This window comes from Rhodobacter sp. 24-YEA-8 (assembly GCF_900105075.1).
In the GTDB taxonomy this organism is placed as follows: Bacteria; Pseudomonadota; Alphaproteobacteria; order Rhodobacterales; family Rhodobacteraceae; genus Pseudogemmobacter.
In genome coordinates, this window is the sequence record NZ_FNSK01000001.1 from 1,845,303 (window position 1) to 1,960,645 (window position 115,343).

Annotated in this window: 96 protein-coding genes and 2 tRNA genes (2 of these 98 cut by a window edge); 39 read left to right on the top strand and 59 right to left on the bottom strand. The window is 64.0% G+C overall.

Annotated features, from left to right (window positions below; translation table 11 throughout):
- On the top strand, window positions 1–1,802 hold the 3' portion of the coding sequence (locus BLW25_RS09120; RefSeq protein ID WP_092898355.1) for a MacB family efflux pump subunit. Its footprint begins 157 nt before the window's first position; 1,802 of the gene's 1,959 nt are visible here — the last part of the coding sequence; the start codon falls outside the window, past its left edge; it ends in the stop codon at window positions 1,800–1,802.
- Between the two features lie 213 nt (window positions 1,803–2,015).
- Here BLW25_RS09120 and bfr read toward each other — a convergent pair whose 3' ends face one another.
- The 7 genes from bfr to BLW25_RS09155 form a co-directional block, all read right to left on the bottom strand.
- Complete coding sequence (bfr, locus tag BLW25_RS09125; RefSeq protein ID WP_092898357.1) at window positions 2,016–2,501, bottom strand: bacterioferritin; 486 nt, start codon at window positions 2,499–2,501, stop codon at window positions 2,016–2,018.
- A 153-nt stretch (window positions 2,502–2,654) separates the two neighbouring features.
- Window positions 2,655–2,912: a (2Fe-2S)-binding protein gene (locus tag BLW25_RS09130; RefSeq protein ID WP_092898359.1), complete on the bottom strand. Its 258-nt coding sequence runs from the start codon at window positions 2,910–2,912 to the stop codon at window positions 2,655–2,657.
- Window positions 2,913–2,930: 18 nt separating this feature from the next.
- Window positions 2,931–4,196 (bottom strand): imelysin family protein, encoded by a 1,266-nt coding sequence (locus tag BLW25_RS09135; RefSeq protein ID WP_092901787.1) that lies wholly within the window; start codon window positions 4,194–4,196, stop codon window positions 2,931–2,933.
- A 446-nt stretch (window positions 4,197–4,642) separates the two neighbouring features.
- Window positions 4,643–6,226 carry an ABC-F family ATP-binding cassette domain-containing protein gene (locus BLW25_RS09140; protein ID WP_092898361.1) on the bottom strand — a complete coding sequence of 528 codons (1,584 nt, stop codon included), beginning with the start codon at window positions 6,224–6,226 and terminating at the stop codon, window positions 4,643–4,645.
- 217 nt (window positions 6,227–6,443) lie between these two features.
- Window positions 6,444–6,998, bottom strand: coding sequence for a hypothetical protein (locus BLW25_RS09145; RefSeq protein WP_092898363.1), 555 nt, complete (start codon window positions 6,996–6,998; stop codon window positions 6,444–6,446).
- 109 nt (window positions 6,999–7,107) lie between these two features.
- Window positions 7,108–9,036: an acyl-CoA synthetase gene (locus BLW25_RS09150; RefSeq protein ID WP_092898365.1), complete on the bottom strand. Its 1,929-nt coding sequence runs from the start codon at window positions 9,034–9,036 to the stop codon at window positions 7,108–7,110.
- Between the two features lie 146 nt (window positions 9,037–9,182).
- Window positions 9,183–10,997, bottom strand: coding sequence for an ABC transporter transmembrane domain-containing protein (locus BLW25_RS09155; RefSeq protein ID WP_092898367.1), 1,815 nt, complete (start codon window positions 10,995–10,997; stop codon window positions 9,183–9,185).
- A gap of 356 nt (window positions 10,998–11,353) precedes the next feature.
- Here BLW25_RS09155 and BLW25_RS09160 point away from each other — a divergent pair, with 356 nt between their 5' ends.
- From BLW25_RS09160 to BLW25_RS09185, 6 genes are all read left to right on the top strand, one after another.
- Entirely contained in the window at window positions 11,354–12,232 is an 879-nt protein-coding gene (locus BLW25_RS09160) for an alpha/beta fold hydrolase (protein ID WP_249497046.1), read from the top strand.
- Window positions 12,229–13,188: a threonine ammonia-lyase gene (locus BLW25_RS09165; RefSeq protein ID WP_092898369.1), complete on the top strand. Its 960-nt coding sequence runs from the start codon at window positions 12,229–12,231 to the stop codon at window positions 13,186–13,188. Before BLW25_RS09160 ends, BLW25_RS09165 begins: the two co-directional genes overlap by 4 nt.
- A 63-nt stretch (window positions 13,189–13,251) precedes the next feature.
- Window positions 13,252–14,037 carry a 3-oxoadipate enol-lactonase gene (gene pcaD, locus BLW25_RS09170; RefSeq protein ID WP_092898371.1) on the top strand — a complete coding sequence of 262 codons (786 nt, stop codon included), beginning with the start codon at window positions 13,252–13,254 and terminating at the stop codon, window positions 14,035–14,037.
- The gene (locus BLW25_RS09175; RefSeq protein WP_092898373.1) at window positions 14,030–14,725 is read left to right on the top strand and encodes an alpha/beta fold hydrolase; all 696 of its coding nucleotides are present in this window, start codon (window positions 14,030–14,032) and stop codon (window positions 14,723–14,725) included. The genes pcaD and BLW25_RS09175 overlap by 8 nt, the downstream gene beginning before the upstream one ends.
- 131 nt (window positions 14,726–14,856) lie before the next feature.
- Entirely contained in the window at window positions 14,857–16,092 is a 1,236-nt protein-coding gene (locus tag BLW25_RS09180; RefSeq protein WP_092898375.1) for a mandelate racemase/muconate lactonizing enzyme family protein, read from the top strand.
- 112 nt (window positions 16,093–16,204) lie between these two features.
- Window positions 16,205–16,279: transfer RNA gene (locus BLW25_RS09185), tRNA-Gly, on the top strand.
- 154 nt (window positions 16,280–16,433) lie between these two features.
- Here the strand turns inward: BLW25_RS09185 and BLW25_RS09190 are convergent.
- The 3 genes from BLW25_RS09190 to BLW25_RS09200 all read right to left on the bottom strand — a co-directional run bounded on the left by BLW25_RS09190 (window position 16,434) and on the right by BLW25_RS09200 (window position 19,072).
- On the bottom strand, window positions 16,434–17,087 hold the full coding sequence (locus BLW25_RS09190) for a methionine ABC transporter permease (protein ID WP_092901793.1): 654 nt from the start codon (window positions 17,085–17,087) through the stop codon (window positions 16,434–16,436).
- A gap of 19 nt (window positions 17,088–17,106) precedes the next feature.
- Window positions 17,107–18,186 carry a methionine ABC transporter ATP-binding protein gene (locus BLW25_RS09195; RefSeq protein ID WP_092898377.1) on the bottom strand — a complete coding sequence of 360 codons (1,080 nt, stop codon included), beginning with the start codon at window positions 18,184–18,186 and terminating at the stop codon, window positions 17,107–17,109.
- 76 nt (window positions 18,187–18,262) lie between these two features.
- Entirely contained in the window at window positions 18,263–19,072 is an 810-nt protein-coding gene (locus BLW25_RS09200; RefSeq protein WP_092901795.1) for a MetQ/NlpA family ABC transporter substrate-binding protein, read from the bottom strand.
- A gap of 277 nt (window positions 19,073–19,349) precedes the next feature.
- On the opposite strand from BLW25_RS09200, the gene BLW25_RS09205 reads away from it, so the two are divergent.
- Entirely contained in the window at window positions 19,350–19,703 is a 354-nt protein-coding gene (locus tag BLW25_RS09205) for a DMT family protein (protein WP_092898379.1), read from the top strand.
- Window positions 19,704–19,789: 86 nt separating this feature from the next.
- On the opposite strand, the gene BLW25_RS09210 is transcribed toward BLW25_RS09205, so the two are convergent.
- The 20 genes from BLW25_RS09210 to BLW25_RS09305 all read right to left on the bottom strand — a co-directional run bounded on the left by BLW25_RS09210 (window position 19,790) and on the right by BLW25_RS09305 (window position 44,575).
- Entirely contained in the window at window positions 19,790–22,753 is a 2,964-nt protein-coding gene (locus BLW25_RS09210; protein ID WP_092898380.1) for an Rne/Rng family ribonuclease, read from the bottom strand.
- 566 nt (window positions 22,754–23,319) lie between these two features.
- Window positions 23,320–24,648, bottom strand: coding sequence for a sigma-54-dependent transcriptional regulator (locus BLW25_RS09215; RefSeq protein WP_092901798.1), 1,329 nt, complete (start codon window positions 24,646–24,648; stop codon window positions 23,320–23,322).
- 7 nt (window positions 24,649–24,655) lie between these two features.
- Window positions 24,656–26,431, bottom strand: a complete 1,776-nt coding sequence (locus BLW25_RS09220) for a sensor histidine kinase (protein WP_092898382.1) — start codon at window positions 26,429–26,431, stop codon at window positions 24,656–24,658.
- Window positions 26,432–26,477: 46 nt separating this feature from the next.
- The gene (purQ, locus tag BLW25_RS09225) at window positions 26,478–27,146 is read right to left on the bottom strand and encodes a phosphoribosylformylglycinamidine synthase subunit PurQ (RefSeq protein ID WP_092898384.1); all 669 of its coding nucleotides are present in this window, start codon (window positions 27,144–27,146) and stop codon (window positions 26,478–26,480) included.
- 360 nt (window positions 27,147–27,506) lie between these two features.
- Entirely contained in the window at window positions 27,507–29,150 is a 1,644-nt protein-coding gene (gene recN / locus BLW25_RS09230; protein WP_092898386.1) for a DNA repair protein RecN, read from the bottom strand.
- A 65-nt stretch (window positions 29,151–29,215) separates the two neighbouring features.
- Window positions 29,216–30,076 carry an outer membrane protein assembly factor BamD gene (locus BLW25_RS09235; protein WP_092898388.1) on the bottom strand — a complete coding sequence of 287 codons (861 nt, stop codon included), beginning with the start codon at window positions 30,074–30,076 and terminating at the stop codon, window positions 29,216–29,218.
- Between the two features lie 245 nt (window positions 30,077–30,321).
- On the bottom strand, window positions 30,322–31,266 hold the full coding sequence (gene lpxC, locus BLW25_RS09240) for a UDP-3-O-acyl-N-acetylglucosamine deacetylase (RefSeq protein WP_092898390.1): 945 nt from the start codon (window positions 31,264–31,266) through the stop codon (window positions 30,322–30,324).
- A 246-nt stretch (window positions 31,267–31,512) separates the two neighbouring features.
- A complete protein-coding gene (ftsZ, locus tag BLW25_RS09245; RefSeq protein ID WP_092898392.1) occupies window positions 31,513–33,309 on the bottom strand; it encodes a cell division protein FtsZ in 1,797 nt (598 codons plus the stop codon).
- A 260-nt stretch (window positions 33,310–33,569) separates the two neighbouring features.
- Window positions 33,570–34,904: a cell division protein FtsA gene (gene ftsA / locus BLW25_RS09250; RefSeq protein ID WP_092898394.1), complete on the bottom strand. Its 1,335-nt coding sequence runs from the start codon at window positions 34,902–34,904 to the stop codon at window positions 33,570–33,572.
- Window positions 34,901–35,866: a cell division protein FtsQ/DivIB gene (locus BLW25_RS09255; RefSeq protein WP_092898396.1), complete on the bottom strand. Its 966-nt coding sequence runs from the start codon at window positions 35,864–35,866 to the stop codon at window positions 34,901–34,903. Before BLW25_RS09255 ends, ftsA begins: the two co-directional genes overlap by 4 nt.
- Window positions 35,854–36,771 carry a D-alanine--D-alanine ligase gene (locus BLW25_RS09260; protein WP_092898398.1) on the bottom strand — a complete coding sequence of 306 codons (918 nt, stop codon included), beginning with the start codon at window positions 36,769–36,771 and terminating at the stop codon, window positions 35,854–35,856. Before BLW25_RS09260 ends, BLW25_RS09255 begins: the two co-directional genes overlap by 13 nt.
- Before the next feature lie 103 nt (window positions 36,772–36,874).
- Complete coding sequence (murB, locus tag BLW25_RS09265) at window positions 36,875–37,807, bottom strand: UDP-N-acetylmuramate dehydrogenase (RefSeq protein ID WP_092898400.1); 933 nt, start codon at window positions 37,805–37,807, stop codon at window positions 36,875–36,877.
- Window positions 37,808–37,875: 68 nt separating this feature from the next.
- A complete protein-coding gene (locus BLW25_RS09270) occupies window positions 37,876–38,253 on the bottom strand; it encodes a hypothetical protein (protein ID WP_092898402.1) in 378 nt (125 codons plus the stop codon).
- A gap of 68 nt (window positions 38,254–38,321) precedes the next feature.
- Window positions 38,322–38,567: a DUF2484 family protein gene (locus BLW25_RS09275; protein WP_233093075.1), complete on the bottom strand. Its 246-nt coding sequence runs from the start codon at window positions 38,565–38,567 to the stop codon at window positions 38,322–38,324.
- A gap of 67 nt (window positions 38,568–38,634) precedes the next feature.
- Window positions 38,635–38,970: a hypothetical protein gene (locus BLW25_RS09280; RefSeq protein WP_092898404.1), complete on the bottom strand. Its 336-nt coding sequence runs from the start codon at window positions 38,968–38,970 to the stop codon at window positions 38,635–38,637.
- Between the two features lie 4 nt (window positions 38,971–38,974).
- Window positions 38,975–40,402, bottom strand: a complete 1,428-nt coding sequence (gene murC / locus BLW25_RS09285) for a UDP-N-acetylmuramate--L-alanine ligase (protein WP_092898406.1) — start codon at window positions 40,400–40,402, stop codon at window positions 38,975–38,977.
- Window positions 40,399–41,490: a UDP-N-acetylglucosamine--N-acetylmuramyl-(pentapeptide) pyrophosphoryl-undecaprenol N-acetylglucosamine transferase gene (locus BLW25_RS09290; protein WP_394328429.1), complete on the bottom strand. Its 1,092-nt coding sequence runs from the start codon at window positions 41,488–41,490 to the stop codon at window positions 40,399–40,401. The genes murC and BLW25_RS09290 overlap by 4 nt, the downstream gene beginning before the upstream one ends.
- Complete coding sequence (locus BLW25_RS09295) at window positions 41,490–42,653, bottom strand: peptidoglycan glycosyltransferase FtsW (protein ID WP_092898410.1); 1,164 nt, start codon at window positions 42,651–42,653, stop codon at window positions 41,490–41,492. The genes BLW25_RS09290 and BLW25_RS09295 overlap by 1 nt, the downstream gene beginning before the upstream one ends.
- Window positions 42,654–42,868: 215 nt before the next feature.
- Window positions 42,869–43,942, bottom strand: a complete 1,074-nt coding sequence (locus tag BLW25_RS09300) for a glycosyltransferase family 2 protein (protein WP_092898412.1) — start codon at window positions 43,940–43,942, stop codon at window positions 42,869–42,871.
- 60 nt (window positions 43,943–44,002) lie between these two features.
- Window positions 44,003–44,575 carry a cytochrome b gene (locus BLW25_RS09305; protein ID WP_092901804.1) on the bottom strand — a complete coding sequence of 191 codons (573 nt, stop codon included), beginning with the start codon at window positions 44,573–44,575 and terminating at the stop codon, window positions 44,003–44,005.
- Between the two features lie 213 nt (window positions 44,576–44,788).
- Here BLW25_RS09305 and BLW25_RS09310 point away from each other — a divergent pair, with 213 nt between their 5' ends.
- Genes BLW25_RS09310 through BLW25_RS09320 form a run of 3 tightly spaced genes read left to right on the top strand, consistent with a single transcriptional unit; the run spans window position 44,789 to window position 50,680 of the window.
- The gene (locus tag BLW25_RS09310) at window positions 44,789–46,477 is read left to right on the top strand and encodes a (2,3-dihydroxybenzoyl)adenylate synthase (RefSeq protein ID WP_092898414.1); all 1,689 of its coding nucleotides are present in this window, start codon (window positions 44,789–44,791) and stop codon (window positions 46,475–46,477) included.
- A gap of 17 nt (window positions 46,478–46,494) precedes the next feature.
- The gene (locus tag BLW25_RS09315; RefSeq protein WP_253188328.1) at window positions 46,495–46,725 is read left to right on the top strand and encodes a phosphopantetheine-binding protein; all 231 of its coding nucleotides are present in this window, start codon (window positions 46,495–46,497) and stop codon (window positions 46,723–46,725) included.
- Between the two features lies 1 nt (window position 46,726).
- Entirely contained in the window at window positions 46,727–50,680 is a 3,954-nt protein-coding gene (locus tag BLW25_RS09320; protein ID WP_092898418.1) for a non-ribosomal peptide synthetase, read from the top strand.
- A 13-nt stretch (window positions 50,681–50,693) separates the two neighbouring features.
- On the opposite strand, the gene BLW25_RS09325 is transcribed toward BLW25_RS09320, so the two are convergent.
- Window positions 50,694–51,530, bottom strand: coding sequence for an alpha/beta hydrolase (locus BLW25_RS09325; protein ID WP_092898420.1), 837 nt, complete (start codon window positions 51,528–51,530; stop codon window positions 50,694–50,696).
- 381 nt (window positions 51,531–51,911) lie between these two features.
- On the opposite strand from BLW25_RS09325, the gene BLW25_RS09330 reads away from it, so the two are divergent.
- The 7 genes from BLW25_RS09330 (at window position 51,912) to BLW25_RS09360 (ending at window position 59,256) form a co-directional block, all read left to right on the top strand.
- Complete coding sequence (locus tag BLW25_RS09330) at window positions 51,912–53,348, top strand: YncE family protein (protein WP_092898422.1); 1,437 nt, start codon at window positions 51,912–51,914, stop codon at window positions 53,346–53,348.
- Window positions 53,349–53,471: 123 nt separating this feature from the next.
- Complete coding sequence (locus BLW25_RS09335; protein WP_092898424.1) at window positions 53,472–54,572, top strand: ABC transporter substrate-binding protein; 1,101 nt, start codon at window positions 53,472–53,474, stop codon at window positions 54,570–54,572.
- A gap of 6 nt (window positions 54,573–54,578) precedes the next feature.
- The gene (locus BLW25_RS09340) at window positions 54,579–55,619 is read left to right on the top strand and encodes a FecCD family ABC transporter permease (protein WP_092898426.1); all 1,041 of its coding nucleotides are present in this window, start codon (window positions 54,579–54,581) and stop codon (window positions 55,617–55,619) included.
- Window positions 55,616–56,440, top strand: coding sequence for an ABC transporter ATP-binding protein (locus tag BLW25_RS09345; RefSeq protein ID WP_092898428.1), 825 nt, complete (start codon window positions 55,616–55,618; stop codon window positions 56,438–56,440). Before BLW25_RS09340 ends, BLW25_RS09345 begins: the two co-directional genes overlap by 4 nt.
- Window positions 56,437–57,012: a TRAP transporter small permease gene (locus BLW25_RS09350; RefSeq protein WP_092898430.1), complete on the top strand. Its 576-nt coding sequence runs from the start codon at window positions 56,437–56,439 to the stop codon at window positions 57,010–57,012. Before BLW25_RS09345 ends, BLW25_RS09350 begins: the two co-directional genes overlap by 4 nt.
- Window positions 57,009–58,277: a TRAP transporter large permease gene (locus tag BLW25_RS09355; protein WP_092898432.1), complete on the top strand. Its 1,269-nt coding sequence runs from the start codon at window positions 57,009–57,011 to the stop codon at window positions 58,275–58,277. Before BLW25_RS09350 ends, BLW25_RS09355 begins: the two co-directional genes overlap by 4 nt.
- Before the next feature lies 1 nt (window position 58,278).
- Window positions 58,279–59,256 carry a TRAP transporter substrate-binding protein gene (locus BLW25_RS09360; RefSeq protein ID WP_092898434.1) on the top strand — a complete coding sequence of 326 codons (978 nt, stop codon included), beginning with the start codon at window positions 58,279–58,281 and terminating at the stop codon, window positions 59,254–59,256.
- Between the two features lie 48 nt (window positions 59,257–59,304).
- Here BLW25_RS09360 and selD read toward each other — a convergent pair whose 3' ends face one another.
- On the bottom strand, window positions 59,305–60,366 hold the full coding sequence (gene selD / locus BLW25_RS09365; RefSeq protein ID WP_092898436.1) for a selenide, water dikinase SelD: 1,062 nt from the start codon (window positions 60,364–60,366) through the stop codon (window positions 59,305–59,307).
- Window positions 60,367–60,780: 414 nt separating this feature from the next.
- Here selD and fdnG point away from each other — a divergent pair, with 414 nt between their 5' ends.
- The 6 genes from fdnG (at window position 60,781) to selB (ending at window position 69,840) form a co-directional block, all read left to right on the top strand.
- On the top strand, window positions 60,781–63,861 hold the full coding sequence (fdnG, locus tag BLW25_RS09375; RefSeq protein ID WP_143040482.1) for a formate dehydrogenase-N subunit alpha: 3,081 nt from the start codon (window positions 60,781–60,783) through the stop codon (window positions 63,859–63,861).
- Window positions 63,858–64,850, top strand: a complete 993-nt coding sequence (gene fdxH / locus BLW25_RS09380; RefSeq protein WP_092898442.1) for a formate dehydrogenase subunit beta — start codon at window positions 63,858–63,860, stop codon at window positions 64,848–64,850. Before fdnG ends, fdxH begins: the two co-directional genes overlap by 4 nt.
- Entirely contained in the window at window positions 64,850–65,569 is a 720-nt protein-coding gene (locus BLW25_RS09385; RefSeq protein ID WP_092898444.1) for a formate dehydrogenase subunit gamma, read from the top strand. Before fdxH ends, BLW25_RS09385 begins: the two co-directional genes overlap by 1 nt.
- Before the next feature lie 64 nt (window positions 65,570–65,633).
- Complete coding sequence (gene fdhE, locus BLW25_RS09390; protein ID WP_092898446.1) at window positions 65,634–66,542, top strand: formate dehydrogenase accessory protein FdhE; 909 nt, start codon at window positions 65,634–65,636, stop codon at window positions 66,540–66,542.
- The gene (gene selA, locus BLW25_RS09395; RefSeq protein WP_253188336.1) at window positions 66,515–67,918 is read left to right on the top strand and encodes an L-seryl-tRNA(Sec) selenium transferase; all 1,404 of its coding nucleotides are present in this window, start codon (window positions 66,515–66,517) and stop codon (window positions 67,916–67,918) included. The genes fdhE and selA overlap by 28 nt, the downstream gene beginning before the upstream one ends.
- The gene (gene selB, locus BLW25_RS09400; RefSeq protein ID WP_092898450.1) at window positions 67,915–69,840 is read left to right on the top strand and encodes a selenocysteine-specific translation elongation factor; all 1,926 of its coding nucleotides are present in this window, start codon (window positions 67,915–67,917) and stop codon (window positions 69,838–69,840) included. Before selA ends, selB begins: the two co-directional genes overlap by 4 nt.
- A 251-nt stretch (window positions 69,841–70,091) precedes the next feature.
- Here the strand turns inward: selB and BLW25_RS09405 are convergent, their stop codons facing one another.
- The 8 genes from BLW25_RS09405 to BLW25_RS09440 all read right to left on the bottom strand — a co-directional run bounded on the left by BLW25_RS09405 (window position 70,092) and on the right by BLW25_RS09440 (window position 78,008).
- Window positions 70,092–70,418 (bottom strand): phosphoribosyl-ATP diphosphatase, encoded by a 327-nt coding sequence (locus BLW25_RS09405; protein ID WP_092898452.1) that lies wholly within the window; start codon window positions 70,416–70,418, stop codon window positions 70,092–70,094.
- 4 nt (window positions 70,419–70,422) lie between these two features.
- Window positions 70,423–71,184: an imidazole glycerol phosphate synthase subunit HisF gene (hisF, locus tag BLW25_RS09410; protein WP_092898454.1), complete on the bottom strand. Its 762-nt coding sequence runs from the start codon at window positions 71,182–71,184 to the stop codon at window positions 70,423–70,425.
- A 109-nt stretch (window positions 71,185–71,293) separates the two neighbouring features.
- A complete protein-coding gene (hisA, locus tag BLW25_RS09415; protein ID WP_092898456.1) occupies window positions 71,294–72,013 on the bottom strand; it encodes a 1-(5-phosphoribosyl)-5-[(5-phosphoribosylamino)methylideneamino]imidazole-4-carboxamide isomerase in 720 nt (239 codons plus the stop codon).
- A 427-nt stretch (window positions 72,014–72,440) separates the two neighbouring features.
- A complete protein-coding gene (hisH, locus tag BLW25_RS09420) occupies window positions 72,441–73,082 on the bottom strand; it encodes an imidazole glycerol phosphate synthase subunit HisH (RefSeq protein ID WP_092898458.1) in 642 nt (213 codons plus the stop codon).
- 97 nt (window positions 73,083–73,179) lie between these two features.
- On the bottom strand, window positions 73,180–73,767 hold the full coding sequence (gene hisB, locus BLW25_RS09425; protein ID WP_092898460.1) for an imidazoleglycerol-phosphate dehydratase HisB: 588 nt from the start codon (window positions 73,765–73,767) through the stop codon (window positions 73,180–73,182).
- A 110-nt stretch (window positions 73,768–73,877) separates the two neighbouring features.
- A tRNA-Gly gene (locus tag BLW25_RS09430) sits at window positions 73,878–73,952 on the bottom strand.
- A gap of 121 nt (window positions 73,953–74,073) precedes the next feature.
- Window positions 74,074–77,514, bottom strand: coding sequence for a pyruvate carboxylase (locus BLW25_RS09435; RefSeq protein WP_092898462.1), 3,441 nt, complete (start codon window positions 77,512–77,514; stop codon window positions 74,074–74,076).
- Window positions 77,515–77,762: 248 nt separating this feature from the next.
- Entirely contained in the window at window positions 77,763–78,008 is a 246-nt protein-coding gene (locus BLW25_RS09440) for a hypothetical protein (RefSeq protein ID WP_092898464.1), read from the bottom strand.
- 178 nt (window positions 78,009–78,186) lie between these two features.
- Here BLW25_RS09440 and BLW25_RS09445 point away from each other — a divergent pair, with 178 nt between their 5' ends.
- The gene (locus tag BLW25_RS09445) at window positions 78,187–80,766 is read left to right on the top strand and encodes an ATP-dependent helicase (RefSeq protein WP_092898466.1); all 2,580 of its coding nucleotides are present in this window, start codon (window positions 78,187–78,189) and stop codon (window positions 80,764–80,766) included.
- 73 nt (window positions 80,767–80,839) lie between these two features.
- Here BLW25_RS09445 and BLW25_RS09450 read toward each other — a convergent pair whose 3' ends face one another.
- Both BLW25_RS09450 and BLW25_RS09455 read right to left on the bottom strand, forming a co-directional pair.
- A complete protein-coding gene (locus BLW25_RS09450; protein WP_092898468.1) occupies window positions 80,840–81,982 on the bottom strand; it encodes a benzoate/H(+) symporter BenE family transporter in 1,143 nt (380 codons plus the stop codon).
- A gap of 271 nt (window positions 81,983–82,253) precedes the next feature.
- Window positions 82,254–83,858, bottom strand: a complete 1,605-nt coding sequence (locus BLW25_RS09455; RefSeq protein WP_143040483.1) for a hypothetical protein — start codon at window positions 83,856–83,858, stop codon at window positions 82,254–82,256.
- Between the two features lie 298 nt (window positions 83,859–84,156).
- On the opposite strand from BLW25_RS09455, the gene BLW25_RS09460 reads away from it, so the two are divergent.
- The gene (locus tag BLW25_RS09460) at window positions 84,157–85,236 is read left to right on the top strand and encodes an NAD(P)/FAD-dependent oxidoreductase (protein WP_092898472.1); all 1,080 of its coding nucleotides are present in this window, start codon (window positions 84,157–84,159) and stop codon (window positions 85,234–85,236) included.
- Between the two features lie 66 nt (window positions 85,237–85,302).
- A complete protein-coding gene (locus tag BLW25_RS09465; RefSeq protein ID WP_092898474.1) occupies window positions 85,303–86,112 on the top strand; it encodes a glycoside hydrolase family 25 protein in 810 nt (269 codons plus the stop codon).
- A gap of 151 nt (window positions 86,113–86,263) precedes the next feature.
- Here BLW25_RS09465 and BLW25_RS09470 read toward each other — a convergent pair whose 3' ends face one another.
- The 5 genes from BLW25_RS09470 to BLW25_RS09490 form a co-directional block, all read right to left on the bottom strand.
- Entirely contained in the window at window positions 86,264–88,765 is a 2,502-nt protein-coding gene (locus BLW25_RS09470; RefSeq protein WP_092898476.1) for a GcvT family protein, read from the bottom strand.
- 312 nt (window positions 88,766–89,077) lie between these two features.
- Complete coding sequence (locus BLW25_RS09475; RefSeq protein ID WP_092898478.1) at window positions 89,078–90,148, bottom strand: hypothetical protein; 1,071 nt, start codon at window positions 90,146–90,148, stop codon at window positions 89,078–89,080.
- Between the two features lie 130 nt (window positions 90,149–90,278).
- Window positions 90,279–91,094: a metal ABC transporter permease gene (locus tag BLW25_RS09480; protein ID WP_092901807.1), complete on the bottom strand. Its 816-nt coding sequence runs from the start codon at window positions 91,092–91,094 to the stop codon at window positions 90,279–90,281.
- A complete protein-coding gene (locus BLW25_RS09485; protein WP_092898480.1) occupies window positions 91,087–91,878 on the bottom strand; it encodes an ATP-binding cassette domain-containing protein in 792 nt (263 codons plus the stop codon). The genes BLW25_RS09480 and BLW25_RS09485 overlap by 8 nt, the downstream gene beginning before the upstream one ends.
- Window positions 91,875–92,393, bottom strand: a complete 519-nt coding sequence (locus BLW25_RS09490; RefSeq protein ID WP_092898482.1) for a transcriptional repressor — start codon at window positions 92,391–92,393, stop codon at window positions 91,875–91,877. The genes BLW25_RS09485 and BLW25_RS09490 overlap by 4 nt, the downstream gene beginning before the upstream one ends.
- A gap of 69 nt (window positions 92,394–92,462) precedes the next feature.
- Here BLW25_RS09490 and BLW25_RS09495 point away from each other — a divergent pair, with 69 nt between their 5' ends.
- A complete protein-coding gene (locus BLW25_RS09495; RefSeq protein ID WP_092898484.1) occupies window positions 92,463–93,530 on the top strand; it encodes a zinc ABC transporter substrate-binding protein in 1,068 nt (355 codons plus the stop codon).
- Between the two features lie 217 nt (window positions 93,531–93,747).
- Here BLW25_RS09495 and BLW25_RS09500 read toward each other — a convergent pair whose 3' ends face one another.
- A complete protein-coding gene (locus BLW25_RS09500) occupies window positions 93,748–94,737 on the bottom strand; it encodes an adenosine kinase (RefSeq protein ID WP_092898486.1) in 990 nt (329 codons plus the stop codon).
- Entirely contained in the window at window positions 94,734–95,375 is a 642-nt protein-coding gene (gene nth / locus BLW25_RS09505) for an endonuclease III (protein ID WP_092898488.1), read from the bottom strand. Before nth ends, BLW25_RS09500 begins: the two co-directional genes overlap by 4 nt.
- A 288-nt stretch (window positions 95,376–95,663) precedes the next feature.
- On the opposite strand from nth, the gene BLW25_RS09510 reads away from it, so the two are divergent.
- Window positions 95,664–96,314, top strand: coding sequence for a YiaD family glycine zipper/OmpA-like lipoprotein (locus BLW25_RS09510; RefSeq protein ID WP_092898490.1), 651 nt, complete (start codon window positions 95,664–95,666; stop codon window positions 96,312–96,314).
- Between the two features lie 86 nt (window positions 96,315–96,400).
- Here the strand turns inward: BLW25_RS09510 and BLW25_RS09515 are convergent, their stop codons facing one another.
- On the bottom strand, window positions 96,401–96,883 hold the full coding sequence (locus BLW25_RS09515; protein WP_092898492.1) for a DUF4440 domain-containing protein: 483 nt from the start codon (window positions 96,881–96,883) through the stop codon (window positions 96,401–96,403).
- Window positions 96,873–98,921 (bottom strand): AsmA family protein, encoded by a 2,049-nt coding sequence (locus tag BLW25_RS09520; RefSeq protein ID WP_092898494.1) that lies wholly within the window; start codon window positions 98,919–98,921, stop codon window positions 96,873–96,875. The genes BLW25_RS09515 and BLW25_RS09520 overlap by 11 nt, the downstream gene beginning before the upstream one ends.
- A gap of 266 nt (window positions 98,922–99,187) precedes the next feature.
- Between BLW25_RS09520 and rimO the strand changes: the two genes are divergently transcribed.
- The gene (rimO, locus tag BLW25_RS09525; protein WP_092898496.1) at window positions 99,188–100,549 is read left to right on the top strand and encodes a 30S ribosomal protein S12 methylthiotransferase RimO; all 1,362 of its coding nucleotides are present in this window, start codon (window positions 99,188–99,190) and stop codon (window positions 100,547–100,549) included.
- Between the two features lie 401 nt (window positions 100,550–100,950).
- Here rimO and BLW25_RS09535 read toward each other — a convergent pair whose 3' ends face one another.
- A complete protein-coding gene (locus BLW25_RS09535; protein ID WP_092898500.1) occupies window positions 100,951–101,340 on the bottom strand; it encodes a YigZ family protein in 390 nt (129 codons plus the stop codon).
- A 4-nt stretch (window positions 101,341–101,344) separates the two neighbouring features.
- The gene (locus BLW25_RS09540; RefSeq protein WP_253188338.1) at window positions 101,345–102,076 is read right to left on the bottom strand and encodes a M48 family metallopeptidase; all 732 of its coding nucleotides are present in this window, start codon (window positions 102,074–102,076) and stop codon (window positions 101,345–101,347) included.
- Between the two features lie 310 nt (window positions 102,077–102,386).
- Here BLW25_RS09540 and BLW25_RS09545 point away from each other — a divergent pair, with 310 nt between their 5' ends.
- Entirely contained in the window at window positions 102,387–102,632 is a 246-nt protein-coding gene (locus tag BLW25_RS09545) for a hypothetical protein (protein WP_092898502.1), read from the top strand.
- Window positions 102,633–102,702: 70 nt separating this feature from the next.
- Here the strand turns inward: BLW25_RS09545 and BLW25_RS09550 are convergent, their stop codons facing one another.
- Window positions 102,703–102,954 carry a DUF167 domain-containing protein gene (locus tag BLW25_RS09550; RefSeq protein ID WP_092901813.1) on the bottom strand — a complete coding sequence of 84 codons (252 nt, stop codon included), beginning with the start codon at window positions 102,952–102,954 and terminating at the stop codon, window positions 102,703–102,705.
- Window positions 102,955–103,022: 68 nt separating this feature from the next.
- On the opposite strand from BLW25_RS09550, the gene BLW25_RS09555 reads away from it, so the two are divergent.
- The 4 genes from BLW25_RS09555 to BLW25_RS09570 all read left to right on the top strand — a co-directional run bounded on the left by BLW25_RS09555 (window position 103,023) and on the right by BLW25_RS09570 (window position 107,246).
- A complete protein-coding gene (locus BLW25_RS09555) occupies window positions 103,023–104,126 on the top strand; it encodes a class II histone deacetylase (RefSeq protein ID WP_092898504.1) in 1,104 nt (367 codons plus the stop codon).
- Window positions 104,127–104,268: 142 nt separating this feature from the next.
- On the top strand, window positions 104,269–104,964 hold the full coding sequence (locus BLW25_RS09560; protein WP_253188340.1) for a DNA alkylation repair protein: 696 nt from the start codon (window positions 104,269–104,271) through the stop codon (window positions 104,962–104,964).
- A gap of 113 nt (window positions 104,965–105,077) precedes the next feature.
- Window positions 105,078–105,698, top strand: coding sequence for a glutathione S-transferase family protein (locus BLW25_RS09565; RefSeq protein ID WP_092898506.1), 621 nt, complete (start codon window positions 105,078–105,080; stop codon window positions 105,696–105,698).
- Between the two features lie 51 nt (window positions 105,699–105,749).
- Window positions 105,750–107,246 carry a VOC family protein gene (locus BLW25_RS09570; RefSeq protein WP_092898508.1) on the top strand — a complete coding sequence of 499 codons (1,497 nt, stop codon included), beginning with the start codon at window positions 105,750–105,752 and terminating at the stop codon, window positions 107,244–107,246.
- On the opposite strand, the gene BLW25_RS09575 is transcribed toward BLW25_RS09570, so the two are convergent.
- The gene (locus BLW25_RS09575) at window positions 107,243–108,184 is read right to left on the bottom strand and encodes a LysR family transcriptional regulator (RefSeq protein ID WP_092898510.1); all 942 of its coding nucleotides are present in this window, start codon (window positions 108,182–108,184) and stop codon (window positions 107,243–107,245) included. The two genes, BLW25_RS09570 and BLW25_RS09575, sit on opposite strands and share 4 nt — an antisense overlap.
- Before the next feature lie 117 nt (window positions 108,185–108,301).
- On the opposite strand from BLW25_RS09575, the gene BLW25_RS09580 reads away from it, so the two are divergent.
- Window positions 108,302–109,258 (top strand): ring-cleaving dioxygenase, encoded by a 957-nt coding sequence (locus BLW25_RS09580; RefSeq protein ID WP_092898512.1) that lies wholly within the window; start codon window positions 108,302–108,304, stop codon window positions 109,256–109,258.
- Between the two features lie 140 nt (window positions 109,259–109,398).
- Here BLW25_RS09580 and BLW25_RS09585 read toward each other — a convergent pair whose 3' ends face one another.
- Entirely contained in the window at window positions 109,399–110,304 is a 906-nt protein-coding gene (locus BLW25_RS09585; protein WP_092898514.1) for a DMT family transporter, read from the bottom strand.
- Between the two features lie 193 nt (window positions 110,305–110,497).
- Here BLW25_RS09585 and BLW25_RS09590 point away from each other — a divergent pair, with 193 nt between their 5' ends.
- Window positions 110,498–110,995, top strand: a complete 498-nt coding sequence (locus BLW25_RS09590) for a hypothetical protein (protein WP_092898516.1) — start codon at window positions 110,498–110,500, stop codon at window positions 110,993–110,995.
- Between the two features lie 80 nt (window positions 110,996–111,075).
- On the opposite strand, the gene BLW25_RS09595 is transcribed toward BLW25_RS09590, so the two are convergent.
- Complete coding sequence (locus BLW25_RS09595) at window positions 111,076–111,459, bottom strand: hypothetical protein (protein WP_143040484.1); 384 nt, start codon at window positions 111,457–111,459, stop codon at window positions 111,076–111,078.
- Between the two features lie 220 nt (window positions 111,460–111,679).
- On the opposite strand from BLW25_RS09595, the gene nrdR reads away from it, so the two are divergent.
- Together nrdR and ribD are read left to right on the top strand one after the other, a co-directional pair.
- Window positions 111,680–112,150, top strand: coding sequence for a transcriptional regulator NrdR (nrdR, locus tag BLW25_RS09600; RefSeq protein WP_092898520.1), 471 nt, complete (start codon window positions 111,680–111,682; stop codon window positions 112,148–112,150).
- Between the two features lie 33 nt (window positions 112,151–112,183).
- Window positions 112,184–113,278 (top strand): bifunctional diaminohydroxyphosphoribosylaminopyrimidine deaminase/5-amino-6-(5-phosphoribosylamino)uracil reductase RibD, encoded by a 1,095-nt coding sequence (ribD, locus tag BLW25_RS09605; protein WP_290438670.1) that lies wholly within the window; start codon window positions 112,184–112,186, stop codon window positions 113,276–113,278.
- Window positions 113,279–113,378: 100 nt separating this feature from the next.
- Here ribD and BLW25_RS09610 read toward each other — a convergent pair whose 3' ends face one another.
- On the bottom strand, window positions 113,379–114,977 hold the full coding sequence (locus tag BLW25_RS09610) for a trimethylamine methyltransferase family protein (RefSeq protein ID WP_092898522.1): 1,599 nt from the start codon (window positions 114,975–114,977) through the stop codon (window positions 113,379–113,381).
- Window positions 114,978–115,102: 125 nt separating this feature from the next.
- Window positions 115,103–115,343, bottom strand: the 3' portion of a protein-coding gene (locus BLW25_RS09615; RefSeq protein WP_092898524.1) for an HAD family hydrolase. Its footprint extends 452 nt past the window's final position; only the last 241 of its 693 coding nucleotides appear in the window; its start codon lies beyond the right edge, outside the window; its stop codon occupies window positions 115,103–115,105.

Genomic DNA, 115,343 nt, shown 5'->3' on the forward strand with positions numbered 1-115,343 from the left:
GAAAGTCGACGCTGATGAACGTCATCGGCTGTCTCGACCGTCCCACGACCGGCAGTTACCACTATGGCGGCATTGATGTGACCGCCCTGCCCGAAGAAGGCCGCGCCCGGCTGCGCCGTCTGCATTTCGGTTTCATATTCCAGCGCTATCAGTTGCTTGCCGACCTCGATGCCAGCGGCAATGTCGAAGTGCCCTCGATCTATGCCGGCCGCCCTGCCGGTGAGCGGTCGCGGCGCGCGAAAGAACTGCTCACGCGGCTCGGCCTTGGCGAACGCAGCGACCACCGCCCGTCAGAGCTTTCGGGCGGCCAGCAGCAACGTGTCTCTGTCGCGCGCGCGCTGATGAATGGCGGCGAGGTGATCCTCGCCGATGAGCCGACCGGCGCGCTCGACAACCGCTCCGGCAAAGACCTGCTGGCGCTGCTCGATGAGCTGAATGCGCGCGGCCATACGATCATCATCGTCACCCATGACCGCGATGTCGCCGCCCGCGCCGGACGGGTGATCGAGATCTCGGATGGCACGATCCTTTCAGACAGCGGCCCCGCCCCGGTGACCGGAGCGACGCCCGACCCCGCGCCGCCTGAAAAAACCGGCCCTCTCGCCCGGGCCGGCCGGCTGCGCGACGCCTTCACCATGGCACTGCGCTCGCTCAATGCGCATCGGTTGCGCAGCTTTCTGACCATGCTCGGGATCATCATCGGCATCGCTTCGGTCGTGTCGGTGGTGGCACTTGGCACCGGATCGCGCGAACAGGTGCTCGAAAACATCGCTTCGCTCGGCACCTCGACCATCACCGTACGACCGGGCACCGGTTTTGGCGACCGCAATGCGAGGCGGATCAACACGCTGATCGACACTGATGCGACGGTGCTGGCCGGCGAAGCCTATACCGCCTCGGCCTCCCCCGAGATCTCCACCACGGAGAATGTGACTCGCAGCGCGGTGACGGCGAGCCTCTCCGTGCGCGGCGTCGGCGCGGCCTATTTCGATGTCGGCGGGTTCACACTCGCCAGCGGGCAGCTTCTGACACAGATCGCCGTCGACAGCCGCGCCCAGGTCGGCGTGCTCGACAGTGATGCGCGCAACGCCTTCTTTGCCGCGGGCGAGGATCCGATCGGCAAAGTCCTGTTGATCGGGCGGGTGCCGATCGAGGTGATCGGCGTGGTCAGCGCCTCCGGCCAGAGCTTTGGCCCGTCAACCCCGCGGATATTCCTGCCCTATACAACCGTCAGTCAGCGCATCACCGGCCAGAACCGCGTGGATTCGATCACCGTGCGGGTGCATGACGACGCCGATATGGCCGAGGCCGAGGCCGGGATCACCCGGCTCCTGACCCAGCGCCATGGCAAGGAGGACTTCTTCCTCACCAATTCCGACACGATCCGCGAAAATCTCACCGCCAACAACCGGACGCTGACCCTCCTGATCTCGTCGATCGCTGTGATCTCGCTGATCGTCGGCGGCATTGGCGTGATGAATATCATGCTGGTCTCGGTGACCGAACGCACCCGCGAAATCGGCGTCCGTCTCGCAGTGGGGGCAAGACGCTCCGACATCATCGCACAGTTCCTGATCGAAGCAGTTCTGGTCTGCTTCATCGGAGGTGTGCTGGGCGTTGCCCTCGCCCTTGGTGGCGGCTGGCTGGCGGGCCAGATCGGCCAGGAAATCCGGCTGAGCTATTCCACCCTCACCATCATCGCAGCCTTTTTGTCCTCAACGACTATCGGCATCGTCTTTGGCTATCTGCCGGCCCGCGCGGCCTCGAAACTCGACCCGGTTGTGGCGCTGGCACGCGAATGATCCGCGCGGCGCTCCCTGCCCGGCTGCGGAAGCCTCCGGCGGGGATATTTAAGGGACAGATGAAATCAGCCTGCGGCATTCATCTGTCTCTAAATATCCCGGGGGTGAGCGGCAAAGCCGCGAGGGGGCTGGCCCCCTCCTGCTTCTCTTATCGAAAGAGCCGCGGCAGGTTTCCCCTCCACGGCTCTTCAGGATCAGATATTAAGGCTGTTCTTATTCGGCTTCATTGGCCGGCGAAGCATTCAGCAGACCGTAATTCTTGTCGCCCAGCTCTTTGAACAGACCCAGCTGGGTTTCGAGGAAGTCGATATGGCCTTCCTCATCCTGGATCAGCTCGTCAAACAGCGCGCGGCTGACATAGTCACCGGCTTCGTCACAATAGCGGCGCGCCTCGATATAGAGGGCGCGAGCGCCGTGCTCGGCGGCGAGATCCGCCTCGAGGATCTCTTTCACATTCTGGCCGATCCGCAGGCTGTCGAGCTTTTGCAGATTCGGGTGGCCTTCGAGAAAGATGATGCGGGTGATGAACTTATCCGCATGCTGCATCTCTTCGATCGACTCGGCGCGCGCCTTGGCGGCGAGCTTGCCATAGCCCCAGTCGTCGAGCAGGCGGTAATGCAGCCAGTACTGGCTCACCGCGGTCAGCTCGGAGCGCAGGCCGGCATTGAGATATTCGATGACTTTCTTGTCGCCCTTCATGGCAAACCCCAATCGTTGCGCGGGCACAGGGCCCGGCTTGCTACGGATGGGCTGAAGGTAAATCGCCCCGGAGCCGCTGTCTATGGGGCGAAGGGCATTTTTTAGAATTATTCTAAATCCGACAAAAACGCCCGGAAAAACCGGGACTTTCTCTCAGCCCAGACGGCGCGCGCGCATCGGTTTCAGCATCGGAGCCGCCGGTCGCGCCGGATCTCCGGCCACACCAAAGCTCTCGCAGCTGCGCATCGTATCAAGGAAGACCGGCATGCAACCGCCGCAATCCGCCTTCTTGCCAAGCGCGTGATAGACCTTGCCAGGGGTGATGATGGTCGAGGGATCCGCCGCCCGCATCCAGTCCACGGCGGCGCGGATTTCGTGATCCGAGATGCTCATGCAATGACAGACGATCATGGCGGCGGTTCTCTCAGCTTACTGGAAGACGGCGTTGGGGTTGTCGAGGCTGTCGGACCCCTCGAAATCGATCTTCGACAGGTCCAGCACGGAAACCGCGCGTTCGATCGAGGCGGTCTGGGTCACCAGCGCATTGACCGCGCCCATGATCAGTTTCTCGCCCTTCTCATTGCCGGCTTCCAGCATCTGGTCATAGGCGAAGCCTTCCTCGGCCGCGGTCTTGATCGCGTTCAGTGCCGCAACCGAGCTGTCCAGTTCGGCCTTCAGCTGGGTATCGACTGCGGCATCTTTTGCTGCCACCAGCTCCGACACCGACGGGCCGGTCAGTCTCGTGCCATCAATGCGGGTATATTCGCCGAGATAGACATTCCTGATGCCCAGCCCATCATAATAATGGCTGTTATGGGTATTGTCCGAGAAGCAGTCATGCTCCTCTTCCGGATCCGAAAGCATCAGGCCAAGCTTCATCCGCTCGCCTGCGAGCTCACCGTAAGACAAAGAGCCCATACCGGTCAGGATCGCCATCAGCCCGGCCGACGGGTCCTGGACAACCGCCTTGCGGGCCTCGCCCTCGGCGCCCCAGTTGCCGGTCATCTCTTCGAGATCCGAGACCAGAAGGTCGGAGGCCGCGATCAGATAGGCGGCGCGGCGGTCGCAATTGCCGCCGGTGCAGGCGTCACCCGTGGCATAATCGGTCCAGGGCCGGTTGCCCGCGCCCGGGCCGGTGCCGTTCAGATCCTGACCCCAGAGCAGGAATTCAATCGCATGATAGCCCGAGGCGACATTGGCCTCGATCCCGTCGGCCTCCTGCAACACATCCGCGATCAGCGCGGGCGTGATGGTGGTGGCGTCGATCTCAGTCCCCGAAAGGGTGAATTTCGGGTTCGCGATCACATTCAGGGTCGCGAGCGGGTTCTCTTCGCTCTCGCCATAGCTGGCGGCGTCGACATAATCGATCAGACCCTCATCCAGCGGCCAGGCGTTCACCCTGCCTTCCCAGTCATCGACCAGGGCATTGCCAAAGCGGAAGGCCTCGGTCTGCTGATAGGGCACGCGCGCGGCAAGCCAGGCGCTGCGCGCCGCATCCAGCGTTTCCTGCGATGGCTGCGCGACCAGGTTTCCAAGTGATTCCCGCAGCACCCGCGCGGTGGCGAGGCTGTCACCATAAGAAGCTTCGGCGATATCGGCATAATGTGCCACCACGCCGGCAGGATCTGCCGCGAGCGCCGGAGCCGCGAGCGTGGTGCTCAGCAGGGCAGCGAGGACAAGACGGGAGTTTTTCACAAGACGCGGATTTTTCAAGACTTAACTCCGGCGGGAAAAGGGGAACCGGCCAACAGGACAGCGCAGGGTGCAGCATGCGATGCCACGCAGAACGAGCGGGCGGACCTGGCAGGGCAACTGAACGAACCGGTCATATGGCCTCGCGGCGGCAAAGGGATGGATTGGAACCATTGCCTGGCTGCCGGAATGGATGACAAGTTTTATCAGAAAAGTAAAGCCGAGAGTTTTAGTTGGTTAGGACCTGCTGGCCGATCAGCCAGCCTGACGCCACGGCAGCGTGACTGCCAATGCAGCGCTGTCTGGCCCCCGAACCTGCGCCGATCGAGCTTTGTACAGCCTGCGCTGAGCCCCCCTGCCCGCCCCAGGTCAAACGCCCCCTAAAGCTCTGCAGAGATCCCCTCGCCGGCCTCACAGAGAACCCGAAGGTGCAATATGGGACGAAGCGGTCATAGCCCGAGATGAAGCGCTCTGTCCCACGCGAGCGATTCAAGGAATTCCGTGTCGTGGCTGATGACCAACACCGCACCATCATAAGCAGCCAGCGCAGCCTCCAATGCGGCGATCCCGTCCAGATCGAGGTGATTGGTCGGTTCGTCCAGGATCAGCAACATCGGCGGCGGCGTTGCACCAAGGGCGCAGGCCAGTCCGGCGCGAAGGCGCTCGCCGCCACTCAATTCACGCGTATAGCGCAAGGCGTCCGATGCACGGAACCCAAACCGGGCCAGTGCGGCATGGGCCATATGGCTATCCGCCACGGGGTTCAGGTGCAGGAAGTTATCGCGAAGGCTGCGGGCCGGATCGAGTAATCCGACATGCTGATCCAGCAGCGCGAAGGGCACCATCACCTCCGCACGCCCGCATTGCGGCGTGATCTGGCGGGTGATGATCTTCAGCAGCGTGGTCTTACCGCTGCCATTCGGCCCGGCGATGACGAACCGTTCGGGGCCGGTGACGGTCAGCGACAGATCGCGGATCACAGGATGGGCAGGATCATAGCCGCCGGTCAGGCCATCCAGTGTCAGCACCGTCTTGCCGGGGGCAAGGCCGGTCGGAGGAATGTCCATACGGAGCGGTTGCAGGATTTCGACCTTTTCGCGCGCGGCGGACATTGCCTCATCCGCCGCTTGGCGCCGGGCATCCCGCAGACGCGCCCCGGCACCACCCGAGGCTTCCGCCCTTCCCCTCGCGAAATCCATCAGTATTTTTGGCTGATCCCCTCTGGCGCGCGCCCGATGCCCGGCACCGTCCTTGCGCGCCTTACGCTCGGCCGCCTGCTGCGCGCGACGCGCAGCATCCGAGAGGGCTTTTTCCGCATCGGCAAGATCACGGGCCGCTGCATTCAGCTCCGCATCCCTGCGTTGCCGGAAGGCACTGTAGTTCCCGCCATATCGGGTTGCCCCAAGCGCGGTCAGTTCGACGATGGCGTCCATTTCTTCCAGAAGTTCGCGATCATGGCTGACAATAATCGCCCCGCCCGTCCATCCCCGAAGGAGGTCGATGACCGCCCTGCGCCCATCACGGTCGAGATTGTTGGTCGGTTCATCCAGAACCAGGAAATCCGGCTCTGCCAAAATCAGGGCGGCCAGGGCGGCGCGACTGCGCTGTCCACCGGAAAGTGTCGCAAGCGGTGTGTGCGGTGCGGCGGAGAGGCCACAGCGCAAAAGCGCGGCCTCGATCCGGGCTGGCAATGTCCAGTCCGCATCCGCCAGTTCATCGGCCTTCGCAAGCCCCGCCTCGGCCCGAGTGAGCAAATCAAGCGCGGGCCGGATACCGAACAGGTCAGCTATGGTGTCGTCAGGATGCTCCATCGCGTCCTGTCGCATCATCGCTATGGCACCAGAAATCCGCACCTGACCGGAAGCGGGTGGTAAATCACCAGAAATAAGGCGCAGAAGCGTGCTTTTGCCGGAACCATTGCGGCCAACGACGCCGGTCCGTTCAGGGCCGAAAGCCAGGCTGAGATCAGTGAAAAGCGGTGTTCCGTCAGGCGTGGACCACGACAGATGGGACAGAAAAACGGATGCGGGCATGGGTCTGAACTTCTCGTAGCGAAACCGGGAGGGTGGTGGCGGCGAGGTTCAGACGCATAGGGACAGCTTCTCCGGAAGGAATTTGACTGAGAGGTAGTGCCCGTTCGGCAATTTTACAAGCCAGAGCCAGTGGGGGCCTTGGGCGCAACCTGGTCCGCTGCCCCATCGCAGCGGGATCGCTGCCTGCCACGCAAGCGCGGCTCTCCCCATTGCGACATCACTGGAACGGGTTTGACGGTGCCGGAGGCGCGCTTTTGCCGGTGATCGCATCGCCGCATTCGAGCAGCGACGTGATCGAGGCTTTCGACCCCGAAAGCGAGTAATTCTGCACATCCTTTCCGTCTTTCGAACGCAGGAACAGCTTGTTGCCCCCCGCGATCTCCATCACGAAACTCACCGCCGCATCACTGTCGGGCAGATTGAAGCTCACTGAATTCTGCTTGAGACTGGCGGCGGTCAGATCCCAGCCTTCACGCTTGTCGATCTGGACCCGCAGATCTGCGACCTGGCCTTCGGTGCCGAAATCCCAGGAGGTGGAAAAGAACTGCAGCTGGATCATCGCATCCTGAAAGATCCAGATCGCAAAGCTTTCCTTGTCGTCGCCGACAACGGCACGACAGCCGACCTCGCCATCATCCCAGCCATGGATATCCACTTTCCAGTGCTTGTGCTGGAACAGGATCTCGCTGGAATAGGCCAGCGCCGGCACAACCTGAGCCAGCGCAAGCAAAGCGGAAAGCGCGATACCGGAAACACCCCTGGCCAGTTTCATTCTGTGATGTCCTTCAACTGTCGTTCAACTGCCGTTCACAGGGGCGAGAGTGCTGCGAAAGCCGGGAATCATCAAATGAAAACTCCTGTCATAAAGCCGGGCAATCCCGTCAGTCGTCCCATTCCCAGGGGCTGGTAAAGCCGCCCAGCACCGCTTCGACCGCGGCCTGTGTCACGCCGGCCTCTTTGCTGACCCGGGCGACGAGGCCGCGTTTCTTATCCTCGATCACCGAAATGACCCGCACCGCGAGCCCCGCTTTGTCGAGGGCTGCATTGAAGCAGCGGATGATCGCCAGCCTTCGCAGATCGGGTTTAAAGACCTTGCCGACAGCGGTTTTCGGCAATTCCGGCAGGATCTCGATATATTTCGGCACCGCCGCGCGCTCGGAGATATGGCTTTCGGCGTAAGACATCAGCTCGGGCACCGTCACCGAGGCCCCTTTGACCAGTTCGACATAGGCCGCAGGCAGCTCTCCCGCATGCAGATCGGGCTGGCCGATGGCGCCGACAATGGCGACTGCCGGATGGCCGGACAGCGCCTCTTCGATCACTGCCGGGTCGATATTGTGGCCGCCGCGAATGATCAGATCCTTGGCGCGGCCGGTGATGAAGAGATAGCCGTCCGCGTCGATCCGGCCCAGATCGCCGGTGCGCAGGAACCGGCCTTCGGCGAAGAGATCCTTGTTCTTGTCGTCCTCGGTATAGGTCGAGCCCTCATAGACCCCGGGCGAGCCGACGCAGATCTCGCCGACCTCATCAGTGCCGGCCTCGGTAAAGCCGCCCTCTCCGTCGCGGTTCAGGATCCGAACATGGCTATAGGGAAAGATCAGCCCGACCGAGCCGTTTTTCTTTACCCCTGCCGGTGGGTTCACAGCCACCAGACAGGTGCATTCGGTCAGGCCATACCCCTCGACAATCTCGACCCCGGTTTCCTTTTTGAACCGGTTATACAGCTCTATCGGTAAAGGGGCAGAGCCCGAGAACCCGGCGCGCAGGCTTGAGATATCGGCATTGACCGGGCGCTGCATCAGCGCGGCCAGGGCGGTCGGCACGGTGATCAGATAGGTGCAGCGGTAGCGCGCGATCAGCTTCCACAGATTGTCGAAAACCCCCTCGCCCCGGTATCCGGCCGGGGTGGGGAAAACGACCTGTGCGCCAGATGAGATCATCGACATCAGGATCGGATAGACGGCAAATACATGGAACAAGGGCAGCGGGCACATGACCACATCGGTCTCGCGGAACAAAAGCGTGCCGCCGATCCAGCCGTTATAGATCATCCCCGAGACTTTGTGCTGCGCGACCTTGGGCATGCCCGTGGTGCCGCCGGTGTGGAAATAGGCAGCAACACGGTCGGCGGGATCATCCTGGAAGGTCAGCCGGTCGCCAGGCTGACGCGCCAGCGCGGTATGGAAGCTTTGCACATCCGCCGTATGCGCGACCGGGTTTTTCGGGCGGACCAGCGGCACGATGAATTTTTTCACCCCGGTCAGATAGGTCAGAAGATCAATTTCCAGCACATGTCTGACATTCGGGGCATGGCGCACGGCCTCGGCCACCTTCTGCGCGATATCGGTCTTGGGAAAGGCGCGCAGCGTCACCACCACCTTTGCCTTTGTCTCGCGCAGAATCGAGGAAATCTGCGACGGCTCAAGCAGCGGGTTGATCGGATTGGCGATCCCCGCAACCATGCCCCCCAGCAGCGTCACCGCCGTCTCGAGCGTATTCGGGAGCACATAGGCCACGACATCTGTCGGCCCGACCCCAAGCGTGCGAAAGAGGTTCGCGGCCCGCGTCACCTGGTCATGCAGCCCGGCCCAGGTCAGGGTTGCGTTTGCCGCCCCGGGATCCGAGAGCAGTTGGTAGCTGATTGCCGGACGCGCGCCATGGGCGGCTTTCACCCGGCTCAGCGCCTCATGGATGGTGCGGGGAACATCGCGGTCCGCCCAGGGCATCTCGGCTTCCAGCGCCCTGAAATCTTCCCTCGTGGCGTAGACGTTCTGCCCTGCACCTGCAGCGCCTGTCGCGGTTCCTGCCATGCCGTTCTCCCCTTCTGCGCCCCGTCTCGCGCGCGGCTCATCACAGGAATGTGGCGACGGGGGCGAGGCTTGCCAACCTTTTTCGCCGCTTTTCACCGCAAGGTCAAAGCAACAGCCGGGTCAGGCATGGCGGAATACCTGACCTGTCAGGCCGCCAGCCCGTCGGTGAACTGCAGTTTTGCCAGCCGCGCGTAAAGCCCGCCTTCGCGCACCAATGCGTCATGCGTGCCTTCGGCCACGATCCGGCCGCCCTCGAAGACGAGGATCCGGTCAGCGCTTTTGACGGTGGCAAGGCGATGCGCCACGACCAGCGTGCTGCGCCCTTCCGACAGGCGGCTGAACGCTTTCTGAACCGCATGTTCCGATTCCGAATCCAACGCGGAAGTCGCCTCATCCAGCAGCAGGACCGGCGCATCGCGCAGGATCGCCCGCGCGATGGAAATGCGCTGGCGCTGGCCGCCTGACAGCATCACGCCGCGTTCGCCCAGACGGCTGTCATAGCCGCCGGGAAGCCCCATGATGAAATCATGCGCCTGCGCGGTGCGGGCCGCAGCCTCGACCTCGGCATCGGTCGCATCGGGGCGGCCAAAGCGGATATTGTCGCGCGCCGTCATCGCGAAAATCACCGGATCCTGCGGCACCAGCGCAATTTCACGGCGGAAATCTTCGCGCGAAAGGCTGTCCAGTGCGATCCCGTCCAGCGTGATGCGCCCCGATTGCGGGTCATAGAACCGCTCGATCAGTTGCAGAACCGTGGATTTCCCGGCGCCGGACGGGCCGACCAGCGCCACGGTCTCGCCCGGGTTCACGGTGAAGGACACCCCGTCCAGCGCCAGCTGGCCCGGGCGCGTCGGATAGGAGAAACCGACATTGTCAAAGGCAATCGCGCCTTTCACCGGGCGCGGCAGCAAAGCCGGGCGCGCAGGATCACGGATCTCGTCTTCGGTGTTCAAAAGCTCGACCAGCCGTTCGGTCGCGCCGGCAGCGCGCTGCAATTCGCCCCAGATCTCGGACAAAGACCCGACCGAACCCGCCACCAGCACCGCATAGATCACGAACTGGATCAGCTCTCCGACACTCATCGCGCCGCCACGCACATCGCGCGCGCCGATCCACAACACGCCGACAATCCCTGCGAACACAAGGAAGATCACGATCACCGTCATCACCGCGCGGGTGCCGATGCGGGTCTTTGCCGAAATGAAGCTCTCTTCCGTCACCCGGGCAAATCTGGCGCGGGTCGCCTCTTCATGGGTAAAGGCCTGCACGGTCTGGATGGCCCCAAGCGCCTCAGACGCCATGCCCGAGCTTTCCGCGATCCAGTCCTGGTTCTCGCGCGAGAGCCGCCGCAGACGCCGCCCCATCACCACAATCGGTACCACCACGGCGGGCACGATCAGCAAGACCAGCCCGGTAAGCTTGGCCGAAGTCAGCAGCAGCATCACCATGCCGCCGATCAGCATCAGCAGATTGCGCAGCGCAACCGAAACCGAAGAGCCGATCACCGACAGGATCAGCGTGGTATCGGTGGTGATGCGCGAGACCACCTCGCCGGTCATGGTCTTCTCGAAGAATGACGGCGAAAGGCAGGTCACCCGGGCGAACACCGCCTTGCGGATATCTGCGACGACCCGCTCTCCCAGCCGGGTCACAACGTAATAGCGCAGCCCCGTCCCCAAAGCGAGCAGCGCCGCGATCAGCAGAAAGGCCGAGAAATAGGTATCCAGAAGTTCGAGATGATTGCCAAAGCCATCAACCACCCGGCGCACCGCCAGCGGCAGCACAAGCGTCACCCCCGCCGTCAGCACCAGCGCAAACAGCGCCAGCAGCAGCATAAGACGGTAAGGCCGCAGGAAAGGTCGCAAGCCCCCAAGCGCCGAGACCTTGCGCGACGCACGCTCCTCGCCATTGGCGGCCGGACTGCTTGCGGCCGCGCGGGCATTTGCTGGCTTACGGGCCATGGGGGCTCCTGTGGCTGGTCGGGCGGTTTCAGGCCGGTATCCCCGGTTCCCGGGGGGGGCGCAAACCGCCCCGGCTGGGGTTTAGGCAAGGAGAGCGATGAAATAATGGCGACAGGTGTAGCAACGGTCTGGGGGGATTTACGGCTGAACCCCCCGCGCGGCAAGCGGCGTGATGCCGCGCCTGCGGTTTTTGCGCGGCCCCGGGGCCGTGAAAGCCCGGCATTCCCGGACAAACCGGGGCCAGCCCCCCTTCCCCCTTCGCCCCGCAGCGGGCAATCTGAGCCGAGGCCACCAGCCTCCACCGCCCAATATCCCTGCCCCATCCGCAGCCAATGCAGACCCAGGAAGGAGATGCCATGCCAGACCAGAACAGGCTCAGTGCCGAAGACCAGATGGGCGAGACCCTGTTCTTCACCAGCCCCGACGGCACCCGGCTGGCCTATTGCCTGGACGGGGCAGAGGATGGCCTGCCGGTCCTGTGCCTCGCCGGTCTGACCCGCACGAAAGAGGATTTCATCCCCGCGCTGCCAGCCCTGGGCAGCTGCCGCGTGATCCGGATGGATTACCGCGGCCGCGGCGAGAGCGATTTCACCGGCGCCGCGACCTATACCATCGCGCAGGAGGGCGCCGATGCGCTGGCGCTGCTGGATCATCTGGGGGTCGGGCGCGCGGCGCTCCTTGGCACCTCGCGCGGCGGGCTGATCGGCATGGTGCTGGCCCAGCTGGCACGGGAGCGGCTGATCGGGCTTTGCCTCAACGATATCGGCCCCGAAATCGCCCCCGCAGGGCTGTCAGGCATCGCTGCCCGTATCGGCCGTACCCCCCAGGCCCGCAGCCTTGCCGAAGTGGCGCTGCAAATGGCCGCCAACAGCCCGGGCTTTACCGGGCTCAGCGCTACGGACTGGCTCGCTCATGCGGCGCGGCTGTTTATCGAGGTGCCCGGCGGGCTGGCCCTGCGCTACGACCCGGCCCTGCGCGATGCCTTTCTTTCGGGCTATGACCCGACACGGCCGCTCCCTGATCTCTGGCCGCAATGGGAGGCAAGCCGGGGCCTGCCGGTTGCACTTATCCGGGGCGCGAATTCCGACCTGCTTTCATCTGCGACGGTCGCGCAGATGCTCCGGATCCGGCCAGATCTTGCTGTCACCGAAATCCCCGGGCGCGGCCATGTTCCTTTTCTTGACGAACCAGAGGCGCTTGCCGCATTGACCGCCTGGATCGGAGCCCTTGCATGAACATCACCATGATCGAAGCCGCCGCTGCACGTCTGCGGGGAAATGTGCTGCGCACGCCGCTGCTGAATGCACCGCTGCTGGACCGGATCGCCGGCCGGCAAGTGTTTGTGAAAGCGGAATCGCTCCAGGTCACCGGCAGTTTCAAGGCGCGCGGCGGCTGGGCGGCGGTCTCGGCATTGCCGCCGGGTACGCCGGGCGTGATCGCGATGTCTTCGGGCAATCACGCCCAGGGCGTGGCGCGCGCGGCCTCGGGCCATGGCATCGCGAGCGTGATCCTGATGCCTCAGGACGCGCCGCAGGTGAAGATCGCCAATACCCGCGCCTGGGGCGGCGAGGTCGTGCTTTATAACCGCGCGACCGAGGATCGCGAGGCCATCGCCACCCGGATCGCGACAGAGCGCGGCTATGCCCTGATCCCGCCTTATGACCATGCCGAGGTGATCGCAGGTCAGGGTACGGTCGGGCTGGAGATCGCGGAACAGGCGCAGGAGGCCGGACTGGCCCGCGCCGATGTGCTGGTGCCCTGCGGCGGCGGCGGGCTATCCTCAGGGGTTGCGCTGGCTTTGGAGGCACGCGCGCCCGGACTGCGCCTGCGCACCGCCGAGCCCCAGGGCTTTGACGATATGGCGCGCTCGCTTGCCGCCGGCGAACGACTGCGCAACCCTGCCCTGACCGGATCGGTCTGTGATGCGATCCTGACGCCCATACCCGGAAAGATGACCTTCCCCCTGCTCTCTGCCCTGGCCGGTCCGGGGCTTGTGGTCAGTGATTCCGAGGCGCTGGAGGCCGTGACACTCGCCTTCCGCCATCTGCGTCTGGTGCTGGAGCCCGGCGGCGCAGTGGCGCTTGCGGCAGCGCTCTTGCGCCCTGATCTGCCTGATCAGGTGATCTGCATCGCTTCGGGTGGCAATGTCTCGGAAGATCTGTTCCGCGATTGCCTCACAAAGAACCCCTGACAAGATCCAACATTTCCTGCCCCTGACTGCCGGATTTCCGGCAAATAATTACAGATTTCGAACATGCCCCTCATCTATCTGCCCGATCTGCGTCTCAATGCCAGCCTCACCGGCCCCGAAGATGGCCCACCCCTGGTGCTGCTCCACGCGCTTGGCCTCAGCCATGAGATCTGGCAACCGCTGATCGACCACCTGCCCCGGCACCGCATTCTCAGTTTCGATCTGCGCGGCCATGGCGCCAGCGACTGCCCGCCCGCGCCCTATAAGATGGGCGCGCTGATCCAGGACACGGAACGGCTGATCGGGCATTTCGGCCTGAAAGACTGTGTGGTGATCGGCCTTTCGATCGGGGGCCTGATCGCCCAGGGCCTGGCGGTGAAACGGCTCGATCTCGTGCGGGGCCTTGTGCTGTCGAACACCGCCGCCCGTATTGGCATCGCTTCGCAATGGCAGGACCGTATCGCGCTGGTGCGCCGCGCAGGGCTCGCCGCCCTGCATGACGCCACGATGGAGCGCTGGCTGGGCCGCAACTGGCGTGAAAGCCCGGCGCTTGCCGGTCTCAGCTCCCGCTTTCTTGCCACATCCCCTGAGGGCTGGGCCGGCTGCGCCAGCGCCATTGCCGGCACCGATTTCTACGAGACCACCGCGACGCTGCGGCTCCCGACCCTGGTGATCGCCGGCAGCCATGATGGCTCCACCCCCGTCGATCTGGTACGCGAAACCGCCGATCTGATCCCCGGCCACCAGTTCCGTCTGATCCGGGGCGCCGGCCATATTCCCCTGGCCGAAAAGCCCGATGACTATGCCGAGGCGATCCGCGATTTCCTGACCCGGATCGGGCATGGCTGACTTTCTGCTGGTCCATGGCTCGGGCTTTGGTGCCTGGTGCTGGCCCTGGTTGACCGAAGCCCTGACCGGCCACGGCCACAGCGCCCGCGCAATCGACCTGCCGCGCGGCCCCGGGATCAGCCTCAAAGACCAGGCGCGGGCGATCTGCGACAGCCTCACCGGCCCCACTTTGCTCGTCGGCCACTCAGCCGGTGGCTTTCCGATCACCGCCGCTGCCGAAACCGATCCGGATAAAATCCAGGCCCTCATCTGGCTCTGCGGCTATATCCCCGGGAACGGCAGTTCCGTCGCCTCACGCCGCCGCAGCCAGAGCGAACAACCGCTGCGCGCCGCCCTGAAAACCGACCGCGCCAGCGGCAGCTACAGCTTCGCCCCCGAAAGCCTGACGCCCCTGTTCTTCCACGACTGCCCGCCAGAGACCCGGGCCCTCGCCGCCCGCCAAATGGCGCCCGAATCCATTGCACCGCAGGAAACCCCGCTCCGTCTTACCGCACGTTCACAGAACCTGCCGCGCTTCGCCATCACCTGCGAAAACGACCGCGCCATCCCTCCCGCCTTCCAGCACGCTATGGCCGGTGCTGTCCCGCCCGGTCACCGCTTCTCCCTTGCCTGCGGGCACGCCCCCTTCTTCGCCAGGCCGCAAGAGACCGCCGCCCTGCTGCACCGGATCACCGGCCTCACCCCCTGATCCCGACTCCGCCACGTCGAAAATCACCCTGGCCCCTGAAGAAATCCCTGCTACCTTCCTTATGTCCCAAATACTCCACGGGGGCCCGGGAGAGTAAAAGCCCGGCGCTCCCCAAACAGGAGACGCCCGTCATGATCCTGCAGGACCTAGAGATTTTTGTTGTTGCCCCACCCGCGCCCGGCTGGGGCGGCCGTTACTGGATCTTTCCGAAACTCACCACGCGCTGCGGTATCACCGGATATGGCGAATGCTACGCTTCGAGCGTCGGACCCAAAGCGATGCAGGCCGTCATCGAAGACGTCTTCACCCGCCATATGCAGGGCGAAAACCCCGAAAACATCGAACTCATGTATCGAAGGGTCTATTCCTCCGGCTTTACGCAGCGCCCTGATCTCACCGTGATGGGGGCCTTTTCCGGGCTTGAGATCGCCTGCTGGGACATTATCGGCAAGGCGCGCAACCGCCCGGTCTGGGCGCTGAATGGCGGGCGGATGAATGACCGACTGCGCGCCTACACCTATCTCTACCCCGAGCCCGGCCAGGACCCGACCGAATTCTGGGCCAGCCCCGACCAGCAGGCCGAGGCCGCGCTTCGCTATGTCGATCAGGGCTTTACGGCGCTGAAATTCGACCCCGCCGGCCCTTATACGATCCGGGGCGGGCATCAGCCCGCTCTGTCCGACATCTCGCGCTCGGTCGCCTTTTGCAAAACCATCCGCGAAGCGGTCGGCGACCGCGCCGATCTGCTGTTCGGCACCCATGGCCAGTTCACCACCGAAGGCGCCATCCGGCTTGGCCGCGAGCTCGAGCCATGGAACCCGCTCTGGTATGAGGAACCGATCCCGCCCGACAATCTTCTGGAATTCGCCGAGGTCGCGAAACAGGTCCGCATTCCACTTGCAACCGGCGAGCGGCTGACCACCAAGACCGAATTCGCCACGCTTTTGCGGGCGGGCGGTGTGCGGATCCTGCAACCCGCACTTGGCCGGCTTGGCGGTATTTCCGAAGGCCGCAAACTCGCCGCCATTGCCGAGGTCTATAATGCCGAAATCGCGCCGCATCTCTATGCAGGGCCGGTGGAATGGGCGGCGAATATCCATCTTGGGGTCACGATCCCCAATCTTTTGCTGGTTGAGACCATCGAGACCGGCGGCGCCTTCCATCAGCGCCTGATCAAAAACACGATCCGCTGGGAAAATGGCTATATCCTGCCCCCCGAAGGCCCCGGGCTCGGCATTGATTTCGACGAGGATCTCGCCCGCGCCCATCCCTATAACGGCGACAAACTGCATCTCCAGATGCAGGAGGCGCCCTGTTCCTATCAGGCCGAGAACCGGTTCGAAGGTGGCGCGCCCTCCGAGGTTTAGCCTGCCTTCGCAACGGCTTAGCCGCTGTTTTTGCGCAAGCTTACAGATTTTTACATTTCCCCTCTTGCGCCCCGGCGCAGGCGGGGTTAGATCACCGCCATCCGGACCGGTTGCGGGCGTAGCTCAGGGGTAGAGCATAACCTTGCCAAGGTTAGGGTCGGGCGTTCGAATCGCCTCGCCCGCTCCAGTCCAGGATCATCCTTTAAGATGTGATGTGAAAAAGCGGCCACAGGCCGCTATTTTCATTTGCATATCCTCACCATGTCAGCCTGCCGCACCGGTCATCTGCAAGCGTCGTTGCTGATGCGCCGTTCAAAGCGCATCAGCCTGTAAGCTCTCTCTCAGCGATGGTCGATGCGCCGTGCCAGCGCATCTCCGGCCCATTGCATGATCGACACCATCACGATCAGGATGATCACGACTGCGACCATAATCACCGTCTCAAAGCGCTGATAACCATAGCGGATCGCGATATCGCCAAGCCCGCCGGCCCCGACCGCCCCCGCCATTGCAGAGGCGCCGATCAGCGTCACCATGGTCACGGTAAAGCCCGAAACGATGCCAGGCAAAGCCTCGGGGATCAGCACATCGCGCAGGATCGTCATCCGGGTCGCGCCCATCGCGCGGGCCGCATCGATCAAAGCGCGGTCGACCTCGCGCAGCGATACCTCGGCCACCCGGGCGAAATAGGGCGCCGCCGCCAGCGTCAGCGGCACAATCGCCGCGCCGATCCCGATGGCCGTGCCCACGATCAGCCGCGTCAGCGGAATAGCCGCCACCAGCAGGATGATGAACGGAACCGACCGCAGCGCATTCACCAGCCAGCCAAGGCTCCGGTTGATCAGCAGGTTCTGAAAGATACCGCCTTTGTCGGTCGTCACGAGGATCAGCGCAAGCGGCAGGCCGATCACGAAAGACAGCGCGCCGGAAACCCCGGTCATCACCACCGTCTCCCACATCCCCTTGACCAGAAGGTCGAACATCGGCCGCGTCATCGCCCAGCCCAGCAGCGTATCAAACATTTGCGGGGACATAGCCGAGCACCTCGATTGCGGTCGTTTCCGGTTTCAGCTTTGCCACCACCGCAGCCAGCTTGTCCTTGTCAGCGGTCCCAAGTGCCAGAAATAGCCTGCCGTAAGGCTCGCCCTGAACATCATTCAACCCGCCATGCAGCAGCCGCGCGGGCTGGCCCGTGATCGCCTCGACCCCGGCCAGAAGCGGGCGGCGGGCATCGGGCCCATAGACATCAACGCGGATCAGCGCCTGATCCCCTTCGGACGCGATCTGCGCCAGCAGATCCGCCGGCAAGACCGGCGAGAGGCCGCGCAAAAGGCTGCGGGTGGTGTCGGTCTGAGGACTGGCAAGCACCTTCGCCACCGGGCCTTCCTCGACGATACGTCCCGCATCCAGCACGAGGACACGATGGGCGATCTGGCGCACCACCTCCATCTCATGGGTGATCATCAGGATCGTCAGGCCAAGCTGGCGGTTCACATCTTTAAGCAGCGTCAGGATCTGTTGTGTGGTCTCGGGGTCGAGCGCCGAAGTAGCCTCATCCGACAAAAGCAAAAGCGGCTCGGGCGCCAGCGCCCGCGCGATGCCGATCCGCTGCTTCTGCCCGCCCGAAAGCTGCGCCGGATAGGCATTCGCCTTGTCGGCAAGCCCGACCAGATCCAGCAATTCCATAACCCGTTTCATCCGGGCGGCGCGGGTCACGCCTGCGATCTTCAAAGGCAGCGCGACATTCTCGGCCACGGTTTTCGCAGATAACAGATTGAAATGCTGGAAAATCATCCCGATGCGGCGACGCACCGGGTTCAGCGCCTGTTCTGACAGCGTCGAGATATCGGTGCCGTCGATCACAACCCGCCCCGCCTGCGGCCGGTCAAGCCCGTTCAGGCAGCGGATCAGCGTCGATTTTCCCGCGCCAGAGCGCCCGATCAGCCCGACGATCTCGCCCCGCCCCAGCGTCAGTGAAATATCGTCCAGCGCCGGCCGGTCATTGAACCGCCGGACCACATGGTCAAGCTGCACCGCCGGCACTTCCGCGCCCGGCCCCGACCCTGCTCCGGCCACTGTTCCCGCCCCTGCCATCGGCACTGCTCCTTCAATCAGTCAGGGCGCCCGAAGCTGATCCGGGCGCCCTGATGCGTATGCTTTAAACCAAATCTTACCAGGCGGGAACTGCCGCGCCTTTGTAAGCGTCTGCATAAGCCGCCTTGACCGCATCGGACTGGAAGGCTTCGCGCAGTTTCGCAACCCATTCCGCGTCTTTGTCAGCGGTGCGGATGGCGATGAAGTTGGTATAGGGGTTGTTCACGCCCGATTCCTCGGCGATCCGGTTGTCGAGCAGGTCTGCCTTGGCCGCCCAGTCGGTATTGACCACTGCCGCGTCAAGGTCATCAATCGCGCGCCCGACCACACCGGCATCCAGCTCGCGCAGGTCAAGGTTTTTCGGGTTCTCGGTCACGTCGATCACGGTCGCCAGAATACCGGCCTCCGGGTTGACCTTGATCAGGCCCAGCTGTTCCAGCACCTTGAGCGCGCGGCCGCCATTCGACGGATCATTCGGCACGCCGATCACGGCACCGTCCGGCAGTTCCGCCAGCGAAGCATGTTTCTTCGAATAGACGCCGATCGGGAAGATCGCGGTGTCGATCTCCGGGATGATCTCATAGCCATGCGCGGCGATCTGTGCTTCGAGATAGGGCAGATGCTGGAAGGCATTCGCGTCGATCTCATTGCGGGCCAGCGCCTCGTTCGGCTGGGTGTAATCGTTGAAGATCACGGTCGAGACATCGAGGCCCAGCGGCTTCGCCTGTTCCGCGACCACGGCCCAGACTGCTTCATCCTCGCCCCCCATGATCCCGACCTTCAGCGCGGCATTGTCAGCGAAAGCCGCCGGAGACAGCGCGGGGGACATGAGGGCGGCAGCGGCAAGCGTAAGGGCCGCACGACGGGACAGGGAAAAGAACGACATGGGGTCAGCCTTCAGAAAATGAAACACGGCGCGAAAAGCCCGCCGCGAGCTGAACGGAATATCATTCCTGCGGCAAAAAGGTGCAAGCCCCGCGAAGAGAACATTGTTTTGATCTTAGCGGCATTGGCAAGACAGAGTTGTCGCTTTCCCGCTTACCGCAGGAGTTTTCGTCAGCCCGCAACTTTACCCGCCGAAGGCCCGCGCGAATCCCCCTTCCGATGCTTCGGGCCGCGCAATAGGGTCAGCCGGAACCTCCTCCGCATCTCCGGTGTCAGACATGCTCAATCTTCCCGTTCCCCTGGTGACGGTCCTTTTGCTGATCGCCTCGAATATCTTCATGACCTACGCCTGGTATGGCCATCTGAAAGACGGCGCCTCCATGCCGATGTTCAAGGTCATTCTTATCTCCTGGGGCGTCGCCTTCTTTGAATATTGCCTGATGGTTCCGGCGAACCGCATTGGCTACACCTATTTCAACGCAGCCCAGCTCAAGACCATCCAGGAGGTGATCACCCTCGCGGTTTTTGCGGCATTTTCGGTGCTTTATCTCAAGGAATCCCTTGGCTGGAACCATCTGATCGGCTTCAGCCTGATCGCTCTGGGCGCGTTTTTCATTTTCCAGAAATGGTGAAGCTCCGCAGGTAAAACCAGGGTGCAAAGACCGGGCGGTAAAGGAAAAGGGGGCCTCGCGGCCCCCTTTTTTTATCTCTGCGCGGGTCAGCGGCCCTGCGACCACCAGCCCTTTTTACGCGGGCGGTCATCATCGCCATCTGTGTCACCGGCCTGACCGGCATCAGCGACCGGGGCCTCACCCGCATCCGCCACACCGGAAATGACAGGATCTGCCGCAATCCCCGCCGGAACCGGTGCCGGAGAAGCCCCGGCCGGGCCACCTGCGGGCGCCTCAGGCGCGGCTTCCGCAGGTACAGCCTCAACCGCTGCATCCACAGCCACCGCAACATCAACAACTGCGACTTCGGCCTCTTCGGCTTTCTTCGACCGCGAACGGCTGCTTGCGGCTTTCGGCTTCGCCGCTGCACGGCTACGCGCGGGCTTCTTCGCGGCGGCCGGCTCAGAAGCGACAGCCTCAGACGCGGCGTCTTCCCCGATAACTGCTGCGCTGGCTTTCGCCCGGCTGCGGCGCTTTGGTGCCGGGGCGGCGGCAGGAGCTTCCGCCTCAGACGCCACAGCTTCGCCTTCCACGACCGGATCGGTCACAGCAGTTTCAGCGACAACTGTATCGGCCACAACCGTATCAGCCACAGCCTCCACAGTCTCTGCCTCTGCAGCAGCCTTTGCCGCTGCAGATTTCGACCGCGACCGCGTCGCCCGCTTCGGTTTTGCCGGTGCTTCGGCTTCTGGCGCCACTGCCTCGCTCACGTCACCCGCTGCAACCTCTGCATCGGTGCCGTCTGCGTCATCCTCATCCGCACCTTCTTCATCGGACTCGTCGCCCGCATCAGCGCTGCCCTCGGCGCCCTGACCATCACGACCACCCCGACGACGGCGACGACGACGGCGCTTCTTCTTGCCGCCCCCTTCCCCGCCTTCCGCTGCAGGCTCGGCCCGGGCCGGAGCGGCAACTGCGGCCGCCTCTTCCGCGACCTCTTCTTCCTCTTCGAGGATCTCGTCGACCAGATCCTCGTCTTCCTCTTCGACCAGATCGCCCATCAATCCGGCATGGCCGGAGATGACCTGGCTCGGCTCGGGCAGGCTGCGGGTCGCGGTCTTGAACTTCTCCAGTTCGAAATCGGGAGAGACGAGCGCCGGATCGGCCTCCATCCGGACCGCCATGCCGTAGCGGGTTTCGATCAGCCCGATATGTTCGCGCTTATGGTTGAAGAGGTAGTTAACAATCCCGATCGGCGCCTTCAGCAGCACCTCTTTCGACCGCTTGCGCGTACCCTCTTCTTCCAGCGCGCGCAGGATGGTCAGCGCCATGCTGTCATCCGAACGGATCAGCCCGGTGCCATGGCAATGCGAGCAGGGCTGCGTGGTCGATTCCAGCATCCCCGGACGCAGGCGCTGGCGCGACATTTCCATCAGACCGAAGCCCGAGATCCGGCCAACCTGGATCCGCGCACGGTCGGTTTTCAGCCGGTCTTTCAGCCGCTTTTCGACCGAGGCGTTGTTGCGACGCTCTTCCATGTCGATGAAGTCGATCACGATCAGCCCGGCCAGATCGCGCAGACGCAGCTGGCGGGCGACCTCGTCACAGGCCTCGAGGTTGGTCTTGAGCGCGGTATCCTCGATGGATCCCTCTTTCGTCGCCCGACCCGAGTTCACGTCGATGGCGACCAGCGCCTCGGTGATGCCGATGACGATATAGCCGCCGGATTTCAGCTGTACGACCGGGTTGAACATGCCGCCGAGATAGCTTTCGACCTGGAAGCGCGCGAAAAGCGGCATCGGCTCGTTATAGAGCTTCACCTGTTTCGCATGCGCCGGCATGATCATCCGCATGAAATCTTTGGCGGAACGGTAGCCCGCCTCGCCTTCAACCAGCACCTCGTCGATCTCGCGGCTATAGAGATCGCGGATGGTGCGCTTGATCAGATCGCCTTCCTCATAGATCGCGGCAGGCGCGACCGAGCGCAGCGTCAGATCGCGGATCTGTTCCCAGAGCCGCATCAGATATTCGTAATCGCGCCGGATCTCCGGCTTGGTGCGCTTGGCACCTGCAGTGCGGATGATCAGGCCAGCGCCTTCCGGCACCTCCAGTTCGCCCGCGATTTCCTTCAGCTTCTTGCGGTCGGCGGCCTGGGTGATCTTGCGCGAAATGCCACCGCCGCGCGCGGTATTCGGCATCAGCACGCAGTAACGGCCGGCAAGCGAGAGATAGGTGGTCAGCGCCGCGCCTTTGTTGCCGCGCTCTTCCTTGACGACCTGGACCAGCATGATCTGCCGGACCTTGACCACTTCCTGGATCTTGTATTTGCGCAGGCGCTGCCGGCGCGGAGCGGCGATCTCTTCCGAGACATCCTCTTCCGCGATGGTTTCGATCTCATCTGCGCTGGCAGCGGCGTGATGGTCATGATCGCTGTGGTCATGATCGTCATGATCATCCCCAGCCGCTTCATCGCTGCGGGTCTCGTCGCCCGCATCATCTGCAACCACAGCCTCTTCAGCGGCAACCTCTTCGACCGCGACGGGTTCGGGCGGCGCGACGGCCCCGGTCTCAGTCGCCATCAGATCCTCAGCAACCGCGAGCGTGGAGACGCCCTCATCGCCATCCCCTACCGAGAGGTCGATCACATCCATCTCGCTGTGCGAGGCCGCAGCCTCCCCCGCCAACGGCGCCGAAACGCTGGGATCGGCGGGTGCGCGTTCAGCCCGCGGCGCCGGCTTGCGGCGGCGGGCACGACGATTGTCCTCTTCCTCTTCCTCACGCGCCATAGCGCGCTCTTCGGCGAGGAGCGCCTGGCGGTCCGCAACCGGGATCTGGTAGTAATCCGGGTGGATTTCGGCAAAAGCGAGGAAGCCGTGGCGGTTTCCACCATAATCCACGAAGGCTGCCTGGAGCGAGGGTTCGACCCGCGTCACCTTGGCGAGGTAGATGTTCCCCGCGAGCTGGCGCTTGTTTATTGTTTCAAAGTCAAATTCTTCGACTTTGTTTCCGTCCACCACAACAACCCGGGTCTCCTCGGGATGGGTGGCGTCGATAAGCATCTTCTTAGCCATGTTTTTCCATTGCGCCCCGGTGGCATAAAGACCCCCGGCGGCCCTGAGACAGGGCCGGAGAGCAGATCATACGGTTCGGGGCGGCTTGTCTGAGCGCGGACGGCGGGCGCGAACGGGCTCAGCCGGCCTCTGGGGCCAGTATCGCCAATCGTTACACTGCTCACGCGCCTCATCGCGGTTACGTCCTGGGGGTTCAGGCCCCCACCTTACTGGCCAGACAGGCACTTCACAGGGAAGCGCTGATCCATCTGACAATGTGCACAGCCTTACGGCCGATCCGGCTCCCGGTCATGGGGCGGCGCGTAACGTCGCGCCATGCCCGCGAAGGGGAGAGAATTTCTTTGACCGTTACAAAACGGCCATAGTGGGCAACTTACGATCAAAGCCGACTGAAGAGCAATGAAAATCTCTCGCCCGCCATGTGGCACCTGCCCGAAGAGAGGGGGCGCGGCCCCCGTCTCTTGTACCGGGTGCCTCCCCCGGCGCCCTCAAACCAAGAGGAAATACGCTTCCCCCGTATCCTGACACCTCCACCGGAGGTATGCGCAAAGCAAAGCACGCGGCGCTCAGGTATAATCCGAACGCTGCAGGTTATATTTCGCCATTTTCTCATTCAGCGTGCGGCGCGGCAGACAAAGCTCCTCCATCACAGCAACGATCGAGCCCTTATGGCGGCGCATCGTATTGTCGATCAGCATCCGTTCAAACGCCTCGACATATTCCTTCAGCGGCTTGCCTTCGGTGGTCATCGCCGGGCCCGAGGCCTCGTTATCGGCCATCAGCAAAGATGCAATCGAGCCGGAGCCGCGACGGTTCTGCAAGACCGCGCGTTCTGCGATATTCACCAGCTGGCGCACATTGCCCGGCCAGGGGGCCTGCAACAGCTGCGCGGCCTCCTGCGCCGTGACCTGAGGGGCATCACAGCCATATTCTTCGGAAAACTGCTCTGAAAGCCGGGTGAAGAGCTGAAGGATATCCTCACCGCGCGCCCGCAATGGCGGCAATACGATGGTCATCGCGCCCAGCCGGTAGAAGAGATCGGGGCGCAACGCCTGTTCCAGCGTCAGATCCTGCGCCTGTTGGTTGCGGATCGCGATGATGCGGGTTTCCGGCGGCAGGCCCTGATCGTTGATGAAGGTCAGAAGCCGCGCCTGCAGCCCCTGGCTCAGTGCCTCGATATCTTCCAGCAGCAACGTGCCGCCCCGTGCCTCTTCGACCAGCGGGATCGCGCCGTCTTCACCAGGCCCGAAGAGCTTGGCGGAAAGCTGATCCTCGGACCAGGCAGCGCAGGAGATCGTCACGAATTTCTTCGACGCGCGCGGCCCCACCGCATGCAGCGCATGGGCGACAAGTGTCTTGCCGGTGCCGGTCTCGCCATCGATCAGAACATGTGAATCCGCCTGACCCAGATCGAGAATGTCTTCGCGCAGCCGCTCCATCGCGGGCGAGGTGCCGACCAGCTTTTGCATGATGGTGGTGCCATCGGCCAGCTCGCGGCGCAGCGCCCGGCTGTCCAGCGTCATCCGCCGCGCATGGGTCGCCTTTTTCGCCAGTTCCGTCATCCGGTCCGGGTTGAACGGTTTTTCCAGAAAATCGAAGGCGCCGACCCGCATCGCCTCTACCGCCATCGGCACATCGCCATGCCCGGTGATCATGATCACCGGCAGGCCGGAATCGAGGCTCATCAGTTTCTTGAGAAACGCCATACCATCCATACCGGGCATCTTGATATCCGACACCACGACGCCGGAAAAATCCGCGCCGATGGATTTCAGCGCATCTTCCGCCGAAGGATAGGTCTCGGTGTCAAAGCCCGAGAGCGCCAGCCACTGGCTGATCGAGGCGCGCATATCCGCCTCGTCATCCACGATCGCCACTTTCATCGCGCGTGCCATATTGACCTCATTCTGCTGCTTGTCTTGCGTCGCCAAGGATCGGGAGCTGCATCTCGAAGACTGCGCCTCCCTGCGCCCCATCCTGCGCTTCGCCATTATGGGCGGTCAGCCGGCCGCCCAGATCGGTTACAATCCCGGAAGAGATCGCAAGGCCAAGCCCCACGCCCTCGCCGGGTTTCTTCGTCGTGTAGAAGGGCTCGAACAGGTTATCGAGATCGATGATCCCCGGCCCGTTGTCGCGCACCGTCAGTGTCGCCGTCTCGCCTGCGGCGAGCAGAAGTTCGATCTGCGGATTGGGAACCTCGCGCAGCGCATCAAGCGCATTGCGCAACAGATTGATAATCACCTGTTCCAGCCGGATCCGGTCTGCCATCACCATGACCGGCTGGCGCGGCATGCCGCGCACGATCTTGACGACCCGGCTTTTCAGCTGCGGCTCCATCATCGCCAGCGCCGATGAGACACAGGCGCGCAGATCCACCGGCTCGAAGGCCTCGCCGCCTTTGCGGGCATAGGATTTCAGCTGGCGGGTGATCGACCCCATCCGGTCGATCAGATCGTCGATCCGCTGGAAGGAAGACAGCGCCTCTTCCGGCCGTTTGCGCTGTAACAACAGCCGCGCACCCGCGAGATAGGTCTTCATCGCGGCCAGCGGCTGGTTCAGCTCATGGCTGACCGCCGCCGACATCTCGCCCAGAACCGCCAGTTTCGACGATTGCTCCAGCGTCTGCTCGGCAACCTGCAGGTTGGCCTCGACCTTTTCGCGCTCGGCGATCTCGCGTTGCAGCCGCACATTCAGCGCCCGCAGTTCCGCCGATTCGCGGGCCAGCGACCAGGAACGCGACCAGGCCCGCCGTGTCAGGAAATAGAAGGCAATCGACATCAGGATCGCGAAACCCATGATCTCGAGCGCGAGGATACCATTCACCCTTTCGCGGACCTGGGTGTAATCGGTGAAGGTCACGATGCGCCAGCCGCGAAACGGAATACGCGCCTCGGTCTTCATCACCGGATCGCCCTGCATCCAGGCATCGGTGCGTGGCCTTGCCCAGTCAGTCGAGGCCTGGATCGCGCGTTCAAGCGCGCTCATGGGTTCGCCGCGCGCCATGGCCTCATTCAGCGGGCGGCCACGCCAGGAGGGCACAGTGGTCAGAATGACCGTACCCTCGGAATTCGTGACCACCACCGCGTCATTCAGCCCCGACCAGGCGCGTTCATATTTCAGCAGATCGACCGAGACGACGATGACACCGAGGATCTTGCCATCCGAGCGGATCGCCCGGCTGTAACTGAAATCATAACCGCCCGATTCGCGCGGAGAAGAGGTAAAGATCGTCTCATTGGTGCGTTGCGCATCAACGAAATACCCTTCCTGACGGAAGTTCGACCCCAGGATATTGCGGTTGGTCGCCCCCACCACGCGGCCATCGATATCGAGAAGCCGGATCGCCGCCACGCCGATTTCCGCCTGGAGCGCGATCAGTTTCGCAGAGGTGCGCGAGAAGTTCCCGTCTTTCAGCGCCGCGATCAGATCCGGGTCGCGCGCCAGCAGCAAAGGGACCACCGAGGTGCGCTGCAATTCCGAGACAAGGTTCCCGGAATAAAGTGCGAGGCGCACATCCGAGCGGTTGCGGTTGGTTTCCGTGAACCGCTCGGTCAGCCAGCGATTCGAGACCAGCACCACACCGATAGCCGCCACAACCAGCGCCAGAATGACAAGCTTTACCCGCCAGGGAAGACCCTGTGGTTTGTCATTCGGCTGTGTGCTCTCGCTGCGAAACATTGCGCTAAAATAGGCGCCGCGCCGGATTGCCTCAAGGCGATGGGGGTCAGGCCAGCGCCAACCCGCCCATGAGCGAGGCGAAAAGCGCTGCGCCATCTTTCGACCCGTGCAGCGGCTCGAAAGCGCGTTCGGGATGCGGCATCATACCCAGCACGCGGCGGTTCTCCGACAGGACGCCGGCGATATCGCCCATCGAGCCATTCGGGTTGTCGCCATAGGTAAAGGCAATGCGGTCTTCGGCTTTCAGCGCCGCCAGCGTTGCCTCATCCACGGTGTAATTGCCATCGTGATGCGCGATCGGCACGCGGATTTCATCGCCTTTTCCGTAATTTGCGGTAAAGGCGGATTGGGTGGTCGCGACCTTCAGCGTGATGGTGCGGCAGATATATTGCAGGCCCTTGTTGCGCATCAGCACACCGGGCAAAAGCCGCATTTCCGTCAGGATCTGGAAACCATTGCAGATGCCGATGGCGTAACCGCCACGCCCGGCATGGGCCCTGACCGCAGCCGAGATCGGCGATTGTGCCGCGATGGCGCCGCAGCGCAGGTAATCCCCGTATGAGAAGCCACCCGGCACGCCGACAATATCGGTGCCCGCCGGAAGATCGCTGTCCTTGTGCCAGACGCGGGTGACATCGAAGCCGGCCTTTTCAAAAGCGACGGCAAGGTCACGGTCGCAATTCGAGCCGGGGAAGGTGATGACGGCGGCTTTCATGGGCGCACTCCGATGGGCACTGGGTTGGCGGCGGTGCCCTTCCTTACTGCGAGCCCGGGCCTTACTGCAAGCCCGCGCCTTACCGGAGGCCCATGCCTTACTGCAAGCCGATGGCCGGTTCCGGCCTCAGGTAAGCGGCTCAGCCCCGCGGGCGCAACCGGCGCTCGAAAACCTCTTGCGAGGGGAAGATCACCGGCAGGCGCCAGGCGGTCAGGATGGATTTCAGGGCAGTCATGTCTTGGCTCCGAAGGAAAAAGGCCTCCCCCGTGCAAGATAGCAGTGCGGCGCTGCGGCGAGAACCCTCAGCCCGGCAAAGCCGTTGGTTGCGGGCTGCATGTCTGACGTCGCGTCAGGGGAAGATCAGGCGCTGATCAGGCTGCGCGCGGCCTCGCGGGCGGCGTCGGAAATGGTGTCACCCGAGATCATGCGGGCGATTTCCTCGACGCGCTCGGTGTCGGAAAGCGCCACCACGGTCGAGAGGGTGACATTGTTTTCGACCCGCTTTTCCACCCGCCAGTGATGCGCGCCAAGGGCCGCGACCTGGGGCGAATGGGTGACGACCAGCACCTGGGCCTCATCTGACAGCGCGCGGAGGCGCCGGCCGACCGCATCGGCGGTGGCCCCGCCGACACCGCGGTCGATTTCGTCAAAGATCAGCGTAAGGCCGCTCGCGCCGCCGGTCAGACAGACTTTCAGCGCAAGGAGAAAGCGCGACAGCTCGCCCCCGGACGCTATTTTGTTCAGCGGGCCGGGCGGCGCGCCCGGGTTGGTGGCCACGGTGAAGGTGACCTGATCCTGACCGTCGGGACCGGGGTCCGAGCTGGTGATCACGCTGCGAAACACCGCGCGCTCCATCTTCAGGGGCGCGAGCTCGGCGGCCATCGCGGCATCGAGCCGCTCGGCCGCCCGCTGCCGCAGGCCTGTGATCCGGACAGCCTCGGCCTGATAATCTGCATCGGCTTTGGCCAGCGCAGCAGCGAGGCGGCCCAGTCCGGCCTCGCCCGCATCAAGCGCCGCGAGACGGGCGGAGAGATCGGCGGCATGGCGCGCCAGATCATCCGCCGGGATACCATATTTGCGCGAAGCGGCGCGGATCGCGAAGAGCCGCTCTTCGGCAGATTCGAGCGCCGCCGGGTCGAAATCCAGCGCCTGAAGCGCGGCCTCCACCCCGGATTGCGCCTCGGAAAGCTCGATCATCGCGCGGGACAATGCGGCCAGCGCCTCGTCAAGACGGCCCGCCGCCTTGTCCGCCGCCGATTCCAGCCAGCGGGTGGCGTCCCGCATCCGGCCCTCCGCGCCCTCTTCCGACAAGGCCCCAAGCGCCTTGGCGACATCTTCGCGGATGCGGCCCGCAGCCTGCATAAGCCGCCGTTTCGTATCCAGTGCCGCTTCTTCGCCCGGTTCGGGCGCGAGCTTTTCCAGCTCGGCCACGGCATGGCGCAGAAAATCCTCTTCGGTCCTGGCCCGCTCAATCTGCACCTCAGCCGCAGCGATCGCCTCGCGCGCGCCGCGGCGCGCCGTCCAGAGACCGCGCAACGCCCCGAGATCAACGCTGCCGAAGAGATCGAGCAAAGCCCGGTGCCCGCGCGGGTTCAGAAGCCCCCGGTCGTCATGCTGGCCGTGCAGTTCAACGAGCGTTTCCGACAGGCCCCGCAACACCTCGGCCGAGACGCGGCGGTCATTGGCCCAGGCCTGGCGGCGACCATCGGCATGGGCCAGGCGACGGAGGATAAGCTCGCCCTCGGTTTCTACACCGGCCTCTTCGAGGATCGCATGGGCCGGATGCCCGGCGGGCAGATCGAAAATAGCCGTGACCTCGCCGCGGTCGGCGCCCTGCCGCACCAGATCGGCGCGGCCCTTCCAGCCGAGCACCATGCCAAGCGCATCAAGCAGGATCGACTTGCCCGCCCCGGTCTCGCCGGTCAGCACATTGAGCCCCGCGCCGAGATCCAGCGTGAGGCGGTCAATGATCAGAATGTCGCGAATGTCGAGCGAGATCAGCATGAGAGGATCAGCATATGAGGTCTGGCATGGATCGGCGGGGACGCATCACGCCCCCTGCCCGACCGTTACAGCCATTCACCACGGACCATCTGACGATAGGCTTTCGACAGCCAGCTGTCGCCCTTGACCTCGGGCGAGAGGCCTTTGCCTTTCAACAGATTATAACCGTCCTGGTAGAAGGGCGAGGACTGGTAGTTATAGCCCAGGATCGCGCCGGCGGTCTGCGCCTCGGCCTCGAAGCCAAGCGCCAGATAGCATTCGATCAGACGATAGAGCGCCTCGGCGGTATGGGTCGTGGTCTGGTAATCCTGCACAACGGTGCGGAACCGGTTCAGCGCGGCGGTATAATGGCGGCGCTTGAGATAATAGCGCCCGATCTCCATTTCCTTCGCCGCAAGATGGTCGAAGGCGAGATCGAATTTCATGATCGCCGAAGTGCTGTATTCGCTGTCCGGATAGCGTTCGATCACATCGCGCAGGGAGACCAGCGCCTGATAGGTCAGCCCCTGGTCGCGGCCGACATCCTCGATCTGGTCATAATAGCTGAGCGCCATCAGATAGGCCGCATAGGGCGCGTCTTCGTCATCGGGATAGAAATCAAGGAAGCGCTGCGCGGCGGCGCGGGCCTCTTCGTATTTTTTCGTCTTGTGATTGACGAAAGCCTGCATGATCAGCGCGCGGCGGGCGAATTCCGAATAGGGATATAGCCGTTCGACTTCCTGGAAATACATCAGGGAATCACCGGCGCGGCGGGCCGTTTCCAGCTCCAGCTCGCCCTTGCGGTAGATTTCCTCGGCATTGAGGGCCTCAAGCGACTCAGTCTTTGAGGTTTTGCCGCCACCGCAGGCCGAAAGCGACACCGTGAGCAGCAAAGCTGCCCCGATCTTCAGCGCCGGAATGCCTGATCCCGGTCCCTTGCCTGCCATCTTCCGCTTATCCAAACCTGACTTCCTTGCCCGGATCCGCCACGTCGCGACCGGGATACTCCCCTGCCCCAGACCGATGGACCCGGTTTACCCGGGGCTCATCCTGGCGATTTGCCTGTGTCCTAGCACAGAAAAATCGGTTGCGCAAAATGCCTTTCTTATCCGCCATAAAGCCGCCTGCCTGTGGGGTGAGGGCCGCCGAACTGCCACTTTGCAAGGCCGGCCCGCCCCTCTGCGGCGCGCAATCAGGCGGCGCGGCGGCGCGAGGACGGCAGATCGCCGCGATGAACGCCGATTCCAGGCAGTTTCCCGCCGATACCGCTGCTGCATTCCTCGATCCGGAAATTGGTCGGGTCGGCGAACAGCGCGCGCAAGAGGCGATTGGTCAGCGCGTGACCGGCACGAATGCCGGTGTAACGCCCGAGAATCGGCCCGCCGGCAAGCGAGAGATCGCCTACGGCATCAAGCATCTTATGGCGCACCGGCTCGTCTTCATGACGCAGACCGCCGGGCGAAACCACACGGTCACCGTCAAACACAACGGCATTGTCCAGCGTGCCGCCAAGCGCCAGCCCGCGTTCGCGCATCGCATCGACATCGGCCTGACGGCAGAAGGTGCGGCTGTCGGACAGTTCGCGCACGAAAGCGCCGTTCGACATGCGCAGATGGCGTTCCTGGGTGCCGATGGCTGCCTCGGCAAATTCGATGCGGAAGTCGATTTCCAGCATATCGGCGGGCTCGAGACGGGCAATCGCCTCGCCTTCGCGCACCTCGACCGGTTTCAGCACGCGGATGGCACGGATTTCCGAGGCCTGTTCACGAATGCCGGCGGCCAGAAAGCCCTGCACAAAGGGCTCGGCCGAGCCGTCAAGGATCGGCACTTCACCGCAATCGATCTCGATCAGCGCGTTATGGATCGCGCAGCCGGCAAGGGCCGCGGTCAGGTGTTCAACGGTCGAGACCGAGACACCATCGGCATTCTCGACGACGGTGCAAAGCCGCGACGGCGTCACCGCCGACCAGATTGCCGGGATATCAGCGCGCTGCCCGCTGGTTCCGGCCAGAATATCGGTGCGGCGGAACCAGATGCCATGATCGGCCGGAGCCGGGCGCACCGTCATGCGCGCAGACTGCCCGGTGTGGAGACCCACCCCGCTGAAGCTGACTGCCGTGTTCAGTGTGTTTTGCACCCTGGTGCCTCTTTCTCTCGCCGTCTGGTCCTGCCTCAGGACAATCGGAACGGCTCCGCATCATTTCCGGCCCTTGGGGAGTAAGCCCCACGCCTTCGTTAAGATTAGTTAGTAAATGGTGAGGGGGATCACAATTCACCTTTTGCAACGGTTTGTGACACAGTTTGCGACTGCAGCAAGATGATGATTCCAAAAGAAAAAGGGCCGGTTTCCCGGCCCTTTTTGTAACATAGGATTCTGCTCGTTTCAGTTGGCCTGTCTTCTGAGGAATGCAGGAATCTCGATCTTGTCCTGATCGTTGCCGGCCTCGCCTTCGTCATCATAGGCGGTAACCGGAGGTTGCTGGCGATGCGACTGGGCCGGGCTGCGCTCGGCCTGGGTGCCACTTTCGAGATGGCCGGCCATACGGTTGATCAGCGAGCCGATGCCAAAGCGCGGGCGTGCAGCCTGCGCTGGTTCCTGGGCAATCGGCTGCTGCTGCGGCTGCGGCTGACGCGGGTTTTTCTGTACCGCATTTGCCAGACGGGCCAGCGCAGCCGGGGTCGGCGTGCCGGGCACATGCGGGCGCGGTGCGACGAAGGAGCCTGCTTCGGCTTCGATCGAAGAAGGCGTCGGACGGGCCGAGGTCATGCCGGCCTGGCCAGCGGCAGGACGCGGGCGATAGACCGGCGGCGGCACGTCATTCACGTGGCCGTGGTGATCTTCGTTCTCATAGCGCGGCTGGAAATCATGGCCATGGTTTTCACCGGCCCCGAAAAGATCTTCGGTCTGCGCTGCGCGCGGTGCAGGCGCAGGCTGGGCAGGCGCATAGGCCGGAGCGGGCGCGTAAGCCTGGGGCGGTGCCGGAGCATAGGCTGCAGGCTGCGGAGCCGGCTGGGGCGCAACGGGCTGCGGGGCGGCCGGGGCATGCATCGGTTGCTGCGCGGCAGGCTGCCAGTTTTGCTGCGGCGCGGCGGCGGCCGGCACGAAAGCCACTTCCGGCACATCGTTGTGTCCGGCGCCATGGCCCGGCTGCAACTGCAGCGGCTGCGCCATCGGGCGGCGCGCCAGGGGTTGTTCGGGCTTCAGCTGCTGGCCCGCATCGATGCCGGTGGCCACGACGGAGACGCGGATGCGCCCTTCCATCGTATTGTCCAGCGTCGAGCCGACGATGATATTGGCTTCCGGATCGACTTTCTCGCGGATGATATTCGCGGCTTCGTCCAGTTCGAACAGGGTCAGATCATGGCCGCCGGTGATCGAGATCAGCACGCCTTTAGCGCCATTGAGGCTGATTTCATCAAGCAGCGGGTTGGCAATCGCCTTTTCGGCGGCCTGAACGGCGCGATCATCGCCATCGGCCTCGCCGGTGCCCATCATCGCCTTGCCCATCTCATCCATCACCGAACGGACATCGGCGAAGTCGAGATTGATGATGCCCGGACGAACCATCAGATCCGTCACACCTTTGACGCCCTGATACAGAACGTCATCGGCCATCGCGAAGGCTTCGGTAAAGGTGGTGCGGTCATTCGCCAGACGGAACAGGTTCTGGTTCGGAATGATGATCAGCGTATCGACGACCTTTTGCAGCGCCTCGATACCTTCTTCGGCCTGGCGCATGCGCTTGCCGCCTTCAAACGAGAAGGGCTTGGTCACGACGCCGACGGTCAGCACGCCCAGCTCACGCGCGGCCTGCGCGATGATCGGGGCCGCACCGGTGCCGGTACCGCCGCCCATGCCGGCGGTGATAAAGCACATATGCGCGCCGGCCAGATGGTCGACGATCTCTTCGATGGTTTCTTCGGCAGCGGCGGCACCAACCGACGGACGCGCCCCTGCGCCAAGCCCCTCGGTCACTTTCAGACCCATCTGGATCCGGGCATGGGCCATGGACTGCTGCAGCGCCTGGGCATCGGTATTCGCCACGACGAACTCGACGCCTTCAAGCTGCTTGTCGATCATATTATTGACCGCATTGCCGCCTGCCCCGCCCACACCAAACACGGTAATGCGCGGCTTCAGCTCTTCCCGCTGGTTCGCCATCGTCAGATTGAGTGCCATGGTTCCGCCTGTCCGTTTTTTCCCAGGTCAACATCAAGGTTATCGCCCGTAAACCTTAATGAGCCGTTTTTGTGATCGTTACGCGCGAGGTATTCTTTTTCAGCTCTGGCCACCCGTCCCGGGGCGCGCCACACCGATTTGGCTCCGAGTCTATCGACATCGGTCAGGGAGGTCACGGAAAAAATAACTCAGTCCCACAAAATATGGGGTCTTCGCCGCCCCTATCGGCGGGATTTCGCGAGTGACGCTGTATCCTGGGGTTACCAGTTGTCCTTGAACCATCTGAATGCCCTGCGCAACGACCTGGCCGGATAGCGTTCGGCGGGAACTTCAAAGTCCCACCACTCATCTTGCGGATGCGCCGCAAAGAGACAAAGCCCGACAGCCGAGGCAAAGGCCGGCCCGGTCGCAGCCTGCGGCAGGCCCTGGACCCGCAGCGGGCGGCCCAGACGGACGCGCTGCCCGAGGATCCGGTTGGCCAGCATATCAAGCCCCGGGATCTGGCTGCCGCCGCCCGTCAGCACGATCTGCTGCGAGGGCAGATGGTCGAAGCCAGCCGCATCCAGCACGGTGCGCGCCTCTTCGAGGATTTCTTCAACACGGGGGCGCATGATGCCGATCAGCTCGGTGCGGGAAATGCGGCGACGGTCTTTCTCCCAGTCGCCGCTTTCGCCGCCAAGCTCAATCATCTCGCGGTCATCCATGCCGGTGGCAAAGAGACCACCATGGCGGGTCTTGATTTTTTCGGCATCGGCTGCGGGGATATAAAGCCCTTTGGAAATATCCGCCGTCACGTGATCGCCGCCCATCCGCACGCTGTCGGCATAGATCATGTGCTTCTTCATAAAGATCGAGACGCCGGTCGCACCGCCGCCCAGATCGATACAGGCCGCGCCCAGTTCCTGCTCGTCTTCCACAAGGCTGGAAATCGCCGAAACATAGGCCGAAGACGCAATCCCCGCCAGTTCCAGATCACAGCGCTGGATGCAGTAAAGCAGGTTCTGGATCGCGGAATCTTCCACCGACAGAAGGTGCATGTCACAGGCCAGCCGGTTGCCGATCTGGCCGCGCGGATCGGCAAGACCCGAGCGGTGATCCAGTGCGAAATTCACCGGCTGCGCATGCAGCACCTCACGCCCTGGCCCGATATCGGGCACATCGCAAGAGGCAAGCACGCGGGCGATGTCATGTTCGGTGACGACATTGTCTTCAAGATCGATCTCGCCCGCCAGCCCGTAAGAGCGCGGCTCGGCGCCCGAGAAACAGGCGATCACGTGATCGACACGGACATTCGCCATTTTCTGCGCCGCCTGGACGGCGGTGCGGATGGCGCGTTCGGTCTCGTTCATGACCGAGATTTCGCCGAACCGGACGCCGCGCGAGCGGGTGGTTGCAGCCCCGATAATGCGGAATTTCGACTGACCGGCCATAGGGCCAACGCCCTCGACTTCGCGCAGGCGGGCTTCGCCGTCGAATTTCAGGATAAGGCAGGCAATTTTCGAGGTGCCCACATCAAGAATAGCAATCACGCCCCGCTGCATGGCAGCCCGGCGCATGTTCCGCATGACGCGTTGGGTCTGGTAGAGGTCGGTCACAATTCGGTCTCCACGGTTTCGGGCAGGGGCTGAAGGCCTTTGGCACGACGAATTTCGTTCATCGCATAGGTGGTCAGGCGCAGGGTCGGACGGTTCGGCAGTCGCAGATCGACCGCAGCCAGATCGCGGGCCAGCATGTCCTGGGCCTGATCCAGCGCCAGCAGACGTTCCAGCGCGCGCACCGGACGGTCTTCGGGCAAAAGAATGCGCTGGCCGCGATCCAGCACGATGTCCCAGCGGCGCTCGCCCATGCGGACAAGGCCCCGGATCCGGGGCGCAATCGGCCCGGCGGCGGCAAGGATCTCAAGCGCTTCAGGTGCGGCGGCATCCGCCCCCTCGCCTGCGATCAGCGGCAGGTCGTCGCGATCGGCCCGTTCAAAAAGGCCTGCGACGCGGTGACCGGTCTCGTCGACCAGCGAGAGCCCCGAGGCCTGGCGCCAGACCAGGACGGGCTGGCGTTCGGTGATCAGGACCGAAAGCACGCCCCCCGACCGCACCCGCAACTCCGCGCCCTTGACGGCGTCAAGTTCCACGACCCGCGCGCGGGCGGCTTCAAGATCAAGGTCAAACGAGCTTTGCGGCAGGTTCAGATCCAGCCGCGAGCGCACGGCATCCGCCAGTTCGACCGAGGAGCCCTCGATCGAGACCAGCGTCACCATGAATTCCGGGCGGCTCTGGAACTTCTCGCGCAGGTCGGTGAAGACCTGGACCACGCCATTGCGGCGCTCTTCGCTCGACATATAGACGCCGGCCATCGCCGCGACTGCAAGCACCGGCAACCCGACCCGCAGGAAAGCGCGCAGGTAAGGCGTCAGCATCACCCGCTGCATCCGGTACGCCCAGAGCGAGGGCGACGGATCATGCACGACTTTCTGACGGGTCAGCGGCGGCTCGGCCCGGCCAAAGGCGGGCTGGCGCCCATGGCGCGCCGGGCGGATGCGAAAGGGGATCAGCGATCGCATGACGCATCCTCGACCAGCCAGGAACAGAGCTCGGGGAAGGAAATGCCCTGATATGCCGCCTGTTCGGGCGCGAGCGAGGTCGGCGTCATGCCAGGCTGGGTATTGACCTCCAGCAGGATCAGCCCCGCAAGGCCGCGGCTTTCATCCCAGCGGTAATCGGCGCGCGACAGGCCACGGCAACCAAGCGCCTTATGCGCCTTTACTGCGATGTCGAGACAGGCGTCAGAGATCTCCTGCGGCAGATCCGCCGGGATCACATGGCGCGATCCACCCGCCTTGTATTTCGCATCGTAATCATACCAGCCATCGGTGACAATATCGGTCACACCAAGCGCGCGGTCCCCCATCACGGCAACCGTCATCTCACGACCCGGCACATAGGTCTCGACCATCACCATCTCGGGCATGGTCTCTGCGAGACGCGGCGCATTCGAGCCGGGATGCACCAGATAGACCCCGACCGAGGAACCCTCGTTATTCGGCTTCACAACATAGGGCGGCGGCAGCACATGGCCGGCCTCAACGTCGTTGCGGGACGCGATCACGCTTTCGACCACTGGCAGGCCGGCGGCGCGGAACACTTCTTTCGAGCGGGTCTTATCCATCGCCAGCGACGAGGCCAGCAGGCCGGAATGGGTATAGGGGATGCGCAGCCATTCAAGAATGCCCTGGACGCAGCCATCTTCGCCCCAGCGGCCATGCAAGGCGTTGAACACGGCATCCGGGCGCAGCTCGGTCAGACGCGCGGCCAGATCGCGGCCCGCATCGACCTCGATCACCTCATAACCCGCCTCACGCAGCGCCGTCGCACATTCCGCACCCGAGGAGAGGGAAACCTCTCTCTCGGCAGACATGCCACCTTTCAGAACCGCCACGCGGGGAAATCTGCCCGATCCCGCCGCCATTTACTGCCTCTCAGGGCCTTACTGACCCCGTTCTTGTTATTCCCGGCTTTATCGCCGCTTTATAACCCGGATCACACGCCTGGATCCAGGGCCTTGACTCTTGTCAGCGACCTGGATCACCAACCCGCATGATTTCCCATTCTAGCGTGATCCCGCTGGATTGGAACACCTTTTTTCGCACCTCTTCCCCAAGTGATTCGAGATCCGTGGCTGTAGCGCCACCGGTATTGATCATGAAATTAGCGTGCATCGGCGACATCTGCGCTGCGCCGACCGATGCGCCGCGCATTCCGGCGTCATCAATCAGCTTCCAGGCTTTCAGTTCATGGCTGTCATCCGCCCGCCCGGTCGAGGAAAACCCGGCCGGGTTGCGGAAGGTCGAGCCTGCCGTGCGCTCTTTCGTGGGCTGCGAAGCGTCGCGTTTCGCGAGTTGCTCTGCCATGCGCGCGACCAGCGCCCCGGGGTCGCCTTCGGGTGCGCGGAAGGTGGCCGAGATCAGCACGGCACCCTCTGGCAGGTCCGACTGCCGGTAGCGCAGATTCAGCTCCGCCGCCGGCAGAACCTTTGTCTCACCCTGGCGGGTGATGATCTTCACCTCCTCCAGATGATCGGCGACATACAGCCCGTAACAGCCCGCATTCATCCGCACCGCACCACCGATACTGCCGGGAATGGTGCGCAGGAAGGTCAGATCCCGCCCCGCCTCGGCGGCCTTTTTCGCGACATGTGCATCCAGCGCGGCTGCACCGGCAATCACCCGGTCGCCGTCGATTTCAATCCCGTTGAACCCCCGCCCGAGCCGGATCACCACAGCGCGAAGCCCGCCATCGCGTATGATCAGGTTTGAGCCGACCCCCATCGGGAAGACCGCGATCCCGGGCGGAAGAGCGGCCAGAAAACCGGCCAGGTCCGCCTCATCCGCGGGCTGGAAGAACCAGTCCGCCGGGCCTCCGACCCGAAGCCAGGTCAGGTCGGCAAGCGGGCGATCAGCGGTCAGCGGGCCGCGCGGAGTGGGGAGAGCCAGAGCATATGTCATGGGCCCCAGCTATCCGCGAAGCCCGGCTTTGTGCAAGGGGGTGCCCATGGGTCAGCGCCGCCTGCGGATCAGCCCTGGCGGCGTTTTGCCCGGATATGCAGGAATTTCAGCGCCAGCACTGTGACCACGACCAGTCCAAGCGCCAACAGGGGCAGCCATGGCAGGATCTGGAGAAGCAGGCCCTCGCCGGCGCCTTCGCGACCCCCGCCCCCGGCGCCTCCGCCGTTCATGAGCCACACGAGGGGTGCCAGCAGCACAAGTATCCAGATCGCGAAGAAGTCGAAGACATTGCGCGCCTCGAGCGCCGCAATCGCCGGGGGCAGCCCCACAAGGCACAGGATCAGGATCAGCCGCAGCGCCATGCCGGAGGCCTCCCCTCTGACAAAGGGGATCACCACCAGCAACAGCATCGCGACTGAAACCGGGATAACATAGGAGAGCGGCATGACAGACCCCCGATCGGACACAGGCCGCAATATTGCCCGGAGCTTTGTCCGGAATATGGCTTTCCGGCTCAGCCCGTTCTGCGCATCGAACGCCAGAACCAGATCAGCGGCCAGCGCATCACACTCGCGCCCCCGATCAGGAAGACAAGGCCCCAGACCGGGCCGTTGCTCCATGTCACCCAGCCCAGCAGCGGAATGCCGATCACCACCAGCATCATCGCGGCCCGGATATGTTTGTCGCGTGTGGGAAACATCGCGATCACATTGGCCAGAACCAGCCAGAGACAGGCCAGGATCAGAGAAAGGTCAATCATGGCAGCCCCGTGCGTTCGGGCGCGTTGCAAGGCGCCTTCGGTGTCAACAATGTTACAGTCAGGCCCGTCACAGGCTATCGGCCAGTGTGAGGGCAAGAATACAGAGGTGAAGGACCGCACAACCGATCCCCACCGGCATGGAATAGGCTGCGATCACGCCGATGATCAGACCGATCCCCGGCCCGGCCGCCAGCCCGACCGCGACCAGCATCTCACCGAGACCGGCCAGATAACTGCCACTCGCAATGGTCGAGAGGTAGAAAAACAGCCCCACAAGCCCCGCCACGACCAGCAAGGTCAGAAGGACCGCAAGTTTCCACCCGCGCCTCCAGGCCGCCCATGCCCCCGCCGCGCTCAGCCAGGTGGCGGCAAAGAACGCAAGGAGCAAGAGGGCCACATCCACCCGATCAGGCCGCCTGGCCGAGAAGTTTCGCCGGCAACCCGTTCGCCCAGGCCGAGATGGTCCCGGCGCCAAGGCAGACAAAGATATCGCCCGGCCGCGCCTGTTCACGGAAGAGCCGCGCGAGGTCAGCCTCGTCGATCACCGCCCGGGCATGGCGGTGGCCATGGGCAATCAGCCCCGCCACGAGATCATCGCGGCTTGCGCCCTGGATCGGATCCTCGCCCGCCGCATAGACCTCGGCGATGCCAACCACATCGGCCTCGTTGAAACAGGTGCAGAAATCATCGAACAGGTTCGAAAGCCGCGAATAGCGATGCGGCTGATGCACGGCGATGACGCGCGCGCCCGGCGTGCCGGAGACCGCCTGGCGTGCCGCTTTCAGCACGGCGGCAATCTCGACCGGGTGATGACCGTAATCATCGATGATCGGCACGCCGCTCACCTCGCCCACCCGGGTAAAGCGGCGGTTGACACCGGCAAAGCCCGCAAGCGCCGCGCGGATCTCTTCTCGCTTCATCCCGAGATGGCGGGCGACAGCCACCGCCGAAAGCGCATTCGACACATTGTGGTCGCCCGGCATCGGCAGCTCGCACCCTTCGATAACCGAGCCTTCGCCCTCGTTTTGCAGCTGAATATCGAAGCAGGACATGCCCTTTTCGAACCTGAGATTCACTGCCCGCACATCGGCCTGGGCGTTAAAGCCAAAGCTGATCACCCGGCGGTCGGCGACGCGGCCGACCAGCGCCTGGACTTCGGGATGGTCGGTGCAGCACACCGCCACGCCATAGAACGGGATATTGGAGACGAAATCGAGGAAGCCCTTGCGCAGCGCCTCGATGGTGCCCCAGTGCTCCATATGTTCGGGGTCGATATTGGTGACAATGGCGATGGTCGCGGGCAGCCGGTTGAACGAGCCGTCAGACTCGTCGGCCTCGACCACCATCCATTCACCGGCGCCTGCACGGGCGTTGGACCCGTAAGCATGGATCACGCCGCCATTGATCACGGTCGGATCAAAGCCACCTTTGTCGAGCAAAGTCGCCACCATCGTCGTCGTGGTCGTCTTGCCATGGGTGCCCGCAACCGCGATGTTTGACCGCAGGCGCATCAGCTCGGCCAGCATCTCGGCACGGCGCACCACGGGAAGCTTGCGGCGGCGCGCCTCTTCCAGTTCCGGGTTGCCACGTTTGATCGCCGAGGAAATCACCACAACCGAGACGTCTTCGCCGATATTCCCGGCCCGCTGCCCCTCGTGGAATTCAGCGCCAAGGCTGACCAGCCGGTCGGTGATTTTCGACGCTTTGCTGTCCGATCCCTGCACCCGGTAACCCAGCGTCAGCAGGACCTCGGCGATGCCCGACATGCCGATGCCGCCGATGCCGACGAAATGGATCGGCCCGAGCTCCAGCGGGAGTTTGGTTGCGGCATTCATCTTTTATCTCCTGCGAGCTCTTCGACCAGCGCCACCAGAGTTTCGGTCGCATCCGGGCGACCGCAGCTCAGCGCATTGGCGGCCATCTGCCGCGCGCCCCGGGGATTTCCGAGGACGGCGGCGACTTGCGCGCTCAGACTGGCGGGGTCAAGCAGTTTCTCGGGGATCAGCACCGCTGCCCCTGCGTCAACCAGGCCGCGCGCATTCGCGGTCTGGTGATCGCCCGTCGCGGCGGCAAAGGGGATCAGCACCGACGGGCGCCCGATCACCGAAATATCCGCCACCGACGAGGCGCCGGACCGCGAGATCACCAGTTGCGCCTCGGAAAGCCTGCGGGGGATATCATCGAAGAACGGCCTGATCTCGGCGCGGATCCCGGCCTCGTAATAGCCGGCCTGCGCCCGTTCGGCATCCTCGGCCCGGGCCTGATGCGCCACGCGCAGATTGTCGCGCAGGCGCTCGGGCAGCAAAGCAAGTGCCGCCGGCACCACATCTGAAAGGATGCGCGCGCCCTGGCTGCCACCGATTACCAGAAGGCTCATCGGGTAGTCACCCGGCTCGATATAGGGGGCGCCGGCGCGTTCCAGGACGCTCGCGCGCACCGGATTTCCGACAGGCTGGCCCTCGATACCAGCCGGCAAAACGGTCGGCCAGGTGCCGCAGGCGACAAGATCAACGCGTTTGGCAAAGAGCTGGTTCACCCGCCCCAGCACGCCGTTTTGTTCATGGATCATCCGCGGGCGGCGCAGCAGGAACGCCGCCGACAGCGCGGGGATGGTCGGATAGCCGCCAAAGCCCACCACGACAACGGGCTTGTCGGTCAGCATCCTGGCCGCCGCTGCGATCACGCCCCCCGCGATGCGGAAAGGTGCTGCCAGTTTCGCCACCACTCCACCGCGCGCGAAAGTGGCCGAAGACACTTTCTCGACAACCACCGCTTCGGGAAATCCGCCGGCATAGCGCGCGCCGCGCTCATCGGTCGACAGCCTGACCCGCCAGCCGCGTGCCAGCATGGCTTCGGCCAGGGCCTGGGCGGGGAACATATGCCCGCCGGTGCCCCCGGCCGCGATCAGCAGCAAAGGCGCCATCAGCGCCTCCGCCCGAAGAGTTCCGCCATCCGGTCACGCGGCCGGGTGCGGGTCAGCGCCAGAAGCATCCCCACCGTGATGCCGGCAGCGATGATCGAGGAGCCACCGTAGGACACGAAGGGCAGCGTCATCCCTTTTGCGGGCAGGAGCCGCACGGCAACGCCCATATTGATCATGGCCTGAACGCCGAAGATGCAGGCAAGGCCCGATCCGGCAAGGCGGGTGAAAGTGTCGCGTTCGGCGGTAAGGCGGACCAGCGAGCGCACCACGACGATCCCGAACAGCGCAAGGATCACCAGAACCAGCACAAGGCCGTATTCCTCGGCCGCGACCGCGATGATGAAATCGGTATGCGCATCGGGCAGCGACCATTTCACCTGTCCTTCACCGACGCCGACGCCGAAGAAACCGCCCTCCTGGATCGCGTTCGCCGCATAGCCCAGCTGGGTGCGCGGATCGACATCCGGAGACAGGAACCCGTCGATCCGGCGGGCAAAGTGTTCAGAAGCGCCATAGGCGGTAAAGCCGCCAAATGCGACAATGCCGATGACGGATCCAATCAGCACCATCGGCGCCCCGGCGATGAAATAGATCACCCCCCAGGAGAAAACGATCAGCGCAGATTGCCCGAAATCGGGCTGCATGGACAGAAAACCGACCACAAGCCCAAGGATCCCGAAGGAAATCAGCTTGCCGGGCGGGCCGTTGATATCCTGGGCCGCCGCCATCATCCAGGCGGTTACGATCACGAAACCTGGCTTGAGAAATTCAGAAGGTTGCAGCGAAAAGCCACCCAGCGACAGCCAGCGAATGGCGCCCTTGCCGTGGTCCTGACCGACGAAAGGCAGCGCCATGACAAGGATCAGCGCGATCACGAAGCCAAGGATCCCGAGCCGCCGCACCACTGAAGGCGACAGGGTCGAAATCGCCAGCATCACCACCAATGCGATACAGCCGAAAATCGTCTGACGCTGCACGTAGAAGAACTGGTTCAGCTCGTTCCGGCTTGCAAGCGGCACCGAGGCCGCAAGGCCCAGCAAAAGCCCGATCCCGAACAGCATGAAAACCGAACACATGGTCCAGCGATCAACCGTACGCCACCAGCGCGGCAGCACAGGCTCGCGCACAGCAACAGGTGAGGAACCATAGACCATCTCAGTCATGGGGAGCCGCCTCGATAAATCGGTAAACCGAATTTCTGCCTCTGGCCCGGGTGTCCCCCCGGGTCCGTGATGTGAAACTCTACCGGCAAAGAGGCAGGAAGGCCAGCGAAAATCCAGCAGGATTATGGCGGTATCAGCCGGGTTTTGCCGGCCAGGCCGGGGGCTTTCCTGCGGCCTGGCGCAGGTCGTTTCAGTTCAGCCAGCTTCACTTTCTTTCAGGCCGTATCGTCGGGGTTCCGCGTCAGATGCTGATATTGCTGCAAAAGACGCATCTCGCGCGCGGGACCAAGGGCATAGCTGCCCGCCGCATGCAGGCAGGCCGCCCAGAGCCGGTAGGCTCCGGCCTGACGGATCAGCTGATCAAAGCGCGCGCGATGCCAGGCGAGCGCCGCCTCATGCAAGGCGGCCACCTGCGGAAGCGCCATCAGCGCGGCGACCTCTTCGGCCAGCGGCACCGCCAGCGCGAGGGCTGCTGTATTCTCCTGATTGTTGAAATTGCGCTCGACCCAGTAATGCAGGTCGATCTCTTTCTGGCTGCGATTGGGCAGGCCACGATCTGACTTCACCACAAAAGCCGCCGCCGAGCGCAGCGAATAATGGTGCATTTCGGCAAGATCACGATAGCCGGTCAGCGGGATCAGCGACAGCCGGCCATCCTGGCTCAGGACGGGGGATAACACGCGGCCGCTGCCATCAACCCAGGCTGCCGGTCCCTGCCCTGCGCGACGCTGCGGCCGATGCACCCCCGGGCGCTGAAACGCCGCTGGCCGGAACAAGCTCTTGAACATTGTGGCCGCTACCGGATGCATCATATCGGGCGGCGCCGAACGGAGGAACTGCGCCGTGACCGGCCGCTCTTCGAACCCTGCGATACCGCCCGCGCCGAACAGACGCCAGGCCAGCGCGACAGCCTCAGTCTCTTCGGGCAAAGCCGCGATCAGATCGGCAAAGCGCCCCTTCCCGCAATGGATCACCGGGAACTCATCGACATCCGAGATCAGCATCCAATCCGCGGCCTTGCGCTCCGGCTCGGCCCAGATCGCCTTGAGCGCGCGCCACTGCACACTGGCAGCTTTGCCTTTCGCAGAGGCAAGCGCGGCCATCGGCGGCTGTGGCAGATGGCGCAGCACGCCCGCCCGGGCCAGGGCGTCCAGCAGCCGGTCGGTCCCGTCGCGACAGTCATTCGAGGCGATCAGAAGATCGCTCGCCCCAAGCAGCCGGTGCCAGGCGAGCCATTCAATCAGATAGGGCCCTTCATCGCGGACCGAGGTGGCACAGAGAATACGCATCTTTCATGCGTTGCGCAGATCAGGCGGCGGGGCAAGCCCCCCTCGCCCGGGCGCGCGCCCTCAGCCGTCGCGCAGGGCCTTTTTGCCGGCCATTTTCGCCAGCGTGCCGTCTTTCCACATCGCCTCATGCAGGCCGACCATCGCGATATGGCCGATCAGCAGCACACCGAAGACCCAGCCCAGCTCGCCATGCACGGCATCCCCGAACCCGACCATCCAGGCAATGGGCTCTTCGCGGGTCGGGAAGAGCGGGAAGCCAAAGGGCGAAAAGCCGCGCCCCGAGCCGAAAGCCCGTGACAGCGCCGCCAGCGGCACGATCAGCATCACCAGGTAAAGGATGCCATGCCCGGCTTTGGCCGCGATTCCGATGATCCCGCGCCCATGAGCGGGCCGGCGCCCTGCATTGACGAAAGCCCAGATCACCCGGATCACGATCAGGATGAAAACCGCAGTGCCAACCGGCCCATGCGAGCCGACTATGGCGCTTTCCCTTGGCGAGACGCCAAACGCCACCTTGAGGATCATCGTCATGAACTGCCACAGCACCAGGGCCGCGATCGACCAATGCAGCGCACGGGTCACTTTGCCATAGGCGCGGGGCGTGTCTTTCAGGGGGAGCCTCATCCGGGTCATGCTCGTTATCTGTTTCACCTGGTCTTGCAGCACGGGTCTTCGGTTTCGGGTTTTGGCCGCGCCTTCCTTACCGCCTAAGGGATAATGCTGCACCTGCCAACCGCCAGACGTAAAGTTGACTATTTTTCCAGGTGGCTTTATCCCGGCCCAAAGAGCGTCATCCCGGCCCGCCGGACATGCCGCAAAACGCCGTCACTGTTCCGCAGGTGCGCCATGACCGAAGCCCCCCGTCCTGATGTGGCCCTGCCTGATGTCGCCACGCCCGATATTTCCGCGCCAAACCAGACCTGGCCCGCAGATTTCGCCGCCCGCTACCGCGAAAAAGGGTATTGGCGCGGCGAAAGCTTTGGCGATCTGTTGCGCCGGCTCGCCGACGAACACGGGCCACGGATCGCCGTGGTCGCAGGCGAAACCCGGCTGAGCTATGCGGATCTTCTGACCGCCGCCGAACAGGCGGCAAGGGGATATCTGGCTCTGGGTCTGCAGCCCGGCGAGCGGGTGGTGGTGCAGCTTCCGAATATCGCGGGCTTCTTTCCTTCGGTCTTTGGCCTGTTTCTGGCCGGGCTTATCCCGGTCTATGCCCTGCCCGCGCATCGTCGCACGGAAATCTCGCATTTCATCGCCCGCTCGGATGCGAAAGCGCTGGTGATCGCCGACAGCTGGGAGGGGTTCGACTACCGCACCCTCGCCCGTGAGCTGCGCGCAGAGGCCGAAGGCCTGGAGGTCATTGTGATCGGCGAGGCGCAGGAATTCACCAGCTTCGCAGACCTTGCTGCATTGGGTCAGGGGGTTGGAACGCTGCCTGAGACCGACCCGTCCCGGGTCGCCTTCATGCAGATTTCCGGCGGCACTACGGGGCTTTCGAAACTGATCCCGCGCACCCATGACGATTACATCTACAGCTTCCGCGAAAGCGCGGTGATCTGCGGGCTGAACTCTGTGAGCGTCTATCTCTGCGCCCTGCCGGTCGCGCATAATTTCCCGATGTCATCGCCCGGCGTGTTCGGGGCGCTGTCAGTGGGCGCGAAGGTGGTGCTCAGCCCCAACCCCGCGCCCGCCACCGCCTTCCCGCTGATCGAGGCCGAGCGGGTCACCATCACCGGCCTCGTGCCGCCGCTGGCGCTTTTGTGGATGCAGGCGGCCCCCGGAAGCACGCATGACCTTTCCAGCCTCGAAGTGCTGGGCGTGGGCGGTGCGAAATTCATCCCCGAAGCGGCGGCGCGGGTGCGCCCCACGCTCGGCTGCACCCTGCAACAGGTGTTCGGCATGGCCGAGGGGCTGGTGAATTATACCCGCCTTGATGACCCGGAAGAGATCATTATCTCTACGCAGGGCCGCCCGATCAGCCCCGATGACGAGGTGCTGGTGCTGGATGATGAAGGCCAGCCGGTCGCCCAGGGTGAGGCAGGCTATCTCCACACCAGAGGCCCCTATACGATCCGCGCCTATCACAACGAGCCGGCAGCCAATGCCCGCAGCTTTACCCCTGACGGGTTCTACCGCACCGGCGATATAGTGAAGCAGCTGCCCGGCGGCTATCTGGTCGTCCAGGGCCGCGCCGGCGATCATATCAACCGCGCCGGCGAAAAGATCTCGGCCGAAGAGATCGAAGATCACCTGCTGGCCCACCCGGCGGTGTTTGACGCCGTCGTGGTCTCGATCCCGGATGCTTTCTTAGGCGAGCGCAGCTGCGCCTTTGTCGTGGTGAACCCGGGCGCCGATCAGCCCAAGCCCACCGCTGTGAAGGCCTTTGTCCGCGGCCGCGGCATTGCCGCTTTCAAAGTGCCCGATGAGGTGGTTTTCGTGACGGAATTCGCCACCACCGCCGTTGGAAAGATCAGCCGCAACAAACTGCGCGCCGAGCTGCGCGCGCGCTATCTGGAAGAAGAAGCCGCAAAATGACTGTTTCCGGTGAGACTGTGACCCTTGAAAAAATGCGGGCCGACATCGCGCGGCTGATCGACCTTGAGCCCGAAGAGATCGGCAATGACGATCACCTGCCCGATCTGGGGCTGGATTCGCTCCGGCTGATGCGGCTGGTCAGCGCCTGGGAACAGGCCGGGCTGAAGGTGGATTTCGCGGTCTTTGCCGAAAGTGCAACGCTCGGCGAATGGTGGGAGGCGATTTCGCACCTGCGGGTGGCTGGCTGAAATGACCCGGGATGTTCAGGAGACGCGCCCTCTGACCGAGGCGCAGGAGGGGCTCTGGTATTTCCAGGCGCTTGACCCGGCCAATCCGATCCTGAACACCGGGCAATATCTGGAACTGACCGGTGCGGTCGATCTGGCGGCCTTGCGCGAGGCCGTGGCGCGGACGGTGCAGGAGACCGAGGCGCTGCATCTGCGCTTTCGCGCCGGAGCGCAGGGGCCGGAACAATGGCTTGTCCCGGGCGAGATCGATTTGGGCGAGGTCGATCTGACCGCATATCCCGATGCGGTGGCTGCCGCGCTGGCGCAGATGCAAGCCGATACCGCCCGCCCCACGGATCTGGCGACAGAGCCTGTGGCGGCTTTCACCCTCTTCCTGCTGCCCGACCGGGTATTTCTATACGAGCGCATCCATCACCTTGCGACCGATGGCTATGGGATGGTGCTGGTCTCGAACCGGTTCGGCGAGCATTACGGCCATCTGACCGGCGCGGGGCCTGCGCCGCTGGCCTTCCCGCCGCTGGCCCGCGCCGATGACGAGGATGCGGCCTATCGCACCGGCCCGCGCAGGGCGGTGGATGCGGCCTGGTGGAAGGCAGAGCTGACCGGCGCGCCGGTGGTGACAAGCCCGGGCACGCTTGCGGGTGAACGCGCCGTCAGCGCCCATGATTTCCACCGCGAAAGCCTCTGGCTGCCTGGCGCGCTGACCAGGCGGCTGGCGGCGTTTTCCGAGGAACATGACCTCGGCTGGCCCGATGTGCTGACCGCGCTGAGCGGCGCCTGTCTCGCGCGCTGGTCGGGGGTGGATGGTGCCGGTGGCGAGACGGTGATCGGCATGCCCTTCATGGCCCGGATGGGGCGCAAAATCGCCCGCCTGCCCTGTATGGCGATGAATGTGCTGCCGCACCGGATCCGCGCCGAGGAAGAGACCCCGCTGGCGCAATGGCTGAAGGGCGAGGCGCTGCGGATGCGCGAGGCGCGCAAACACGGGCTTTACCGCTCGGAACAGCTGCGCCGCGATCTGGGGCTGATTGGCGGGGTAAGGCGGCTGCACGGGCCGCTGGTCAATGTGCAGCCCTTTGACCGGCCTCCGGTTTTCCCGGGGCTGGATTGCCGGCTGCATATTCTGGGCGCAGGCGCGGTCGAGGATCTGACCTTTACCTTCCGGGGCGATCCCGAGGCGGGGATCCTGTTCGAAACCGACAGCAACCCTGCGCTGTACAGCGCAGAGGAGACCCGCAGCCACGGATTGCGGCTGGTGGCATTCCTGGAAGGTGCCCTGGCGGCGGACCGGCTGCGTGATGTGCCCTCGGCCAGCCCGGCAGAGATTGCGGCGCAGGACGCAAGGGCGGCGGCGAGCCGCTGTGATCTGCCCGATGTCACGCTGACCGATCTGATCGTTGCTCAGATGCGGGCGACACCGGAGGCCCCGGCGCTGCGCTTTGGTGCGGCAGGGCTGAGCTATGCCCGGCTTGATGCGGCGAGTGCGGCGCTTGCGGCAGAGCTGCGCGCGCGGGGCGCCGGACCGGACCGGATCGTCGCCGTGGCGATCGAACGGTCACTGGAACTCTCGGTGGCTCTGATCGCGATCCTGCGGGCCGGAGCCGCCTGGTTGCCGCTTGACCCGGATCACCCGCCCGAGCGCCTGGCGCGGATCATCACAATGGCACAGCCGGTGCTGGTCATGACCAGCGAGGCAATCGCGCCGCTGCTGCCGCAGGATGCCCCGCTCTTTCGCCCTGGTGACTGGCCCGAAACCTGGTCCCTGGATGGCAGTGCTGCGCCTGCCGCCCGGCCTGTTGCCGCAGCGGTCTCATCCGCGCTACGTGAAGATCCGGCACCCGCCATTTCCGGCGACAGCCTCGCCTATGTCATCTACACCTCCGGCTCGACCGGCGAGCCGAAAGGTGTGATGATCGAGCACCGCGCCATTGTGAACCGCCTGCTCTGGATGCGTGATCATTACGGCATCGGCCCAGGCGACCGCATCCTGCAAAAAACCCCTGCCACATTCGACGTCTCGGTCTGGGAATTCATCCTTCCCTGTATTTCCGGCGCCGAACTGGTCATGGCGCCCCCCGGCGCGCATCGCGACCCGTCGGAAATCGCCAGGCTGATCCGTGACCACCGGATCACCACGCTGCATTTCGTGCCCTCCATGCTCTCGGCTTTCCTCGCGGCCCCCGCCTCAGAGGGGCTCGCCATCCGCCGCACCTTCTGTTCCGGCGAAGAGCTCACCGCCGATCAGCGCGCGCGCTTTCACCGTCGCATCAGCGGCGAATTGCACAATCTTTACGGCCCGACCGAGGCCGCGGTCGATGTTTCCTTCTGGCCCGCAACGCCAGAGGACCAGTCCAACCCGCTGCCGATTGGCTGGCCGGTCTGGAACACCTCACTGCCGGTGCTGGATGAATATCTGCGCCCGGTACCTGCGGGCATGCCCGGCAATCTTTATCTTGGCGGCGTGCAGCTGGCGCGCGGCTATCTTGGCCGCCCGGATCTGACAGCCGAGCGGTTTATCGAAGACCCGCGCCATCCCGGCCTGCGCCTCTATGCCACTGGCGATGTTGCGAAAACCCGGCCTGATGGTGCCGTGGTCTATCTCGGGCGTTCGGACAACCAGGTCAAGATCAGGGGCCTTCGGATCGAGCTGGGCGAGATCGAGGCGGCGATCATGGCGACCGGTCTTGCGCGCGAAGCCGTGGTGCTGGCGCGGGAGGACCGCGCCGGGGAAAAGCGCCTCGTGGCCTATCTGGTGCCTGAAACCGGAACGGCGGCGGATTACCGTCCGGGAAGTCTTGCGCCTTTGCTCGCAGCCCGCCTGCCCGCTTATATGGTGCCCGCAGCCGAGATCGCGCTGAACGGGCTCCCCGTCACCTCAAACGGCAAACTTGACCGTAAGGCCCTGCCCGCGCCCGAATTTACCGCATCGGGCCGCGCGGCCGGGACCGGGGCAGAACGCCTCCTTGCCCGGCTCTATGCCGAGGTCCTGCATCTTGATGCTCCCGCCCCGGCCGAGGCCGATTTCTTCGCGCTTGGCGGCGACAGCCTGTCGGCGGTGCGCCTTGCGCTCCGGATCGGGGAAGAAACCGGTCGCGCGCCTGGGCTTGGCACGATTTTCGCCGCGCCGGTCCTTGATATGCTGGCGGCACAGCTTGACGCATCGGGGCCAACCGATGACGGACTGGGGCCGCTGATCCGGCTGGCGCAGGGCAACCCCGACAAAGCGCCGCTCTTCCTGATCCATCCGGCGGGCGGGCTTGGCTGGGGCTATCGCGCCCTTGCCCGCGCGCTTGCGCCAGAGCGCGCGGTCTATGCGGTCCAGCATCCGGGTCTCGATCCGGCGCAGCCTTTGCCCGAGAACCTCGGCGCGCTGGCAAAGAGCTATGCGGCACTGGTGGCGCAGGCGCAGCCCGAAGGCCCGATCCACCTTGCGGGATGGTCGGTGGGCGGCATCATCGCCCAGGAAATGGCGGTTGAGCTGGCGCGAATGGGGCGCGAAGCCGGGCTCGTGGCGCTGCTCGACAGCTACCCGACCGATGTCTGGCGCGACGAGCCGGAACCCGATCCGGCGGCCGCGCTCCGGGCGCTGCTGGCGATTGCCGGGCATGACCCCGAGGCGCATCGTGACCTCGACAGCCGGGACAAAGTGGTCGCGTTCCTGCGCGCCGGAGACAGCGCCATGGGCGCCCTGCCCGAAGAGGTGCTCAATGGTGTCGTGCGGCTGGTGACGGATACCAATCGTCTGGTGCGCAGCCATCAGCAGCGGCATTTTGCAGGCCAGATCACCCATATCCGCGCCGGGCACGACCATGCCGGGCGCGATCTCACCGCCGCGCTCTGGGCGCCCTATGTCGGCCAGACAGAGATGCTGGAAGTTCCCTTCCTGCATTCGGAGATGATCTCGCCTGCCGCTGTCGCCCTGATCGCACCGGAGCTGGCAAAGCGGATGGGCTGAGTGCCCATTCGCTTCAGCCCAGTGCGAAAGGCAGCGCGAGCGGCAATGATCCCGCGATGGTCTGGATATGGGCGTGATCGGGCAGGACATGGATTTCCGGCGCGAAACCGGGATGTTCTGCCAGGCCGTTCACGAAATCCATCGTCGCGGGCGCGGGCCCGTCGGGCGGCGGGCCAGAGGCGCCGCTGCGCTTTTCCTTATCGCCCAGGGCCATCATCAGCGCCGGAGGGGTGTCGAGCTTTGCCGCCCCCGCCGCAACCCGGCGGATCAGATCCTCATCCCACCAGATCGACGGGCTGATCGCGGCATAGCGTGCAAAAGCCGAAGGCCGCGTCAGCGCCGCGTAAAGCGTGAAAAGCCCGCCGAAGGAATGCCCCCAGAGGCTGCGGCGCGCAGGGTCGACGGGCAGGCCATCTTCCGCCGCCAGACGCAGATCGCCGGTCAGCCGGTCGAGAAACTGCGCCGCGCCCCCCGCCATCCGCCCCTCATGGACATGATCCGGGCGGATCCCGTCCCCCGGTCCGTCCGGCGCGGTGAAATCCAGCGTCCGGCGCTCGCGCGAAAACTGGCGGTCGGTATCATAGCCCACCCCCACCAGCATCAGCCCGGGCACCAGCGCCAGGTGGTCTTCTGTCAGGAAATCAAAGGCCGCATTGCCGTCGAGCATATACAGAACCGGCCAGCCCGCCGCCGGCGGCTCCCCCTTCGGGACCGCGAGATAGAGCCGGTGGCCCGGCCCGGTCTTCACGGTTTTTTGCGACAGGCTGTGGCTGGGAATATCGGCATCCATGATCTTCAGCTCTGCCGGTTTTCGGGCATGATCGGGGCCGGTCTTGCCGTTTACAGACATGGTATTCTTCCTCTGGCAGCGGAAAACACAGCTATGACTCCATAGCGGCCACCGGCAAACGCGGCAGCGGCCCATTCGGACGCATGGCCCTTTGCCAGTTAGCCCCGGGCGAATTAGTTGACAATCCCTCTCAAGAATATACTGCTGCACCGGAAGACCGGCGACAGACCGAACGGAGTCGCGCGGAGAATTTCGTGACACGGCCTCCTGTCTGACCGATTATTGCCTGACCGATTGCAGCCCTGATGACGACACCCGGAAGACCACCCGCTTCAGATCCTGCGTCCGGCCCGGTGGCCGCCGCCCCACAGAACCCTTCCCGCGCCAGACCCGCCAGGGACCATTTCTGAGCCGATCCAGCATGATACCGAGGAGACCGATATGGCATTCCCCCCGCTGCGCCGCTTTCGTGGCATTCTGGGCGCCTCTGCCCTGGCCTTTGCCGTGATGGCGGGCCCGCTGAGCGCCGAGACCATCTTTTCGGCCACGACCGACGGCTTCCCCGGCGTGGTGCGCGCCGGTGCGGTGGAACCGGGCGCGGCTGTGGTTGCAGGTTCGGTCGTGTCGATCACCGGCGAGCGCATGATCCCGGGCCAGGAAATCACCCTGATGCGCGGCAATACCGTCCTGAATGAAGGCGGGCCGATCCGCGTGGGCGAGAGTGGTAAATTCCGCTTTGACCTCACGCTTGACGCCAAAGCCGTGACCGGGTTGCAGCCGATCCTGGTGATTGCCGAGAAACCATCAGCCGCGACGGTGGTGGATCTGAAGATCTCGCCGAACCTTGCGATTGAGGGGGCCGACAAATTCGACATCACCAGCGCGCCGGTGACGCGTGGCCTCTATCAGCTGGCCTATAGCCCCTCGCGGCATGTGTTCTATGTCACCTCGGCGGTGGGGCGCCCGCCGGTGAAAGACTCGGCACTGTCAAAGGTCGATCCTGACACGCTGAAAGTGATCGAACAGATCACCCCGGCTGCCGCGCCTGTTCCCGAAGGTGGCCCTGCCCCTGCGGCGGATGATGATGGCCGCCCGGCGCTTTACGCGGTTTACGGGCTTGGCCTTGATGAGGCGGCCGGCCGACTCTGGACCACCAATACCCGCCAGAACACCATCGCCGTCTACAGCGCCGATGACCTCTCGCTGGTGAAACAGTTCGAGCCGGATTTCATCGCACATCCGTTCTCGGTTCAGGTCGATGAGGGCGCGGGCCGTATCTACATCTCTTCGGCGCGTTCGCCGGTGATCGAGGTGATCGATTCGAAAAAGCTCGAGAAGCTCGAGCCTTTCACCATTCCCTCGCAGTTGCGCGGCGAAAGCTTTGGCACCCAGGACATCCATTTCGACGCAGAGACCGGCAAGCTCTTTGCCGCCTCGAACGCGACGCCGGAGCTTGCGGTGATCGACACCAGAACCGGTGATATCCGGGTGACGCCGCTGCCGGGCTCGATCGGCGCGGCTTCGGTGGCTTATGATGCGGCGGATGATCTGGTGTTCGTGGCCTCGCAGACCACCGACAATCTGCTGATCGTGAATGGGGCCGATGGGTCGGTGCTGCATGATGTCGAAACCGGGGCCGGTGCGCTTTATGTGACCTATGAGCCGAAATCGAAGCTGGTTTTCGTCGGAAACCGCGGCGCGGGCACCATCACCGTGGTCGATACCGAAGGCCAGGTCGTGGCCAATTTCGACGCGGGCAGCCTGCCCAATGAGCTGGTCGCCGATGCCGGGGGCACCGTCTGGGCGGTGAACAAATCGCGCGGCCAGGATGATGACAGCGGCGACCGCATCTGGCGCATCAGACCGAAAGCCGATTAAGCGGCCCGCTGCCGCGACTGCTATGCGACAGGGGCGGATCACCGCCCCTGTCCTCGTCAGAAAGCCGCCCGTCACAGGCATCGCGCCCCGATGCCAGAGATATCCGGTGCCAGAGGTAACCCGATGATCCGCTTCCGCCCGCTTTCCCTGACCGCTGCGCTGCTGACAGCGCTGGCACTGCCGGCACTGGCCGAGATCCGCGCCACCGATATTCTCGGGCGCGAGGTGGTGCTTGAGGCGCCTGCGACCCGGATCGTGCTGGGCGAAGGGCGGCATATGGCGGTGCTGGGCCTCCTCCATGACGATCCCGTGGCGAAAGTGATCGGCTGGCGCACCGATAAAGGGCTCGATGAGCCGACGCTGGCGGCCTACCGCGCGAAATTCCCCGCGATAGACGCGATCCGCCCGGTCGGCACCGGCAATCGCGAAATCTCGGTCGAGACGATCATCTCGCTTGATCCCGATCTGGTGGTGCTGTCGCTGATGGATCAGGGCGATCCGGCGATGGAGCGCGCCCGCGAGCAGATCGAGGCCGCCGGTATCGCGGTCGCCTATGTCGATTTCTTCGCCCATCCGCAGGAAAACTCGATCCCGTCACTGCGGCTTTTGGGCCAACTGACCGACGGCGCCGCCCGGGCGGAAGAGTTCGCCGAATTCTACGAGACCCGGCTGAAGCGCATCCGCGACCGGCTCGCCGATCCGGCTATCAGACGCCCGCGCGTCTTCTTCCATGTCCATGCCGCGCCGTCGAATTGCTGCTCGACCGTTGGTTCCGGGGTGTTTCGCGATTTCATCGAGACCGCAGGCGGCGCCAATATCGGATCCGAGGTGGTGCAGGGCGTGCTCGGAAATGTCAGCCTAGAATTCCTGATCGGCGCCGATCCGGAATTCTATGTCGCAACCGGCGGCGATCACATGCGCGCGCGCGGCGGCCTGGTGCTGGGGTCGGATATCACCGCACCAGAGGCACGCGAAAGCTTCGACGCGCTGATTGGCGCCACCGGCTTCAACGCGCTGACCGCTGTGGCCGAGGGTCGTGCCTATGGGGTCTGGCATCTCTTCAACGACACACCGAGCCATATCGCGCTGATCGAATATCTCGCAAAAGCCTTCCATCCGGACCTTTTCGAAGATGTCGATCCGGCCGCAACGCTTAAGGAAATCGAGACCCGTTTCTCGCCGGTTCAGGTGCCCGGGACCTGGTGGATTTCGGAAGAGACCTGATCCAGGATGTCCGGCACCGAACTTCTTGACCGCTATCACCGGCAAAACCGCCGCCGCGCCGCTCTTGTGGGGGCGATGGCCGTTTTCGCGCTGATCGCAGTGCTTGTCGATCTGACCACCGGACCTTCGGGCCTGCCTTTGTCCGAGACGATCCGGGCGCTGACTGGGGGCGAAGTGCCGCGCGGCACTTCGGTCATTGTCTGGCAGGTGCGCCTGCCCGTGGCCATCATGGCGCTGCTTGTCGGGGCCGCCCTGGCGCTCGCGGGGGCAGAGATGCAGACGGTGCTGGAAAATCCGTTGGCCGAACCTTTCACGCTGGGGGTTTCCGCGGCCGCAGCGCTTGGCGCCGGGGTGGCGATTGTGCTGGGGCTGACGATCCCCTTCCTGCCCCCCGCCTGGGGGATCACCGCGAATGCATTCCTGTTCTCGCTGGGGGCGCTCGGGCTGTTGCAGCTGATGGGGCGGCTGAGGGGCGGCGGGCCTGAAGTGCTGATCCTTTTCGGGATCGCGCTGAATTTTACCGCTGCGGCCTTTCTGTCGCTCCTGCAATTCCTGGCCTCGGCCGAGGATCTGCAGCAGCTGGTGATCTGGACCATGGGCAGCCTACAGGCTGTCAACTGGGGCTCGGTCACGATCCTTGCCCTGGTCATCGCCGTGACTGTGCCCTTCGCGCTGATGGCGTCCTGGAAGCTGACCGCCTTGCGGCTCGGCGAGGAACAGGCGCGCGGATTTGGTGTCGATGTCACGGCGCTGCGCCGCTGGGCGCTGCTCCGCGTGAGCCTGCTGGCCGCCACCGCCGTTTCCATGGTGGGCGTGATCGGGTTCATCGGCCTTGCCGGACCGCATATCGCCCGCATGCTGGTGGGCGAGGATCACCGTTTCCTTCTGCCCGCCAGCATTTTTACCGGCGCACTTCTGATGTCCGCGGCCTCGACCCTCTCGAAACTGCTGATCACCGGCACTTTGCTGCCCGTGGGGCTTGTGACTTCGCTGATCGGCCTGCCGGTCTTCTTCTGGCTGATCCTGCGCGGGAGACCGGGAAGATGAGCCTCACGCTCCGCGATGTCTCGACCGGCTATGGCCGCCGCCGGGTGATTGCCGGGCTCAGCCTGCCCGATCTGCGCCCCGGTGAGGTCACGACGCTCGCCGGTCCCAATGCCGCCGGGAAATCGACGCTGCTGAAAGCGATTGCCGGCCTTGCGCCCTTTACCGGCCAGATTGCGCTGGACGGGCAGGACCTTGCGCAGCTGAGCGCGCCCGCCCGTGCGAAGATCGTGGGCTTCATGCCGCAAAGCCTGCCTTCGGGCGCCTCGCTCAATGTGCTGGAAACCGTGATCACCGCGCTCAGGGCCAGTGGTGAACGCGCGGTAACCGAGCCGCCCGAGACCCGCGCTATGGCGGTGCTGTTACGCCTCGGGATCGGTCATCTCGCACTGGCGGGGCTGGATCAGCTTTCGGGCGGGCAGCGCCAGATGGTGAGCCTCGCCCAGGCCATCGTGCGTGCACCGCGCCTTTTGCTGCTGGACGAGCCGACCTCGGCGCTGGACCTCGCGCGTCAGGTGCGGCTGCTGTCCGAGGTGCGCCGCATCGCAACTGAGGGCCGTATCGTATTGACTGTGTTGCACGATCTCGCGCTGGCGGCGCGCTGGTCGGACCGGATCGCGATCTTGCACAAGGGCGGCCTTTACGCCTTTGGCCCGCCCGCCGAAGTTGTAACCCCCGCCATGCTGGCCGAGGTTTACGGCGTCATCGCCCGGGTCGAGCGCTGCAGCCAGGGTCATCTGATGGTGCAGATCGATGGCGAGATTCCGGCGAAAAGTCCGGGAGGGCTTCCCGGTGAAACTGCAGGGGACGGGCGCAGAAGATGACCGAAATCCCCCTCAGCCTCCCCCCGCGCCGGGCGGGTGGTCTGGCACGGCTCAGCAGAATGGTCCTGCGTCTGGAAAAAGGGATCGGCGCCCTGCTGGTCGCGCTGATCTTCCTGGCGATGGTCGCGGGCGCCGTGTCGGGCTGGCTGCGCCGCCCGTTGGCCTGGACCGATGAATTCGCCGTGCATCTGATGGTCTGCCTCGCCTTTCTCGGCGCTTCGATGGCGATCGCGCTCGGCCAGCATATGACGGTCGGGCTTTTGCCCGATGCGCTGAACCCGAAAAACCGCGCCCGGCTCGCGCTGGTCAATGATCTTGCGCTGCTGGTCTTTCTGATCGTGATGGCGGTGATCATCTGGCGCTGGCTGGATCTGCCGGGCCTGATCCGCGCCGGATCGGGCGCCGCGCTGGCGCAGGAGACCTTCAGCTTCATCTATACCGACCCGACCCAGACGCTGGGGGTCCGCAAGATCTGGTTCTGGCTGGTGATGCCGGTCACCACGCTGACCTCGATCCTGCATATCCTGGCGCAGATCGCCGCCGACCTCACCACGCTGCGGGAATTGCCATGATCGCGGGCCTGTCTTTCACCGTGCTTTTGCTGATGGGTGCGCCGATTGCCTGTCTGCTGGTCGCGACCACGCTGATCCTGATCGTCGCCTCCGGGAATGAGGTTCTGCTGACCGGCTTTCCGCAACAGCTCTTCGCCGGGATCGAGAGCTATTCGCTTCTGACGCTGCCCCTCTTCATTCTGCTGGGCGAGCTGATGGGCGCAGGTGGTATCGGGCGTCGCCTCTTCGCGCTTGCCGCCGCGCTGATGTGGCCTTTGCGCGCAGGTCTCGCCTATATCAATTTGCTGGCAAATCTGATGATGGCCTCGGTGCTGGGCTCGACCGTGGCGCAGCTCACGATCATGTCGCGCCTCGCCGTCCCCGAGATGGAGCGCGGCGGCTATCCGAAAGATGTCTCGGCCTCTGTCACCGCCGCCGGCGGCCTGCTGGCTCCGGTCCTGCCCCCTTCGATGAACCTGATCGTCTTTGCCGCCGTGGCGCAGCTGCCGGTCGATCAGCTGTTTCGCGCGAGCCTTCTGCCAGGCCTGGCACTTGCCGCGAGTTTCGCCGCCGTGATCGCCTGGCTCGGCTGGCGGTACAACCTGCCGAAAACCGGGCTGATGGCGCTGAACGCCCGTCTCATCGCGCTGCGCGACGCGCTGCCCGCGCTGATCATTCCCGGCGTTGTCGTCGGCTCGATCCTCGGCGGCTTTGCCACACCGACACAATCGGCGGCTCTGGCCTCGCTGGCCACGGTGCTGATCGGGCTGTTTCTTTACCGCGAGATGCGGCTTTCCGACCTCATCCCGGCGCTGGTACGCACGGCGATCACCTCGGGCGCGGTGCTGTTTCTGGTGGCCGGCGCGCAGATCATCGGCTGGGTGCTGACCTATGGGAACCTGCCGGCCGAGGCCGCGCGCCTGATCCAGGATCTCGCCCATTCGCCGCTGATGTTCCTGATCCTGCTGAATATCCTGCTGCTTTTGCTGGGCACAGTGCTGGAGCCGATCCCCGGTATCATCCTTACCGCGCCGGTGCTGCTGCCGGTCGCAACCGATGTCTATGGCATCTCGCCCACCGCATTCGGTGTGATCCTGTGCCTCAATATGGCGCTTGGCCTTCTGACCCCACCAGTCGGCGCCGGGCTTTACACCGCGTCCCTGATGACCGGTGTGTCGTCAACGCGGCTCTCCTGGCTTCTCACCCCCTTCTTCATCGCAACCCTTGCGGTTCTCGCAGGGCTGACGGTGATCACCGCGCTGCAATCCACCATGACCGGAGGCTGATATGGCATTTCCGAGACCCACGATCCTCGCCCTCGCGCTTCTCGCCCTCGCAGCCCCAGCCAGGGCCGAAGACCTGCGCATCGGCCTCATCACACCGCCGCCGCATCAATGGACCCGCTCGGCCAATCACCTTGCCGCGGAACTGAGCGCCGAAACCGATGGCCGCCTGAATCTCGCGGTCTTCCCCTCGGGCCAGCTCGGCAATGAGGCGCAGATGCTGCAACAGCTGCAATCGGGCGCGCTGGATCTGGCCTTCCTAACAGTCGGAGAGCTGAGCAATCGCGACGAGAATTTCGGCATCCTGACCGCGCCTTTCCTGGTCGATACCGCCGAACAGGCTGCGCAACTGCTTGAAGGCCCGACCGCATCCGCATTGCAGGACAATCTCGGCGCCCTCGGATTGCATGGCCTTGGCTATGGCATGGCGGGGATGCGGATCGTTCTTCTGTCCAAACCGCTGGAAGAAGGCGGCACCGTGGCGGGGCGCAAGATCCGCACCGTGCCACTGACGCAGGAGCTCGACTTCTGGACCCGGGCCGGCGCCGCCCCCACGCCCCTGCCGCTGCCCGAACTGTTCGACGCCTATACCAATGGCCAGATCGACGGCATGCAGCTTGATTTCGAAGGCACATTCAACAACCGCTTCCACGACTATTCCGCCGTGGTGCTGGATACGGAACATATGATCTTTCCGATGGTTGCGGTCGCCTCGGCGCGGAAATGGCAAAGCTACAGCGAAGAAGACCGCGCCCTGATCACCAGGCTCGTCGCTGCCGAGACCGCGCAGATCCGCGAGGCCTATCCGCAGATCGACGCCGATTACCGCGCGAAACTGGTCGGGGCCGGCGCCACTGTCGTCAAAGCCGGGCCAGAGATTTTCGGTGACGCAGTGACGACCTGGTACGAGGCCTGGCGGCAGAAAACGCCCCTGCTGATCCAGCTCGAAACCGAGGCCAAAGCCCTCAGGGAACAGGAATAAGCCCCGCCAAAGCGGGGCTTTCCATCTGACATGCGGCGCAGGCGATGGTCAGGCGATCACAAGACCCGGCGCGCCGTCCCCGACCTCGCCGATGACTGCGGCCCCGGCGAAGCCCTCTTCCGCAAAGATCCGCAACACCTCGGCCACCGCCTCCGGCGCGCAGGCCACCAAAAGCCCGCCCGAGGTCTGCGGATCGGTCAGCAGCGCCTGATCCACCTTCGACATCTCGCGCGTGAAAACAATCTCGGCGCCATAGCTCGCCCAGTTCCGTGCTGAGGCACCGGTGATGAACCCGGCCTCTGCCAAAGCCGCCGCATCCGTCAGGACCGGCACCGAGGCCCAGTCGATGCGGATCCCTTTCCCCGCACCGCGCGACATCTCAAGCCCATGGCCGCCAAGCCCGAACCCGGTCACATCCGTCATCGCGTGAACGCCGTCCAGTCGCGCGAGCCGCGGCCCCGGCGTGTTCAGCTTTGTCGTGGTGGAGATCATGCGGGCATAGCCTTCGGCGCCCAGCTTTTCCTTCTTCAGCGCCGCCGAATAGATGCCCACGCCCAGCGGCTTGCCAAAAACCAGCACATCCCCGGCCTGCGCCGCTGCGTTCTTCTTCACATGCGCCGGATCGACGACCCCCAGAGCCACCAGACCGTAAATCGCCTCGACCGAGTCGATCGTATGGCCGCCGGCAATCGGGATCCCCGCCGCCCGGCAGGCCTGTGATCCACCCTCAAGGATCCGGCCGATGGTCTCAACCGAGAGCACATTGATCGGCATCCCCACCAGGGCCAGCGCAAAGATCGGCGTCGCCCCCATCGCATAGACATCCGAGATCGCATTCGTCGCCGCGATACGCCCGAAATCCACCGGATCATCGACGATCGGCATGAAGAAATCGGTGGTCGCGACGATCGCCTGATGCTCGTTCAGCTGATAGACCGCCGCATCATCCGAGGTCTCGATGCCCACAAGCAACGCCTCGGGCACCGGCAGCGCAGAGGTGCCGCGCAGGATCCCCGAAAGCACCCCTGGCGCGATCTTGCAGCCACAACCACCGCCATGGGACAGCGATGTCAGGCGCGGTTCGGGCTGCGGGGTCTGCATCTGGGTCATGGCTGTCACCTCTCAATCTGGACGGACCTGCGGTCAGGCCCCTCATCGGGCGCGGGATACGCCCCATTGCCGGTCCGGGGGGGCAAAAAACACCCATACCCCGGCCGCGCCCTGACTTTGCCAGTCCCGCTCCGCCGGGGCAAGTCTGAGGGGCAGACAGGACGGTCAGCTCTTGCAAATCACCCTGCCGGAACGGCCCTGAACCCTGCTGCAGATCCGATTTTCGGGGGTCCTGACCGGCGCCCCATTCGTTATGTACGCAAGGAAATAACGTGTTTTCCTTGACTTCCCCGACCACAGACCGGACCATTTGATCTATCTATGACGCGATTGAAGCAACCCATCGCGCGCGGATCCGGCCGGCACCCTGCCTGCCGGATCCGCGCGCAGACAGGTAGTAAAAGGAGGGGTCACATGAATATCGACCTTTCGCGCCGCAGCTTTATCAAGCTGTCCGGGGCGGGGGTGGCAGCAACGTCTCTGGCAGCCATGGGCTATCATGAGGCAGAGGCAGCAGAGGCCGCGCATGTGCGCGATTTCAAGCTGGCCACCATGACCGAAACCCGCAATATCTGCACCTATTGCTCGGTCGCCTGCGGCGTCATCATGTATTCCAAAGGGGATCTGGCCGCTGGCGAAAAAGCCGAGCTGATCCATATCGAAGGCGATGCCGACCACCCGACCAACAAGGGCACGCTCTGCCCCAAAGGCGCGGCGCTTAAGGATTACGTCAAGGCGGAAACCCGGCTGACCCATCCGCGCATCCGCCGCCCCGGCTCGGACAGATTCGAGGAAATCTCCTGGGATGAGGCCTTCGACAAAATCGCCCGCGCCGTCAAAGACGACCGCGATGCGAACCTGATCGAGAAGAATGCCGATGGCGTCCAGGTCAACCGACTGACCACAACCGGCTATCTGGCAGCCTCGGCCACCACCAATGAAACAGCCTGGGCGACCTGGAAAGTGGTCCGCTCGCTGGGCATTGTAGGTTTCGACAACCAGGCGCGCGTCTGACACGGCCCCACGGTGTCCAGTTTGGGCCCGACATTTGGCCGTGGAGCGATGACAAACTCCTGGACCGATATCAAGAATACCGACCTCGTCGTCATCATGGGTGGCAACGCCGCCGAAGCGCATCCCTGCGGCTTTAAATGGGTGACCGAGGCCAAGCACCATCGCGGTGCGAAACTGATCGTGGTGGATCCGCGCTTTAACCGCTCTGCCTCGGTGTCGGATTACTATGCGCCGATCCGTCCCGGATCTGACATCGCCTTCCTGATGGGGGTGATCCGCTGGTGTATCGAGAATGACAAGGTGCAGTGGGACTATGTCCGCAACTACACCAATGTCGGATATCTGGTGCGCGAAGACTTCGGCTGGGCCGATGGCATGTTCACCGGCTATAACGAAGAGACCCGCAGCTATGACCAGACCAGCTGGGAATATGAGCTGGGCGAGGATGGCTATGTCATCACGGATGAGACGCTGACGCATCCGCGCTCTGTCTGGCAGCTGATGAAGAAGCATGTCGATATCTACACGCCTGAATTTGTAGAGAATGTCTGCGGCACGCCGAAAGATCGCTTCCTGAAGATCTGCGAGATGATCGGCGAGACCTCATCTCCGACCAAGACCATGACCTCGATGTATGCGCTTGGCTGGACCCAGCATTCCAAGGGGTCGCAGAACATCCGTGGCATGGCGATGCTGCAGCTTTTGCTGGGCAATATCGGGGTTCCGGGCGGCGGGATGAACGCTTTGCGCGGGCATTCCAATATCCAGGGTCTCACCGATGTCGGTCTGATGTCGAACCTGATCCCCGGCTATCTAGCGATGCCGCGGGAGACGGAGCCCGACTTCACGACCTATATGTCGACGCGCGGCAACAAGCCGCTGCGCCCGAACCAGATGAGCTACTGGCAGAACTACGGCAAGTTCATGGTTTCCTTCATGAAGGCGCTGTGGGGCGATAAGGCGACAGCTGAAAACGGCTGGGGCTATGACTGGCTGCCGAAGCTGGACATTGCGCAATATGACGCGATGCGCATGTTCAACATGATGAAGAATGGCGAGGTGAATATTTACTTCTGCCAGGGCTTCAACCCGCTTTTGTCTTTCCCCAACCGGGGCAAGATGACCGAAGCCTTCTCAAAGCTGAAACTGCTGGTTGTGATGGACCCGCTGGCGACCGAAACCGCCGCTTTCTGGGAAAATCACGGTATTTACAACGATGTGGATACCGCCAGCATTCAGACCGAGGTGCTGGAACTGCCGACCACCTGTTTCGCCGAAGACGAGGGCGCGACGGTGAATTCGGGCCGCTGGCTGCAATGGCACTGGGCGGGGGCGACCCCTCCGGGTGAGGCGCGGACCGATGTCTGGATCATGACCCAGATCTATCAGCGGATCCGGAAGCTCTATGAAACCGAGGGCGGAAAATCGCCCGAACCCGTGCTGAACCTCGCCTGGGATTACGCGGATCCCGAAGAGCCCACCGCTGCCGAACTGGCGATGGAGCTGAACGGCCGCGCCCTGACCACGCTTTACGACGCCACAGACCCGACGAAAGTCGTGCTTGAGGCGGGTAAGCAGGTCTCTGGCTTTGGGCAGCTCAGGGATGACGGGTCCACGATGGGCGCCTGCTGGATCTATGCCGGCTGCTTCACCGAGGACGGCAATATGATGGCGCGGCGCGACAACAGCGACCCGTCCGGGATGGGGGTGTTCCAGCAATGGTCCTTCGCCTGGCCGGCCAATCGCCGCGTGCTTTACAACCGCGCGTCTTGCGACCTTGACGGCAAGCCCTGGGATCCGTCCCGCGTGCTGATCGAGTGGAATGGCGAGAAATGGGTCGGCCCGGATATCCCGGATATTGCCGTGACCGCCAAACCGCGCGAGGTCGGGCCCTTCATCATGAACCCGGAAGGGACAAGCCGCTTCTTCTCGCGCAAGCTGATGCGCGACGGCCCCTTCCCCACCCATATGGAGCCGTTCGAAAGCCCGATCGCCAATCCGCTCAACCCGGAAATGCGCGGCAACCCCGTGGCCCGCGTCTTCCCGGATGACATGGCGAATATGGCCACCAGTGCGGAATTCCCGCTGGTTGCCACCTCCTACCGCCTGACCGAACATTTCCACTACTGGACCAAGCACAACCATGTGAATGCGGTGACCCAGCCGGAATTCTTCGTGGAAATCAGCGAAGAACTGGCGGCGGAAAAGGGGATCAAAAAGGGTGGCATGGTCCGCGTCTGGTCAAAACGCGGCCAGGTCTGGGCGAAGGCGGTGGTGACGAAACGGATCCGTCCGATGATCTGCGACGGCAAACCCGTTCATGTCGTCGGTATCCCGATCCACTGGGGGTTCAAAGGTGCGGCGCGCAAGGGCTTTGGCCCCAACACGCTCGGCCCCTTTGTCGGTGACGCCAATATCGAGACGCCGGAGTTCAAGGCCTATCTCGTCAATATCGAACCCGCATCGGAGGGCCTCGCATGACAACCGAACGCGCTCCTCAACCCACCACGGCGGCGGCGAACCCTCCGGTTCAGCCGCTCGCCTCGAACCTTTTGCCCTCGGATGTCGTGCGCATTTCGGCCACCGCCAATGTGCCCGCCCCCGACCGGCAACTCGAAAAGGTCGCCAAGCTGATCGATGTGTCGAAATGCATCGGCTGTAAGGCCTGCCAGTCGGCCTGTATCGAATGGAACGATACCCATCCCGAGATGGAGGAGAATGTCGGGGTCTATGAAAACCCGCATGATCTGACGCCGGAAATGTTCACGCTGATGCGGTTCGACGAATATGTGAACCCCGAAGGCGATCTGGAATGGCTGATCCGCAAGGATGGCTGCATGCATTGCGAGGATCCGGGCTGTCTGAAAGCCTGCCCGGCCCCTGGCGCCATCGTGCAATATTCCAACGGCATCGTGGATTTCGTTTCCGCCAATTGCATCGGCTGCGGCTATTGCGTCTCAGGCTGTCCCTTCGACATCCCCCGCATCCACAAGACCGCGCATGTGTCCAAAAAATGCACGCTTTGTTCCGACCGTGTGGCGGTGGGGCAAGGGCCGGCCTGCGCGAAAGCCTGTCCTACTCAGGCCATCACCTTCGGCACCAAGGAAAGCCAGATCGCGCTGGCCAATGAACGGATCGAAGATCTGAAATCGCGCGGCTATGAGAATGCCGGGCTATATGATCCGCAGGGGGTTGGCGGCACGCATGTGATGTATGTGCTCCACCACGCCGACAAGCCCGGCCTTTACGCCGGTCTGCCGGATGATCCGCGCATCTCACCGGTGGTGGAGAGCTGGAAAGGCGCCACCAAGACCGTCGGCCTTGCCGCCATCGGTCTGGCGGCGGCGGGCGCGGTGCTGCATGGGCTCTTCTCGAAGGGCAATACCGTTACCGCAGAGGAAGAGCATGAGGCCGAAGAGCTGGTGGTGAAGACCGCAGCGGTTCAGCCCGAAAACCGGGAGGAGCTGTGATGCCCCATCAGTATTCCGCCCCCGGCGACCATATCGAAAGCACGAAACCGGTGACGGTCAGCCGTTACCGGGGCATCACGCGCCTGAACCACTGGGTCACGGCCGTGTCGCTGATCCTGCTGGCGATCTCTGGTCTGGCACTGTTCCACCCGTCTTTGTTCTTCCTCTCGGGTCTGTTCGGCGGTGGCCAGGTGGTGCGCTGGCTGCATCCGGCCATCGGGATCGTGCTGTTTCTCAGCTTCTTTCTTCTGTTCCTGCAGATGTGGAAGCTGAACCTGCCGCGGCGCGAAGACGCGACCTGGGTCGCGCATATCGGCGATGTGGTCCAGGGCAATGAGGATAAGCTGCCCGAGCTTGGCAAATACAATGCCGGGCAGAAATTCGTCTTCTGGGCGATGACGGGGCTGATCCTGCTGCTGATCCTCACCGGGCTGATGATCTGGGAGAAACAGGTGCCCTTGTGGGAACCCTACGCCCCATGGGCGGCCACCATCCCGGCGCGGCGGATTGCGCTGCTGGTCCATGCGCTCTCTGCTGTCGGGATCATCCTGGTCTTCATCCTGCATGTCTATGCGGCGATCTGGACCCGGGGCACGCTGCGCGCGATGACCACGGGCAGCGTGACCGGTGGCTGGGCCTTCCGCCATCACCGCAAATGGCTGCGCGAGCTGGCGAAGAACCGCAAAGCCCCCGATAATCATAACACCCCGGCGGAGTGATCCGCCGGCCCTCTCCCCGGCCCGTCCCCGGCCCGGGGAGGATGCAATGCGGCCGGAGAGACCCATGACCCATGACATCCAACCCGACCCTTCGGTCATCGGCGGCGTCCCTGAGGCGCCGTTCGCATTCCTGCCCGACCCGGTCGCGGTCTTCACCCGTCGCGCCGGGCGGTTTGCTTTTCTGGCTCAGACCAGCCGGCTTGCGCCCTATCTGACATTCCTCGCAGAGCTCACAGAGATCCAGGCCCGGCTGGCGAAATCCGGCCCCGCGCCGGTGATCGCACCGGATCAGCTGGCACGTGCCAGGGCGGCCCAGATGCCGCCCATTGACCGCGCCGCACTGGCCGCTGATCCCGCGTTGCACTACCTGCTGGCGCGGCTTTGCGAGGCCGCCGCCCGCATCACCATGCCAGACCCCGCCCGCACCGCACTTGAGGCGGTGACGGCGGCGGATGAGGGGGATCGGACCTGGCTTTTGACCAATGCGCTGGCGGGCGAGATCCCCGAAGACAGCGCCGCGCCGCATCTTTTCGCCTCGGCCGCCGTGCAGGTTTACCTCGCGCGTCTCGCCTCGGGGCTGGAAGTGGAAAACCTGCGCCCGATCCGCACCGGCATCTGCCCCTCATGCGGCGGGCGGCCGGTCTCGTCGCTGGTCACCTCCACCCCCGGGATCGAAAGCATCCGCTACGCCGTTTGCTCGGGTTGCGCCACTCAATGGAATGAGGTTCGCATTCATTGTCTTGCCTGCCGCACCAATAAAGGGCTGACTTACCGCTCTGCCGAGACGACCGAGGCGACGGTGAAAGCCGAATGCTGCCGGGAATGTCACTCCTGGATCAAGATTTTCTACCAGGAAAAGAACCCGAGCCTTGACGCGGTGGCCGATGATGTCGGCAGTATCGGACTTGATATGATGATGAAGGAAACCGATCTGAAACGCGCAGGATGCAACCCCTTTCTGACGGGCTATTGATGGAGGGGTTCCGGGCCCTCCCCTCGGTCGATCAGGCCCTGAACAGTGCCGCGGGCGCCGGTCTTGTCGCCCGCCATGGCCGTCAGGCCGTGCGCGAGGCGCTGCGGGCGCGTCTTGACGAGATGCGCGACGCGATCCGCGCCGGTGAGGATGGTGCTGTACTGGCGCAGCGGTTGCCGGATCTGGTTGCCGCCGATCTGACCGCGCGTGACCGCACCCGGCTCAGGCCGATGCTGAACCTCACCGGCACGGTGCTGCACACCAATCTCGGCCGCGCGATCCTTGCGGATGAGGCGGTGCGCGCGGCGGTGACCGCGATGGCAAATCCCCTCGCCCTGGAATTTGATCTGGAAACCGGCGGGCGCGGTCAGCGTGATGACCATCTGCGCGGGCTCCTGGTGGAACTTACCGGCGCCGAAGATGCCACCATCGTCAACAACAACGCCGCCGCCGTGCTGATCGCGCTGAACACCCTTGCCCAGGGCCGCGAGGCAGTGGTGTCGCGCGGCGAGCTGATCGAGATCGGTGGTGCCTTCCGCATGCCCGATATCATGGCGCGGGCCGGCGCGAAGCTGGTCGAAATCGGCACCACAAACCGCACCCATCCCAAAGATTACCAGGGCGCGATCACCGCTGAGACCGGCGTGATCCTGAAGGTCCATACCTCGAATTACCGGATCGAGGGCTTCACCGCCGAGGTTGCGGCCCCCGACCTGGCGCTGATCGCGCGCGAGGCGCGGGTGCCGATGATGAACGATCTTGGCGCAGGCTCGCTGGTTGATCTGTCGCATTACGGGCTCCGGCGTGAGCCCACGGTGGCCGAGGCTGTCGCGGAAGGCGCTGATCTGGTGACCTTTTCCGGCGACAAGCTGCTCGGGGGGCCGCAGGCCGGATTCATCGTCGGGCGTAAGGACCTGATCGCCGCGATCAACCGCAACCCGCTGAAACGCGCGCTGCGTCTCGACAAGATCCGCATCGCCGCGCTTGAGGCAACGCTGAAGCTCTATCGCGACCCGGACCGGCTGGCGGAGCGGTTGCCCACATTGAGGATGCTCGCGCGCCCGATGGCAGAGATCGCCGCCCAGGCGCAGCGGCTGGCGCCCCGTATTGATGCTCTGCTGCGGCCCTTTGGCTTCGCCGCCACCCCCTGCCCCTGCGCCAGCCAGATCGGGTCTGGTGCGCTGCCGGTCGATACGATCCCCTCGGCCGGGCTGCGGCTGACCGGTCAGGGCGGCGACGCGCCCGACCGGCTGGCAGCACAGCTGCGCGCCCTTCCCATGCCAGTGATCGGCCATATCCAGGGTGGCGCGCTGATCCTTGATCTGCGCTGTCTTGAAGAGGACGCTATGCTGACTGACGCCCTGGCCGCGCTGTGATCATCGGCACTGCAGGCCATATCGACCACGGCAAGACGGCGCTGGTCCAGGCGCTGACCGGGGTGGATGCCGACCGCCTGGCCGAAGAAAAGGCGCGTGGCATTACGATTGAACTCGGCTTCGCCTATACCGATCTCGGCGATCCGGCTGAACCGGAAACCCCATCGGGGCGGATCACCGGCTTTGTCGATGTGCCCGGTCATGAGCGGCTGATCCGTACCATGCTGGCCGGCGCCGGTGGCATCGACTTTGCCCTTCTGGTGGTGGCTGCCGATGACGGCGTGATGCCTCAGACCCGCGAACATCTTGAAATCCTGAACCTTCTCGGCCTCCCCGGTGGCGTGGTCGCGATGACCAAAGCCGATCTCGCCGATGAGACGCGCCGGGCGAATGTCCGGGCGGAAATCCGCGCCGCCCTTGCCGGAACCAGCCTGGCCGACGCGCCGGTTGTCGAGGTTTCCGCCCAGACCGGCGAAGGCATCGCAGAGCTGCGCCGGATCCTTGCCGAAGCCGGGGCAGAAATGCGTGAACGCGCGTCTTCCGGGCCGATGCGGCTCTCAGTTGACCGCAGCTTCACCATTGCGGGCGCGGGCACGGTGGTCACAGGGACAATGATCGCAGGCCGCGTGGCGGTGGGCGATCAGGTGATGATCTCTCCCCTCGGCCTGCCGGCGCGGGTGCGCGGCATCCATGCCCAGAACCGCAAATCTGATCAGGGGCTTGCCGGGCAACGCTGCGCGCTGAACCTGACCGGGGACGGCGTGACGAAAGATGCGATCCAGCGCGGCGACATGATTCTCGCCCCCGGGCTGCATGCCCCCGCCGGGCGGATCGACGTCATGCTTGACGTGCTGGCCTCGGCCCCCAGACCCGTCACCACATGGCTGCCTGTGCATCTTTACACCCATGCCTGCGAGGTCGCGGCCCGCGTCGTGCCGATTGGCGGCGACATCGCTCCGGGCGAGACCGGTTTCGCGCAGCTTGTGCTGGAGCGCCCGATTGCCGCCACCATGGGCGACCGTTTCATTCTGCGCGACACCTCTGCAACGCGCTCGCTCGCGGGCGGTTTCTTCATCGATTTGCGGGCACCCGCGCGCAAACGTGGCACACCCGAGCGGCTGGCCTGGCTTGAGGCCGCCCGCGAAACCTCTTCCGGGGCGGCGCTGCGGCGGCTCCTGCAGGTTGCGCCCGTCGATATGCCGGTCTTCCTGCGTGATCGCGGGCTTGATCCCGCTTCCGGCCCGGATCTCGCGGCACAGGCCGGGGCGGTGCTGCTTGGCCCCCTCGCCCTCTCGCCGGCCCAGATCCAGGCACTGCGCACGGGGCTCGCCACCCATCTGGGGGAATTCCACGCGGCCAATCCCGACCTCGCCGGCCTTGGCCGCGAGCGGTTGCGGCTGATGCTGAGCCCACGCCTGCCGAAAGAGGTCTTCCTTTTATTCCTTCAGGAAGAGGCCGGCGCCGGCCGCCTGGTGCTGGATGGCGCATTTCTGCGGCTTCCCGGGCATCAGGTGCGCCTCTCGCCCGAGGATGAGGCACTGTTCGCCCGCATCTTCCCCCGGCTTCTGGGCGAAGAGCGCTTTCGCCCGCCCCGGGTGCGCGATTTCGCGACCGAATTCGCCGTCGAAGAGAAAGAGCTGCGCCGGCTGATGCGCCACAGCCAGAGGCTAGGCCTCACCGATCAGATCGCCACGGACCATTTCTTCGCCCGCATCGTGGTGCGCGAGATGGTAGCGATCCTGCGCGATATCGCCGCCGCCAGCGCGGATGGCTGGTTCACCGCCCCCGCTTTTCGCGATCAGGTGCAGAACGGGCGCAAGGTCGCGATCGAGATCCTCGATTTCTTCGACCGCAACGGGCTGACATTGCGGCGCGGCGATCTCAGACGGCTCAACCCGCACCGGATCGACCTCTTCGACTGAAGCCACAACGGTCCAGGGTCACGCAAGCTCTGTCCTGGGTCCGTCACGCCGCGCGCAGGGGGCCTGTGACGCGCGAGGCGGATCGCCATCCGGTCGCATGACTTTCCTGCCCCATTTCACAAATGCTGGTGCCACATCCGCTGCAGCCGCCTGCGATATCTGCGCCCCGGAGAGTGGAGGCTTCCCCTCGGAAATGGCAGGCCGCCGGACAAAGGAAGCCGCGCACCGGGCCGAATGGTGCTGGCCAGGGCTCAGCCGCGCGATTGTTTCTCGGCGATGCCGGAGAGCCCCTCGCGACGCGCGAGTTCCTCAAGCACATCGGCCAGCGTGACATCGCGCGACGTCAGCATGACAAGGAAATGGTAAAGCACATCGGCGCCTTCGGAAATCAGGCGCTCGCGGTCGCCTTTGGCGGCTTCGATGATCGCCTCGACCGCCTCTTCGCCGAATTTCGCGGCGCATTTCCCGGGGCCCTTTGACAGCAGCTTGGCGGTCCAGGAGGTTTCGGGATCGGCATTTTTGCGCGCGGCGATGGTGGTCGCGAGGCGGGCGAGGCTGTCTGTATCGGATTGGGTCATGGCTTTACTCCAGCCGCATCGGGATGCCCGCCGCCGCCATATGGGCCTTGGCTTCGGCGATGGTATAGGTGCCGAAATGGAAGATCGAGGCCGCGAGCACGGCCGAGGCGCGGCCTTCGCGGATGCCCGCAACAAGGTGGTCAAGGTTGCCGGCCCCCCCCGAGGCGATGACCGGGATCTTCACCGCCTCCGAGATCGCGCGCGTCAGGGGCAGGTTGTAGCCGTCTTTGGTGCCGTCGCGGTCCATCGAGGTCAGGAGGATCTCGCCCGCGCCTTTTGCCTCGACGAGCCGGGCGAAATCGACCGCGTCGATGCCGGTCGGTTTGCGGCCGCCATGGGTGAAGATCTCCCATTTGCCGGGGCTGACGGTTTTCGCGTCGATGGCAACGACGATGCACTGGCTGCCGAAACGGTCGGCGGCTTCGGCGACAACATCGGGGTTCGCCACAGCGGCGGAGTTGAAGCTGACCTTGTCGGCACCGGCGAGCAGCAGCGCGCGGACATCCTCATGGCTGCGCACGCCGCCGCCCACGGTCAGGGGCACATAGATCTGTTCGGCGGTGCGGGTGACAAGGTCGAACATCGTGCCACGGTTTTCATGAGTGGCATGGATGTCGAGGAAGGTGATCTCGTCGGCGCCGGCGCGGTCATAGGCGGCAGCCACGGCGACCGGGTCACCGGCATCGACCAGATTGACAAAATTCACACCCTTGACCACGCGGCCATCGGCAACGTCGAGGCAGGGGATCAGGCGGGTCTTCAGCATCCGGTCGGGTCTCCTGTGGCGGGCCGGGCCAGGGAAAAAGCAGGGGGCTCTGCCCCCGTCCCGCTGGCGCGGGACTCCCCCGGGATATTTAGCGACAGATGAAAGCCGTTCAGGCCTTCAGGGTTTCAAGGGCGGTGGCAAGGTCGATGGCGCCATCATAGAGGGCGCGGCCCGAGATGGCGCCGGCAATCACGCCTGTATCGCGCAGATGGATCAGGTCTTCCATCCGGCTGACGCCGCCCGAGGCGATCACCGGGATCGAAACCGCACGGGCGAGTGCTTCGGTCGCGGTGATATTCGGGCCCTGCATCGCGCCGTCGCGATCGATATCGGTATAGATGATGGCGGCGACGCCGGCATCCTCGAAGCTTTTCGCGAGATCGGTGACCTGGACGGTGGTTTCTTCGGCCCAGCCCTTGGTCGCGACAAAGCCCTTGCGGGCGTCGATGCCGACTGCGACCTGGCCCGGGAAGGCGCGGGCTGCCTCGCGTACGAGGTCTGGATTTTCGACCGCGACAGTACCGAGGATCACGCGGGAAAGGCCTTTTTCAAGCCACATCGCGATGGTTGCCAGGTCCCGGATACCGCCGCCGAGCTGGGCGGGAACCCTGATCCGGGCGAGGATCGCCTCGACCGCCGCCGCATTGACCGGCTGTCCGGCAAAGGCGCCGTTCAGATCGACGAGATGCAGCCATTCGCAGCCGGCGGCCTCGAATTTCGCAGCCTGTGCGGCGGGGTCATCGCCGAAAACGGTGGCGGCGGACATCTCTCCGCGCAGGAGGCGCACACATTGGCCGTCCTTCAGGTCGATGGCGGGATAGAGGATCATGGGCCCGGGCTCCGTCATACTGGCATCATCGATCCTTTGGCACGGGCGGGGCCGGAAGGGAAGGCCCAGGCCGGCGACCATTACCGGCCTGGACCGTGCCTCCCGCCAAGTTTTGGCTGATTGGCCAAGGACTCCGCCCGAAGTCTGTGCGTTTTCAGGTGGCGGGTTTTCAGCGCAGGAGGAGACAGCAATCAGGCTTTCGCGCGGCCTTTATGACAGCGGCACGCAGTGGTCGTCTGATCGCGGAATGACCTTTAACTCCGGGATGCAGCCGCGCGGCAAAAGAATCGCGATCAGGGCTGTGTTCCGGGGATCTGCCGTGAGTGTGGCACATGCATCCGGGCGACGGGAACCGGATCGAAATGTAAGATACCGCGTTCTACGACTAGCGGGTCCGCTCCAACCCGCGTCAGTTAAGGACCGCAGCTCAGGGCTTCCACGCGAGAAAGTTCGCGATGATCCTGAGGCCGGTGGCAGCACTTTTCTCGGGGTGGAACTGGGTCCCGAAAATATTGTCGCGCCCGACAATCGCGGTCACCTCGCCTGCGTAATCCACCCAGGCGATGCGGTTTTCGGCCGAGGCCGTGCGAAACTGCCAGGAATGGACGAAATAGGCATGATCGCCACTTTTCACACCAGACAGCACCGGATGCGGTCGGTCGATCTGCAGATCGTTCCAGCCCATATGCGGCACTTTCAGGGCGGGATCGGCCGGCGAAATCCGCCCGACCTCGCCCCGGATCCAGTCAAATCCGGGCGTGTCGCCATGTTCAAACCCGCGCGAGGCCAGCATCTGCATCCCGATGCAAATGCCAAAGAACGGCCGTGCCCGGGTGATCACCGCCTCTTCAATCGCTTCGAACAGCCCGTCTTTTGCGGCGAGCGCCCTGCGGCAGGACGGGAAAGCCCCGTCGCCCGGCAAGACGATACGCGACGCGCGCAGCACGTCCTCGGGCCGCGATGACACGATGATATCGCCCGCCCCGGTCTCATCGGCCATGCGCTGAAACGCCTTGGCGGCGGAATGGAGGTTGCCGCTGTCGTAATCCACCAGAACGGTCAGGGTCATAGCGGCGCTCCCGTGGTCAAAGGGCGCAAACCGGAGTTTTGAAAAACTCCGGCCAGATTTCTTGCAAGAAATTTGCGGCGCTCACAGCGCACCCGTGTCACAGGGCACCCTTGGTCGAAGGAAGGACACCCGCCATGCGCGGATCCGGCTCCACTGCCTCGCGCAGCGCACGCGCGACCGCCTTGAAACTGGCTTCGGCGATGTGGTGGCTGTTGATGCCATGGAGACGGTCGATATGCAGCGTGATGCCGCCATGGGTCGACAGCGCCTGGAAGAATTCGCGCACGAGTTCGGTGTCGAAGGTGCCGATCTTCTGGCTGGGGAAATCGACATTCCACACCAGGAAAGGCCGCGCCGACAGATCGAGCGCCGCCGCCACCTGGGTGTCATCCATGGCAAGCCGGAAATGGCCGTAGCGCCGGATACCCTTTTTGTCGCCAAGCGCCTTTACCAGAGCCTGGCCAAGCGCGATTCCGGTATCTTCGACCGTGTGATGATCATCGACATGCAGATCGCCCTCGGCCCGCACCATGATATCGATCAGCGAATGGCGCGCCAGCTGGTCGAGCATATGGTCAAAGAAGCCGACGCCGGTCCGGCAATCATAGCGACCGGTGCCGTCGAGGTTGATCTCGACCTCGATCCCGGTTTCCGCCGTCTTGCGGCTTATAGTGGCCTTGCGCATCTCATCTGCCTCCCGCGGTCTTTGCGGCAGGGAATAGTCGCCCCTCACCTGCGCGGCAAGGGTGTGAAATGCAAAAGGGCGCCACGAAGGCGCCCTTTGCTTTTCCGAATTGGAGCGGGCGAGGCGATTCGAACGCCCGACCCTAACCTTGGCAAGGTTATGCTCTACCCCTGAGCTACGCCCGCACCGTTTCGGTGAACGGGGATTTAGGCGAAGCGCCCGGTCACCGCAAGAGGAAAATATCCGCATTTCCTCCTCTTGAGAAAAATACTCGCGGGGGAGACGGCAGCCCCCCCCCCGTCAGGCTCACTCCAGTTCGATCAGCAGATCCTTGGCTTCGATCTGTGCGCCTGCGCTGACAAGGACCGCTTTCACCGTGGCCTCGCGGTCGGCGTGAAGCCCGGTTTCCATCTTCATCGCCTCGATCGTCAGCAGGAGATCCCCTGCCCTGACCTTCTGCCCCGAAGTCACCGCGACGCTCGCGACCGAGCCCGGCATCGGCGCGCCGATATGGGCCTGGTTGCCATCGACCGCCTTGGGGCGCGCCGCTGTCTTCGCCTTCACCGCACGGTTCGGCACCCGGATCGTGCGGGGCTGGCCGTTCAGTTCAAAAAAGACCTTCACCTCGCCCGCATCATCCACCTCGCCCAGCGTCAGGAAACGGATTTCCAGCGTCTTGCCCGGATCGATCTCCACCGCGATTTCTTCGCCGGGCTCCATCCCGTAGAAAAACGCCCGCGTCGGCAGGGTGCGCACAGGACCGTAAACCCGGTGGCGGCTCATATAATCGAGGAAGACCTTCGGATACATCAGATAGCCGTTCAGATCCTCGTCATCGATCTTCAGGCCACCAAGCTCGGCCGAGACCTTTGCACGGGTCTCTTCCATATCCACCGGCGGCAGATGCGCGCCGGGACGTTCGGTCAGAGGTTTCTCGCCTTTCAGCACCTTTTTCAGGATGCCCTGCGGCCAGCCCTGGTAGGGCTGCCCCAGATTGCCCCTGAGCATATCGACAACCGAATCGGGGAAAGCCACATCGGTGCCCGGATCCTCGACCTGGGCGCGGGTCAGGCCCTGGGCCACCATCATCAGCGCCATATCCCCGACCACTTTGGACGACGGCGTCACCTTGACGATATCGCCGAACATCTGGTTCGCATCGGCATAGGATTGCGCAACCTCGGGCCAGCGGTCTTCCAGACCAAGCGAACGCGCCTGGGCCTTGAGATTGGTGAACTGGCCCCCGGGCATCTCATGCAGCCAGACCTCGGAGGCCGGCGCCGCAGTGCCCGATTCAAACGCGGCATACTGCGCCCGGACATGTTCCCAGTAATTCGACATCTCGCGCACGGCACCGATATCAAGCCCGGTGTCACGCTCGGTATGGCGCAGCGCCTCGACGATGGAGCCGAGGCAGGGCTGCGAGGTGCCGCCCGAAAATGCGTCCATCGCCGCGTCAATCGCATCGACGCCTGCATCACAGGCCGCGAGCACCGTCGCCGCCGAGGCGCCGGACGTGTCATGGGTGTGGAAATGCACCGGCAGGCCGATCTCCTGCTTGAGCGTTCTGATCAGCACCCTTGCGGCGGCAGGCTTCAGAAGCCCCGCCATGTCCTTCAGCCCCAGCACATGCGCACCGGCGGCTTTCAGCTCTCCCGCACGCTCGACATAGTATTTCAAATCATATTTCGAGCGATCCGGGTCGAGCATGTCGCCGGTATAGCAGATCGTGCCTTCGCAGATCTTGTTCGCCTCCAGCACCGCGTCCATGGCAACGCGCATGTTTTCAACCCAGTTCAGGCTGTCGAACACGCGGAAGACATCCACCCCGGTCTCGGCAGCCTGTTTCACGAAGGACTGGACGACATTATCCGGATAATTCGTGTAACCGACCCCGTTCGAGGCGCGCAGCAGCATCTGCGTCATCAGGTTCGGCATCGCGGCGCGCAGATCGCGCAGCCGCTGCCAGGGGCATTCCTGCAGGAAGCGATAGGCCACGTCAAAGGTCGCGCCCCCCCAGCATTCAACCGAGAAGAGCTGCGGCAGATTGGCGGCATAGGCGGGTGCCGCCTTGATCATGTCGATCGAGCGCATCCGCGTCGCCAGGAGCGACTGGTGACCATCACGCATCGTGGTGTCGGTCAGCAGCACCTGGGTCTGCGCCTTCATCCAGTCAGCGACCGCCTGCGGACCCTTTTGCTCCAGCAGGTTGCGGGTGCCGTAAGCGGGCTGACCCTCGCGCGCAACCGGCGCTTTCGGTGCCTTGGCCTCCGCCGGCTTCGGGCGGCCATTGGTCTCGGGGTGACCATTGACCGAGATATCGGCAAGATAGGTCAGGATCTTGGTTGCCCTGTCCTGACGCTTCTTGAAACTGAACAGATCCGGCGTCGTGTCGATGAACTTCGTCGTATAAGAGCTGTCGAGGAAGGTCGGGTGCTTCAGCAGATTGATGACGAATTCGATATTCGTCGCAAGGCCCCGGATGCGGAATTCGCGCAATGCCCGGTCCATGCGATGCAGCGCCTTTTCCGGCGTCTGGGCATGGGCGGTGACCTTGACGAGCAGACTGTCATAATAGCGCGTGATCACGCCGCCGGCATAGGCGGTGCCGCCATCCAGCCGGATCCCATTGCCGGTGGCCGAGCGATAAGCCGTCAGCCGGCCGTAATCGGGGATGAAATTGTTCAGCGGGTCTTCGGTCGTCACACGACATTGCAGCGCATGGCCGTTCAGCCTGACCTCGGCCTGGCTTGCGACCCCGGTCGCCTCGGGCAGCGATTTGCCCTCCTCGATCAGGATCTGGGCCTGAACGATATCGATGCCGGTCACTTCTTCGGTAACGGTATGTTCGACCTGGACGCGGGGATTCACCTCGATGAAGTAGAATTCCTGGCTGTCCATATCCATCAGGAATTCAACGGTGCCGGCGCATTCGTAATTGACGTGTTTACAGATGCGGCGCGCCATTTCGCAGACCGCCTCGCGCTGTTCCTGGCTGAGGTAAGGCGCGGGCGCGCGCTCGACCACCTTCTGGTTGCGGCGCTGCACGGTGCAGTCCCGTTCCCACAGGTGCCAGACATTGCCCTCTTTATCGCCAAGGATCTGCACCTCGACATGGCGAGCGCGGAGAATCATTTTCTCCAGATAGCCCTCGCCATTGCCGAAAGCGGCTTCGGCCTCGCGCCGCCCCTCCAGCACTTTGGCCTCAAGTTCGTCTTCTGAATTGATCGGCCGCATGCCGCGACCGCCGCCGCCCCAGGAGGCTTTCAGCATCAGCGGATAGCCGACCTCTTTCGCCTGTTTACGAATGAGCGCCATGTCGTCGCCCAGCACTTCGGTCGCGGGGATGACGGGAACACCCGCCTCGATCGCAACCTTGCGGGCCGAGGCCTTATCGCCAAGCGCGCGCATGGTTTCGGCGCGCGGGCCGATAAAGGTGATGCCCGCGGCATCACAAGCCTCGACGAAATCAGGGTTTTCCGACAAAAGCCCATAGCCCGGATGGATCGCATCCGCGCCCGAGAGCCGTGCGACCCGGATGATTTCCGGGATCGAGAGATAGGCGCCGACCGGGCTCATACCCTTGCCGATCAGATAGGCCTCATCCGCCTTGAAACGGTGCAGCGAGAGCTTGTCCTCTTCTGCATAAACGGCGACCGTCTTTTTCCCCATTTCATTGGCAGCACGCATCGCACGGATCGCGATTTCACCACGATTGGCGATAAGGATTTTCCGAAATTCGGGCATGGCAGACCTCCCCGGGACTGTTTCTTTGGGGCGCACTCTATGGGCGCTGCACTGCGGCGCAAGGCCGCAGCGCAGAAAACCTGCAAATTTTGCGAAATATGCAGGCACAGTTTGCAGTTGCAAATCTGTTACCGACCGGACACCGCTGGCCCGGCTGCGCGCCCCGGGCGGAAATGCTGTGAATGTCAGAAACGTTCGGGAATTTGCCCCGCCGGGTCCGGCGATTCCGGCCGTATTCCAGCGGATATTCAGGGGTTGCCTTTGGAACGGATGCACCAGCGGCAAAAGCAAAAACGCGATCCAGGCATATTCGCGCAGCTTTCCGACCCGGCTGCCCGGGCCGCTGCAACACCATTCCGGCTGAAAAACCGCAGCTGCATCGTGCCATCGGCAAGTCGCTTTGCCCGGTGGAGGTCGCGCCGGATTTTCCCGATCAGAAACAGCATTCCGAAGATGGCCGCGATCACAATCTGGCGAATGATCAATGCCGACATAGTCCCGAACATTCCCCCGCATCTGATCCGGTCAGGCTTGCCACTCGGGGCGGCAGCTTTATGGAACATGCAGGCAATTGGACCCCGCCGCGGAACGGGTCGCGCAAAAAGCGTTGATTTGCCGGGCAAGCCGGAACATTCCTTGAACATCCGAAACACGCAGGCTAAATCTGACCTTATGGACCCCTGGGATGATCACGAAGCCTTCGAGGCAGCAGCAGCCCCTGTCCCGCTTTCGCAGCGGGCACTCGCGGCACGTCCGAAACCTTATCTCGACGGGCTGAACCCGGCGCAGCTAGAGGCCGTGCTGACGCTGGACGGGCCGGTCCTGATGCTTGCGGGCGCGGGAACCGGCAAGACCAAGGCGCTGACGGCGCGGATCGTGCATCTGATGCGCGAGGGGCGTGCGCGCAGTAACGAGATCCTTGCGGTCACCTTTACCAATAAAGCCGCGCGCGAGATGAAATCCCGCGTCGAGGCGATGAACCAATCTGAAAGCGGCATGCCCTGGATGGGGACATTCCACTCGCTCAGCGTGAAAATCCTGCGCCGCCATGCCGAACTCGCCGGGCTGAAGCCGAGCTTTACCATTCTCGACACTGATGACCAGCTCAGGCTTTTGAAACAGCTGATCCAGGCTGCGAATATGGATGACAAGCGCTGGCCGCCCCGGATGCTGGCCGGGCTGATCGACACCTGGAAGAACCGCGCCTGGACCCCGGACAAGGTGCCCTCATCGGAAGCCGGCGCCTATGACAATAAAGGCACTGAACTTTACGCCCAGTATCAGGAGCGGCTGCGCACCCTGAACGCCTGCGATTTCGGCGATCTGCTCTTGCATTGCGTGACCATCTTCCGCGCGCATCCCGATGTTCTGGCGCAGTATCAGCGCTGGTTTAAATATATCCTCGTCGATGAATATCAGGATACCAATGTCTGCCAGTACCTCTGGCTCAGGCTGCTGGCGCAGGGCCATCAGAATATCTGCTGTGTCGGCGATGACGATCAGTCGATCTATGGCTGGCGCGGTGCCGAGGTCGGCAATATCCTGAAATTTGAAAAGGATTTCCCCGGCGCCAAGGTGATCCGGCTGGAACAGAATTACCGCTCGACCCCGCATATCCTGGCGGCGGCCTCGGCGGTGATCCGGGGCAATGCCAACCGGCTTGGCAAGACGCTCTGGACCGAAGCCGAAGAAGGCGAGAAGGTCCGCCTCACCGGCTATTGGGATGGCGAGGAAGAGGCGCGTGCGATCGGCGAAGAGATCGAAGCACTGGCCAGGGGAACACGCGGCCATCTGCCGGTCGGGCTGAATTCCCAGGCGATCCTTGTGCGGGCCTCGCATCAGATGCGCGCCTTTGAGGACCGGTTCCTGACCATCGGCCTGCCCTATCGCGTGATCGGTGGCCCGCGCTTTTACGAGCGCCAGGAGATCCGCGATGCGATGGCCTATTTCCGCCTCGCGGTCTCGCCCGAGGATGATCTGGCGTTTGAACGCGTGGTCAACCTGCCGAAACGCGGGCTTGGCGAAAAGGCGACGGCATCCATCAGGGCCGAGGCGCGGCGGATCGGCATGAGCCAGCAGGAGGGCGCGCGCAGCCTCGTCTCGACCGGCGGCATCGGCGGCAAGGGTGCCGGGCAGCTGCGCCAGTTCGTTGAGGGGATCGACTACTGGCACTGGTGGATTGTAAACAGAGGTAACCAGAACGTAATTGAGAATTACGAGCTTGACCTTGAAAATTTGGAAGCGGAGGCCTTCCAGCTAAACCGTAGCATCACCGACATCACGCACCCAGAAAATATGCTGGCCGATCTGATCGAACAGTTGAAGGTTTGCCGCGCAAAAATCTCGCTCGTTAATAGGAACATCGAGATATTGAAAGGCAATCATTCGCTTTTAGCGGAATTGATCCTTGATGAATCCGGCTACACTACGATGTGGCAGAATGCCGAAAAGGATAAAAATCCGGATGCCGAGGGGCGGCTGGAAAACCTCAAGGAACTGGTGAAGGCGCTGGAGCAGTTCGACAGCCTTCAGGGCTTTTTGGAACATGTCGCGCTGGTGATGGAGAATGACAGCGAAGAGGCCGCCGAGAAGGTCTCGATCATGACGCTGCACGGGGCCAAGGGGCTGGAATTCCCGGCGGTCTTCCTGCCCGGATGGGAGGAAGGGCTGTTCCCCAGCCAGCGCAGCATGGACGAATCGGGTCAGAAAGGCATCGAGGAGGAGCGCCGCCTCGCCTATGTCGGCATCACCCGGGCCGAGGAACTGTGCTATATCTCTTTCGCCTCCAACCGCCGGGTCTACGGGCAATGGCAAAGCCAGATGGCCTCGCGCTTTGTCGATGAACTGCCGGTCGCGGATGTGGATGTGCTGACACCGCCCGGGCTGATGGGCGGGGGCTACGGCGCGGCTGCGAGCGGGGGGTTTGCCGGGGATTTTGGCGGCGGGGGCTTTGGCTCGGATATCGAGGCCCGGGCGACCAAAGCCGATGTCTATAACTCGCCCGGCTGGCGCCGGCTGCAAAGCAATGCCGGCCCGCGCCCGGCCACGCCACGCCGCCAGGTGACGATCGATCTGGAGGCTCTTTCCGGTTTTTCAGTGGGCGACAGGGTGTTCAATCAGAAATTCGGCTATGGCAGAATTCTCGATATGGAAGCCGATACATTTGAAGTCGATTTCGAAAAAGCCGGCGTGAAACATGTGAAAGCCGGCTTCGTGACCGCCGCCAGCAAGGATGATGAAATTCCCTTCTGATCTGGAGACCCATCAGGGGGAGCAACCGGAATTTTCCAAAATTCCGGTCCGATTTCTTTGAAGAAATCGGCGCTTACCTCTGGCGGGCGGCGTGCAGTCTTTCCAGGCCGAAAATGGCAATGCCGGCCATCAGCCCCCAGAATGCTGCTCCGATCCCGAAAGCTGTCATGCCAGACGCACTTACCGCAAGCGTCAGCGTGGCCGAGAAACGCTGATCGGGTGCGGCACAGGCGGTTGCCAATGCGCCGGTCAGAGGCCCGAGCAGGGCCAGCGCCACAAGCGTCACCATCACCGCGGCCGGCAGCGCTGTAAGCAGCATCAGGATCATAGGGCTGAACAGGCCAAGACAGATCCAGATCGCCGCATAGACGATCCCCACCTTCCAGCGCCGCGCCGGATCGGAATGCACATCCGGCCCCATACAGATCGCAGCTGTGATCGCTGCCATCGTCACACTATGGGCACCGAACAGCCCGGCAAGCGCCGAGAGCCCGCCTGTCACCCCAAGCGCGGGCGAAACCGGCGGCTCGTATCCGGACGCCCGCATCGTCGCAAACCCAGGCAGGTTCTGTGAGGCCATATTCACCAGATAGAGCGGCACCGCGAGCCCGATCAGCACGCCGGGCGAGAATTCCGGCGTGACAAGAACAAGGCCCGGCAGGTGGAAGGTCAGATCAGGCCAGGCCGCCGCTCCGGTGATGACTGTCGCGCCGAGGCCCGCGAGCAAAGCCGCCAGCACCGCCATCGGCGCATTGAAAAGCCGCACCAGCGCAAAGACCGCAACCATCGGCAGCACAAGACCCGGGCTCTCGCCCGCGACCCTTGCCCCTGCCATGGAAAAAGGCAGCAACACCCCGGCCAGCATCGCCCCCGCAATTCCGTCCGGGATCGCCCGGATCAACCGCCCCAGCGGCCCGATCACCCCGGTCAGCGCCACCAGAAGGCCCGCGACGATAAAGGCACCTGCCGCCTCGGCCATGTTCACGCCGGCACTGGCCGCGATCAGCGCCGCGCCGGGCGTCGACCAGGCCAGCACCGCCGGTACCCGATAGCGCCAGGACAAAAAGGCCGAACCCGCCGCCTTTGCAAGACAGAGTGCCAGGATCCAGCTGGTGGTTTGCGCCGGGCTCGCCCCCACCGCAGCCGCAGCTGAAAGCACGATTGCGATGCTGGATCCAAAGCCGATCAGCGCGGCGACAAGGGCTGCGGGAAACATCGCTCAGCCCCGCACGGCGCGGAGGCGCATCGCGAGGGTCAAAACCGGCGCGGACAAAGGCAGAGACAACACGGAGGGGCTCGCTTTCCGTTCAGGATCAGACCGTTGTTAGCAATCGTCCGGCCTCGCAGCAAGCGGGCTCTCCGCCGGGCCGGACAGCCGCCGCCCGTGGCAGGATCAGCGCGACAGAATGCCAGAGGCCGATCCGGCACAGCAGTTTCGCGAAAACCCCATTTCATCCTGCTATGGCGCCGGGCGAGGGCCGGACAAGTCACCCCGGAGCCTGCCCTGACGCGCGCGGCGCCACCTCGTCAAAGAAGGTCCAGGTATTGGTGAAACCGGGCCGTGAGACGCCCAGCTCCGCCCGGCTCTGGTCGTTGCGCGAAAAGACCGAATGGCTGTGCTTCACCCGCAAAAGCAGTTCTTCGAGGATCAGCCCCGCCACCGGATCGGCCGCCGCATAGCTCAGCGCCAGCGCATTGGTGTTGAGCAAAAGGTCCGTGCCGCCAAGGCTGTAGCGATCCATGCCGCGAAAGCCATTCTTTGTTTGCGCCTCGGAACCGGGATAGACCGCATTGGTTTCATGCCCCTCAATGGCACGCTCGCCCTCATAAATCTTCATCATATTGGCGTAGAAATAGCCGATGCCGCCGATCAGGCGCTGCGCCTCGCTCCGGCCGTGATCGAGGAAGGTCTGCAGGCTCGAGATCAGCCAGCGCGTGCTGAGTTCCGCCGCGAGGTTCTTCCCCTCCTCACGCCAGATGCGATGGAAGAGATCACGGGCCTTGTCGTTCAGCTGGGTATCGCGGCGCAGGTACGAGATCGTCAGGCCCAGCGTCCAGGCCAGTTCGCTGCGGCCGCGGAAATGATAGCGCAGAATATCGGCCTGGTCGCGCATATCGCTGCGGCTGACCTGGAGCATTTCGGCGTCAGCGGCCATCTGGCTTGCGCCAAGCGCGGCGAGGTCAGCGTCGGGGCCTGGCAGGATATCGGCGACCTGCTCCGGCGCGCCCACCCGCTCTGCCGCCCGGCGGGCAAGGGCAGAAAGCCCGGGCACATCCGGCTGCGGCGCGGGCGGCCAGGCCGGATCCCCTCCCCCGGGTGCCCCGGCGCGATCTGCCGCAAGCAGCCGGTCTTTATAGACCGGAAGGAGCCTGGAATTGTCGGCAAAACGGTTGAGCCGTTCCAGCCGCGCCAGTGTCTCTGCAGGCAGCGACAGATTTTGCACCATCGCCGAACAGTCAAACCCCTGCGGCAACGCCTGGAACCCGGCATGGAACAAGAGCCGTGTCACCCCATGATCCGGCGCGCGGCGATACTCTTCGATGAACACCGTCCCGGGAAAGGTCTCTTCCAGTTTTGCCGTCAGATCCTCCCAGCGGAAATCCGTGACCGCCGCCGAGAAATCCTCAAAACGCGAGAATTTGGCCTGATAGCGCAGATGCTGGGCATAGCAGCTGCGCAGCCATTCCTTTTCCTCGCGGCGGAAAAAGACGAAAACCGGCCGGTGGCGCGCAAAGATCCGCGACATGATGCGGATGTTCTTCACCAGTGTCGGATAGACCTGCGTGGTATTGGTGCGCCCAAACAGATCGCCGGCGAAATCCTCTTGCGAAAGAATGGTGACCGGGCCCGGGCCTTTGCCGATCTCATGGTCAAGCCGGGTCAGAAGCCCCCTGGCCGCATCGAAATCTTTGGCGGCCAGAGCCTTTCCGGCCTGCGATGGCAGCGGACCGGCAAGGGTGGAAACCCCGGCTGACAGCAAAAGCGCGGTATTCTGGCACAGCATATTCTGGATCGCCGTGGATCCGGTCTTATGCGGGCCAAGATGGACAATCAGCGAGGATTGCGCGGGAAGGACGGACGGAACTGGCACGATACGCACAACTGGAGCGGAACTGGTTACAAGGGGCACGAAAGACAGAACGGGGCAGACAGGACCGACATTGGCGGGAAACAACCGCCCTGGCCGGACAATACAGGTCTTCAAAACACAGATCTTCCGCGAATCGCAAAAGATTAACAAAAGATTAACCCACCCCGCTGAAAGCCGTGACTCCTCTTTGCGGCCCTGGTTAATTCCTCCCCATCCTGGCCACAGACCGCGCAACCCCGGACCACTTGCGATGCTCCCGAAACAATGAGCTTATCCGGCCAGGGCGAGGAGGAAACGCATGGACCAGGATTTCATCATCATCGGCGGCGGGATCGCGGGGATCTCGCTTGCGGCCAGGCTGGCCCCGGCCGGGCGGGTGCTGCTTCTCGAGGCCGAGGATCAGCTGGCGCATCACGCCTCGGGCCGCTCGGCCGCGCTTTATGAGCCGAATTACGGCCCGTCGGCAGTGGTGGCGCTGTCGAAAGCCTCGGAGCCGCATTTTCGCGCGACGGCGGATATTCTAACCCCGCGCGGTCTTCTTTTGGTTGCAGGCACCGGCGAGGAAGACGCGTTCAAGGCCGAGGCGCAGGCCATGGAGATGACGCAGATCCCGCCGGATGAGGCGAGAGCGATGGTGCCGATCCTGAGGCCAGACCGCATCACCCTCGCGGCGCATTCCACGTCCGCAGAGGATATCGATACCGATCTGCTCCTGCAGAATTTCGCCCGTGAGGCCCGGATGGCGGGGGCTCAGATCCGGGTCAAAGCGCGGGTGACCGGGATCCGGCGCGAGGGCAGCGGCTGGCATGTCACCTGGCAGGGCGGCGAGGCGCGGGCACAGGTGCTGATCAATGCCGCCGGCGCCTGGGTCGATGAGGTCGCGGCCCTGGCGGGGCTTTCGCCGCTCGGGTTCAGGCCGCTGCGCCGTTCCATGGCGCGGATCCCCGCACCTCTGGGGGTGGATGTGGCCCGCTGGCCGATGGTCTTCGGCCCGGAAGAGAGCTGGTACATGAAGCCGGATGCCGGCGCGCTGATCGTCTCGCCGGCCGAAGAAGACCCGGTTGATGCGCCGCATGACGCCTGGGCCGATGATATGGTGCTGGCCGAGGGGCTTGCACGCTATGAGGATTGCGTGACCGAGCCGGTGACGCGCCTCCTCGCAAGCTGGGCGGGGCTGCGGACCTTTTCGCCCGACCGCCAGCCCGTGATCGGCTTTGCGCCAGGGCAGGCGGGGTTCTTCTGGCTGGCGGGCCAGGGCGGCTATGGCTTCCAGACCTGCCCGGCGGCGAGCCAGCTCGCGGCCGCGCTGATCCTTGGGAAAAGTCCGGAACTTGCGCCCGACCTGGTCGCCGCGCTCACCCCCGCGCGCTTCGGGTAAAGAAGTCCCACCCAAGGGCAAAATGACCCCGTGACAGCCCGGCCCGGATCGGCGACGATCCGCGCCATGACCCGTATCCTGATCGCACTCGCCCTGAGCCTGACCCTTGCCGCCTGTGGTGGCGTCGGGTCCAGAGACCGCCCCGCCGCGCGGCCTTCCACCCCAATCGCGTCCAATGTTGTGACCGCGCCGAATTTCGGTGATGCAAAGCCGGTGACCGGCTGGGGCGGCAAACCCCCACAGGGCTATGCCGTGCACGGGATCGACGTCGCGCGCTACCAGACCGAGATCGACTGGGCGACCGCCCGCGCCAATGGCGTCAATTTCGCCTTCATCAAGGCGACCGAGGGCGGCGACCGGGTCGATCCGATGTTCGAAGAGCACTGGCGCGGCGCAGGTCGGGCCGGCGTCCGGCGTGGTGCCTATCATTTCTTCTACCATTGCCGTTCCGCCGAAGAGCAGGCGCGCTGGTTCATCCGCCATGTGCCAAAAGTGGCAGGCGGCTTGCCCCCCGTCCTCGATATGGAATGGACCCCTTTCTCGCCGACCTGCACCATCCGTCGCGAGGCCTCCGTGATCCGCGAAGACGCGCGCATCTTCATCGATATCCTGACCCGGCATTACCGTCAGAAACCGATCCTCTACACCTCGATCGATTTCTTCGAAGACAATCAGATGTGGAAAGTGACCGGGGCCGATTTCTGGCTGCGCGCGGTCGCGAAACATCCGCAGGACCTCTATGACGGGCAGCACTGGCTATTCTGGCAATATACCTCGACCGGGCTGGTCCCAGGGGTCAAAGGCGAAGTCGACATCAATGTCTATGAGGGCAATCCCGTCCAGTGGAACGCCTGGCTGGCCGCGCGCGCACCCTAACCGGAGACAAGCGGGGGCCAGCCCCCGCACTCCCGGGATATTTATGGACAGATGAAGAAACCTGCCCTCAACAAAAGGGCAGGTTTTTTTGTTTTCATCTGTCTGAAAATATCCCGGGGTCCGGGGCAGAGCCCCGGACGCTGGCCACAGCTCAGCCGTCGATGCGAATGCGGGTATTGGCCGGATCATGCGGGCTGTCTTCGACAACAACCGCATCCCATTCTTTCAACAGCATCTTAACCTTCAGCTTCGTGCCGATCTCGGCCAGGTCGGGACGAACATAGCCCATGCCGATCTGCTTGCCGAAGACCACTGACCAGCCGCCCGAGGTCAGGCGCCCGATTTTCTCGCCATTCAGAAGCAGCGCTTCCTTGCCCCAGGGATCGGTATCCGACGGGCCATCGATCAGCACAGTCACGCATTTCGCGCGCACGCCTGTGTCAAGCATCGCCTGTTTGCCGCGGAAATCTTTCTCAAGATCGACAAAGCGGTCGAGCGCTGCTTCCAGTGGCGTTGCGTCGCGGCCCAGTTCGGTGCCGAAAGCGCGATAGCTTTTCTCCTGGCGCAGCCAGTTTTGCGCGCGGGCGCCGACCGGGGTCAATCCGTGCTTCTCGCCTGCTTTCAGCAGCAGATCCCAGAGGTAGCGGCCGAATTCGATCGGGTAATGCAGCTCCCAGCCGAGCTCGCCCGTATAGGCCACCCGGATCGCGCGGACCGGGCACATGCCGAGTTCGATGTCGCGATATGAAAGCCAGGGGAAACGTTTGTTCGAAAGCACGGTTTGCGGGTTTGCGTCTTTGACGATCTCATTGAGGATCGCGCGCGAGGTCGGGCCGGCCAGAGCGAAGACCCCCCATTGCGTGGTGATGTCATGGATGTCGATATGCCCGCCACCGGCTGCGATGAAGTCTTCCGCCGCTTTGTGCAGGAAGTCGGCATCATAGGCGGCCCAGGCCCCGGCCGAGATCAGGTAGTATTCATCCTCGGCCAGACGCACGATGGTATATTCGGTGCGGGTGGTGCCGGCATCAGTGAGCGCATAGGTCAGATTGATGCGACCGACCTTGGGCAGCTTGTTGCAGGTAAAATGGTCGAGGAAGGCCGTCGCGCCCGGGCCGCGCACGAGATGTTTGGTGAAGGCGGAGGCGTCGATGATACCGCAGGTCTCGCGCACGGATTTCGCTTCGCGCTCGGCAAATTCCCACCAGGCGCCGCGGCGGAAGCTGCGGGAATCATGGTCGAATGTCGGCGATGCATCGAGCGGGCCGTAATAGTTCGGACGCTCCCAGCCATTGACCTGGCCCATCTGCGCGCCAAGCGCCAGCTGGCGGTCATAGGCGGGCGCGGTGCGCAGCGGGCGGGCCGCTTCGCGTTCCTCATCCGGGTGGTGGAGGATGAAGACATGCTCATAGCATTCCTCATTCTTCTTCACCGCGTATTCGGTGGTCATCCAGGCCCCGTAGCGCTTGGGATCAAGCGACGCCATGTCGATCTCGGCCTCGCCCTGCACCATCATCTGGGCGAGGTAATAGCCGGTGCCGCCAGCGGCGGTGATTCCAAAGCTGAACCCTTCCGCCAGCCACATATTGCGCAGGCCCGGCGCCGGGCCGACCAGCGGGTTGCCATCGGGCGTATAGCAGATCGGGCCGTTGAAATCATCTTTCAGACCAACGACTTCCGACGAGGGCAACCGGTGGATCATCGACATATATTCTTCCTCGATCCGCTCCAGATCGAGCGGGAAGAGGTCGGCGCGGAAGCTGTCCGGCACGCCGTAGGGGAAGCGGGCGGGTGCGCCGCGCTCATAGGGGCCAAGGATCCAGCCGCCGCGTTCTTCGCGGACATACCATTTCGCATCGGCATCGCGCAGGACGGGGTGTTCCGAGTTTCCGGCGGCGCGATATGCGACCAGCGCCGGGTCGGGCTCGGTCACGATGAACTGATGCTCGACCGGGATCGCGGGGATCTTGATGCCGAGCAGTTTCGCCGTGCGCTGCGAATGATTGCCGGTCGCGGTGACGACATGTTCGGCATGGATCTCGAACTTCTCTTCGGTCGGCACCAGATTGCCGCCGACATCGGCCATGCGGGTGACCGAAACGATCCATTCCGAACCCGTCCAGCGATAGCCGTCGACCTGGATCTTGCGCTCAATCGTCACGCCCAGCTGGCGCGCGCCCTTGGCCATGGCCTGGGTCACATCGGCGGGGTTGATATAGCCGTCCTGCGGGTGGAAGAGCGCGCCTTTCAGATCATCGGTCCGCAGGAGCGGCCAGCGCTCTTTCATCTGCGAAGGTGTCAGGAATTCATGGTAGACGCCTGCGGTCTCGGCGACCGAGGAATAGAGCATATATTCGTCCATCCGGTCATCGGTCTGCGCCATGCGCAGGTTGCCACAGATGGAAAAGCCCGCATTGAGGCCGGTTTCAGCCTCCAGCCCCTTATAGAAATCGACCGAGTATTTATGGATATGGGTGGTCGCATAGCCCATGTTGAACAAAGGCAGCAGGCCGGCCGCGTGCCAGGTCGAACCGGAGGTCAGCTCGTCGCGTTCGACCAGCATCGTCTCCCAGCCCGCCTTTTGCAGGTGATAGGCAATCGAAGTGCCAACGGCACCGCCGCCAACGACGAGGGCTTTGACATGGGTTTTCATCTGGGCTTCTCCGGCGGGATGATCTTGGCGGAATGTGGTGGGTCATTACTGCCAGAGCGGCAGAAGACGGGGCTGCACCGCACGACCCATAGCGTCAAAAAGCGACATCGGCGCAGTTCGCGGGAGTGATGGCTGCCCCTTTGCGGGGGCCCCCGTGCAGGCCTCGCGTGATTGCGAAGCCCTCGCGCGGAGGCGGCACGATGACATAGGCGCGCCGCACGGTGATTGATCCGCCGGCCGGGCCGTCCCTGCGCACGGCCTTCGCAACCAAAGGCGCGGGCCCGGGCCAGGCTGGCCGGCGGCGGCAGGCGCCTATTCTGCCTGGGGCGCCGCCACGCCACAGGTCTTGCGACCGCCGACCTTCTTGCAGTCATCCTGCAAACCGCTGTCCTTGCCGCCGGTCCTGAAACTGCTGCGGCCAGGATCATTTTTTGCGACACCCCGCCGGATCGCCACCGTCTCTTTCGGTGCAGCGGCAATGGCCGCACCCGGTTCCCCCTCAGCCACAACAGGCCCGGCTTCGCTCAGCCCGGCCCGGAGCGCCTCGCGCGCGGCGGTAAGGCGGGCATAATCCGTGCTGAACCCCGCGCCGGCCTCTTCCAGCACAGCCCGCTGGGCATCGGACATGCCCGCAACCAGCACGGCGAGGCGCTTTTTGCCGTCCTTCACCTCGCCCATGCCCGCAATTGGCGCCGCCAGGCGAGCATTCATCGCCGCGACATTCAGCGTGGCGAAAAAGCTCAGCAGGGTCTCGTCCGAGATCCGTTTCGGCGCCGAGACGCGCAGCACGATCTGCCCGTCAATCCCTGCGCGCAACACGCGGGCCGGGATCTGCGGCGCCAGCAGCGCCTCGCGGATCTCAAGCCCCGCGATGTTCATCAAGGGCTGATTGCCGATCTGGCCAAAGGGCGCGCGGTTCTGGTCCAGCAGGCTTACGCCAACGGGCGTTGCAAACAGCGTGTCGGGATAGCGCACCAGTTCCGCGACCAGGACACCGTCGGGTGTATCCCAAGCCGCGCTGGCCTGCTCGACACCCGCGCCGCTGTCCTCGATCGCGGCATCTTTCAGCAAGGCCTGGCGGCGCGCGTCCAGCCCCCTGACCGCAAGCGCCTTGCCATCTGCCCTGGATACTGTCCGGCGGGTCCAGCCCTCTGGTGCCTCAGGGAACATATCGGCCAGCGCCGTCACGCCGCCGCCGGGCAGATGCGATAAATCGGCACTGCCAGGGCCCGAGGCCCAGGCAAGGACGTATTGATCAAAGGTGACCTGATCGCGCCCCTCATCCAGATTGGCCTGATTGGTCTTCTGAAAGCCGACCCACAGCCAGGCAGTCAGGGCCGCCACCGGCAGGACGATACCGATCAATATATTGCTAAAACGCATTCCACACCTGCAAAGCCGTCGGGCACCATGCCGTCCGGGCCCCGGGGTATTGCAGAAATCGGGCAGGTCTCGGGCAATGGCGCGGCAGTTTTCAGCCGGATGCCGCACCTTCCTGCGGGCGCTGACGCCCTCAGCCCTGCCGGGATGCGGGCCTGATCCGGGTCACAAGCCCCGAGACCAGCCCCGCCAGCGCGAACATTCCTGCCGCCGCGACAATAACCGAAGGCCCTGCCGGCGTGTCCTGCCAGAGCGAGAGCTGCAGCCCCAGAAAGACCGAAACCACGCCAAACCCCACCGCCAGCACTGCCATCGCCTCGGGTCCGCGCGCCAGCCAGCGCGCGCTTGCCGCCGGGATGATCAGCATGGCCGCAATCAAAAGCGCGCCGACCAGCTTCAGCGCCACTGCAACCACCACCGCCAGCGCCACGACCAGCACCAGCCGTTCCCGCGCAGGGTTAAGGCCCGAAGCATGGGCGAGATCCTCGTTCAGCGTCGTGGTCAGAAGCGCCTGCCAGCGCCAGGCGATCAGCGCCGCCACAAGCCCTGCGCCGATCCATATCCAGGCCAGGTCGCCAGTGCCGACCGCGAGGATATCACCGAAAAGCCAGGAGGACAGATCGCTGCGCACGGTCGGGAAATAGCTGACCGCCACCAGGCCGAAGGCCAGCGCAGAATGCGACAGCACGCCCAGCACCGTATCCATTGCCCAGCCCCTGACCGCCAGCGCCGCCACCGTCACCGCCATCGCAAGCGCCACGACCAGGGTGCCCAGGCTCACCGGCAGATCAACCGCCAGCGCCAGCGCCACGCCAAGGATCGCGGCATGTGCGGTCGCATCGCCGAAATAGGCCATGCGCCGCCAGATGACGAAACAGCCAAGCGGGCCGGTCGCAAGCGAAAGCCCTGCCCCCGCAAGCGTCGCGCGGGTTACCAGATCGTCAAACATGCGGGGCGTTTCCGTGATGGTGGTGGTGATGGTCATGATCATGGCCGCAGCGATGATCCTGCGGTCCGTTATGATCATGATCGTGTTCATGGCGATAGAGCGCCAGTGCGCCATGGGTGCCCATGCCGAAAAGCGCGCGATATTCCGGCGCGGTCGAGACCACCTGCGGCGTGCCCTGGCAACAGATATGACCGTTAAGGCAGATCACCCGGTCGCTTGCCGCCATGACGACATGCAGATCATGGCTGACCATCAGGACAGCAGCACCGGTCCCGGCCCGCACCTCCTCGATCAGCCGGTAAAAGGCGGCCTCGCCCGGCTGGTCAAGGCCCTGGGTCGGCTCATCCAGAATAAGAAGCTGCGGGGCCGACAGCAGCGCGCGGGCCAGGAGCGCGCGCTGCATCTGCCCGCCCGACAGCGCGGCCATCTGCAAGCCCCCCTTGCCTTCCAGCCCGACCTGGGCCAACGCGGCTTCGGCGCGCACATCGGTCACGCGCCTGGGCAGCGACAGAAAACGGCGCAGGCTCAGCGGCATGGTCCGCTCAATCACCAGCCGCTGCGGCACATAGCCGATCCGGAGCCCAGGCGCGCGGGTGATACTGCCCTTGCTCAGCGGCAGAATGCCCAGAAGCGCGCGCAGGAGCGTCGATTTCCCCGAGCCGTTGGGGCCAAGAATGGTGACGATCTCGCCAGGCTCGATGCCAAGCGAAATATCATGCAGCACCTCATCACCACCAAAGCGGATGCAGATGCCTGTCGCGCTGAGCAGGCTGCCGGTGCTCACGCCGCCTGCTCCTGGCAGCTGGGGCAAAGCCCGAGCGCCTCGACGGTCGAGCGTTCAACGCGAAAACCAAGGAGGCCGGCCGCAGCGTCCAGCGCCTCGCGCACCGCCGCCGCCGGGGCCTCGGCCACGGTGTTGCAGATGCGGCAGATCAGGAAAGCGGGCGCATGGGCCTCACCGGGATGCATACAGGCGGTAAATGCGTTCAGCCGCCGCACCCGATGGGCAAGCCCTTGTTCAACAAGGAATTCCAGCGCCCGGTACGCCACCGGCGGCTGGTTGCCATAGCCCTCGGACGCGAGGCGCTTGAGCACATCATAGGCCCCCATGGCGCGATGTTCCTCCAGCAGGATCTCCAGCACCCGTCGCCGCACCGGCGTCAGCCGCGCCCCATTAAGGGCCACCAGCCCATCGGCGCGTTCCAGCACATCCTGGGCGCAATGGGCATGATCATGGCGGGCAAAGGCCGCAGCCGGCTCCTGGCAGGCCGGACAATCCGTAGCGTGATCATGTGCCATATTGGCCCCTTGACGTGTTATGGTATTACATACATAGATCATGCGCCTCTCATGCGGAAGACCTGTCTCATGCGTTATATCATATCGAACACCCTTTCCAGCGCCGCCATCCTGCTTGGCAGCGCCGCTCTCCTTCCTGCGGCCTTTGCCACCGCCGCCTTCGCCGAAGTGCCGAAAGTGGTGACCGATATCCCGCCGGTCCACTCGCTGGTCGCAGCGGTGATGGGGGATCTCGGCCAGCCCGATCTCCTGCTGGAACCCGGCGCATCCGAACATCATTTCCAGCTGCGCCCGTCCCAGGCGCGCGCACTTTCGGCGGCGGATCTGGTGGTGCTGATCGGGCCGGAGCTGACGCCCTGGATTGAACAGCCGCTCGCGCTGCGGCCGTCCGGCGCTGCGGTGCTCGGCCTCCTTGCGACAAAGGGCACGCATCTGCAGGATTATGCCAAAGACGGCGATGCAGAGGAGCATGACCACGACCACGGACATGATCATGCGCACGATCATGATCATGATCACAACCATGAAGACGGTCATGACCATGGCGAGGCCGCGGGCGACGGCCATGATCATGACCATGATCATGATCATTCCCATGAGGGAACCGACCCGCATGCCTGGCTCGACCCGGCCAATGGCAAGCTCTGGCTCGGGGTGATCGCAGCTGAACTGGGCCGGCTGGATCCCGAGAACGCAGCGATTTATCAGGCCAATGCCGCCACCGCCGCAGAGAAAATCACGGCCGCCGATACCGAGGCGCAGGCGCTGCTCGCCCCGGTCAAAGACCAGCCTTTCGTAGGCTTTCATGACGCCTGGGGCTATTTCACCGCGCATTACGGGCTCAGCTCTGCAGGATCGATTTCGCCGGGGGATGCCAGCACGCCAGGCGCGAAACACCTGACCGAGCTGCGCGCGAAAGTCGCCGCCGGAGAGGTGGTCTGCCTTTTCCCCGAGGCCGGACAGGACCCGGCTCTGGCGGAACGGGTGGCGGAAAACACCGGTGTCCGGATCGGCGCCGCGCTTGACCCCGTGGGGACCGCGATGCAACCGGGACCGGAGCTCTATACGCTGCTGCTGACCTCGACCGCCCGGCATCTTGCCGACTGCCTGTCGGCAGGCCCTGTCGCGCAACCCTGATCAGAGGCTCTGAATGTGGCGTGCCCCCGGGTGTATCGGGCTGATCATCGGCGGCGGCATCACAAATCAGCTGTTCGCGAGGAAAGAGGCGCCGCAACCAGGATGACCCGCGCAGCAGCCGCATCGGCTGCCCGCCGGAACCGGGTCGCTGCAGCAGGCGGCGGCCCGGTTTCTCTATAAGAAACCGGGCGCAAGGATGCGCCCGGCTTTCCTGTGGTCAGCCAGTCACCAGACCTGCGGCGCGGAACAGCCCCAGCACATCCGTCTCGGGGCGTGCGCCGAAATGGCCAATCACCTCGGCAGCGGCGACGCAGCCCATCCGGCCAGACACTTCGAGCGAGGCCCCGGTCGCGAGACCATAAAGGAAGCCCGCCGCGAACTGATCCCCTGCCCCGGTCGCATCGACCGGCACCACGCGGGTGACCGGCACCACCACCTGCTCATCGCCGCGGATCAGGATCACTTCGGAGCCAGAGCGGGTGCAGACCACCAGCCCGGCATCCTGCGCCGCCTGTTCCAGCGCCGTTGACAGATCGGTCTCGTAAAGCGAGGCCCATTCATGCTCATTGCCGATGACGTAATCGAGATCTTTCACCAGCTTGCGGAAACTGTCGCGGTGACGGTCGACGCAGAACGGGTCCGAAAGTGCGATCCCGGCCTTGCCGCCGCCCTGACGGGTGAGCTTTGCGGCGCGTTCAAACGCCGCCTTGCCCTTGTCCTTGTCGTAAAGATAGCCCTCAAGGAACAGGATCCCGGCGCCACCGGCGACCGAATCCGACACATCCTCCGGCCCCAGTTCGGACGATACCCCGAGATAGGTGTTCATCGAACGCTCGCCATCGGGCGAGACAAAGATCATCGAGCGCGATGTCGGAAGCTCTGCGCCTGGCACCGGCGGGTTTACGAAATCGGTGCCCTCATCCGCCATGCTTTGCGCGTAAAAGCGACCAAGGCCATCATCGCTGACCCGGCCGATAAAGCCGGTCGAAAGGCCAAGACTGCCAAGGCCCGCGATGGTATTCGCGACTGAGCCGCCCGGTGCCTCGCGACGATTGTCCATCGCATCATAGAGAAACTCGCCCCGCTCGCGCTCGACCAGCTGCATGATGCCCTTTTCGATGCCGGTGCGCGTCAGAAAGCTGTCATCCGCAGTGGAGAGCACATCCACGATGGCATTTCCGATGCCCACGACCTGGTATTTCTTCATGTCTTCTCCTCGAAAAGGCACCAGTCTCTGATCGGGCAGATGCCGCATTTGGGGTTTCGCGCGATGCAGATATACCGCCCATGCAGGATCAGCCAGTGATGCGCGTGTTGCTGGAATTCGGCGGGAACATTGTCTTCGATGGCGCGCTCAACGGCGGTCTCGTCGCGGCCCGGACAGATGCCGCTGCGGTTGCCGATGCGGAAAATATGGGTGTCGACGGCCTGGGCCGGGATGCGGAACCACATATTCAGCACGACATTGGCGGTTTTCCTGCCGACCCCGGGCAGCGTCACGAGGGCTGCGCGCGAGGACGGCACTTCGCCGCCATATTCGTCAATCAGACGCTGGCTGAGCCTGATGACGTTTTTCGCCTTATTGCGATAAAGGCCGATGGTCCTGATATGCTCGATCAGGCGCTCCTCACCAAGCGCGAGCATCTTTTCCGGAGTATCGGCGATCTGAAACAGCTCGCGCGTCGCGCGATTCACGCCCTTGTCGGTGGCCTGAGCCGACAACGCCACTGCCACCAGCAGCGTGAAGGCGTTGGTGTGGTCAAGCTCGCCCTTTGGCTCGGCTTCGGTTTCCCGAAAGCGGGTGAAGACGGCGTGCATCGCGTTGTAATCGAGCTGGCGTATCATGGCAGCGCTTTGCCATGGCGGGAGGGCGGGAAACAAGCGTTTTGCGCCAATTGCAGCGGGATTATCCTATGGCCTGTGGCGGATGCCGCCGGCGGGAGTACCCGGATCAGGGGAAAACAATCCCTCACGCCTCTTGCCCGGAAAGCCGCAAACATGGGCCGATCGGCACAGAGCCGCGCATGGGACAGGTCAGCGTCACCCCACTGTCACCGATCCTTTTCAGGTGATATAGGATAGGGCAAGCCCGGCCTTTTGCGGGCCAAACCTCTGTCAGACAAGAGCAGCACCATGACCAGGATTTCCATTCTACTTGCTTCGGTATGCGTCATCGCCCTGACGGGCTGCGTCGATCCGAATGCCTATCCCGACAATCCCAATGCCCGCACCCAGCAGGGCGCGATCATGGGCGGTCTGGTCGGCGCGGCGGCGGGCGCCAGCTCGGGCGGCAAGGGCAGCCTTGGCAAGGCGGCCGTGGGCGGCGTGATCGGCGCCATCGCGGGCGGCGCCATCGGGGCAACGCTGGATCAGCAGGCAGCCGAGCTGCGCTCGCAGATGTCGCCCGGCGTCAATGTCACCAATCATGGCGATTACCTGCTGGTGAACATGCCGCAGGATCTGCTGTTCGCAACCGACAGCGCCACGCTTTCGGGCTCGCTGCAGGGCGATCTGCGCGCCGTGGCACAAAGCCTGACGCGCTATCCGAACAGCCAGGTCCAGATCATCGGCCATACCGATTCGACCGGGGCTGCCGCCTATAACCTCGACCTGTCGCAGCGCCGCGCCAATTCGGTTGCGACCGTTTTGCGCAACAATGGCGTACCAGCGGGCCGGATCTCGGCAATTGGCCGGGGCGAAGATGTGCCGGTGGCCTCGAACCAGACCGCCGACGGTCGTGCAAAGAACCGCCGCGTCGAAATCTATATCCGCCCGACCAACTGAGCCGGCGGAAAGAATGCAGAAGGGCCGGGATTACCCGGCCCTTTTTTAATGTCCTGAGGTTCTTTTGTCTGGTTCTGCCCCAGGGCTCAGCCCGCGATACCTGCAACCGGCGTGTCCTGGCTGAAGAGATTGATCCAGGCCCCGCCCTGTCGGCGCCAGATCGAACTGACATAGTAGGCCTCATCCCTGATCGCGCCCTTGCGGCGAAAATCGGCACGATAGGCCAGGAGAGCCAGTTCTGTGGCAGCGCCCGGGCCGGGTGGCCCGCTGTCTCCAGGCCCCTCACAAGACGCCCTCTTCTCATCCGGTTCCAGGTCTTGCGGGGCAATGTCATGCGGATCAAGGCCGCCCAGGCGCATAAGGCGCAGTTCTGAAAGCCGGAAATGCTCCGTCACCGGCCCCTCTGCGAGTTGGCCGATATGGCCGGCTTTATCGGAGAATCCGCTCGGATAGACGCCCAGAAAGCTGTCATCCAGCGCCGCCCCATCTGCGGTGGCATCGCCCGCCACCAGCGCCTGCCAGACCCGGTTCTCGGCCGCTGTCAGCTCGGCCAGCAGATCAGTTGCCACCAAGGATCCCTTCCAGAAGCCGCCCGGCTTCTTGCGAGACCGCCTCGCGGGCGCGGCGTTTGGCGGCATCCTGCAGGCTTTCCTCTGCGGCGGCCTCGATCCCGAGCTCGGATTTCAGCTTTGCCTCAAGCTCGGCTTTCGCCCGCGCTTCCGCCTCTTTCGCCTCCTGTTTCAGCCGTTCCTCGGCGGCCTTTGCCTCGGCCTCCATCTTTTCGCGCGCGATGGCCTCGAGATCCAGGCGGTAGGTCGGATCCGCCCAGGAACCGGTGATCCGCAACGGCACCATCACACCGCCGGTGCCCTCACCGCCGCCCGGGAAGGCGGTCGGGCGCAGCCGCATGTCGAGATCGCGGTCCCCCAGCCCGATGCGCCCCGCGCCGCTTGCGGTCAGGTAGGGGGCGACGAGGCTCAGATCGCTGGTGGTGAGATTGCCGTCCAGAATGGTGAATGTGCCGGCGATCCCGTCGAAAATCGTCTTCTGCCCCTCGCCGACATAAGAGGTGTCGAGCCGACGCAGCATGCCCGCGATATCGAGCCCCCGGAGTTCCCCCTTGCCCAGCGTCAGGCTGCCATCCCCTTTCAGGCTGCGCATGATCTCATCAATGGAATTGCCGACGCCGAGGAATTTCAGATTGAGGCTCGCCTTGGTGATCATCCGGTCCCAGCCGGCAAGATCCTGCATCAGGGGCGCTACATCGAGCCCCACAAGCGAAAGATTGCCCCCGACCGACAGCCCGCCCCGGCCATTGACGACGAATTCGCCGCTGACCGCGCCACCATAGGCCGCAAGCTGGCGCAGATCGAACACCGCACGCGCGCGGTCAACGGTCAGCATGAAGCGGGTTTCACCGAATTTCACCACGCCCAGATCGACCGAATTGGCGGCGAGGCTGATATTGGCATCGACGAGGCCAAGGGCCGAGACGTCGATATGGTCCCTGGGCCAGCCCCGTGCCTGCATGCCCCCCGCTGCGCCACCGCCGGGTCCAGGGCTGCCACCGCCGCCCGCGAGGCCAGCGAACTCAAGCGCATCTGCCCGCAGATTGCCCGAGATCTTCGGGCGCGCCTCGCCCTGGCTCAGATCAAGATCCCCGAGCAGGCGGTTGTTATCCGCGATGATTTCAGCGCCGCGAAGATAGAGCGCGCCTTTTTCATCCAGCATCACCTGACCGGTGACGGAAAGCCTGTCGGCGCCAAAGCCCGTAGGAGGGGCCGAAACCGCCGTTCCCAGGGCCGCCCCCAGGGCGGGGATATCGGAAAGACTGGCGGTCAGCGCGCCCTCGGCCGCCCGGGGCGCCCAGCCGCCACGCCCGACAAAGCCGATCCGGTTCTGCCCGATGGTCAGATCAAGCGTCAGCGGCACCACCCGCCCATCGGCAAAGGCGGAAAACACCCCGCCTTCGGCGCTGATCGACAGGGGCTGGCCAGAGGCGACCGCGCGCGCGTTCAGGGTGAAGGGCCCGGTGAAATCGGGAATGGAAATCTCGGCATCGACCCCGTCCAGCACCAGATCCTGACCCGTGCCATGGTCGATATAGCGCAGTGTCGCGCCGGAGATGAGACCGCGTTCGAGCGTGAAGGCGGTCGGGCCAGCGGGCGCATTGACGGCGGGTGCTGTATCCCCCGCCCCGTCTGGTGTGGCGACTGGCTCGGGCTGAAATTCCCAGTTGGCTTCGCCGCTTTTGCTGCGCTCAAGCTGCAGACGCGGGCGTTGCGACGCGATCCCGAGGATTTTCACATCGCCCCCGAGAAGCGCCGAAGCACTGAGTTCGATGGTCACGCTGTCCGCCGCAAAGAGCGGCGTGGCACTGTCGGACCAGGCGGCATTGGCGATGGTGACCGGACCGGTTTTGATGCCCAGAACCGGCCAGAACCGGGGCGATACCTCGCCCTCGATATGCAGGGCACGGCCGGTGGCTTTTTCGAACTGATCCGCCGCCAGCCGGGCGATCCGTTCGGTCGGGATCAGCATGACACCGATCACCAGGATCAGCACGAGGACCGCCAGACCCGCAAGCGCCCGCCAAACCCACCGCATCGCCGTCTCCAGTCTTTTATTGTGCTCTGGTAACGAGTTTAGGAGCGGAGCGGTTCCCCGGGCAAGGAGCGCTGCGTGATGCAGCACGGCTCTGGCATCAAATTGCCGGGAGCGGAGGCCTTGTCGTTCCCCTGTCCGGGATGCGGGCGCCTTGCAGCGGGAGTATTTCTGTCAGGAAGCCGGCGGCGAAGGCCTTTTATACTTTGAGGCGCGACAGAAACCGATCCCTCTATCCGAGGCGGCGGGAATGACCTATATGCGCGCGCATGTCGCAAAATCCTCCGCTCCTCCGCCCTGACCTTGCCCGTGCAACCGTCCCCGAAATGGCGCGCCGTGAGGGGCAGCCTACAATCGGCATGGTCTCGCTCGGATGCCCCAAAGCGCTGGTCGACAGCGAGCGGATCCTGACGCGGCTCCGGGCCGAGGGCTATGCGATCTCGCCCGATTACAAGGGTGCCGATGCGGTGATCGTGAACACCTGCGGGTTTCTGGATTCGGCCAAGGCCGAAAGCCTTGATGCGATTGGCGAAGCCCTGCGCGAGAATGGCCGGGTGATCGTGACCGGCTGCCTGGGGGCCGAGCCCGAATATATCACCGGCGCGCATCCCAAAGTGATGGCCGTGACCGGCCCGCATCAATATGAACAGGTTCTGGATGCGGTGCATGGCGTCGTGCCGCCCTCGCCCGATCCGTTTATCGACCTCCTGCCGGCCTCAGGCATCCGCCTCACGCCACGACATTTCTCTTATCTCAAGATTTCAGAGGGTTGCGACCATAAGTGCAAGTTCTGCATCATCCCCGACATGCGCGGGAAGCTGCAGTCACGCCCGGCAAAGGCGGTCTTGCGCGAGGCGGAAAAGCTGGTCGAGGCAGGCGTGAAAGAGCTGCTGGTCATCAGCCAGGACACTTCGGCCTATGGCACCGACTGGAAAGGCCGCGACGAGAAATTCCCGATCCTGTCGCTGGCGCGCGATCTCGGCTCGCTCGGTGCCTGGGTCCGGATGCATTACGTCTATCCCTATCCGCATGTGCGCGACCTGATCCCGGCCATGGCGGAAGGGCTGATCCTGCCCTATCTCGACATCCCCTTCCAGCACGCCCATCCCGAGGTGCTGAAACGTATGGCGCGCCCCGCAGCGGCGTCGCGAACGCTGGACGAGATCGCCGCCTGGCGCGCCGCCTGCCCCGATATCGTGCTGCGCTCGACTTTTATCGTGGGGTATCCCGGCGAGACCGAGGCAGAGTTCCAGACGCTGCTCGACTGGCTGGATGAGGCGCAGCTCGACCGGGTCGGTGCGTTTAAATACGAGAATGTGAGCGGTGCACGGTCAAACAGCCTGCCCGATCATGTGCCGGAAGAGGTCAAAGAAGAGCGGTTTGCCCGCTTTATGGAGAAAGCCCAGGCGATTTCCGAGGCGAAACTGGCAGCGAAAATCGGCACCCGGATCGAAGTGATCGTCGATGAAGTGGATACAGACGGCGCCACCTGCCGCACCAAAGCGGACGCGCCGGAAATCGATGGCAATCTCTTTATTGACGAGGATTTCGAGGGGCTGACCCCCGGCGATATGGTCATGGTCGAGGTGGACGAGGCCGGGGAATATGACCTCTGGGGCCGGCTGGTCTGAACGGCTCCCTCTGAGACGGCGGCGCGGCGAGACCAGTAGCGGCACTGATATGCCGCTTTCGCGCCATCTTCTTTTGCCACAGAGAGCCCGTATTACGGAGGCTTTTCTGTGTTTTTGCATCATTCCATTCTCCTTGGCAGGCGCCGGTCCATGGCGTTGCTGATCACGGGCGCGCCGACAGCGACACGGATCGCGCCTGGGCAAAGGATGGGCTGACCCGCCAGAGCAAGAAATCGCAGCTGACCCTGCGCCAGGCGATCCAGCCGGAACATATGAATGGCCGCAGCCTGCTCAGCGACGGAGCGGGGCCGGTGCTCGACACGGTTCTGCGCCGTGATCTGGCCGCGATCTGCCGCGCGACAAAGCGGCCGAAGTGGCACGGCCACGGATCCGGGCGCGTGTCAGCGCCCGCTCTGCTCGCGCCGCGCCTCAAACCAGGCCCGGACACAGGCGGTGACATGCGAAAACCGGTCGCCGCCCAGATGCACCCCGCCATACCAACGGGTGACGACAATGATATGGTCCTTCAGCCCTTCACGCTCCAGCATCCGAAGGATGATCGCCGCCGCACCGCTTTCGCCGTCATCATTGCGCAAAGGCCCGTCTGCCAGCGTATCGGCAGCCCAGGAATTATGGGTCGCTTTGGCGAATTTCTTGTCGCGTTTCAAAGCCGTGAGAAAGGCCAGGGCGCCTGCCTTATCCGCCACCGGCCCGCCCGACACCGCATAACGCGAGCCTCGGTCACGGATCACATCAGCAAGCGTGAAGCCTCTATCCGGCAGATCCGCCATCCGCTCAGCCGCCCGCGAGCCGCTTCACCGTCGCACGGACCACGGCGAGGCGTTCGGAATTCGCGGGATGCGACCCCATGAAACGGTCACCGGGATCGGGCAGACGGGTGAAGAAATTCGCGCCCCGGATCGGATCATAGCCCGCCGCCATCGCGATCTCGGCCCCAAGCGCGTCGGCTTCCAGCTCGAATTCCTTGGAATAATGCTGGGCGGCAAGGCCCGCGCCTATTTCCTGGACGCGCTTCAGTTCCTCGCCGGTCAGGCCTGCCGACTGGCCAAGGATGCCAACCAGAATCGCCCCCGTCATCGCCTGATCCTGACGGCGCGGGATATGGCCGGCAATGTGATGCGCCGCCTCATGGCCCAGCACGAAGGCCAGCTCATCGGGGTTCTTCGCCAAATTGAGCAGGCTGCGGGTGAAGACGATCACCGGGCGGCCATTGTCGTCAAGCGTCTGGAAGGCATTGGCGGGCTGCGCGCGGTCTTCATCCACCGCGATCTGGAAGGCGCAATTGCCCCTGCGCAGCTTCTCGCGGCAAAAGCGAATGACAACCGGGGTCATACGCGCGGCGACGTCAAGGATCGGGTCATTGGCGGCAAGCGGCTTGCCGTTCGAGGTCAGAACTTCCTGGCGCGTCGGGGTGCTGCCTGGTCCGCTCCCGGTCGGATAGCCCGCAGGGACCACACAGCCTGACAGCACCATGGCAGCCGCAAGCCCCGCGGCGAGAACCGGCATCCGGACCAGCCGTCCCAGGGCGGGGATCAGACCAGGCATCAGGGCCAGAGGGGAAATTTTGGACGGGGAATCGAGAACCATGGCGCCGGACAATCTGAAAAAGGCAGTTCAGCCTTAGCAGCAACTCTCCCCCCGCGGAAAGGGCACATTGCCGCCAGGGCCGGATGTGGATCACGCGCGCGCGCCTGCACACCAACAGTTTACCGCCAGACCGGGCGGCCCGCAAAGGGCACCGCCATGGGGAGGAAATAATCGCGGAAGCGGGGCCGCATACATTGCCCCCCGCGCGCAAAGCGGCCATGCTGGCCTCATGTTTACGATCGAGCACGAATATGACGCCACGGTTGTCACCCTGATCGACGAGGGGGGCGATGGCATGCCGCTGACCGGCGATGTCACCATCACCGCTTTTGATGAATGCGTGACGGTCGAACAGACCGATCCCGAAACCGATGAAACCTCGCGCATCACCCTGTCGATGGCGCAGATCGCCGATCTGGCCGCCGCGCTCGACCTGCCCGAGGGCAGCTACCGGATCGAAATGCGCAAACGCTGAAACCGGACGCATCTTTCGCACCGCTCAGGGGTCTGGCAGGTGTCGCACGTTCAGGTGGAGGCCACGGGCTTCAGTCCAGCCGGAAGAGCTTGTCGCGCGATTTGGCCCCCCGGATCAGGGTGAGCCGCGATTTGGCCACGCCCATCGCTTTCGCCAGCAGATCGCGCGCCGCAAGGGTCGCGCGGCCATCTTCGGGCACCACCGTCACGCTGATCCTGACGGGCATGCCGGGCTCCAGCTGTTCGCGCCGCGCATTGGGCGTTACCCGCACTGCGATTTCCGTCCCGCTCACCGCCATTCCGGTCAGATCCGGCAAAGTCATATTCGCGTCCTTTCCCCTTGCGGTCAGCATTGGGCTTCGCAACTCTGGCCACAAGACAGGAGGCCCGGATGGTCACAGGTTTTTTCTCAGATGAGCGGTGTTTCTGGCATGGCGGCGGCAATTATGCACTGACCCTGCCGGTTGGTGGCCTTGTACAGCCAACCATGGGCGGGCTGCCCGAAAACCCTGAAACCAAGCGCAGGCTGAAGAACCTGATCGAGGTGACCGGGCTGATCCGTGATCTCGACCACCGCAGCAGCGATCCGGCGACGGATCAGGAACTCGCCCGGGTACATCCCCGGGCCTATCTTGACGCCTTCCGCGCCGCTTCGGATGCGGGGGGCGGCGAGCTCGGTCTGCGCACGCCGTTCGGGCGCGGCGGGTATGAGATCGCGGCGCTTTCTGCGGGGCTGACCGTCGCCGCGCTGCGGTCTGTGCTGGCAGGTGACTTGCAGAATGCCTATGCCCTCTCGCGCCCGCCGGGGCATCATGCCCTTCCCGACTGGCCGAATGGCTTTTGCCTGATCAACAATATTGCGGTGGCGATCGAGGCCGCCCGCGCCGAGGGAAGTGCGACCCGTTTTGCGGTGGTGGACTGGGATGTTCATCACGGCAATGGCACCGAGGCGATTTATTATGCCGATCCCGATGTGCTGACGATTTCCATCCATCAGGAGCATAATTACCCCCTTGATACCGGAGATGCGGCGGATCGCGGCGAAGGTGCCGGGCTTGGCGCCAATATCAATCTGCCATTGCCGCCCGGTGCCGGTCATCGCGCCTATCTGACTGTGTTTGAAGAGATCGTCGTCCCGGCGCTGCACCGGTTTCGCCCGGATGTGATTCTTGTGGCCTGCGGCTTTGATGCGTCGGGCGTTGATCCGCTCGGCCGGATGCTGGCCACGGCCGAGACCTTCCGGCAGATGACGCGCATGGTGATGGAGAAGGCGCGGGATCTGTGCGGCGGGCGCCTCGTTCTGAGCCATGAGGGCGGCTATTCCGAGGTCCATGTCCCGTTTTGCGGCCACGCGGTGCTTGAAGAGCTTTCAGGCAGCAAGATCAGCGCCCCCGACCCGCTGGCCGCGACACTTCTGCAACGGCAGCCCCCGGCGCGAGCGGATGCGTTCCACCTGGACTGGATCCGCGAGCTTGCCGTTCTGCATTCGGCCTGAGGCCCGGAATTGCAGGCCGGCTCGCACTCCCTGGCAGGGCAGCCAGTCCTGATGAAGGAGCCTTTCGCGATCTGGTCCCCGTGCGGAGGTGCGGTTATAGCAGAGGCTCCCCGGCAGACAGCCCCGGGGCCGGAGCCGCAAAATGACAGACCAGATCACTCTTGAGGCCGCGCTTGCCGGGCTTCGTGCCGCCGCTGACCCGGCCCGTGCCGCCGAGGTGGCCAGCTATCACAAGACCGCCCGCGACTGTCTTGGCATCCCGGTGCCGGTGCTGACCGAAATGGCAAAAACCTGGCGCGAAGACATCGATATTGACCAGAGGATCGCACTGGCCTCCGGCCTTTGGGACAGTAATATCCATGAGGCGCGGATCGCGGCGGCCAAGCTGATGGTCCAGGCGCGGATCCGCCCGGATGACGGCGTCTGGGCGCTGATCGCCTCCTGGGTGCCGCAGTTTGATGGCTGGGCGATTGCCGACCATGTTGCCGATGCCGGCGGGCGACGGCTGATCGCCGATCCGTCGCGCCTTGACGAGGTCGAGGCCTGGGTGACCTCGCCGCATATGTGGTCGCGCCGTGCGACGCTGGTTTTCACCCTGCCCTGGGCACGGATGAGCAACCCGAAAGCAGCAGATCTGGACATCCGCGAGCGGGTGCTGGGCTGGGCCGCCCGCTATGTCTCTGAAAGCGACTGGTTCATGCAAAAGGCGGTCGGCTGGTGGATTCGTGATTTCTCGAAACATTACGCGGCCCGGGCAGAGGAATTCCTCGCCGGCCCCGGCCAGGGTCTGAAGAGTTTCGCGAAAAAGGTCGCCCGCACCTGGCTGCCGCAAAGCTGACACTTAACCTCCTGCCGTTCGGTATTTACGAACGCGGCATTCCGGCTCCGGGGACTGCCCCCTGGCGCCGCGAAATGGCATATAGTCAATGAAGGTTTCGACAGGAGGCAGGAATGACCACTCTTTTCTACAAACCGGGCGCATGTTCGCTGGCGCCCCATATCGTGCTGGAATGGATCGGCGCGCCTTATGAGGCAGTGCGGGTCACCGCCGGCTCGCCCGAGATCCTCGCGGTCAATCCGACCGGCGCAGTGCCGGTTTTGCGCGAAGATGATGGCTGGCTTTTGACCCAGGCCGGCGCGATCCTCGACTATCTCGCGCAAAAACATCCCGAGGCCGGGCTTGCGGGCGGCGACAGCCTGCGCGCCAAGGCCGAGGCGCATAAATGGTCGGCCTTCCTGACCTCGGATGTCCATGCCGCCTTCTGGCCCGTCTTCATGCCCGACCGCTACACGACCGATGGCTCCGATGCGGCAAAAGCCGCCGTGGCCGCCGCCGGGATCGAGCAGGTGAAGAAGAAATTCGCGGTGCTGAACGATCATCTGACGGGGCGCGACTGGTTCCTCGACGGCGGACGTTCGGTGATTGACGCCTATGCCTTCCCGATGATCCGCTGGGGTCGCGCAAAGATCCCCGGCGGGCTGAGGGACTATCCCCATGTTCAGGCGCTCTATGACCGGCTGGCAGCAGACGAGACCGTGCAGAAAATCCTCGCCCGGGAAGCTGGTAAGTAAGAACGGCAGGTAAGCAAGCAAGGCGGGGCCAATCCCTGCAGGAGAGCTGAAATGACCACTGGTATCCATCATGTCACCGGCATCACTGCCAATGTTCAGGCGAATGTCGATTTCTATATGGGCTTTCTGGGCCTGAACCTGGTCAAACAGACCGGGGGATTTGAGGATGCCGAACAGCTCCACCTGATCTATGGCGACGCGGTCGGCAGCCCCGGCTCGCTTCTGACCTTCCTTATCTGGGAGGCTGCGGGAAGGGGCCGCACCGGCCTAGGCCAGGTTTCGGAAATCGCTCTGGCGGTGCCGCCGGAGACGATCGGCGACTGGCTGACCAAAGCTCTGTCGGCGCGGATCCAGGTCGAAGGGCCGGCTCGGGAATTCGGTGAGCCGGTCTTGCGGCTGAAAGACCCGGACGGGATGGTCGTGAAGCTGACCGGCACCGATACCATGGCTGCGATGCGGGTCCGGGGCGTCACGATCCTGACCGATAAAGGCGATGAGACCGCCGGTTTCATCACCGGCTTCGGCTATGCCGATATCGCCCGCGACGGCGCCAGCCGCCGGCTCAGCTCTGACACGGATGTGGTTGATATCCGCGAGGTTTCCGGCTTCGTGCCTTCGATCCAGGGCGCGGGCGTGGCCGATCACGTCGCGTTCCGCGCCCCGGATGTGGCGGCAGTTCAGGCCATGCGGGTCTCGCTTAAGGATTACGGACCCACCCATGTCCATGACCGTAAATATTTCCTGTCGCTCTATGTCCGCGAACCGGCCGGCACGCTGATCGAATTTGCCACGGACGGGCCGGGAATGAGCGTTGATGAGGCGCCGGATCAGCTGGGCCGCACCCTGATGGTGCCGCCCTCTGATGCCGCGCGGGCAGATGATCTTCGGGTCATGCTGCCGCAATTCGCCCGCCCGGGCGAGGAGAGGTTTCCGATGCGCGATCTTGCCTTCATCCACCGTTTTCACCGGCCTGAAGACCCCGATGGCTCGACCATCATGCTGCTGCATGGCACCGGCGGAAACGAAACCGATCTCATGCCGCTGGCGCATAAGATCAATCCGCGTGCCACATTGCTGGGCGTGCGCGGGCGCTCGACCGAGGAAGGCATCAACCGCTGGTTCTGCCGTTTTGACGCGGTGACCTATGACCAGGAGGATATCCGTGCCGAGGCAGAGGCCTTTGCGGATTTCGCCGCAGGTGCAATCCGGGGCTATGGGCTTGACGAGGCGAGGCTTTCTTTCCTCGGCTATTCCAATGGCGCAAACCTCTTGGGTGCGATCCTGCAATTGCATCCGGGCGTGGTGAACCGCGCAATGCTGTTGCGCGCCGTGCAGGCGTTGGAGGTGCCACCTGGTGATAAGCTGGGTGCACCAGAGGTCCTGATGCTGAACGGCGCCCGCGATCCCTTCGCCCGCATGACCCCGGCGCTGGAAAGCGCTTTGCGCCAGGGCGGTGCCGATCTGACCGCCGAGACGCTTTCCGCCGGACATGAGCTGGCCTCTGACGACCTGACCCATGCCAGGGCCTGGCTCCGGGCCCGCGCTTAACCCTGTGTCGCCCCCTGGATCACCTTGAGCCAGGGGGCTTCGCCGTTGAAATGCCCCAGCAGATGGTCGATGAAGCGCCGGAGCTTCAGTGGCATCGGCTGCACCGGCGGCCAGAGCGCCGTCACTGGCAGGCTGCGGGTGCCACAGTGCCCGAGCACCGCCACCAGCGCCCCCGATTGCAATGCCGGCGCTGCGATAAAGCCGGGCAGCATCGCAAAGCCAAGCCCCGCCACCGCCATATCGCGCATCGCCTCGCCATTATTGACGCTGATCCGCTCGGTCACGGCGGGCGAGACCATGCGCCCGCCCTCGCTCAGCTGCCAGAGATCCGCGTTGGAGATATGGCTGTAGCCGATCACCGGCTGGCCGGTCAGATCCTGCAAACCTGCGGGACTGCCGTGGCGGGCCAGGAAATCGGGGCTGGCACAGACCAGCGAGCGATCCTCGCAGAGCTTTCGCGACATCAGCGCGCCGCCCGGTGACTGGCCAACCCGGATCGCGAGGTCAAACCCTTCGCGCGCAAGATCACGGGCACGGTCGTCATAATCGACCCGGATCTCCAGCCCCGGATGAAGGCGCGCGAAATCCGCGATAATCCCGGTCAGATGCAGTGTGCCAAAGGTCATGGGCGCAGCAAGCGAGAGCGTTCCGCGCAGCCCCTCCCCATCCCCCATCCCGCCCCATGCCGCGGATTCTGCCGCCGCGCGCAGATCGGTCAGCGCCGGGCGAAAGCGGGTGGCCAGCCGGTGTGCGGCCTCGGTCGCGGTGATGCGGCCGGCATTGCGGCGAAACAGCGCCACGCCAAGCCCGGTTTCCAGATCCCCCAGCCGTTTCGAGATCACCGATTTCGACAGGTTCAGCCGCGCGGCAGCAGCGGTGACAGTGCCCAGCTCCATCACGGTCAGGAAAGTGTCGATTTCATCAAGAGTATAGCGCATGACCAAGTGTCGCCTGGGCAGGCTCGTTCGTAAAGCGCGAACGCCGGATCAGGCAATGCCCTGCTGGAAGGAAACGCCATCGGCGCGCATATTCAGGACAACGAAAGGAGGCCGATCATGGCAAACTCTTCTGACCTTACACTCGGCGGCATCCATCACCTGACGGCGATCACCGCCAATGCCCCTGAAAACAAACGCTTCTATACCGAGACCCTGGGTCTGAGGCTGGTGAAGAAAACTGTGAACCAGGACGATACCTCGGCCTATCATCTCTTCTATGCCGACGGGCTGGCAAGCCCCGGCACCGACCTGACCTTCTTTGACTGGCCGGTGGGGCGCGAACGGCGCGGGGTGCATTCGATCAGCCGGACCGGCCTTCGGATCGCACCTGACAGCTTTGACTTCTGGGCCGGACGGATCCGCGATCATGGGCTGGAAAGCGGGGCTGTCAGCACGGTTGACGGGCGGGTGAGCCTCGATTTTGAAGACCCCGAAGGGCAGCGTTTCCGGCTGACCGCCGATCGGCCGGGTCTGGCGAACCCCTGGGACCGCAGCCCGGTCGAGGCGGCGCATCAGATCCGGGGCCTTGGTCCGATCACAATCTCGGTCGCGGACCTGGCGCCGACAAAGGCAGTGCTGGAGCGGGTGATGAACATGCGCGAGACCGGCGAATATGCGAGCCCGGATGGCGAAGGGGTGGTGCATGTCTTCTCGATGGGCCAGGGCGGGCCATCGGCGGAACTGCATGTCGCGGTGCAGCCCGGGCTGCCCGTGGCGCGCCAGGGCGCGGGCGCGGTGCATCATGTCGCCTTCCGCACCCCGGATACGCAAGGCATCCAGGACTGGGCCGCACGGCTCAGGGACTTCCGCATTCCCTCTTCCGGCGAGGTGGAACGCTACTATTTCCGCAGCCTCTACTTCCGCGAACCCGGTGGCAATCTGTTCGAAATCGCCTCGGACACGCCTGGTTTCACCGTGGACGAGCCGCTGGAAAGCCTCGGCGAACGCCTGTCGCTGCCGCCCTTCCTCGAAGCAAAGCGCGCGCGGATCGAGGCCGGGCTGAAACCGCTGTGATCTGAAGGCACCATCCGCCAGAGGCGCTGGCCGCCCGCCTTACGGCGGGCGGCGGGCGGCGGGGAGGGGGCAGGGGAGGGGTTCCCCCTCCCCTGCCCCCTCCCCGGTTGCGCCTTTGGCGCAACCGCATCTCCCTCCGCTCAGCCGAAGATCAGGAGGACAACGATCCCGCCGGTGATCAACAGGCAGCCGGTCACTTCGCGCGGCGCAATCTTTTCGCGAAAGAAGAACACCGTCGCCGCAAAGGTGAATAAAAGCTCGATCTGACCAAGCGCCTTTACCACTGCGGCATTTTGCAGGGTCATTGCCGCAAACCAGCAGAGCGAGGCCCCTGCCCCACAGATGCCCGCAAAAAGCGATACTTTCCACGCCTTTGCGATGCGGGAAAACTCTTCCCGTTCACGCCAGAGCATCCAGCCCGCCATCACCACCACCTGCACCAGCAGCGTTGCAACCAGTGTCAGCGTCGCCTGGGTCAGGAAATCCGGCCCTCCGAGCGAAAGCGACGCCGCCCGGTAAGACACCGCAGATACCCCGAACATCGCCCCGGACCCCAGCCCGATCAGCGCATTGCGCGAGAAGACCGAGGTCAGGAGGCTCCGCCAGCCCCCCTGGACATGCGCGACCGATATCAGCATCACGCCCGCCACGCTGATCGCGATCGCCGCCAGCGCGCCCGGCGTCACCCGCTCGCCCAGAAAGATCAGGCCGAACAGCGCCGCCTGTGCCGGCTCGGTCCGCGAATACGCCGTACCGACCGCAAAATTCCGAAAGGAAAACAGGTGGATCAGCAGGAATGTCCCCGCGATCTGCGCCAGCGCTCCGATCAGCACCCAAACCGCGAACTCGATCTGCGGCACCGGCAGTGGCCCGCGCCCCGAGGCCAGCACCCCCGCCAGCATCAAAAGCGCCACCGGCAGACCAAAGCCAAAGCGCACGAAGGTCGCGCCGGTCGTACCCATCGCGCCTTTCAGATGCTTCTGCGCGGCCGAGCGCAGGTTTTGCAAAAAGGCCCCGGCAAGGGTGATCGGGATCCAGATTTCCATGCTCAGAACCTCCAGTTTCCAAGGCGACTATGCGAGCGAGCCGCCACTGGCAAGCGCTCTGGTCATGCGCCATCCCCCCAGGACAGCACGCGCCCCGGTGAAAGCGCCAGAATGAAAATACCCGGAAAGCCCTCCCTTGCGCCTCGGGGCATTTCCCTCCAGCCTAGCGTGCAACCCGATTTCAGGATGCCCGATGCGCGCGTTTTCTCCTGCTGCCCTTGCCCCTTTTGCCGCCGGCCTTCTCATCGCCGCCCCCGTCTTTGCCGCCTGCCAGGGGGAGAGCCTCTTTGAATGCCGGATCGGCAAGAAAGAGCTGGAACTCTGCCACACCGGCAGCGCTGTGAACTATCGCTTCGGCGCGCCAGGCAAGCACGAACTGCAGATCAACACCACGCTGAGCGACCTGGAGTATCAGCCCTGGCCTGGCGTCGGCCGCACGATCTGGGAGGCCGTTACATTCCATAATGCCACGACCAGCTACGATGTCTGGTCCGGGTTTGATCGGCAGGATCCGGATGCAAAGCTCGAAGGCGGGGTGAATGTGCTCAGGGGCGAGACACTGATCGCCGCGCTCGACTGCACCAAAGGCTCGGTCCGAAGCGGGCTCGACCTGCTTTACGGCGCGAAAGAGGGTATCGGCCAATGCTGGAGCTTTGACGATAAGGTCTGGATCACCGGCTCTTGCGACTGACAACTGACGCCGCCCCCGGCTCCTGCCCTCTTTCGGCGCCACGCACGTCTGAGCCAAGGCTTTGGCTTTCGCACCTTGCCTCAGGCCGGATCGGTTTTCCCAACCGGCGGCAGGGCTGCGGGCGGTTTCTCCTGCTCCGCGAGTTGTGACGCGGAGGGGCTGGCCCCTTCCCAGGCCTCGCCCATTGCGAGGAGGCAGCTCAACCCATCGGCGTAGTTTTGAATCAAAAGCCAGTTGCCATCTGTATCGGCACGGATCTCGATCATCGCCTCGGCATCGCGCAACCCCTGGCCCTGTGCAGCAAAATCACGCCCATGTTCCAGACGCGCCAGCAATTTTGCCCTTGGCGCGCAGATCGCCTTACCACCGGGACCTTTCGCCAATGCCTCCTGCGCCGCCAGCGGCATCCCGGCTGCGACATTCGCGGCAAGGCAGGCTGAAAGAAGGACGATTCTCTGCGTCATGCATGAAATCGTAACATGAAAATGACGCATAACATGTGAAAATGCATCCCGCCGGCGCACAAGGTTTGAGTCCTCGCGGCCACACCTGGCCCGCACAATATCCGGTGGTTAACTTTTTCCCTTTCCCCTCATCCGGTGGTGGTGCCTATAGTCACGGCAATGAACCGGGGGTAACACCCGGTCTTGAGGCAGGCCAATAACAACAAGCAAGGAGGGCGCGATGCGCTGCCCGTTCTGCGGTAATATCGACACCCAGGTGAAGGACTCGCGTCCCGCCGAAGATCACGTCTCGATCCGTCGTCGCCGTTTCTGCCCCGCCTGTGGCGGGCGTTTCACCACTTATGAACGCGTGCAGCTGCGCGATCTTGTTGTGGTCAAATCCAATGGCAAACGCGAGGATTTCGACCGCGACAAGCTGGAACGTTCGATCCGGATCGCGATGCAGAAACGCCCGATCGACCCGGAACGCATCGACCAGATGATCTCGGGCATCGTGCGACGGCTGGAAAGCATGGGTGAAACCGATGTCCCCTCGCGCACCATCGGTGAAATCGTGATGGAATCCCTCGCCAGGATCGACACGGTCGCCTATGTTCGCTTTGCCAGCGTTTACAAGAACTTCCAGGCTGCGGGTGATTTCGACCGTTTTGTCAGCGAGCTCCGGCCCGCCACGGACAAGGGCGAGGAATAATCCCCCGGGGCCAGATAAGGCCCCGGAGCGACCATGACCCGCCAGATCGATGAGACCCATATGACCCATGCCCTGCGCCTCGCCGCGCGGGGCAATGGCACATGCTGGCCCAACCCTTCGGTCGGCTGCGTGCTGGTGAAAGACGGGCGGGTCATCGGGCGCGGCACCACACAGCCCGGCGGGCGGCCTCATGCAGAACGGGTGGCGCTGGCCCAGGCGGGCGAGGCCGCGCGCGGCGCCACCTCCTATGTGACGCTGGAACCCTGCGCCCATCACGGCAAGACCAGCCCCTGCGCCGAAGCGCTGGTGGCGGCGGGCGTCACGCGCGTCGTCACCGCCATCACCGACCCCGATGCCCGCGTCGCCGGTCGGGGTCATGCGATCCTGCGTGCAGCCGGTATCGAGGTGACCGAAGGCATCCTCGCGGCCGAGGCCACTGAAATCACCGCAGGTTTTCTGAAGCGCGTGACGCGCGGCCTGCCCTTCGTGACGCTGAAACTCGCAACCACACTCGATGGCCGCATCGCAACCGCCACGGGCGAAAGCCGCTGGATCACCGGGCCGGAATCACGCCGCGCGGTTCATGCGATGCGGATGGATCATGACGCGGTGATGATCGGCTCCGGCACCGCCCGCGCCGATGACCCGGATCTGACGGTGCGCGATATGGGCGCGGCCCGCCAGCCCGTGCGCATCGTGATTGACAGCCAGCTGAGCCACCGCCCCGACAGCCGCCTCGGCCGCACAGCGCGCGAGGTGCCGGTCTGGCTGCTGCATGGCCCCGATGCGCCCGTCCCCGCACAGACGGCCTGGGCCGCAACCGGCGCGAAACTGCTCTCCTGCCCCATAACCGGGCCCCATCTCGACCTGACGGCCGCATTGCAAACCCTCGCCGCCGAGGGGCTTACCCGCATTTTCTGCGAAGGTGGCGGCAGCCTCGCTGCAGCCCTGATCCGCGCGGGCCTCGTTGATGAGCTGGCAAGCTTCACCGCAGGCGCGCTGATCGGGGCAGACGGGCACGCTGCCATCGGGCCGCTGGGGCTCGGCGCCCTGCAAGACGCGCCGCGCCTGCGGCTGATCGCGCAGCGCCGCATCGGCCCCGATACCCTCAGCCGCTGGAAATTCTGACGCCCGGCCCGCCACAGAGAAACAAGGCGCCCGTGTGGAACGCCCCGCCCCCTGCCTGAAAGGCCGCGGCGTGCTTGTGGCCCCCGCGCGCCCTCGGAAATCAGAAATCGGTCGGCGCGCCGCCTTCCTGTTTGCGCCGCGCCACAAAGCGCGCAAGCTCTTCCTGCGCCATATGATCCATCGCCGGAGGCTCGAATTCCGCGAGGATCTGCTTATAGATCCGATGCGCCCGTTCGGCGGTCCAGGTCGCCCCATCCAGCGCCCAGGCCTCATAATTGCGCCAGTCGCTGGCAAAGGGCTGATAGAACGCCGTCTGATAGCGTGCCTGCGTATGGGCGCAGCCAAAGAAATGCCCCCCCGGCCCCACCTCACGGATCGCATCCAGCGCGATATCCTCCTCGGCGCTCGCAAAGGTCGCTTCTTCGAAATAGCGCTGGATCATTTGCAACACTTCGCAATCCATCACGAATTTCTCAGGGCTCGCGATCAGCCCGCCCTCCAGCCAGCCTGCCGCGTGATAGACCATATTGGTCCCGGACTGCACAGCGGCCCAGAGCGAATTCGAGGTCTCCCACATCGACTGCCCGTCGGGCACATTGGCCGCGCAAACGCCGGAGGACCGCATCGGCAGGCCGTAATACCGCACCAGCTGCCCGGTCATCTGCGTCGCGCGCATATATTCCGGCGTGCCAAAGGCCGGCGCGCCGGATTTCATATCGACATTCGAGGTGAAGGTGCCGATCGCCACCGGACAGCCCGGATTGATATTCTGGAGCAGCGCCACCGCCGCCAAAGCCTCGGCCAGTGACAAAGCCACCGCCCCGGCCATCGTGACCGGCGCCATCGCACCTGCCAGGGTGAAAGGCGTGATCACCACCGGCTGCCCGCGCCGCGCCAGCCGCATCGCACCATCGAGCATCGGATAGTCATGCTTCAGGGGCGAGACCGAGTTGATATTCGTATACATCCTTGGCTTTGCATCGAATTCCGAATGCGAAAGCCCGCCCGCGATGCGGACCATCTCCATCACATCCTCAACCCGTTCGGCGCCCAGCGAATAGGCGTGAACCACCTTATCCGTCACCACCAGCTTTTCCTGCAGACAGTCGAGGTGCCGCACGCTGGCGTGAATATCAATCGGTTCGACCGGATAGCCACCCGCGACATGGATGCAGTTGAAATACTGCGTCAGTCTGATGAATTCCTGAAAACTCGCGAAATCGCCGGATCGCTTGCCGCGCTCCAGATCCCAGGAGTTTGGCGGTGACGACACATTCACAAACACCATATGTTTGCCGCCGATCACGATCTCCCGCTCGGGGTTGCGCGGCGTGATGGTGAATTGCGACGGCGCATGGCCCAGCATTTCCATCACGAAAGCCTCATCCATCCGCACATTGGTGCCACTGATGATGCAACCCGCGCGGCGCATGATCTCCAGCGCTTCCGGGTTCAGGAATTCGATGCCGATATCTGAAAGGATTGTCATCGCGCCTTTGTGGATACGCTGCACACCGTCGGCATCCAGCGGCTCGGTCGGGCGGTCGGGGTTCAGCGGGATCCGCCAGGGCATCTGTTCAATGGCCAAAGCGCCGCGTGACTTCATCCCTGCGCGCCCGCCGCTGCGTTTGCGCCGGCCCGTGTCAGCCCCGCTGTCAGAAGCGTGGTCACCTGCCTGGAACCCTGAATCCCCGGTCATCTGCGGCCCTCCCTGAAGCTCCGGGCGTGCGGCCCGGTCAGGAATCACGATGACTGAGCCTGCCCGCAGAGGCGCAACAAACCGGCGACATGCTTATGTCGTTTTTGGCGCGCGCCTGCAGATAATCAGTCCGACAGCTGATCCAGCCAGGCCGGCAGCGCACCGATATCACGCAAGACCAGATCGGCATGCGGCGCCAGATCGGCCTCGGTGGCGATCCCGGTCAGCACCGCGATCCGCGTCATGCCCGCCGCGTGCCCCGCCTCCATATCATGGCGCGAGTCGCCGATCATCGCCACCCGCTCGGGCCTGAGCCCCTGTTCGCGCAGAAAGGCGTTCAGCATCCCAGGCCCCGGTTTCGCGCCA

Excerpts from the sequence above, each read along its gene's own strand:
- BLW25_RS09200 (WP_092901795.1), bottom strand. The coding sequence starts at position 19,072 with ATGTCGTTCTTTTCCCTGTCCCGTCGTGCGGCCCTTACGCTTGCCGCT.
- selD (WP_092898436.1), bottom strand. The coding sequence starts at position 60,366 with ATGACCCAGATGCAGACCCCGCAGCCCGAACCGCGCCTGACATCGCTG.
- BLW25_RS09440 (WP_092898464.1), bottom strand. The coding sequence starts at position 78,008 with ATGTCGGCATTGATCATTCGCCAGATTGTGATCGCGGCCATCTTCGGA.
- BLW25_RS09260 (WP_092898398.1), bottom strand. The coding sequence starts at position 36,771 with ATGGCGGCGGGATCGGGCAGATTTCCCCGCGTGGCGGTTCTGAAAGGT.
- BLW25_RS09255 (WP_092898396.1), bottom strand. The coding sequence starts at position 35,866 with ATGCGATCGCTGATCCCCTTTCGCATCCGCCCGGCGCGCCATGGGCGC.
- BLW25_RS09130 (WP_092898359.1), bottom strand. The coding sequence starts at position 2,912 with ATGATCGTCTGTCATTGCATGAGCATCTCGGATCACGAAATCCGCGCC.
- BLW25_RS09220 (WP_092898382.1), bottom strand. The coding sequence starts at position 26,431 with ATGTTTCGCAGCGAGAGCACACAGCCGAATGACAAACCACAGGGTCTT.
- BLW25_RS09275 (WP_233093075.1), bottom strand. The coding sequence starts at position 38,567 with ATGATTGACCTTTCTCTGATCCTGGCCTGTCTCTGGCTGGTTCTGGCC.
- nrdR (WP_092898520.1), top strand. The coding sequence starts at position 111,680 with ATGCGCTGCCCGTTCTGCGGTAATATCGACACCCAGGTGAAGGACTCG.
- BLW25_RS09470 (WP_092898476.1), bottom strand. The coding sequence starts at position 88,765 with ATGAAAACCCATGTCAAAGCCCTCGTCGTTGGCGGCGGTGCCGTTGGC.
- BLW25_RS09235 (WP_092898388.1), bottom strand. The coding sequence starts at position 30,076 with ATGGCAGGCAAGGGACCGGGATCAGGCATTCCGGCGCTGAAGATCGGG.
- BLW25_RS09180 (WP_092898375.1), top strand. The coding sequence starts at position 14,857 with ATGATCCTGCAGGACCTAGAGATTTTTGTTGTTGCCCCACCCGCGCCC.
- BLW25_RS09140 (WP_092898361.1), bottom strand. The coding sequence starts at position 6,226 with ATGCCCGCATCCGTTTTTCTGTCCCATCTGTCGTGGTCCACGCCTGAC.
- BLW25_RS09350 (WP_092898430.1), top strand. The coding sequence starts at position 56,437 with ATGACCGAAATCCCCCTCAGCCTCCCCCCGCGCCGGGCGGGTGGTCTG.
- BLW25_RS09360 (WP_092898434.1), top strand. The coding sequence starts at position 58,279 with ATGGCATTTCCGAGACCCACGATCCTCGCCCTCGCGCTTCTCGCCCTC.
- BLW25_RS09205 (WP_092898379.1), top strand. The coding sequence starts at position 19,350 with ATGCTCAATCTTCCCGTTCCCCTGGTGACGGTCCTTTTGCTGATCGCC.
- BLW25_RS09475 (WP_092898478.1), bottom strand. The coding sequence starts at position 90,148 with ATGCGTTTTAGCAATATATTGATCGGTATCGTCCTGCCGGTGGCGGCC.
- recN (WP_092898386.1), bottom strand. The coding sequence starts at position 29,150 with ATGCTGATCTCGCTCGACATTCGCGACATTCTGATCATTGACCGCCTC.
- BLW25_RS09305 (WP_092901804.1), bottom strand. The coding sequence starts at position 44,575 with ATGACCCGGATGAGGCTCCCCCTGAAAGACACGCCCCGCGCCTATGGC.
- BLW25_RS09590 (WP_092898516.1), top strand. The coding sequence starts at position 110,498 with ATGCGCGCGTTTTCTCCTGCTGCCCTTGCCCCTTTTGCCGCCGGCCTT.
- fdhE (WP_092898446.1), top strand. The coding sequence starts at position 65,634 with ATGACCCATGACATCCAACCCGACCCTTCGGTCATCGGCGGCGTCCCT.
- BLW25_RS09565 (WP_092898506.1), top strand. The coding sequence starts at position 105,078 with ATGACCACTCTTTTCTACAAACCGGGCGCATGTTCGCTGGCGCCCCAT.
- BLW25_RS09510 (WP_092898490.1), top strand. The coding sequence starts at position 95,664 with ATGACCAGGATTTCCATTCTACTTGCTTCGGTATGCGTCATCGCCCTG.
- BLW25_RS09550 (WP_092901813.1), bottom strand. The coding sequence starts at position 102,954 with ATGACTTTGCCGGATCTGACCGGAATGGCGGTGAGCGGGACGGAAATC.
- BLW25_RS09575 (WP_092898510.1), bottom strand. The coding sequence starts at position 108,184 with ATGCGCTATACTCTTGATGAAATCGACACTTTCCTGACCGTGATGGAG.
- purQ (WP_092898384.1), bottom strand. The coding sequence starts at position 27,146 with ATGAAAGCCGCCGTCATCACCTTCCCCGGCTCGAATTGCGACCGTGAC.
- BLW25_RS09540 (WP_253188338.1), bottom strand. The coding sequence starts at position 102,076 with ATGCCGGTTCTCGCCGCGGGGCTTGCGGCTGCCATGGTGCTGTCAGGC.
- BLW25_RS09330 (WP_092898422.1), top strand. The coding sequence starts at position 51,912 with ATGGCATTCCCCCCGCTGCGCCGCTTTCGTGGCATTCTGGGCGCCTCT.
- BLW25_RS09570 (WP_092898508.1), top strand. The coding sequence starts at position 105,750 with ATGACCACTGGTATCCATCATGTCACCGGCATCACTGCCAATGTTCAG.
- BLW25_RS09165 (WP_092898369.1), top strand. The coding sequence starts at position 12,229 with ATGAACATCACCATGATCGAAGCCGCCGCTGCACGTCTGCGGGGAAAT.
- BLW25_RS09290 (WP_394328429.1), bottom strand. The coding sequence starts at position 41,490 with ATGGCGCCTTTGCTGCTGATCGCGGCCGGGGGCACCGGCGGGCATATG.
- BLW25_RS09345 (WP_092898428.1), top strand. The coding sequence starts at position 55,616 with ATGAGCCTCACGCTCCGCGATGTCTCGACCGGCTATGGCCGCCGCCGG.
- hisB (WP_092898460.1), bottom strand. The coding sequence starts at position 73,767 with ATGCGCAAGGCCACTATAAGCCGCAAGACGGCGGAAACCGGGATCGAG.
- fdxH (WP_092898442.1), top strand. The coding sequence starts at position 63,858 with ATGACAACCGAACGCGCTCCTCAACCCACCACGGCGGCGGCGAACCCT.
- BLW25_RS09595 (WP_143040484.1), bottom strand. The coding sequence starts at position 111,459 with ATGACGCAGAGAATCGTCCTTCTTTCAGCCTGCCTTGCCGCGAATGTC.
- BLW25_RS09335 (WP_092898424.1), top strand. The coding sequence starts at position 53,472 with ATGATCCGCTTCCGCCCGCTTTCCCTGACCGCTGCGCTGCTGACAGCG.
- BLW25_RS09580 (WP_092898512.1), top strand. The coding sequence starts at position 108,302 with ATGGCAAACTCTTCTGACCTTACACTCGGCGGCATCCATCACCTGACG.
- murB (WP_092898400.1), bottom strand. The coding sequence starts at position 37,807 with ATGACATATGCTCTGGCTCTCCCCACTCCGCGCGGCCCGCTGACCGCT.
- BLW25_RS09355 (WP_092898432.1), top strand. The coding sequence starts at position 57,009 with ATGATCGCGGGCCTGTCTTTCACCGTGCTTTTGCTGATGGGTGCGCCG.
- BLW25_RS09500 (WP_092898486.1), bottom strand. The coding sequence starts at position 94,737 with ATGAAGAAATACCAGGTCGTGGGCATCGGAAATGCCATCGTGGATGTG.
- BLW25_RS09210 (WP_092898380.1), bottom strand. The coding sequence starts at position 22,753 with ATGGCTAAGAAGATGCTTATCGACGCCACCCATCCCGAGGAGACCCGG.
- BLW25_RS09560 (WP_253188340.1), top strand. The coding sequence starts at position 104,269 with ATGACAGACCAGATCACTCTTGAGGCCGCGCTTGCCGGGCTTCGTGCC.
- BLW25_RS09490 (WP_092898482.1), bottom strand. The coding sequence starts at position 92,393 with ATGGCACATGATCACGCTACGGATTGTCCGGCCTGCCAGGAGCCGGCT.
- nth (WP_092898488.1), bottom strand. The coding sequence starts at position 95,375 with ATGATACGCCAGCTCGATTACAACGCGATGCACGCCGTCTTCACCCGC.
- BLW25_RS09520 (WP_092898494.1), bottom strand. The coding sequence starts at position 98,921 with ATGCGGTGGGTTTGGCGGGCGCTTGCGGGTCTGGCGGTCCTCGTGCTG.
- BLW25_RS09585 (WP_092898514.1), bottom strand. The coding sequence starts at position 110,304 with ATGGAAATCTGGATCCCGATCACCCTTGCCGGGGCCTTTTTGCAAAAC.
- BLW25_RS09450 (WP_092898468.1), bottom strand. The coding sequence starts at position 81,982 with ATGTTTCCCGCAGCCCTTGTCGCCGCGCTGATCGGCTTTGGATCCAGC.
- selA (WP_253188336.1), top strand. The coding sequence starts at position 66,515 with ATGCAACCCCTTTCTGACGGGCTATTGATGGAGGGGTTCCGGGCCCTC.
- BLW25_RS09215 (WP_092901798.1), bottom strand. The coding sequence starts at position 24,648 with ATGGCACGCGCGATGAAAGTGGCGATCGTGGATGACGAGGCGGATATG.
- BLW25_RS09175 (WP_092898373.1), top strand. The coding sequence starts at position 14,030 with ATGGCTGACTTTCTGCTGGTCCATGGCTCGGGCTTTGGTGCCTGGTGC.
- BLW25_RS09610 (WP_092898522.1), bottom strand. The coding sequence starts at position 114,977 with ATGACCGGGGATTCAGGGTTCCAGGCAGGTGACCACGCTTCTGACAGC.
- hisF (WP_092898454.1), bottom strand. The coding sequence starts at position 71,184 with ATGCTGAAGACCCGCCTGATCCCCTGCCTCGACGTTGCCGATGGCCGC.
- hisA (WP_092898456.1), bottom strand. The coding sequence starts at position 72,013 with ATGATCCTCTATCCCGCCATCGACCTGAAGGACGGCCAATGTGTGCGC.
- BLW25_RS09145 (WP_092898363.1), bottom strand. The coding sequence starts at position 6,998 with ATGAAACTGGCCAGGGGTGTTTCCGGTATCGCGCTTTCCGCTTTGCTT.
- BLW25_RS09300 (WP_092898412.1), bottom strand. The coding sequence starts at position 43,942 with ATGCGTATTCTCTGTGCCACCTCGGTCCGCGATGAAGGGCCCTATCTG.
- BLW25_RS09460 (WP_092898472.1), top strand. The coding sequence starts at position 84,157 with ATGGACCAGGATTTCATCATCATCGGCGGCGGGATCGCGGGGATCTCG.
- BLW25_RS09340 (WP_092898426.1), top strand. The coding sequence starts at position 54,579 with ATGTCCGGCACCGAACTTCTTGACCGCTATCACCGGCAAAACCGCCGC.
- BLW25_RS09320 (WP_092898418.1), top strand. The coding sequence starts at position 46,727 with ATGACCCGGGATGTTCAGGAGACGCGCCCTCTGACCGAGGCGCAGGAG.
- BLW25_RS09325 (WP_092898420.1), bottom strand. The coding sequence starts at position 51,530 with ATGTCTGTAAACGGCAAGACCGGCCCCGATCATGCCCGAAAACCGGCA.
- ftsZ (WP_092898392.1), bottom strand. The coding sequence starts at position 33,309 with ATGGCACTCAATCTGACGATGGCGAACCAGCGGGAAGAGCTGAAGCCG.
- BLW25_RS09385 (WP_092898444.1), top strand. The coding sequence starts at position 64,850 with ATGCCCCATCAGTATTCCGCCCCCGGCGACCATATCGAAAGCACGAAA.
- BLW25_RS09465 (WP_092898474.1), top strand. The coding sequence starts at position 85,303 with ATGACCCGTATCCTGATCGCACTCGCCCTGAGCCTGACCCTTGCCGCC.
- ribD (WP_290438670.1), top strand. The coding sequence starts at position 112,184 with ATGACCCGCCAGATCGATGAGACCCATATGACCCATGCCCTGCGCCTC.
- BLW25_RS09155 (WP_092898367.1), bottom strand. The coding sequence starts at position 10,997 with ATGGCCCGTAAGCCAGCAAATGCCCGCGCGGCCGCAAGCAGTCCGGCC.
- murC (WP_092898406.1), bottom strand. The coding sequence starts at position 40,402 with ATGAATGCCGCAACCAAACTCCCGCTGGAGCTCGGGCCGATCCATTTC.
- BLW25_RS09480 (WP_092901807.1), bottom strand. The coding sequence starts at position 91,094 with ATGTTTGACGATCTGGTAACCCGCGCGACGCTTGCGGGGGCAGGGCTT.
- hisH (WP_092898458.1), bottom strand. The coding sequence starts at position 73,082 with ATGACCCTGACCGTTCTGGTGGATTACGACAGCGGCAACCTCCATTCC.
- BLW25_RS09555 (WP_092898504.1), top strand. The coding sequence starts at position 103,023 with ATGGTCACAGGTTTTTTCTCAGATGAGCGGTGTTTCTGGCATGGCGGC.
- BLW25_RS09545 (WP_092898502.1), top strand. The coding sequence starts at position 102,387 with ATGTTTACGATCGAGCACGAATATGACGCCACGGTTGTCACCCTGATC.
- BLW25_RS09495 (WP_092898484.1), top strand. The coding sequence starts at position 92,463 with ATGCGTTATATCATATCGAACACCCTTTCCAGCGCCGCCATCCTGCTT.
- BLW25_RS09405 (WP_092898452.1), bottom strand. The coding sequence starts at position 70,418 with ATGACCCAATCCGATACAGACAGCCTCGCCCGCCTCGCGACCACCATC.
- BLW25_RS09190 (WP_092901793.1), bottom strand. The coding sequence starts at position 17,087 with ATGACGCGGCCGATGTTCGACCTTCTGGTCAAGGGGATGTGGGAGACG.
- BLW25_RS09310 (WP_092898414.1), top strand. The coding sequence starts at position 44,789 with ATGACCGAAGCCCCCCGTCCTGATGTGGCCCTGCCTGATGTCGCCACG.
- BLW25_RS09195 (WP_092898377.1), bottom strand. The coding sequence starts at position 18,186 with ATGGCAGGGGCGGGAACAGTGGCCGGAGCAGGGTCGGGGCCGGGCGCG.
- bfr (WP_092898357.1), bottom strand. The coding sequence starts at position 2,501 with ATGAAGGGCGACAAGAAAGTCATCGAATATCTCAATGCCGGCCTGCGC.
- BLW25_RS09270 (WP_092898402.1), bottom strand. The coding sequence starts at position 38,253 with ATGCCGCTCTCCTATGTTATCCCGGTTTCAGTCGCGATGCTGTTGCTG.
- BLW25_RS09535 (WP_092898500.1), bottom strand. The coding sequence starts at position 101,340 with ATGGCGGATCTGCCGGATAGAGGCTTCACGCTTGCTGATGTGATCCGT.
- BLW25_RS09150 (WP_092898365.1), bottom strand. The coding sequence starts at position 9,036 with ATGGCAGGAACCGCGACAGGCGCTGCAGGTGCAGGGCAGAACGTCTAC.
- BLW25_RS09160 (WP_249497046.1), top strand. The coding sequence starts at position 11,354 with ATGCCAGACCAGAACAGGCTCAGTGCCGAAGACCAGATGGGCGAGACC.
- rimO (WP_092898496.1), top strand. The coding sequence starts at position 99,188 with ATGTCGCAAAATCCTCCGCTCCTCCGCCCTGACCTTGCCCGTGCAACC.
- pcaD (WP_092898371.1), top strand. The coding sequence starts at position 13,252 with ATGCCCCTCATCTATCTGCCCGATCTGCGTCTCAATGCCAGCCTCACC.
- BLW25_RS09435 (WP_092898462.1), bottom strand. The coding sequence starts at position 77,514 with ATGCCCGAATTTCGGAAAATCCTTATCGCCAATCGTGGTGAAATCGCG.
- BLW25_RS09295 (WP_092898410.1), bottom strand. The coding sequence starts at position 42,653 with ATGACTGAGATGGTCTATGGTTCCTCACCTGTTGCTGTGCGCGAGCCT.
- BLW25_RS09445 (WP_092898466.1), top strand. The coding sequence starts at position 78,187 with ATGGACCCCTGGGATGATCACGAAGCCTTCGAGGCAGCAGCAGCCCCT.